The organism is Streptomyces cylindrosporus (genome assembly GCF_022698165.1).
Classification (GTDB): Bacteria; Actinomycetota; Actinomycetes; order Streptomycetales; family Streptomycetaceae; genus Streptomyces; species Streptomyces cylindrosporus.
Genome location: NZ_JALDAY010000004.1, coordinates 387,394 through 501,466, shown reverse-complemented (window position 1 = coordinate 501,466; position 114,073 = coordinate 387,394). Strand labels below are relative to the sequence as shown.

Genomic DNA, 114,073 nt, shown 5'->3' with positions numbered 1-114,073 from the left:
CAGCAACTGCCGCACGACCTCGGGATCGACCACCGTGCCACCGCCCGCGACGTCCCGCAGCGCGTCCACGAACTGCTCCACCTGCCCCACCCGGTCCTTGAGCAGATAGCCGACGCCGGTCCCGTCCCCGGAGTCGAGCAACTCCGCGGCGTACGACCGCTGCACGTACTGGCTGAGCACCAGCACCGGCAACCCGGGCCGCTCCGCCCGCAACCGCACGGCCGCGTGCAGCCCCTCGTCCTGGAAACCGGGCGGCATGCGTACGTCGGTCACGACCACGTCCGGCCTGTGCTCGGCGACGGCGTCGACCAGGGCCTCCGCGTCCCCGACGGCCGCGACGACCTCGTGCCCGAAACGCCCGAGCAGCCCGATCAGCCCTTCGCGCAGCAACACGCTGTCCTCGGCGAGGACTATGCGCAAGGCGTGATCGGCCGGCACGGAATCTCCACTCTGAGCAGGGTCGGTCCACCCGGCGGGCTGGACACTGCGAGTCTGCCATCGAGCACTGACACCCGGTCCGCGAGCCCGGTCAGCCCACTCCCGGCGCCCGGCTCCGCACCCCCGCGCCCGTCGTCCCCGATCCGCAGCACGAGGCGCCCGTCCCGATACCCGCCGCTCACCTCGGCCCGCCCCGCCCCACTGTGCCGGGCCACGTTCGCGAGCGCCTCGCGCACGACGAAGTACGCGGCGGACTCCACAGCTTGCGGCAGCCGCGGCAGCTCCAGGTCGACGTCGACGGGCACCGGGCTGCGATCGGCCGCGTCGGCGACCGCCGCCTCCAGGCCGTAGTCGGCGAGCACCTTGGGGTGGATGCCCTGGATCAGCTCGCGGATCTCGGCGAGCGCCTGCCCGGCCTCGTCGTGCGCCTTGGTGAGCTGGTCGGCGAACGGTCCCGGCGGCGCATCGAGCCGGGCGAGCCCCAGGGTCATGGTGAGGGCGACGAGCCGTTGCTGTGCGCCGTCGTGAAGGTCGCGCTCGATGCGGCGGCGCTCGGCCTCGAAGGCGTCGACGAGGCGTGCGCGGGAGCGCACGAGTTCGGAGAGGCGCGCGTTGTCGGTGGTGCGCGCCGGAGTGAGGAGTGTGCGCGCGAGCTCCACACGCGCACCGGCGGCGGCTCCCAGGGCATACGCGCCCGCGCAAAGCAGTGCGAGCCCGAGCGCGGCAACGGCGCACGCGCCGCCCCAACTCTCCACGCTCCACAACTTCACCACCTTGGCCTCCCCCTGCACACCGACCAGCACAGGCGCACCCACCATGGACAGCGGAACACCGGCGCACAGGACGACGGCGAGCGCGTCGAGCGGCCACAACACCACCCCGAGCAGGACGGCATACGCCAGCTCGCGCCAGGTCGCCGCCTCCCGCAACCGCGTCGCAAGCCACACGCGCAACCCCGGCGCGTCCGGAACCTTGTGCGCCCCCTGCGGCAGCCGGTGCGCCGTGCCCGACGCCAGGTGGGCAGCGCTCGGCGCGAGACGCGCGCCCTCCGGCACCCAGCGCACCTCTTCCGCCGGCCGATGCGCCGTGCCCGACCCCGCTCCCGCCCCCACTCCCACCCACCTCAACCGCCACCGCTCAACGGCGGCCACAGGCAACCCGATCAGCGCGGTCAGCAGGAGCAGCGGCAGTCCGACGAGCACGACGGCCAGCGCACCCCCGGCCACGGCACCGCACGCGATCACCACAAGGACGACGGCCCCGAACACCGCCCCGCCACCCAGATAGGCGACCGCCCGCCACGGCCACGCCGACCGCAGGTACCCGCGCCCGCCCAACGCCCGCCAGATCTCCATGACGATCACGTTAGAAGGGGCTCGCGGCCCGGACCATACGGCTCGGTGGAGCTCTGGGGTATGCCTGGCCCTACCCCCAACTCTCGTCCCTGCCGCACTGATTCGGACCCCCGAGCCGAGGTTTCGTAGTCCCGCAGTCACCGGTCCACCGGCCGAACCGCCAACCGAACCACCAAGAGACACGGGGAACGAGACCAGATGAGAACCCACGCCACCGGCACGATCGACGCGCTCAAGACCATCAACGCGGTCGAACTCCACGACGTCCACCGGGAGTTCGGCACCGGCACCGGCACCGGCAAGGTGACCGCACTGGACGGCGTCTCCCTCGCCTTCCCGCGCGGCACGTTCACGGCGGTCATGGGCCCGTCCGGCTCGGGCAAGTCCACGCTGCTCCAGTGCGCGGCCGGCCTGGACCGCCCCACCGCGGGCTCGGTCCGCCTCGGCGGCACGGAACTCACGGCCCTCACCGAACGCAGGCTCACCCTCCTGCGCCGCGAACGCATCGGCTTCGTCTTCCAGTCCTTCAACCTCCTCCCGTCCCTGACCGCGGCACAGAACGTCGCCCTCCCCCTCCGCCTGGCCGGCCGCAGAGTCCCGAAACCGCAGGTTCGCGAGGCCCTGCACCGGGTCGGCCTGGGCGCCCGCACCCACCACCGCCCCGCCGAACTCTCCGGTGGCCAGCAACAACGCGTCGCCCTGGCCCGCGCCCTGATCACCCGCCCCGAGGTCCTGTTCGCCGACGAGCCGACGGGCGCGCTCGACACCCGGACCGGCAAGGACGTACTTACGCTGCTCCGCACCCTTACCGACACCGAGCACCACACGATCGTGATGGTCACGCACGACCCCTTGGCGGCGTCGTACGCGGACCGGGTCGTCTTCCTGGTCGACGGAGCCGTGAGCGGCGAACTGACCGGCGCGTCCGCGCCGGAGATCGCGCACCACATGACCACCCTGGAGGCCGCCCCGTGCTGAGCATTGCGCTGCGCACCCTGCGCACCCGTTGGGCCACCTTCACCGGCAGCTTCGTCGCCCTGGCACTCGGCGTCTGCCTGCTCACGGTCATGGGCCTGGCCCTGGCGTCGTCCTTCGACGCCCCCGAACGCCGACCGGAACGTTTCGCGACGGCCGAGGTGGTGGTCCAGGGCCAGGACACCCTGCGGGTGAGCACACCGTCCGGCGTCCGCACCGAGAAGCTCGCGAGCCCACGCCCGATCCCGAAGCGCACGATCGCCGCGCTGCGCAAGCTGGGCCCGGTCACCGAGGACCGCTCCTTCGCCGTACGGGCAAAGGGCGCGCCGCAGGACTTGCTGGGTCACCCCTGGTCGACGGCCCGGTTCGCCCCGTACGAACTGGCCACGGGCCGGGCCCCCCGAACCGCGGACGAGGTCGTGGCGACGGGCACCTGGACCTCCGTGGGCCACCACCTGCGCACCACCTCGGGAACCCTGAAGGTGGTCGGCACCGTCCACGAACTCCCGTTCGAGAACGCCCTGTTCTACACGGACGCCCAGGCGGCCCGACTCGCCCCGGTGAGCACGCAGTTGGTGGTGGGGGCCGCTGCGGCGGAGGTGCGGCGGGTGGTGAACGGGGGCGGTGCGAGTCCGACCCAGGGCGAGCACGCCGACGGCAGTGGCACCGACACCGGCCCCCGCGTACTGACCGGCGACGCCCGGCTCCTCGCCGACGCGGATCCCGACAGGGACAGCGCGGCTCTCACCACGCTGAACGCCCTGTTCGGAACGGCCGGCGGCGTCACGGGCTTCGTGTCGGTGTTCGTCGTGGCGTCGACGTTCGCCTTCGCGGTGGCACAGCGGCGCCGGGAGTTCGGGCTGTTGCGCACCGTGGGCGCCACGCCGGGTCAGATCCGTCGGACGGTGTGCGCGGAGGCGTTGCTGATCGGCGCGCTCGCCTCGGCGGCCGGCTGCGCGTTGGGCGGGTACGCCGCCCCGCACCTGGCGTCCCGGGTGGTCGACGGCGGCCTCGCGCCGGTGTGGTTCCGGATCGGCGGCGCCACATGGCCGTACCACCTGGCCTTCTGGACGGGCTTGCTGGTCTCCCTGTGCGGTGCGGCGACCGCGTCCTGGCGGGCCGGCCGAACCCCGCCCACGCAGGCCCTGCGCGAGGCGTCGGTCGACGGCGTGCCTCTGCCCCGAGGCCGCCTCCTCGCCGGTACGGCTTTGCTGCTCACGGCGGCCGCGACGCTCACCCTCGCTCTCGTGACCGACCCCGGCGACCTCCTCCACCGCAAGACGTACGTCAGCCGCCCGATGCTCCTGATCACGGCGGTCGCCCTGCTCTCGCCCGCCCTGATCCGCCCCCTCGTCCGCCTGACCGCCCGTTTCCCGGGCCCCATCGGCATGCTGGTCCGCGAGAACACCGCCACCGCCGCCCGCCGCACCGCGTCCCTGGCGGCGCCGATCCTGATCACGGTGGCCCTGACGGGCTCGTTGCTGGGCACGACGGCAGCCCTGAACGCCGCGAGATCGGCGGAGGCCCGGTCCCGCACCACCGCCGACTTCGTACTGACGTCGCCGGTCCCCTTCGCCGACACGACCGTCGACCGCCTGCGCGCGATCCCCGACACGGTGATCTCCCCCATCGCGTCGAGCGCGGTCTACACGCTCGAGGACGATGTGGCCCTCATGAAGTCCGAGGCGCGCGCGACCGACCCGCGCGCCCTCGCGGCAACGACCCGCCTCCCCCTCACCGCCGGCCGCGTCACGGCCCTCGACGACGACTCGATCATCGTCAACGAGGAGTGGCAGACCCACACCGTCGGCCACCGGGTGACCGTCTGGCTCGCCGACGGCACCCGCAAGTCCCTCCGCATCGCGGCCGTGATGCCGACGGGCACAGGCGACAACGGCGTGTACGTCACCCCGGCCAACGCCCCGCGCGCCCCCGTGCGCCGTATCGACGTGACGGTACGAGGCGACACGGACCCGGCACAGGCGGCGGCGACCTTGCGCAGGCTGGCGGCGGGGTCGGGCGCCGAGCTCCTCACCCGTCAGGAGTGGGTACGGCGCACAGCTCCCGCGGGCGCCTGGTCCCCCACGGACCGCGCGACCCGCCTCGGTTTCCTCCTGGTCCTGGGCATCGCGCTCCTCTATACGGGCATCTCGGTGGCCAACACCCAGCTCATGGCGGCCGCCGACCGCCGGCGCGAACTGACAGCCCTGCGCCTGGCGGGCGCAACCCGCGCCCAGCTCGTGCGCCTCACCACCGCGGAGGCCCTGACGACGGTGGCCCTGGGCACGATCCTGGGCCTCTTGGTGACGGCCCTGAACCTGATCCCCGTCTGGACGGCCCTGACCCTGCAGTCGGCGAGCCCGTCCCTCGCCCTCCCCTGGCAGCCCCTGGCCACCACGACGACGGCATGCGCCCTCCTGGCCATCGCCGCGGCCCTGCCGTCAACGGCCCTCGCCCTGCGCCGCAACGCACGGCGCCCTCTCTGACGAAGCCTCAGCAAAACAAAGATCCCGCCCGATCAACCGATCGGACGGGATCTCATCAACTGCTTCAGGTTTCCCTGAACAGTTGTTGCGGTGGACCTGAGGGGATTTGAACCCCTGGCCCCCTCGATGCGAACGAGGTGCGCTACCGGACTGCGCCACAGGCCCTTGCAACGAGTGAAACTCTAGCACCCCGATCCGCGTGCTTGGAAATCCGTTCCCGGCCGGCGGAGGGCGGCAGCGGCACAGGTGGGACGGGTGAGGGGGCGCGTGGAGCGGTCTACTCGTTGGCGGCCCGTGGCCGCTCGCCGTCCTCGTACTGATCGAACAACGGCGTACGCCCCCGTTCCCGCGCCCGCCGTGCGGAAGCCGCCCGGCGGGCGTCACTGCGCCCGTCGTCGTCCGCCTTCTCCTCCGCGGCAACGGTCTCCGACGCTTCCGCGGCCTCCCGCTGCCCGGCACCGGAGCCGCCCTGCGCCTCCTGATCCGGCGTGACGGAACTCGACCGCGCCGAACTCCACGCGTCCGGCGCCCCGAGATCCACGTCCGCGGTCGCCCGCGGAGCGACGGGCGCGGTCACGTACGTCGGCAACGGCACCGGCACCGGGTCCCAGCTGTCCCCGTGCCCGGGCCGCCGCTGCCGCTCGCGCTGCTGATCGACCCACTCGGCGTGGTCGGTCTGCTCGACGAGCGCGCGCCGGTCGGCGGCCAGCGCGGACAACCCGGGATCGGTCGCGGGCTCTGGCACTCCCTCCGGCTCGTCGACGTCCGCCTCGCCGGCGCTACGGCGCCGCGGCTGCCGCGCCCGCTCCCGCAGTCGCTGGGCGGCGGCCTCGGCGCGGCGGCGGTCCATCTGATAGGCGAAGCGGCGGCGCTCCTGGGAACGCAGGTAGGCGATGTACCCGCTGAGCAGCACGGCGGGCACGCCGGGCGCCCACAGGAAGGCGAGCCCGCCCACCGCGGCGACGATCGCGCCGAGCGTGAAGGCGATGAAGAGCACCACGGTTGTGCGCCGACGGCGCGCGAGGACCTTCGTGCGCCGGGCGCGCGCGGCGGCCGCTTCTTCGGAGGGCGTGCGCCGGGCCGCGGGCACGCGCTTGCGCGCGGGCGCGGGGCTCGATGCGCGCGCGGGCGCGGAGTCGGAATGACGCGCGGGCGCGGATCCGGAACCGGGCGCCGGCGCTTCCGCCTGTTCACGCGCCGGTTGCGTACGCCCCGAAGCCGGCGCCGGCGCCTCTGTCCGGACCTCCGCCCGCGCCTGCGGCCGGGTCGGAGGCATGGCGAAGGCCCGGACGTCCACCGAGTCGGTGACGACGTCCGGAGCGTCGGCGCTGGGCTCCCCCTCGTCGGCGGAACGCGCGCGCAGGTCCTTGGCGTACCGGCGCTCCATGCCCGCCCGTCCGGACAGCAACCGGATGGCTGTGCTGAAGCGTTCCGTCGGACGGGCCTCGTTCAGCTCGTCCTGCCTACGGAGCCACATCGGCACCAAGTAGGCGGCCCAGGCCCCGACAATGACTGCGTAGATGAGGCCGCTGCTGCTCACGCCTCACACGGTAGAGGGGTTTGCGTGAGGCCATCTGCCAATTGGGCCGGTGTGTCGCACGATCTGGCTGATATTTCGAACTTTTTTTGTGACCGATGCGATCAGCAGCCCACCGAGGGCGCGAATTTAATGCCTTGAGACGGTCGCCGAGCGATCAATTTCGAACAAGCATTCAATTTCTCGGGCTTTGGGCGGGCTATGCGGGATTCCCCGGCGTGTTCTGCCGGTTCCGCGGGGCGTCGCGGGACGCGTCGTGCGACGTCTGCTGGGAGCGTGCCCGCTGCCAGCGGTTGAGCAACCCCTCGGGGACCTCTTCCGCGGTGAGGGCGAAGACGAGGTGGTCGCGCCAGGCGCCGTCGATGTGGAGATAACGCGGCCTGAGCCCCTCCTCGCGGAATCCGAGTTTCTCCACGACCCGGCGGCTGGGCCCGTTCTCGGGGCGAATGCAGACCTCGATGCGGTGCAGACCGACGGTCCGGAAACAGTGGTCCACGACGAGCGCCACGGATGTCGGCATCACACCGCGGCCGGCCACCGACTCGTCCACCCAGTAACCGATGTGCCCCGAACACATGGAGCCCCAGGTGATTCCCGCGACCGTCAACTGCCCGACGAGCCGCCCCTGGTACTCGATGACGAAAGGCAGCATCCGGCCCGAGTTCGCCTCGGAGCGCAGATGCCGGACCATCTGGCGGTAGGTCGGCCGGTGCGCGATGGGCCCGCTCGGCGTGGGCGGCGGGATGGTCGCCTCCCAGGGGCGCAGCCAGTCCCGGTTGCGCCGGTTGACCTCGCGCCACGCCCGCTGGTCGCGCAGCTTTATGGGCCGGAGGACGATGTCACCGTCCGCCAGCACGACGGGCCAGGATGGGCTGTTCAGCTCGCACCCCCACTGATGGCGCCGGGTCTCGGGTGGTCGCCGCCGCGGATCTGGTCGACGGCGTGGACCAGCAGGGTTTCCAGGATGGCCAGTCCGTCCTTCACCCCGCCGGTGGAACCCGGCAGGTTGACGATCAGCGTCCCGGCCGCCACTCCGGCCAGTCCCCGGGAGAGCGCGGCGGTCGGCACCTTCTCCCGTCCGAACGCCCGGATGGCCTCCGCGATGCCCGGCACCTCGTAGTCGATCACCTTGCGGGTCGCCTCGGGCGTGCGGTCGGTGGGTGAGATGCCGGTGCCGCCGGTGGTGACGACGACGTCGTAACCAGCCTCGACGCCCGCGCGCAGCGCCGCCTCCACGGGCTCCCCGTCGGGGACGACCCGCGGCCCGTCGACGGCGAAACCGAAGCCTTCGAGGCCCTTGGCGATCAGCGGGCCGCCCTTGTCCTCGTAGACCCCTGCGGCGGCGCGGTTGGAGGCGGTGACGACGAGCGCGCGATAGGGCACGGCGCTCATGTCCGGCTCCAGTGGCCCGACTTGCCGCCCGTCTTCTCCTCCACGCGCACGTCCGTGATGACCGCTCCCTTGTCGACCGCCTTGACCATGTCGATCACGGTGAGCGCGGCGACGGAGACCGCGGTGAGGGCCTCCATCTCGACGCCCGTACGGTCCGTGGTCTTCACGGTGGCGAGGATCTCCACGGCGTCGTCCGCGACCGACAGATCCAGTTTCACACCGGACACCGACAACGGGTGACACAGCGGGATGAGGTCCGGGGTGCGCTTGGCGCCCATGATGCCCGCGATGCGCGCTGTGGCGAGGGCGTCACCCTTGGGCATCCCCTCACCGCGCAGCAGCTCGACCACGCGCGGTGAGACGAGGACGCGTCCGCTGGCGCGCGCCGTGCGCGCCGTCACGTCCTTCCCTGACACGTCGACCATGCGGGCGGCACCCGCCTCGTCGATGTGCGTCAGGCGGTCCTGCGCGGAGGGTCCGGGGGTGTCCCCCCGGGAAGGCACGGTCATGGTGTGTGGCGCTCCCGGTCCGGGCCCGTCGCGGTGCGGCGCATGGGCCTGTTGTGCGCGACACGGTACCCCCAAGTCGGCGCGAACAACTGCTCAGGACCGCCCCACGGACCGCCACGCGCGCGTGGGCTCAGCCGAGCAGGACGACCTCGACCTCGGTGCCGGGTTCGACGGACTCCACGTCCTCGGGTACGACGATCAGCGCGTCGGCGTGCGCGAGGGCCGCGACCAGGTGCGATCCGGCACCGCCGACCGGTGTCACGGACCCGTCGGCGTAGGCGCCCCGGAGGAACTGCCGTCGGCCCTTCGGCGAGGTCAGCGCCTTGCCGGTGGCGAGGGTCGCGCGCGTGCGCGGCCGGTGGACGTCGTCGAGCCCCATGAGCGTGCGGATCGCGGGGCGCACGAACAGCTCGAAGGAGACGTACGACGACACCGGGTTGCCGGGGAGCGCCAGCAGCGGGGTGTGGTCGGGGCCGATGGAGCCGAAGCCCTGGGGCTTGCCGGGCTGCATGGCGAGCTTGCGGAACTCGATGCCGCTGCCCGCCTCGTCCTCGTCGCCTACGTGGGACAGCGCCTCCTTTACGACGTCGTACGCCCCGACGCTCACGCCGCCGGTGGTCACCAGGAGGTCGGCGCGGACGAGCTGGTCCTCGATGGTGGAGCGGAGGGTCTCGGCGTCGTCGGGGACGGCGCCGACCCGGTAGGCGATGGCGCCGGCGTCGCGGGCGCACGCAGTGAGGGCGAAGCTGTTGGAGTCGTAGATCTGGCCGCTGCCCAGCTCCTCGTCGGGCTGGACGAGCTCGCTGCCGGTGGACATGACGACCACGCGCGGGCGCGGGCGTACGCGTACCGTGCCGCGCCCGATCGCGGCGAGCAGCGCGATCTGGGGCGGCCCGAGGACCGTACCCGCGTCGAGCGCGCGGTCCCCGGCCTTCACGTCGCTGCCCTTCGCGCGTACGTGCGCGCGTGCCTCGGCCGGCCGGTACACGTGCACGTGCCCCTCGGCGCCCTCGGGGGCGAGAGCGCGGGCGCGCATCCCGGCCACCGGGCCCTCGCCGAGACCCCCGTCGGTCCACTCGACGGGGACGACGGTCTCGGCGCCGGGCGGCAGCGGGGCGCCGGTCATGATGCGGGCGGCCTGGCCGGGACCCACGTGGATCAGCTCGGCCTGGCCCGCCGCGACGTCCCCGACGACGTCCAAGACGGCCGGGAACTCCTCGCTCGCGCCCGCGACATCCGCGACCCGTACCGCGTACCCGTCCATGGAGCTGTTGTCGAACGGCGGCAGCGAGACCGGCACCGTGACGTCCTCGACCAGGACGCAGCCCTGTGCGTCCAGGAGGTTCAGCTCGATGGGTTCCAGGGGGCGAACGGTCGCGAGGATGTCCTCCAGGTGTTCGTCCACCGACCACAGGTGGTCCGGGCCGGTGGTGCGGGTCGCGGCGCTGCTCAAGATCGCTACATCTCCTCGGCTACGTAACTGCGAAGCCAGGTCCGGAAGTCCGGGCCCAGGTCTTCACGTTCGCACGCGAGTCTGACAATGGCACGCAGATAGTCGCCGCGGTCCCCGGTGTCATAGCGGCGGCCCTTGAAGACGACGCCGTGCACGGGGCCGCCGACCTTCTCGTCCTGGGCGAGCTGCTGGAGGGCGTCGGTGAGCTGGATCTCGCCGCCGCGGCCCGGCTCGGTCTTGCGCAGTATGTCGAAGACGTGCGGGTCGAGGACGTAGCGGCCGATGATCGCGTAGTTCGACGGGGCGTCCGCCGCGTCGGGCTTCTCGACCATGCCGGTCACCTTGACGACGTCGCCGTCCTCGGTGGTCTCCACGGCCGCGCATCCGTAGAGGTGGATCTGCTCCGGCGCGACCTCCATGAGCGCGATCACGCTGCCGCCGTGCTGCTCCTGGACCTCGACCATGCGCGCGAGCAGCGGGTCGCGCGGGTCGATCAGGTCGTCGCCGAGCAGGACGGCGAAGGGCTCGTGGCCCACGTGCGGGGCGGCGCACAGCACGGCATGACCGAGCCCCTTGGGGTCGCCCTGGCGCACGTAGTGCATGGTCGCGAGGTCACTGGACTCCTGGACCTTGGCGAGCCTCCCGGCGTCGCCCTTCTTCTGGAGCGCCGACTCGAGTTCGTAGTTGCGGTCGAAGTGGTCCTCCAGGGGCCGCTTGTTGCGGCCTGTGATCATGAGGACGTCGTCGAGGCCCGCGGACACGGCCTCCTCGACCACATACTGGATCGCCGGCTTGTCGACGACCGGCAGCATCTCCTTGGGAGTGGCCTTGGTGGCCGGCAGGAACCGGGTACCGAGGCCGGCTGCGGGAATGACAGCCTTGCTGATCCTGGGCTGGGACTGAGTCATGCCCGCAACCTTATCCGGTGCCTTTGTAGGGAATCTGTGGCTCCGGTTAATTGGCTCTCATATGAGCGCATTAGGAAGGGTACGGGTACGACCTGTGGGTCACAGCGGACGTGCGGCCGAGACTGACAAGCGAATGTTGCGGCGAGAGTTCCTCGCGGTGAGGAACAGGTTGACGGCGGATGACCTGCGGGAAGCCGCGGGCGCGCTGGCGGGGCGTGCGCTGGAGCTGCCCGAGCTGGCGCGGGCGCGCTCGGTGGCGGCGTACGTCTCCGTGGGGAGCGAACCGGGCACCCTCGCGCTCCTGGACGCGCTGCACGCGCGGGGCGTGCAGGTCCTGCTCCCCGCGCTCCTGCCCGACAACGACCTGGACTGGGGCGCGTACGCGGGCGAGGGCTCCCTCGCCCGCGTACAACACGGCGGAAAGATGGCGCTGTTCGAGCCGTCGGGCGAGCGCCTCGGCCCGGACGCCGTAACCGGGGCCGACGTGGTGCTGCTGCCGGGGCTGGCGGTCGACGGGCGCGGAATGCGGCTGGGGCGCGGCGGGGGATCGTACGACCGCGTGCTGGCGCGACTGGAGCGCGCGGGCGCGCACCCCGCGCTGGTGGTGCTCCTCTACGACTCCGAGGTCGTCGAGCGCGTTCCCGCGGAGGTGCACGACCGGCCGGTGGACGCGGTGGTGACGCCGTCGGGCGTGCGCCGCTTCCAGAACAGCGCGTGAAGCGCCGTGGGGCGCGCGACATTCGCCACGCGCCCCACGGACGAAACCCGCGCCTCTCGGCTCACCGCCGGAGGCTCACGGCTTCAGCACCAGCGTGTCGCTCGTGCTCTTGTCGACGGCCTTCTCCGAGAAGTTCCAGTCCAGCAGCTCGCCGTCGGCCCACTTGCTCGTCTGGTCGGTGTAGTGGGAGCTGTAGGCGTGCCCGGACGCCCCGGTGAGGTTGATCCACTTCGACTTGTCGAGGTCGTCGAGGTTGACCACCATGCGCATCGAGGGGACCCACACCACGCCGTAGCCGCCGGCGGCGTTCCAGCCGGTGGCGTTGACCGTGGCCTCGCCGCCGCTGAGCTTCCAGGGGCCGCGGTTGAGGATGTACTTCAGGAAGCCGGGACCGTCGGTGCCGAGGGTCTGGTTCTTCAGGAACAGGCGGTGCAGCCGGCCCCAGCTCCAGGTGTCGATGTCCTTGCCGAGCTTGGCGGTCAGCTCCCAGCGGGCGTCGATCATGGCGCGCTTGAACAGGTCGTCGCGGTTGTTCTCGGCGCCCGGCCGGGTGAGTGACTTGGGCGTGGTCCACCAGTCGCTCTTCGGGTCGTCCATGAGCTTGCGCACGACCTCGAACCAGCGGTCGCCGCCGTCCGGTTGCGCCTGGTCGGCGTCGCGCTCGCCGCACTCGCGGACCTTCTGCGTGTCGTCCGCGGGCCCGGTGGTGTTGACCGGGTCGACCCACAGGCACTGGCCCTTGACGCGCAGTTCCTTGGGCAGCTTGTTGCCGAAGGCGAGCTTGAGGATGTTGCGCCAGACCGCGTTGAAGTAGGCGGCCGCGGCCGAATCGGCGTCCTGGGTGTAGTCCCAGCCCTCCAGCAGTTTCTGCGCCTCGCGGACGTCCTTGTCCTTGACGTCGATCTTCAGCAGCGCGGGCACGACCTTCTGGGCGATCACGCTCGTGTCGTCCAGCTGCATCTGGCGCATGTCGTCCGTGGAGATCTTTCCGCCGCCCTTGATCTTCTGCTCGATCAGGTCGGTGATCCGCTGGCTACGGGTGCCGTAGCCCCAGTCCGTGGTGAGCGTGTAGGGGTACTTGTCCGGGTCGATGACGGCCTGGTTGGCGGTGACGATGTAGCCGCGCTTCGGGTTGTACTCGTAGGGCAGCGCGTCCGAGGGGATGTACCCGGTCCACTTGTAGCTGGAGTCCCAGCCCGGCGCGGGCAGCGAACCGTCGTCCTTCTTCGCGCGCGTGGGGATCTTTCCGGGCAGCGTGTAGCCGATGTTGTCCTTGTCGGCGTAGATCAGGTTCTGCGAGGGGACGTCGAACAGCTTTGCCGCGGAGCGGAATTCGCTCCAGTTCGACGCCTTGTCCATGGCGAAGACGGCGTCCATGGTCGTGCCGGCGTCGAGCGCGGTCCAGCGCAGCGCGATGCCGTAGCCGTCGCCGCGGTCGGGTGCGGCCGTGTCGACGGTGGCCTTCTTGCCGACCTTCACGAGCTCGTCGTCGCGGTCGGACAGCAGGGGGCCGTTGTTGGTCTCGCGGACGACGATCTTCTTGGAGGCGCCGCCGGCGACCTTGATGGTCTCCTCACGGGTCTTGAACGGCTTGACCGTGCCGTCGTACAGGTAGCCGTCGCCGCTGAGCTTCTCCAGGTAGAGGTCGGTGACGTCGACCCCGGAGTTGGTCATGCCCCAGGCGATGTCGGCGTTGTGCCCGATGACGACGCCGGGCATGCCCGCGAAGGTGTAGCCCGTGACGTCGTACTGGCACTTGCTGGAGACCGTGCGGCAGTGCAGGCCCATCTGGTACCAGACGGACGGCAGCGAGGCCGACAGGTGCGGGTCGTTGGCCAGCAGCGGGTGGCCGGTGATGGTGTGACTCCCGGCGACGACCCAGGAGTTGGAGCCGATGCCCTGGCCGTTCACGCCGACGGCCGTGGGAACGTCGTCCAGGACGTCGTAGAGGCCCGAGAGCTGGCTCGTCAGGGCCGAGCCCGCCGAGGTCGACGAAGAGCCCGTAGAACCGCTTGTGGACGTTCCGCCGGTCGACGTGGAGCCGTTCTGCTCGAACGTCTGGGTGAGCTCGTCGTACTGGCCCTCCTGGACGATCGCCTTGTTGCGGTCGTACGGGTAGTCCGGATACAGGTCCTTGATCTGCTTCGGGCCGAGACGGCTGGTCATCAGGGCGCGGTCGATCTCGTCCTGCATGTTGCCGCGCAGGTCCCAGGCCATCGCCTTCAGCCACGAGACCGAGTCGACCGGGGTCCACTTCTCCGGCTTGTAGTCGTTGGTGAAGCCCAGGGCGGCGTATTCGAGGGAGATCTCCTTGCCGTCCTTGCCCTGCAGATAGGCGTTGACCCCCTTGGCGTACGCCTGGAGGTACTTCTTGGTGGAGGCCGACAGCTTGGTGTCGTACTCCTCCTTGGCGACGCGGTCCCAGCCCAGGGTGCGCAGGAACTCGTCGTTCTTGACCTGGCTCTTGCCGAACATCTCCGACAGGCGCCCGGAGGTCATGTGGCGGCGCACGTCCATCTCGTAGAACCGATCCTGCGCCTGGACGTAGCCCTGCGCCATGAACAGGTCCTCGTCGGACGAGGCGTAGATCTGCGGGATGCCGTAGCCGTCGCGCTTCACGTCGACGGGACCTGACAGGCCGTCGAGGGTGATCGAGCCCTTCGTCTGCGGGAACGACGCGCGGACGGTGCTGATCGACCAGTACGCCCCATAGGCGACGCCTCCGATGATGGCCAGGACCAGCACCAGAACGACCAATCGGGCTTTGCGCCCCTTCTTCCTGCCGGACTTGCCGGGCTTGTCACCCGTTGTGGCGGTGATGTTGGGGGGCATCGCTGTCCTTGCTGTCCTAACGCGAGCGGCAGGCGGGCTGTGACGTTGAATGAGCGCTGGAGCAACCATAGGCGCAGGGCCTACGGCCCCTTGACGCGGAGTCGGGAACGGGCGCGGAAGCGCGTTCGGTCCCGCCTCCGGAAGCGTCAAGAAATCGTCAAGAGTTAGGTAAGGTAACGAAGTACTTGGATGCGGAGTTCCTCGGCTTCGTGTCCTATGTACGTGAGCTCCCGCGCGGGATGCGTGTGAGCCAGGGAAGGGAACGGCCGCTGACTGTCCACCACCTCAACCAGCTTCTGCTCGTCTGCTCGCTCGTCCTGCTCGTCGCCGTGGCAGCGGTCCGGATCTCCTCGCGCAGCGGGCTCCCCAGCCTGCTCGTGTACCTGGGGATCGGCGTCCTCATGGGTCAGGACGGGATCGGCAACATCCACTTCGACAACGCCGAGATGACCCAGGTCATCGGATACGCCGCCCTGGTCGTGATCCTCGCCGAGGGTGGCCTGGGCACGAAGTGGAGGGAGATCAGGCCAGCCCTGCCGGCCGCCTCCGCGCTGGCGCTGGGCGGGGTCGCGGTGAGCGTCGGGGTGACGGCGGCGGCCGCGCACTACCTGATCGGGCTGGAGTGGCGGCAGGCGCTCATCGTCGGGGCCGTCGTCTCCTCGACGGACGCGGCGGCGGTCTTCTCGGTACTGCGCAAAATCCCGCTCCCCGCGCGCGTGACGGGCACGTTGGAGGCGGAGTCCGGCTTCAACGACGCCCCTGTCGTCATCCTGGTGGTCGCGTTCTCCACGGCGGGCCCGGTCGAGCACTGGTACGTGCTGCTGGGCGAGATAGCGCTGGAACTCGCCATCGGCGCGGCCATCGGGCTCGCGGTCGGCTGGCTCGGCTCCTGGGGTCTCAGGCACGTGGCGCTGCCCGCCTCCGGCCTGTACCCGATCGCGGTCATGGCGATCGCCGTCACGGCGTACGCGGGGGGCGCGCTGGCGCACGGCAGCGGCTTCCTCGGCGTCTACCTCGCCTCCATGGTGATGGGCAACGCGAAGCTGCCGCACTGGCCCGCCACGCGCGGGTTCGCCGACGGGCTCGGCTGGATCGCCCAGATCGGCATGTTCGTCCTGCTCGGTCTCCTGGTCACCCCGCACGAACTCGGCGACGACGTGTGGCCCGCGCTGGTCATCGGCCTGGCGCTCACCATGGTCGCGCGCCCCCTGAGCGTGGTGCTGTGCCTGCTGCCCTTCCGGGTGCCGTGGCAGGAACAGACCCTCATGTCCTGGGCCGGGCTGCGCGGCGCGGTCCCCATCATCCTGGCGACGATCCCGATGGTGCAGGGCGTCGATGCCAGCCGCCGCATCTTCAACATCGTCTTCGTCCTGGTCGTCGTCTACACGCTGATCCAGGGGCCGACGCTGCCCTGGCTCGCCCGCAAGCTGCGCCTGGGCGAGGGCGCCGAGGCCGCCGACCTCGGCATCGAGTCCGCACCGCTGGAACGGCTGCGCGGGCACCTGCTGTCCGTCGCGATCCCCGAGGGCTCGAGGATGCACGGCGTCGAGGTCAACGAACTGCGCCTCCCGGCCGGGGCCGCCGTCACGCTCGTCGTCCGCGACGGAAAATCGTTTGTCCCCCTGCCCACGACGGTCCTGCGGCGTGGCGACGAGCTCCTGGTCGTCGCCACGGATCCCGTCCGGGACGCGGCGGAGAAGCGGCTGCGGGCCGTGGGGCACGGGGGCAAGCTGGCCGGGTGGCTGGGGGCGAACGGGGCGGGCGCGGGGCGCTGAGGCGCGGGGCGCTGAGAGGGCGGTGTGCGCCGGGGTGGGCCGCGCTGATGGGTGCCGGGGGCGCGCTGCGGGGCGGGCGGCGTTGCGAGCGGGGGGAGCGTGCGGTCGGGGTTGGGGCGTGCGCCGCGCGCGGTGTGGGCGGGCAGGGGGGCGTGCACGGCGCGCGAGGCGGCACTCCATGTCGTTAATGGCGTGTTTCGTACGGTTCACGCCCCCGTCATTCGCAGGTAAACGCGGCGCATGGTGCTCGCTTTCACAGGCGTCGCACGCGTCAATCCCTGTACGATGAAGGCGCACCCTGATCGAACCAACTCTGCCTGACGCAGAGCTGGCGCGACCGTATGGCGGTCGGAGCACCTCCGCAGTGGGCCCCGGCATCTACCGCAGTTCCGCGCAAGAGGACAGCTCTCGGCGCCCCCGCACGGGCGCGCTACCAGGCGGCAGAAAGGCACGGGCCGTGGCATCCACGGTCTCCACCGAGCCGTCGAAGGACACGTCGGCTTCCTCCCGCCCGGGATACGGGCAGCTGTTGCGCACGCGCGGCGCCTGGACGTTCCTGCTCCCGGGTTTCGCGGCGCGCCAGCCGTTCGCGATGCTCACCATCTCCATCGTGCTGCTCGTGCAGCACACCACCGGCTCGTACGGGGCGGCGGGCGCCGCCGCGGCCGTCACCGGTGTCTCCATGGCGTTGTTCGCGCCCTACAGCGGCCGCCTCGCCGACCGCTACGGGCAGCGCGCCGTGCTGATCCCCGGCGTGCTGCTGCACACGCTGTCGGGCCTGACGCTGACGGCGCTCGCGCTCGCCCACGCGCCCCTGTGGGCGCTGTTCGCGGCGGCTGTGCCGACGGGCGCTTCGGTGCCGCAGATCGGGCCGATGGTGCGCGCCCGCTGGGGCGTGAGGCTCCAGGACTCGCCCCTGATGACCACCGCGGCGGCCTTCGAGTCCGTCACCGACGAGTTGACCTTCGTCTTCGGTCCGCTGCTGGCCACCGCACTGTGCACCGGCATCGACCCGGCCGCGGGCCTGATGACGGAGGCGGCGCTGACCCTGATCGGCGGACTCCTGTTCGCGGCGCAGAAGAGCACACAGCCCGCCGTCTCCGTCGCCGGGCACGCGCGCGTGGAGCACGCTTCCGCACTGCGCGTCCCCGGTGTGCGCGTGCTGGTCGTGGCCTTCCTGGGCATCGGCTCCGTCTTCGGCGGCATGCAGGTGTCACTGGCCGCGTTCAGCGAGTCGATCGGCGAACCCGGGCTGAACGGCGTCCTGTACGGCGTCTTCGCAGCGGGCAACATGCTCTCCGGGATCGTGTGCGGGGCGGTCGCGTGGAAGGCGGCTCCGCAGCAGCGCCTCGTGGTGGGCTACGGCGCACTCGCGCTGACGGCCTCCGGCCTGTGGGCCGCGCACTCGGTGCTCGTCCTGGCCGGCCTCGGCCTGCTCGTCGGCATGTGCATCGCGCCCGCGCTGATCACCGGTTACACGCTGGTCGAGGGTCTGGTCCCGGCCGGCGCCCGCACCGAGGCGTTCACCTGGCTGACCGGCGCTGTGGCGCTCGGCCAGGCTGCCGCGGTCACCGTCGCCGGGCAGCTTGAGGACCGCTTCTGGGGCGGAGCCGGTTTCCTGGTGCCGATGGGCGGTACGGTGCTCGCCCTGGCGACCCTCGTGACCCTCAAGTCGCGGCTGGCCACACGGCCCCGGAGCAGGACCGTCGCACGTGGCGTCGGTCACCGCGTGCCGGTGACGGTGGACTGATCCTCAGGAATACGTCACTATGGACCGTCGTTAGCACTCATTGAGTGAGAGTGCCAGGAGGAAGACAGTGCCGACCTACCAGTACCAGTGCACCGAGTGCGGCGAGGGCCTCGAGGCGGTGCAGAAGTTCACCGACGACGCTCTGACCGAGTGCCCCAACTGCGGTGGCCGCCTGAAGAAGGTGTTCTCCGCGGTCGGCATCGTCTTCAAGGGCTCCGGCTTCTACCGCAACGACAGCCGCGGCTCCTCGTCGAGCAGCTCGCCGGCGTCGTCCAAGCCGTCGACGTCCGCCTCGTCGTCCTCGGACTCGTCTTCTTCTTCGACTTCGTCGTCCTCCGACTCGAAGTCGTCGAGCACCGGCTCCTCCTCCAGCAGCGCCGCGTAGTACTCGCGCCCACGGGACCCTGTCGTCGTACGACGGCGGGGTCTTCGGTGTTTCCGGAGGCGCTCTCAGTCCGTCACCGAGGCCGGATACTGTTCTGGCCATGGCGAACGCAGAGATCGGTGTAATCGGCGGCTCGGGCTTCTACTCGTTCCTCGACGACGTGACCGAGGTCCAGGTGGACACCCCGTACGGACCGCCCAGCGACTCCCTCTTCCTCGGCGAGGTCGCCGGCCGGCGGGTTGCCTTCCTGCCGCGCCACGGCCGCGGCCACCATCTGCCTCCGCACCGGATCAACTACCGCGCCAACCTGTGGGCGCTGCGCTCGGTCGGTGTGCGCCAGGTGCTCGGGCCGTGCGCTGTGGGCGGTCTGCGTCCCGAGTACGGGCCGGGCACGCTGCTCGTGCCGGACCAGTTGGTGGACCGTACGAAGTCCCGGGTGGGGACGTACTTCGACGGGCTGCCGCTGCCCGGTGGCAAGGTGCCGAACGTGGTGCACGTGTCCCTGGCCGACCCTTACTGTCCCGTCGGCCGTGCGGCCGCCCTCAAGGCCGCGCGGGGCCGGGACTGGGAGCCGGTGGACGGGGGCACGCTGGTGGTGGTCGAGGGGCCGCGCTTCTCGACCCGTGCCGAATCGTTGTGGCACCAGGCGCAGGGCTGGTCGGTGGTGGGCATGACCGGACACCCCGAGGCGGCGCTCGCCCGTGAACTGGAGCTCTGCTACACGTCGATGACCCTGGTCACCGACCTGGACGCGGGCGCCGAGACCGGCGAGGGCGTCTCGCACGACGAGGTGCTGCGGGTGTTCGCGGCGAACGTTGACCGGCTGCGGGGGGTCCTGTTCGACGCGGTCGCCGGCCTGCCCTCGAACGAGGACCGGGACTGCCTGTGCACAACGGCGCTGGGCGGCATGGATCCGGGCTTCGAACTGCCGTGAGCCGATGGCGAGGAGGGTCTCGCAGGGTGCGGAACTTCCCGTTCGGGTGAGGGAGTTGTCCACAACCCGTCGGTAGTCCACCGGCCTCGGCGGGAATCGGCGCAAAGCCCCATCGTGGGCCTGCAAGCCGATTCCTCGACGCAGGTGGTGATCCGCATGTCCCTCCCTCCTCAGCTGCCCGTCTCCCCTTCCGTTCCGCATCCGCCCGGCACCGACGTCCCCGCCACGTGCGAGGTACCGCACTTCGCTCCCGTGCGGGTGCGCGGCGGGCGGTACCAACTGGGGCGGCTCGTACGGCACCGGAGGCGGGCCGTGGCGGCCGGCCTCGCCGTCACGGCGGCCGCGCTGGTGGCGGCGGGCCCGCGGGACGGAGACGGAGCGCGCGGGCATCCCGTGGCTGAGCCCGTGCGGAAGCACCCTGCCGTCCGGGTCGTGTCCGCGCCGGTGCGGATCGCCGACGCGGCGACGGTCCGGCTGCTGCGGCCCGGCGACCGGGTGGACGTCATCGCCGCACAGGACACGGCGACCGGCGGGGACGCGCGCGTGGTCGCGCGCGGGGCGCGGGTGACCAAGGTGCCGGAGCCCTTGGACGGCGCCGGCGACAGTGGTGCGCTGGTCGTGCTCTCGGTTCCTCGTTCCACTGCTGCGCGCCTCGCGGGCGCGGGTGCGACGGCGCGGCTGGCGGTGACACTGTGTTGAGCTTCGCGGTGCATATCTTGCGCGAATTCCTGTCAAGTCCCTCGTTCGAGCTACCCAATTGGACAGGGTGGCCTCGCGTTGACGTAGGTTGCGGAGCTGTTTGTTCCGCAACGTGTTCCACAACCTGTGCATGCGAGAAGAGGCCACGAGGTGAGCGAGAAGAAGGAACCGAGCGTCTGGGACGGCTTCAAGGCGTTCCTGATGCGCGGGAACGTCGTCGACCTGGCAGTAGCGGTGGTCATCGGCGCCGCCTTCACCAACATCGTGAACTCGGTGGTGAAGGGGGTCATCAACCCGCTCGTCGGAGCCGTCGGCACGAAGAACCTCGACAGCTACAGCTCGTGCCTGAAGGACCCGTGCGTACTGAACGCCGACGGCACGGCGAAGAGCGGCATTCCGATCATGTGGGGTTCCGTCCTCGGCGCCACCCTCACCTTCGTGATCACGGCGGCCGTCGTCTACTTCCTGATGGTGCTGCCGATGTCGAAGTACCTGGCACGGCAGGAGGCCCGCAGGAAGGCGAAGGAGGGCACGCACGAGGTGATCGAGGTGACCGAGCTGGAGGTGCTCAAGGAGATCCGCGACGCGCTGGTCGCGCAGCGCGGCTCCGGGCACGACGAGCGGTAGCCACAGCGGCCCGCCGGCTCTGGCGGGTGGCGGCCGACGCGGCTCAGAGGTGGTGGGGCGGCTTCTCGTCGAGGAAGCGCTTCAGGTCGGCCGCGGAGTCGCCGCCGGAGCCCGGTCGCTCGCCCCAGCCGCGGTCCGTGTCGTCCGAGGACTGCTGGTCCAGCGGGTCGTCGAAGATCAGCGCGGGCTTCGGGGCGCTCGGTTCGGGGGCGGGGACGGAGGTCATGCCTCCAGGGTACGGCCCCGGGGGCGCGAGGAGGCCGGATGGCGCCGGTGGCTCAGACGGCGTGCAGGCCGTGCGCCGTGAAGACGCTCCTGGCCAGGGCGGTCTGCTCCGAGGTGGGGCAGGGGGTGTCGTGCAGGGCGAAGGTTCGGCCGAGGGTCTGCCACTTGGCCTCGCCGAGCTTGTGGAAGGGCAGGACGTCGACACGGCCGACGTTGCCGAGCGAGGCGGCGAAGGCGGCGACACCCTCGACATTGGCCGGATCGTCGGTGAGCCCCGGCACGAGCACGAAGCGGACGTGGACCTCCTTGCCGAGGTCCGCGAGGCGCCGGGCGAAGTCGAGGGTGGGCTGCAGGGGGCGGCCGGTGACCTTGCGGTAGGTGGCGCGGTCCCAGGACTTGATGTCGAGCAGGACGAGATCCGTGTCCCTCAACAGCGCGTCGGTGGCGCGGGCGCCGAGGAAGCCCGAGGTGTCGAGGGCGGTGTGCAGGCCGAGCTCGTGCTTGAAGCGGTGCAGCAGTTCGCCGGTGAACACGGGCTGGAGCAGGGGCTCTCCCCCGCTGATCGTCGTACCTCCGTCGGCGGCCGCGATGAAGCGCGTGTACTTGCCGGCTTCGGCGACGATCTCGTCGGCTGTGGTGCGCCTGCCGTCACGCATGCGCCAGGTGTCGGGGTTGTGGCAGTACAGGCAGGTCAGCGGGCAGCCCGACAGGAAGGTGACGAAGCGGGTGCCGGGGCCGTCGACGCCGGTCGACAGGTCCCACGAGTGGACCGACCCAACGGCCGGGCGACGCGCCGCCACGGCGGCCGGGGTGGCGGGGGCGCCCGTCCGCGCCGGCGTGGTCGGCGCGGACGGAAGAAGCATGGTCATCGCCGTGCTCCCTCAAAGTGCGCCGTGGAAGGTGCGGTTGATGACGTCGAGTTGCTGCTCGCGGGTGAGGCGCACGAAGTTGACCGCGTAGCCGGAGACCCGGATGGTCAGCTGCGGATACTTCTCGGGGTGCTCCATCGCGTCCTCGAGGGTCGCCTTGTCGAGCACGTTGACGTTCATGTGGAAGCCGTCGCTCGCCATGAAACCGTCCAGGACGCCGGCGAGGTTGGCGACGCGCTCCTCGGGGGTGCGGCCGAGGGCGTCCGGAGTGATGGTGTTGGTCAGCGAGATGCCGTCCTCCGCGTCGTCGTAAGGGAGCTTGGCGACGGAGAGGGCCGACGCGATGTAGCCGTGCTCGTCGCGCCCGTTCATGGGGTTGGCGCCGGGCGCGAAGGGGGTGCCCGCGCGGCGGCCGTCGGGCGTGTTGCCGGTCTTCTTGCCGTAGACGACGTTCGAGGTGATCGTCAGGACGGACTGGGTGTGCACGGCGTCGCGGTACGTCGGGTGCCGGCGGACCTTCTCCATGAAGTCGTGGACGATCCAGCGTGCGAGGGAGTCGGCCCGGTCGTCGTTGTTGCCGTACGCCGGGTAGTCGCCCTCGACGACGTAGTCGACGGCAAGGCCCGTTTCGTCCCGGACGACCTTCACGCGTGCGTGCCTGATCGCGGACAGGGAGTCGGCGGCGACCGACAGGCCGGCGATGCCGCACGCCATGGTGCGCAGGACCTCCCGGTCGTGCAGGGCCATTTCGAGGCGCTCGTAGGCGTACTTGTCGTGCATGTAGTGGATGACGTTGAGGGCGTGCACGTAGGTCTTCGCGAGCCAGCCGAGCATGGCGTCGTACTGGACGAGGACGGTGTCGTAGTCGAGGTACTCGTCGGTGATCGGCTCGAAGCCCTCGACGACGGTCTTGCCGGTCTTCTCGTCACGACCGCCGTTGATGGCGTACAGCAGGGCCTTGGCGACGTTGACGCGGGCGCCGAAGAACTGCATCTGCCTGCCCATGGCCATCGCGGAGACGCAGCAGGCGATGGCGGTGTCGTCGCCGTACTTGGGGCGCATGAGCTCGTCGGACTCGAACTGCAGGGCGCTGGTGTCGACGGCGACCTGGGCGGCGTACCTCTTGAAGGCTTCGGGGAGGCGCTGCGACCAGAAGACGGTGAGGTTGGGTTCGGGGGCGGGGCCGAGGTTGTAGAGGGTGTTGAGGGCGCGGAAGGTGGTGCGTGTGACCAGCGGGCGCCCGTCCTCGCCGAGGCCGGCCATGGACCAGGTGACCCAGGTGGGGTCGCCGGAGTAGAGCTCGTTGTACTCGGGGGTGCGCAGGAAGCGCACGATGCGGAGCTTGATGACGAAGTCGTCGATGATCTCCTGGGCCTCGGACTCCGTGAGCAGGCCGCGCTCGATGTCCCGCTGGAGGTAGATGTCGAGGAAGGCGTCGATGCGGCCGATCGACATGGCGGCGCCGTTCTGTTCCTTGACCGCGGCGAGGTAGGCGAAGTAGAGCCACTGGACGGCTTCGCGGCCGGTGCGGGCGGGGCCGGAGATGTCGAGGCCGTAGGAGAGGGCCATGGCCTTGAGTTCTTCGAGGGCGCGGATCTGCTCGGCGACTTCCTCGCGTTCCTGGATCACCTCCGCACTCGGCCAGAGGACTTCGACTGCGCTTTTGTCCGCTCGCTTCGCGACGATGAGCCGGTCGACGCCGTAGAGGGCGACGCGGCGGTAGTCGCCGATGATGCGGCCGCGGCCGTAGGCGTCGGGCAGGCCGGTGATGATGCCGGAGGAGCGGCAGGCGCGGATCTCGGGCGTGTAGGCGTCGAAGACGCCGTCGTTGTGGGTCTTGCGGAGCTTGGTGTAGATCTCCCGGACGGCGGGGTCGGCCTCGTATCCGTAGGCGTTCAGGGCGCTTTCGACCATCCGCCAGCCGCCGTTGGGCATGATGGCGCGCTTGAGGGGGGCGTCGGTCTGGAGGCCGACGATGATGTCCAGGTCGCGGTCGATGTAACCGGGCGCGAAGGCGTCGATGCGGGAGGGCGTCCTGACGTCGACGTCGTAGATGCCGCGCTCGTTCTCGGTGGGGAACATCGAGAGGAGCTTGTTCCAGACCTTGGTGGTGCGTTCGGTGGGACCGGCGAGGAAGGAGGCATCACCCCCGTAGGGGGCGTAGTTGTGCTGGATGAAGTCGCGGACGGCGATGGTGTCGCGCCACAGGCCGCCCCGGAAGCCGGTCCAGGCGTCCTCCTGTGGAGACGGCTCGTGCGACGCCTCCAGGGCAGGAGTGACGGCAGTGGTTTCCGCAGGAGTGGCAGTCATGGCCCGTACCTTCCGCATCGCTTCGTCAATACGGATCCATTGCACGCCCGCGTACGCGCCGCCGGGAGCTGCATTGGTCCCCGATCGCGGGACAAAGGTCCCGGGTCCGATCGGCGAGAGCAGCGATCAAGGCGTTTGAGCTGGCCTTTTCGACGGGCCCTTCGACTCCCGTCCGCTTGTGAATCCCTTCACAAGAATTTCGGCGGGTTATCTGGTGTGCTTGGACCCATGACGTCCAGTTCGACTCCCGCATCCGGCCCCTCCGGCGCGTCACAGAGCCACAGACCACTGCGCACACTCAGGGCCCGCGGCCGCGACGAGGCACACCGCGTCGCCTCGCCGCTCGAGCTCTTCTTCGACCTGTGCTTCGTCGTGGCCATCGCCCAGGCGGGCGTCCAGCTGGTGCACGCGATCGCCGAGGGGCACGCGGGCGAGGGCATCCTCAACTACGCGATGGTGTTCTTCGCCATCTGGTGGGCGTGGATGAACTTCACGTGGTTCGCCTCGGCGTACGACAACGACGACGCGCTCTACCGGGTCGTCACCCTCGTCCAGATCGCCGGCGTGCTCGTCCTGGCGGCCGGAGTGTCCCGGGCGTTCGACGACCACGACTTCCTGGTCGTCTGGCTGGGCTACCTCATCATGCGCCTCGCCATGTCCGCGCAGTGGCTGCGCGCCGCGCTGTCGACCGAGGGCGCCGAGAGAACCATGGCGCTGCGATACGGCATCGGCGTTCTGCTCTGCATGGTCGGCTGGCTGGGTCTGGTCGTCCTGCCCGAGGGCGCCCGGCCGTGGGTCTTCCTCGTGATGGCGCTGCTGGAGATGTGCGTACCGCCCTTCGCGGAGAAGAGCCACCCCACGTCGTGGCATCCTCACCACATCTCGGAGCGGTACGGCCTGTTCACGATCATCGTGCTCGGCGAGACGATCGCCGCGGCCACCGTCGCGGTGAAGTCGGGCATCGACGAGCACGACGCCCTGGGCGACCTGCTGCCGATCGCCGTCGGCGGGCTGCTGATCGTCTTTGCCGCCTGGTGGATCTACTTCGTCGTACCGATCCACGGCCACCTGCGCTCCAACCGGCAGGCGTTCCTCTGGGGCTACGGCCACTACCTGATCTTCGCCTCGGCGGCGGCGATCGGCGCCGGTCTGGAGGTGGCGGTGGAACAGGCAATCGGCAAGGCGCACATCTCCACGCTGGCCGCGTCGGCCGCGGTGACCCTGCCCACAGCGCTGTACCTGCTCACCGTGTGGGCTCTGCACTCCCGCTTCTACAAGGTGGGCATCGCCCAGCAACTGGTGCTTCCGACCACGGCGTTGCTGGTGATCTTGTGCACGTTCCTGGGCGACTGGTCGGTGTTCGCGGCGGGGATCGTGTCCGGGCTGGCGGTGGCGACCGGGACGGCGCTGACGGCGCGCATGGTCGCGCGGGAGCGCGGGGGGAGCGGGGCGAGCGGGGAGCGCGCGACGACACCGGTCGCCTGACGCTCGGCACGCGCCCCGGGCGGGCAAGACTGGGGACATGACAGTTGACGCTCTGACGGACGTCGCCGGCGTGCGGGTGGGCCACGCGACCCGCACCGGCGACGGTTGGCTCACCGGCACCACAGTCGTGCTGGCCCCCGAGGGAGGCGCCGTCGCCGCCGTGGACGTGCGTGGCGGCGGACCCGGCACCAAGGAGACCGACGCCCTCGACCCGCGCAACCTCGTGCAGAAGGTCGACGCGATCGTGCTGACCGGCGGCAGCGCGTACGGACTCGACGCGGCGTCCGGGGTGATGGCCTGGCTGGAGGAGCAGGGGCGCGGGGTGCGCGTCGGAGTGGATCCGGCGCACGTGGTGCCGGTCGTGCCCGCTGCGTGCGTCTTCGATCTGGGGCGCGGCGGCGATTTCCGCGCCCGTCCCGACGCGGCGACCGGGCGGGCCGCCGTCGAGGCCGCCGCGGCGAGCGCGGACAGCGCGCGCGTGCCGGAAGGGTGCGTGGGCGCGGGCACAGGAGCGGCCGTGGGGGCGCTGAAGGGCGGGGTCGGCAGCGCGAGCGTCGTGCTTGGCTCGTGGATCACTGTGGCGGCGCTGGTGGTGGCCAACGCGGCGGGATCGGCGATGGACCCCGAAACTGGCGTTCTGTACGGGGACTTGTTCCAGGGGCGCGTGAACTACCCAGAGGCGCACGTCCATGAAGCCGCACGCCGGCGCCTCGCCGAGATCGCGGCGAAGAACGCGCCCCCTCCGCTGAACACCACGCTCGCCGTGGTCGCCACGGACGCGGACCTCTCCAAGGCGCAGGCGCAGAAGCTGGCTGGTACGGCGCACGACGGCATCGCGCGCGCCGTGCGGCCGGTGCACATGCTCAACGACGGGGACACGGTGTTCGCGCTGGCGACGGGAGAGCGCCCGCTCGATGCCGCGCACCCGCTCGCGCTCAACGAGATCCTCGCGGCGGGCGCGGATGTCGTGACGCGCGCGATCGTACGCGCCGTGCGCGCCGCGGAGTCGGTGGACGGGCCGGGTGGGATCTGGCCGTCGTACGGGGAGTTGTACGGGGGTCGGTGACTCGGAGGGAGCAGGTGGCGCGCGCTCGGCGCGCAGGACGTCGTCCTGGTGCGGGCGCGGGCCGGCTTCGCGGGTTGTGGCCGGTGCCTGGTGAGGCACGTCTCTGTGGTCGACCGGAGTCTGCCTGTGGCAGCGGGCGCGCGCGAGCGGACGGTGCAGATCGACCATGGGGCGGGCGGGGCGGGGGCTGTGCGCGCGCTGGGCTTGCGCAGGCCGTGGTGAGGGGCGCGGGCGGCGAGAGGGAGGGTGCGGGGCGTACGTGCGGCGCGCGACGAGCTCCGCACGCCCCAGCCAAGGGGCACAATGCGCCACGTACGCGCCCCCATCAGGCACCTGCACCCGCGCCACCAGCCCACACCCCCACCCCCACCCACCTGCGCCAAGACCCCACCCCATCCACCCCACCCACACCCCGTGATTGTCCCGGTTCTGTCACGTGAGGGCGTCAACGGCCATCCGAGGGAACCTCATCAGGCGCCAGTTCCCTCTTTCTCCACGCACTGGAGCGGATCACGCACAACATACGAACCTGGAGCAGCCCGTGACAACGCCGTACATAGCAGCGCGGCGCGCGCTTGGGGCCTGTGCCGTCCTCATGGTCGGCGCCCTCACCCTCACCGCCTGCGGCGGCAATGCCAACGCCGATGCCAACTCCTCGAGCGACGGCAAGGACGGCAAGGCATCGTCCAAGACATCCACCGCGAAGATCGTCATCTCGGCGAAGGACGGCGCGACCAACGCGTCGATCAACACGACCGGCGTGAAGGTCAGCGGCGGCAAGCTGACCGACGTGAAGATGACGGTGGCCGGGACCGGGCAGGCCGTGGCGGGCGAGTTGTCCGCGAACGGCGGCACCTGGAAGCCGAAGGAGCAGTTGGAGCGCGGGACCAAGTACCAGATCTCGGCGACCGCGAAGGACGGGGACGGTCGTCCGGCGGCCGCCAACTCGATCTTCACCACGGTGAGTTCCGGAAACAGCTTCATCGGGACGTACACGCCGGACAACGGGACCACGGTCGGTGTCGGGATGCCCGTGTCGTTCACCTTCGACAAGGTGATCAGTGACAAGAAGGCCGTTCAGTCGCACATCACGGTCACCTCCAGCAGTGGGCAGAAGGTGGTCGGGCACTGGTTCGGGGCGCAGCGGCTCGACTTCCGGCCCGAGGCGTACTGGAAGGCCGGCTCCAAGGTCACGATGAACATCGACCTGGACGGCGTGGAGGGCGCGAACGGCGTCTACGGGGTGCAGAAGAAGACCGTCACCTTCACCATCGGGCGTTCGCAGGTCTCCACGGTCGACGTGAACACCGAGACCATGACGGTCGTGCGCGACGGCAAGACGATCAAGACGGTCCCGATCTCGTCGGGCAGCCCGGAGCACACGACGTACAACGGGCAGATGGTGATCTCAGAGAAGTTCGTGCAGACGCGCATGAACAGTCAGACGGTCGGCCTGGGCGGCGAGTACGACATCCCGGACGTGCCGCACGCCATGCGTCTGACCCAGTCGGGGACCTTCATCCACGGCAACTACTGGTACAACAAGGGCAACCCGCCGTTCGGCCGCGAGGGCACCAGCCACGGCTGTGTCGGGCTCGCGGACGTACAGGGCGCGCAGGGAGCCACTCCCGCGAAGTGGTTCTACGACAACTCACTCATCGGGGACGTCGTGATCGTCAAGAACTCCCCCGACAAGACGGTGGCGCCCGACAACGGGCTCAACGGATGGAATCTGCCGTGGAGCGAGTGGACGGCGGGAAGCGCCGCGTGATCGCCCCGAAATCCTTCCTGATCGCGTCAAAGGCTGTCTGAACAGCGGCTTCTGACGGATCATCGGGCCGTGTGGGAACTTCTCACACGGCCCGGACGTTTTCTGTGCGCACGTTTTCTCGGTTCCCGGACATGATGTCCGACCGAGGGGCTACGGTATGCACCCACAAGGTGACATGCAGCAACGCCGGGAGAAACCTTGAGCGTTCCGTACGAGACGGCAGCGTACGAACCACCCGAGTCGCCCGAGTCTCCGGAGGAGCACCTCGCGCGACTCCTCGGCCGTGCCCTGAACTCCTTCGAGTTGCCGGACGAGACGATACGGCGCCTCGACTGCGCGCTGGCGCACGACAGTTCGCTGCACTCCGCGCACCACAGCGCGGGGCTGCACCGCGAGACGTACCGGCACACCTGGCTGCTGGCCGACGGCTCGGCGCTCACCATGTGGGAGCTCGTGCACAACACCGCGCCGGGCAGCGAGACGCAGCACGAGGTGTACGTCGACGAGGACGAGCTGCGTGCCGCGACCGCGCGCCTGCCGCTGCCGCCGGACGCGCCGGACTTCGAGCTGCCGGTGACGGTGCAGTTGTCGCCGATCCCCGAACCCCGGCACATCTACGTGCCGGACGACTCGGCGGACCACGCGCGCCGGCTCCTGCGCCGTGCGGAGAACCCGGACCGGCCTGGCGCGGACACGGCGGAACTGCTCGCCACGGCGTTCGCGCACCAGATCACGCAGGCCTTCGGGCGCCCGTGCCGCGCGGGTCGCGCCGGGCTGTGCTTCGCGCTCTACGAGCACGCGTTCCTGCTGCGCGACGGCGCGGAGATCGCCCTCTGGGAGGTCGAGCACACGGTGACGCCCGACGGGCGGCACATGTGCGAGGTGTACGTCAGCGAGGACGCGGCGCGGGACGCGATGGAGCGGCGGGCGGCGCAGGTTTCCTGACGGGGCGCGTACGGCTGGACGCGCGCCCCCCGGCGCCGGGTCCGGTGGCGTCGCGCGACTCAGCGCCCGTTGCTGAGCTGTCGTACCAGGCCCGCGAACGCGTCCCTCTCCGCCGCAGACAGCTCGACGGACTCCAACTGCGGGGCGGACTCACGCTGGCGCGGCAGGGCGCGCAGGGTTCGACCCATGGGCCACACGACCACACCGAAATGACCCCGGCGCGCGAGGCTGACAAGGCCGAACACCCAAATGGCGGCGGCGAGGGCGAGTATCACCACGCCCAGCGACTGGAGGATCGAGACGTGCTCATCAGGCATGGGGCCCAGTAGACACCACGGTCCGGGACTTTGGTCCCGGACCGTGACGTATCTCGCATGCTTCGCAGGTGTGGCACTTGCCTCAGGTGTCGTGAACAACTCACAACAGATCAAAGAGACATACGGTCGGCCGCAGTCCCCTCCCGCGGGGACTGCGGCCGACCGTCACGCGGAGCGCCGGGCGGTCAGGCCGCGACCGGCTGCTTCGCCTCTGCCGCCGCCGTGGCCGTGCCGTCCGCCGGGCCGGCGGTGGTGGCTCCCGGTGCCGGCTTGCGCATGCCCTTCAGGACCACGACCAGCGCTGTGGTGACACACGTGCCGACCGCGATGGCGATCAGGTAGAGGAACGGGTTGCCGATCAGTGGGACCACGAAGATGCCGCCGTGCGGGGCGCGCAGGGTGGCGCCGAAGGCCATCGACAGCGCGCCGGTGATCGCGCCGCCCACCATCGAGGAGGGGATGACGCGCAGCGGGTCGGCCGCGGCGAACGGGATGGCGCCTTCGGAGATGAAGGAGGCGCCGAGGACCCAGGCGGCCTTGCCGTTCTCGCGCTCGGTCTCGGTGAAGAGCTTGCCGCGGACCGTGGTGGCCAGCGCCATCGCGAGCGGCGGGACCATGCCGGCCGCCATGACCGCGGCCATGATCTTCATCGCGGAGTCGCTGGGGTTGGAGACCGCGATACCGGCGGTGGCGAAGGTGTACGCGACCTTGTTCACGGGGCCGCCGAGGTCGAAGCACATCATCAGGCCGAGCAGGGCGCCGAGCAGGATGGCGTTGGTGCCGGAGAGACCGTTCAGCCAGTCGGTCATGCCCTTCTGGGCGGAGGCGATGGGCTTGCCCACCACGACGAACATCAGGAACCCGACGATCGCCGAGGAGATCAGCGGGATCACCACCACGGGCATGATGCCCCGCACCGCCGGTGGGATCTTCACCTTCTGGATGGCCATCACCACGCCACCGGCGAGCAGACCGGCGACCAGGCCGCCGAGGAAGCCCGCGTTGATGGTGAGGGCGATCGAGCCGCCGACGAATCCCGGGACGAGACCGGGCCGGTCCGCCATGCCGTAGGCGATGTAGCCGGCCAGGACCGGGACGAGGAAGCCGAAGGAGACGACGCCGATCTGGAAGAGCAGCGCGGCCCAGCTGTCGCCCTGGGTCCACACGAAGTGGTCCATGACCGACGGCGCCTTGTTGATCTTGTATCCGCCGATCGCGAAGCCGAGGGCGATCAGCAGACCGCCCGCCGCGACGAACGGGACCATGTAACTCACGCCCGACATCAGCCACTTGCGCAGCTTGGTGCCGTAGCCCTCGCCGGAGTCGCCGCCGCGCTCGACCGGCGTACCGGCGCCCGCGGGGGCGCTCGCGGTCACTTCACCGCGTGCCGCCTTGCCGCGCACCTCGGTGATCAGCTCGCCGGGGCGGTTGATGCCCGCCTTCACCCCGACGTCGACGGTCGGCTTGCCGGCGAAGCGGTCCTTGTCCCGTACGGGGACGTCGTGCGCGAAGATCACGCCGTCCGCGGCGGCGATGACGGCCGGGTCGAGCCGGGTGAAGCCGGCCGAGCCCTGCGTCTCGACGACGACTTCGACGCCCGCGTCGCGGCCCGCGTTCTCCAGCGACTCGGCCGCCATGTACGTGTGGGCGATGCCGGTCGGGCAGGAGGTGACGGCGACGATACGGAAGGGGCGCTCGCCGGCGGAGGTGGCGCCCGACGCCGGGGCGGACGCGTCCTCGACACTCGCGCCCGGCGCCGGGGCCGTACCAGCCGCTGCGGCGCCGGCGGAGGCCGCCCCCGGCGCCGCAGCGGAGTCTTCGGAGGGGCCCGTGTCGCTCTTCGCGCCGCCGGAAGCGCCGTGCGCGCCCCCACCAGCGCTACTCTGCGCGCCGTGCGCAGCGCCCTCGACAGCGGCGCCACCCGCCGCCGGCGCCTCGTCCCCGCGGATCAGCGCCGCCGCTGCCGCCGCATCCCCCACGGAACGCAGCGCACCGGTGAATTCGGCGTTCATGAGCTGCCGGGCCAGCGACGACAGGATCGTCAGGTGGGCGTCGTCGGCACCGGCGGGCGCGGCGATCAGGAAGATCAGGTCGGCCGGGCCGTCGGCCGCGCCGAAGTCGATTCCGGCGGCGCTGCGACCGAAGGCGAGCGTCGGCTCAGTGACGTGCTCGCTACGGCAGTGCGGGATGCCGATGCCGCCGTCGAGGCCGGTGGGCATCTGTGCCTCGCGGGCGGCCACGTCGGCGAGGAAGCCCTCCAGGTCGGTCACCCGGCCCAGGGCCACCATTCGCTCGGCGAGGGCACGCGCCGCCGCTTCCTTCGTATCGGCGGACAGGTCGAGATCGACCAGGTCCGCGGTGATCATGTCGCTCATCGCGGGCTCCTTCGCACGCGTATCGCCCGGGAAGTGAAGTGGGCGAGGGTGGGGACGGGGGTGAGGTGGGGAGTGGCGGGAACATCGGGGCCGATGGAGACGGGGCCGGGGAAACCCCGCCTCCTCAGGTCGGCAGGGCGGCTCAGGTGGCCCTGCCTTCCGTCGGCCGCGGCGAGTAACGGGGAGCCTCGCCGTTCGGGGGCTGGTTCAGGGGTGGGTGCGGCGCTCGCTGCAGCGGGCGGCGCGAGGAGCGAATGGGCGGCGCGCGGCGCAGATTCGCGCGCCGTAGCGCGCGCCTCGACGGCGCGTATCGCAACGCAGCGCACCTCAACACCGCACGCCGCACTACCGGCAGCCGCAACAGCGTGCGCCACAGTGCCGCACCCCACGGTGCCGCACCCTGCGGGGCCGCACCCCGCAGGGCCGCGCCCCACATCAGCGCGCGTCACAGCTTCGTGCGCTCCAGTGCGCGCCCCAGCGCCGCCTGTCACGGCGCTGACACCTTCACCGCGCGCCGCCCTGAACGTCGTACAAAGGCTCATGACACCGGCTCCCTCAACACGCGGTCCACCGGCACATCCGCCGTCACCGTCACCGCCGCCGGATCCAGGTCGGCCGGCGTCGGCATCACGCTGCCCGGCAGTTGGACCGCCGCCGCGCCGTGGGCGACCGCCGAGGCGAGGGCCTCCGGGCCGCTGCCGCCGGCGATCAGGAAGCCGGCGAGGGAGGAGTCGCCGGCGCCCACGTTGCTGCGCACCACGTCCACGCGTGCGCTGCCGAACCAGGCGCCCGCGCCGTCTACGAGGAGCTGCCCGTCGGCGCCCAGGCTCGCGAGCACGGCGCGCGCGCCCATGCCGCGCAACTCCTCGGCCGCCTTCACCGCGTCGCCCACCGTCGCCAGGGGGCGCCCGACGGCCTCCGCGAGCTCCTCGGCGTTCGGCTTCACCACGTCGGGCTGCTCGCGCAGCGCCTCCAGGAGCGCACGCCCCGAGGTGTCAAGCGCGATCCGCGCGCCCCCGGCGTGCGCCCGCGCGACCACATCGGCATACCACGCCGGCGCGAGCCCCCGCGGCAGGCTCCCGCAGCACGCGATCCACGCCGCGTCGCGCGACTGCGCGCGGACCGTCTCCAGCAGCAGTTCCTGCTCCTCCGACGACAGCTCCGGACCCGGCGCGTTGATCTTGGTCAGCACCCCGTCGGACTCCGCGAGCGCGATGTTGGAGCGGGTGGCGCCCGCGACCGGGACCGGCGCGACCTCGATGCCCTGCGCGTCGAGCAGGTCGGCGACGAGCGCCCCCGGCGCACCACCCAGGGGCAGGACCGCGACCGTGCGCTGCCCGGCGGCCGCGACGGCGCGCGAGACGTTCACGCCCTTGCCGCCCGGGTCCATGCGCTCGCCGGTGGCGCGGATGACCTCGCCGCGTTCCAGGGCGGGGACCTCGTAGGTGCGGTCGAGGGACGGGTTCGGGGTGACGGTGAGGATCATGCGCGCACTACTTCCGTGCCGCCGCGTTCGATGGCGGTGGCGTCTTCCGGGCTCAACCCGCTGTCGGTGATCAGCAGGTCCACGTCGCTCAGGTCGCCGAAGCGGGCGAAGTGCTCCTGGCCGTGCTTGGAGGAGTCGGCGAGCAGCACGACGCGGCGGGCCGCGGCCACCGCCGCGCGCTTGACCGCGGCCTCGGCGAGGTCGGGGGTGGTCAGGCCGTGGTCGGCGGAGAAGCCGTTGGCCGCGACGAACAGGACGTCCGCCCGGATCTCGCCGTACGCCCGCAGCGCCCAGGCGTCCACGGCGGCGCGCGTGCGGTGCCGTACGCGCCCTCCGACGAGATGGAGCTGGATGCCGGGGTGGTCCGCGAGGCGGACGGCGATGGGCAGGCTGTGGGTGACGACGGTGAGGGCGGACTCCAGCGGGACGGCCGCCGCGAGCCGTGCCACCGTCGTACCGGCGTCGAGGATGAGGGTGCCCTCGGTGGGCAGTTCCGCGACGGCCGCCTTGGCGATGCGGTCCTTCTCGTCCGCGGAGGTGCCCTCGCGCTCGGCGAGGTCCGGCTCGAAGTCGAGGCGTCCGGCCGGTATGGCACCGCCGTGCACCCGGCGCAGCAGGCCGGCGCGGTCGAGGGCCTTCAGGTCGCGGCGGATCGTTTCCGCCGTCACCTGGAACTCCTCGGCCAGCGACACCACGTCCACCCGGCCGCCGTCACGGGCGAGCCGGAGGATCTCCTGCTGCCGCTCCGGTGCGTACATGTCCGTTCGCCTCCGCCTCGATGTCCGACCATTTCCGACTGATGCCCGAACTTGTGGTTTCACTCGGAGGCTACGCCCGGATTTCTGGAAAGTAAACAGGTTCGGGCATCATCCGGGCACAATCGGGCTTCACTCCTCAAGCAAGCGGGCATTGCCGCAGGTCACGCCCGTCACCCCCGTTCACAGCGCCTCGGCAAAGACCTCGACCCGATACCGCTGTCACCGCTGTAACCGCGCCCACCCCACAACCCCACCCGCTCCCCCCTCACCCCGCGACTGCACAACAACGCGACGAAGTCCTGACGGAGCGTCACTGCGTTCGTATCCTGGGGACGGGACACAGCTTCTCGGGGGGTGTTGTGGACAAGGACGATCCGAGCCGCCTCGCCCGGCCGGACGACGAGTGGACGCAGCGGATGGTCTCGGCGCTGCAGACGTCTCCGGTGCTGGGCGACCGGTACGCGCGAGCCCTGATGGTCGAACTGGTCGGGGAGGCGCTGGGGCGCCCCGTCTCCCTGCGCGAGCAGGCCACCGCGAACCTGCAGTTGCTCGAACTCGTACGGTTCTGCGGACGCGAGGAGGGCGGGCTGCCCGCACTGGCGTCCGCGGTGTCGCTGATCGAAGGCCACAGCCAGACCTCGGACACCGTCAGCGCGCTGGTTCTGGAACACGTCAAAGACGTCAACCACGTCAACCACGGCGAACGCATCGAAGACGTCGAACACGCCGACCACGCCGAGGCGGCTCCTGCACCCGCTCCCGGCAAAGCCGAAGTTGCGGTCGAAGTTGCGGCCGAAGTCCCGTCCGACCCCCAACTCCCCACCCAGTCCCTCGACTTCTTCATCTCCTACACCGGAGCCGACCGACAGTGGGCCGCCTGGATCGCCTGGCAGCTGGAGGAGGCCGGATACGGCGTGCTGGTGCAGGAGTGGGACTTCGTGCCCGGGAGCAGCTGGCCGGTCGGCATGGAGCGGGGGGTCACCGAGTGCGAACGTACGATCGCCGTGCTGTCCCCGGCCTATATGAAGTCCGTGTACGGGCGGCAGGAGTGGCAGGCCGTGCAGGTGAAGGACGCCCTGGGCCTGGCCCGCAGGCTGCTGCCGGTGCGGGTGGCCCCCTGCGAACCGGACGGGATGCTGGCCTCGGTGGTCTACGTCGATCTCGTCGGCCTGCCCCCGCAGGAGGCCTCCGCGCGGCTGCTCGCCGGTGTGCGGGCCGCCCGTACCGGACGTTCCAAGCCCGCCCTGCCCCCACGGTTCCCCGGCTGAGTGGGGCGGCGTTGACCTCAGAGGGCGGAGGGGGCCGCGGGCCGTCGGCGTTACGGATACGGGAGCGGATCGGCGAGGAGACGCTGGCCGCGCTGCTCGCGGTCCGCGCCCTGGAGGACCGCTCCGCACGGGCGCTGCTGGTCGAGCTGGTCGGCGAGGCCCTGGGGCACCGGGCCGACCTGCGCGAACAGTCCACCGTACGGCTGCAGTTGGTGGAGCTGTCCCGGTTCTGCACCCGGCTGCCGGGCGGACTCGCGGCGCTGGCACGGCAGTTGCCGATGCTGGAGGAGAACTGCCCGCAGACCGTGCTCGTGCAGCGCCTCGCCGACGAGTGGACGGCCGTCGACTCGCTGGCCGGTCTGCCCGAGGTCACGGACGCCTGGGAGTTCCTCACCGAGACGCTGGGGTCGCTGTCGATGACGTCGGCGATGCGGACCGCGCTGGTGCGGACGGCCACCCACGCACGCGTGTCCGCGCCACCGCCGTACGCAGACAACTCCTGGCACGACTTCCTGCACCTGGCCGGTCAGGGCGCGCCCCGCGACGGGCTGCCGCCGTGGATGCTCTACCTCGACCGCAGCACCGAGTCCATGGAGCGCCGGATCGCTCGCGAGGTGCTGGCCCACAACCGGCAGTGGGCCCTGCGCGTCGGCCTGGCGGAGCTGCTCGACGGGGACCGGCGGGACCGGGTGAAGTCACCGACGGCGCCGGTGCGGCGGCACGAGGAGTACCTGGCGATCCGCATCACGCCTGATCCGCTGGAGAGCGGGCGGTACACCGTGTCGCACTCGTTCATGTCGCCGGCGCAGGACCGGTACTCGGAGGGGGGCGCCTCGCTGCCGGAGGTCGGCAGGGACGAGCTGAAGCAGGCGGTGAGCGGGATCGTGCGGCAGGTCGAACGGGCGGCCGGGGACCGGCCCGGGGATCTGTGGCTGGAGTTCGTGCTGCCCTTCGAGCTGCTCAACCTGCCCGTCGACTGGTGGCCCCGGGACACCGGTGAGGTGCCGAACGTGCCGCTGGCCGTGGACTATCCGGTGGTCATCCGCAGCCTGGACCGGCTGCAGGAGACCGCGTGGCACCGTTTCTGGCGCCGCCGCTGGCTGCAGCTGACGATCGGCGAGGACCCGTCGGTGTCCGTGCACGTCAACGTGGCACGCGAGAACGGCGACCATCTGCGCGGCCTGGAGGCCCGGCTCGGGGACAACGAGCACTTCGTGGCGACCGTGCTCAGCGGCCCCCCGCTGCCCGACCACCCCGGCCACAAGGAGCTCCAGGCCGCGCTGCGCAGCGGGCTGCCCGTGGTGATCTGGCATCGCGAGGGCCCCTCGACCGACGAGTTCCTCGACGTGGTCAACGGACTGCTCGCCGAGGGCCTGCAGCGCTTCCCCACGAAGGTCGCCGCCTACCGCCGCAAGGTGGCGATCCAGGACGCCGAGCAGGACGAGCAGCACCCCGGCCGCCATCTCACGGTGCTGTGGGACAACCCGGACCGCAAGCCCGTACTGCCCGGCGCGCAGTGACCACGAGACGGAAGGACGCGGCCCATGCCACCGAACAGCGAGACCCCGCCGAAGTCGGCAGCGAGCACCGGGAGTTGGGGCGTCTACACGGGCACCGGCCGTCCCCTGCCCGCCCCCGCCGTCTGGCCCGGACCGCCCGGCTGGCGCAGCTTCGGGGGCGGCCCGGACCTGCCCCCGCCGCCGTCCGAGGACCCGTACGCCGCCATCGCGCTGGGCGACGGAACCGAGCCCCTGCCGCCCTCGCCGAGGGAGGTGGCCCGGGTGAACGCGGCCCTGTATCTGCGCCGTCCGCTGCTGGTCACCGGCGAGCCCGGCACCGGCAAGTCGACCCTGGCCCACCGCATCGCCCGCGAACTCGGCCTCGGCCGCGTCCTGCGCTGGCACGTCACCAGCGTCAGCACACTGCGGGAGGGGCTGTACGCCGGTGAGGGCCGGCTCGGTCCGCTCGGCACCGCCTTCCTGCCCCACCGTGCACCCCGGGTGCTGCTGATCGACCAGCTGGACCGGGCCGAGATCGCGCTGCCGGAGGACCTGTGCACCGTACTGGCGGCCGGGGGGTTCACCGTGCCGGACGGCGTCGGCCGGGTGGCGACGGACGACGATCCGGCAGCCGCGGTGCCGCTGCACGGCGGGGTGGTGCGATGCCATGCCTTTCCGGTGGTGGTCATCACCGGGACGGGCGCCCGGGATCTGCCGTTTGATCTGGTACGGCGCTGTGTGAGGCTGCGTCTCGAGCGGCCGGGCCCCGAGACGCTGCGGGCCATCGCCGCGGCCCGTTTCCCGCCCGGCGCCCCCGGCTCCCCGGCGGCCGACGTGGTGCAGGCGTTCCTCGACCGGGCCGTCCATGCCGAGGGCCCGGTGGTGGAGCGCCTCCTGGACGCCCTGCATCTGTCCGCGAGCGGTGTCCTGCGCTCACTGGCCGACGGCGACACCTTCCAGTCCGCGGTCGACGCCCTGTGGGAGTGGACCGCGCCGGAGGAGCCATGACCGGCTTCTGGCCCGAGCTGCACGCCGGGATCCCCGAGGCCCTCCGGCGGGCCGGGGCCGTGCTCCGGCCCGCCGGAGGGCGGCGGGGCCGGGACGTGGCGGTGGTGGTGGACTCCGGGCCCACGATGCGGGTGTGGGACGACACGGTGCGCGAGCTCACCCGCCTGCTGTACGGCACCGGCGGCTTCGGGCGGATCACGGTGCACCGGCTGCCGTACGGGCGCAGCACGGATCCGGCGACGCTGCCCCGGGCCGACGCGGGCGCCCGACTGACGCTGCTGCTCACGGACGGGGCCGGGCCGCGCTGGCGTACGCACTCCGTGGAGCCGCTGCTGCGGCGCTGGGGCCAGGCCGGGCCGGTCGCGTTGATCCATCTGCTGCCGCACCCGATGTGGCCGACGACAGGGCTGCGCGGCTGGCAGGTGCTGCTGCGCTCCCCCGGCCCCGGCGCCCCCAACCACCGGCTGCGCTGGCAGGCCCGCGGCCTCGGTCCCGACGTGCGCGAACAGCCCTCGGGCCACGGTCCCGACGTACCGATCCCGGTGCTGGAGCTGTCGCCGCGCTGGCTGGACGCCTGGTCGCGGCTGCTCGGGGCCGGACCGCCGGTCTGGCTGCCGCTGACCGTGGTGTTCCCGCGCGCCGGGGTTCCCGGGCACGATGGCTCCGGGCCCGCGCCGGGCGCCGCGTCCCGGGTGGCGCGCTTCAGGGCGTCGGTGCCCAAGGAGGCGTTCACCCTTGCCACCCTGCTCGCCGCGCTGCCGCTGGACCCCTCGCTCGTCCGTCTGGTGCTGGACCGGCTGACGCCGGGCTGCTCGCTCGCCGACTTCGCCCAGCTCCTGGTGCACGGCCTGGTCGGTACCTCGGACGACGCCCGCCCGGCGTACGAGTTCGAGCCGGGCGTACGCGAGGAGCTGCTCGCGGCCGGACGCCGTACCGACCTGGTACGAGTTGTCGAAACCGTGGGGGATCGCCGCGGGGCGGGCGGGGAACACTTGTGGCGACTGCCCCGACTGCTCGGCGGGGCCGCCGCCCTGGAACTCCCGCCGGTCACGGAGGAGTCCCGGCCGTGGCTCACGGCGGAGAGCGCCGTGCTCCACGCCCTGTCCGGGCCGTTCCTGACACCGGCGCGACAGGTGGACGCCGCCCTCGCGGCCCGCCTCGAACCACGGCACGCCGCACCACGCAAGGGCACCATCGCACTCCCGACACTCAGCCAAGCCGTCGTCCGCGACCCGGCCGACGCAGACCGCCCGACGCATCAGGGGAATTGGAGGCCGGCGATGCCGCAGCAGGCCCCGGCGGGCACCGTGGGAACCGAGCGCACCCGCAACACGCCCACGGTCTGGGGGAACATCCCGCCCAGGAACCCGAACTTCACCGGCCGTGAGGAACTCCTAGAGAAGCTGCACCAGCGGCTGCTGCGGGAGAAGGCGACGGCGGTCCTGCCGCACGCCCTGCACGGCATGGGCGGCGTGGGCAAGAGCCTGCTCGCCGTGGAGTATCTGTACCGGAGGATGTCCGAGTACGACGTCGTGTGGTGGATCTCCGCCGAGCGCACCGCGCAGATCTCCCTCTCGCTCGTCGAACTCGCCCCGCGCCTCGGCCTCACCCCGGGCAGCGACGCCTCCTCGACGGTCGCCTCGGTCTTGGAGGCGCTGCGCGTCGGACGGCCCTACGCGAACTGGCTGTTGGTGTTCGACAACGCCGAAAGCCCGGAGGCTGTCCAGCAGTTCTTCCCGGCCGGCGGCCCCGGCAACATCCTCATCACCTCCCGCAACCCGCAATGGGCTTCCATCGCGCGCCCGTTGGAGGTGGACGTCTTCATGCGGGAGGAGAGCAAGCAGCTGCTGCGGGTGCGCGGTCCGGAGATCAGCGACGAGGAGGCCGACCGGCTCGCCGAGGCGCTCGGCGACCTGCCGCTGGCCATCGAGCAGGCGGCCGCCTGGCACGCCGAGACCGGCATGCTCGTCGACGAGTACCTACGGCTGCTGAACGAGAAACGCGTCGACCTGCTGCGCGGCACCGCCCCGCTCGACAACCAGCATCCGGTGATCGCCGCCTGGAACATCTCGCTGGACCAGTTGGAGACCAAGAACCCGGCCGCCTACCAGCTTCTCCAGGTGTGCTCCTTCTACGCCGCCGAGCCCATCGCCCGCACCCTGTTCGCCCGCATGCCGCGCGGCTCCATCGCGCCCGAACTGGACGCGGCGCTGGAGGACCCGATCCGGCTGGGCCAGGTGATCCGCGAGATCGGCCGCTACTCGCTGGCCCGCTTCAACCACCGCAACAACTCACTCCAGATGCACCGGTTGGTGCAGGCCGCGCTGCTGTACCGGATGACCGAGGAGGACCGCAACAGCATGCAGCGCGGCGCTCATCTGCTGTTGGCCGCGAGCGACCCCAACGACCCCAACAACGCGCAGCGCTGGGAACGGTACGGCTCCCTCTACCCGCACGTCCTGGTCTCGGAGGCGGTCAAGTCCGAGGAGAGCTGGGTGCGCAACCTGGTCGTGAACGAGGTGATCTACCTGCTGCGGTGGGGCGACTACGAGTCCGGTCTCGAACTCGCCCGTACGGCCCACGAGACGTGGTCGCAGGCCCTGAGCCCGGACCACCCGCAAACCCTGCAGGTCGCCCGCTGGCTGGGATTCCTGCTGTTCACCATGGGCAAGTACGGCGAGGCGGCCGACCTCAACTCCTCGGTACTGGAAGCCTATCGGCGCTCGATCGGGCCGGACGCGCAGGACACCATCGACGCGCTGGGCAACGTCGCCATCGACCACCGGGTGCGCGGTGCGTTCAGCGAGGCGCTCTCCCTGTCCGAGTCGGTCCACCAGCAGTACCTGCGTCTACTCGGCCCCGACGACCCCGAGACCCTGCGCGCCGCCCACAACGTCGGCGTCAGCCTGCGCCTGGCAGGCGACTTCGCCCGCGCCCGCGACCTCGACCAGCAGACCTGGCAGAGCTGGATCCTCATCTACGGCCAGGACCACGTCGACACGCTGCGCACCTGGCTCGGCTACATCCTCGACACACGCGAACTCGGCGACTACGCGACCGCGTTGACGTATCACCGGGAGATCGTCGAACGGTCCACCGCGCTGCTCGGTGGCGACAACCCGCTCACCCTCTCCTGCTTCCGGCATCTCGCCGTCGCACTCCGCAAGGCCGGCGAGCACCAGGTCGCGATGGAGACGGCGGAGGCCGCCCGCACCGACCTCGTCCACCGCTACGGCGAGCAGAACCCCGAATCCATGGCGTCCACGCTAGAGCTGACGGTCCATCTGCGGCACGGCGGAAACCTCCAGGAGGCGCTGCGGCTGGGCACCCAGATCTGCGAGCAGTACGAGAGGACGTACGGCAAACACCATCCGCACGCCCTCTCGGCGGCGGTGAACCTGGCGATCACGTACCGGCTGCTGGGCAACCCGTCGGCCTCGCAGTACATCAACGCGCTGGTCCTGGAGGAGTTCACCGCCTCGCTCGGTGAGAACCATCCCTCCACCCTGGTCTGCCGCACCAACCTGGCCAGCGACCACTACGCCCTGGGAGACGCCGCGACCGCCCTGTCGCTCGACACGGAGACCCTGCGCCGTTCCCAGCAGGTCTTCGACGAGGACCACCCCTCCACGCTCGCCTGCGCCGCCAACCTCGGCATGGATCTGCGCACCCTGGGCCGCGTCGAGGAGGCCGACACCCTGCACACCGACACCCGGGAACGCCTCGCCCGCAAGCTCGGCAGCAGCCACCCCGCGGTGGCCCAGGCGGCGGACTGGGAGCACCGTGCGGACTGCGACATCGACCCGACACCGCTGTGACCGGCTCGGCGCCCTTCCAGGCAGGTGGCGCCTAGAGCGCCAGCCACCGTGCCAGGGCCACCGGATCCGCCGGGGTGGACAGCAACCGGCTGACCGCCAGGGCCACTTCGGGCTGTTCGGTGAGGGCCGCACCCGCGGCCGTCTCGCCGCGCTCGGTCAGCGCGAGGCCGAGGCCCGCCCAGGCCGCGGGTCTCGCATCGGCGCCGGTGAGCTCGTCGGCGTAGAGCTTGACCGCGGCCTCGGCGTCCCCTGCCACGAGGGCGACATCGGCGGGTCCGACTCCGGGCACCCGCCTGCCCGGATCCTCCTCGGCGCGCAGTTCCTCGAATTCCCGCGGCGCGATGATGCTGAGTCGCGCGAGCAGGGCCAGGGCGTCGAGGCGGCAGGCCGCGGGATCGGTGCGGAGGTGGGGGCGCGCAGCCGGAACTCGAGGGCGCGCGTATGGATTTGCGCGCCCCGCGCTCGCCTGCCACGCCCGCGCCAACTCCTCCGCGTGCGCCGGGAGCGGGTGCAGGTGGTGGGCGCGCCAGGCGGCTCGGTGGTGGGCGGCGGCGAGAAGCGCCAGGTGTTCTACGTCCGGCTCCACCCGGTCGTCGCGCCACGGTGCCGTCTGCTCGTCCAGCGTCGTGACCAGCGCGCGCCCCAGGGGTGTCAGCGCGGAGTGGGTGCGCAGCGTCTCGAGCACCGCGTGCACCGCGTCGCGCCACAGCGCGAACTCGAAGCCCGCGAGCCCCTCCGAGCCGCGCGTGCGCCAGTAGTGCGCGACCCCCGAGAAGGCGTACGCCCCGTGCACAAGCCCCCCGAGCGGGCGAGGATCGTCGCGCCAGGGGGCGTGAAAGAGTTCCACGCACTCCTCGAACAGCGGCATGAGGAAGATCAGCCCGTTCAGCAGCGTGTGCCGGAACTCGTGGACCAGGGCGACACCGAGCTGGGCCGACCGCACGTCGATGTCGTCGTCCGGCTCGGACAGCAGCACACACCCGAACGCGTCGCTCGACGAGGCGGCGCGGGCCCGCAGCCGTTCGCCGCGCGGCAGCGGGACGACCGACATCAGACCGGTCGACAGAGCGCGCGCGGCAGCCGGATGGTCGGTGACCAGGACCCGCCACATCTCGTCGAACCGCTCCTGCCAGGCGGCGAACCGCTCGGCCGTCAACCGCCCGGCCCCCGCCAGCCCGGGCACCGCCGGACACGGACCGAGGTCGTCCAGGGTGACCGTGAGCGCGGCGCCGGCGTGCACGCTGCGGAGCCGGCGCAGTCCCTGCCAGCCGGGCGCGTCGCCCTCCGGATCGGCGGGAAGCGTGACCGTCGTGGAAGTCATGGAAGCAGAGGGTGCGTACGCCGGGCCGCCCACCTCAGCGGCACTGCCCGTCTCCGCCGTACTGCCCGTCTCCGCCGTACTGCCCGTCTCCGCCGCGCTGTCCGTCTGAGCCGTACTGTCCGAGGTCACGGTCACCACCCCGTCACGTCCCCACACCTCGGCCCAGCCCCACGCCCCGCCCCCGACGTGCGCCCGCCCGAGCCCCGGCAGAAACACCGCGCCGTCCTGGACCGGCACACGGACCCGGAAATCGGCGCCCGCGGCGACGGAGACCGAGACGGCGAGAAGGCTCAGAAATCCCAACTCGGCCTGGAGCGACGGCTCATCCGCCACGACGTCACCCGACCCGACGTCATCTGACCCGACGTCATCCGACGCCTCCGCCTCCCGCGACAGCCGCCGGAACAACCCCGCCGCCCAGAGCCCCACCTGCGGATCGAGCAGCGCCGCCCGGAACCCCGCCGGCTCCAGCTTCTCCGCGTCCTCCAGCAGCCGCCAGGCCTCACGTACGCCACCGGACTCGGCCTCGGGAAAGTCGCTCGCGGCATCCAGGACCGCACGCAACAGCAGCAGTCGGCGGCTGACTTCGGCGTCGAGCAGTTCGGCGACGGCGTGCTCGTCCTCGGTGGTGGACAGCAACGACCGCAGGGCGGAGTCGGAGAGGTGGTGAAGGCGCATCGGCACGACGTTTCCCCGTTCGGGCTAAGAGACGTGCGGTGCACCCTAATCGCTACCCGGGAGTCCGGGCACAGGGCTTACGGCCCCTAGCTGCCGGAGCTCCCCGCGACGGTGCTGAGCGGTCTGTTGACGCGCCGCCGCAAGTGTTCGACGGAGGGCTCGAGTTCCGTGCTGTCGAGGGCGGCGATCTCGCCGAGGGACAGCCGGGAGAGAGCGGGAAGCCAGTTGGACTGAGCCGCTTGCGGCGCCGCCGCCTCTGATGGGGTGGCCTGTGGCCTCGTTGCCATGACGTCCGCCGCTTCCAGGGGTTCCAAGTTCCAGGAGTTGCGAGTTCCAGGAGTTCCGAGAAATCCCCGGGACAGGGATCACCTCAGACTAGCAGCACCGACCAGGCCCCGCCCGCCTCCGAACCGGGGGCGGACGGGTGTTCGCTGCGTCAGACGCTCGACATGGGCGCGGTCTCACGCGCCGTGGTGACGTCCGCGCCGTGGTGCACCCCCTCACCGGCCGCCGTCCCCGGCTCCTGTACGCCCCCCTCGGGATGCCGTGCCGCCCGCCCCGGCAACGCGAACATCAGCGCGAAGATCGCGCCCATCACGACCGCCACCCAACCCAGCGCGTGCTGGAAGCCGTTCACGAACGCCGGTCCCACCTCGGTCGGTGTCAGGCGGTCGTCGATCTCGCCGAAGAAGACCACCGAGACCAGGCCCAGCCCCAGCGCGTTGCCCATCTGCTGCACCGTGTTGATGAGGCCCGATGCCGAGCCCGCGTGTTCGCGTGGGACGTCCGAAAGGATCGCGTCCGTCAGCGGGGCGACGATCAGGCCCATGCCCACGCCCATCACGACCAGGGGCAGGGCCATCTGCCAGGAGGCGATCCCGAGCCCGTAGCGGTCGGACTCCCAGATGTAGAGGAGTACGCCCGTCGCCATCAGCAGGGCGCCCGCCTGGAGGACCCTGCGGCCGAAGCGCGGTACCAGTTGCTGAACGGACAGGCCCGCCGCCGTGGAGACCGCGATTGAGAAGGGGACGCCCGTCAGGCCGGCGCGCAGGGGGCTCCAGCCCAGGCCGATCTGCATGTACAGGGTCCAGACCAGGAAGAACACGCCGAGCGCGACGCCGAAGACGGTCTGTACGGCGATGCCCGCCGCGAAGCTCTTCACCCGGAAGAGGGACAGCTCGATCAGCGGGGAACCGTCCCGCGCGGCCTTCCGTTTCTCGTATGCCACCAGCGCTCCGAAGACCACCACCGCACCAGCCATCGAGACGTACCCCCACAGCGGCCAGCCCAGCTCGCGGCCGCGTGTGAGCGGGTACAGCAGCATCAGCAGACCGAGCGTCACCAGTGCCACGCCCACCAGGTCCAGCTTCAGCGCCCGCGGCGCCCTGGACTCCGAGATGAAGCGGCTGCCGAGGAGCAGGCCCGCGACACCGACAGGGAGGTTGATGAGGAAGATCGGACGCCATTCCAGGCCGAACAGGTTCCACTCCGTCAGCAGGGCGCCGAGCAGCGGGCCCGTGACCGCGCCGAGGCCGACGACCGCGCCGAACAGGCCGAACACCTTGCCGCGTTCGTGCGCCGGGAAGGTCGCGTGCACGATGGCGAGGACCTGCGGCACCATCATCGCCGCCATGCCGCCCTGCAGGATGCGGGAGGCGACCAGCATCTCCGGGTTCGCGGCCAGGCCGCACAGCGCCGACGCTATCGTGAAACCGCCGATGCCGACGAGGAAGAGTCGCTTTCGGCCGTGGATGTCGCCGAGGCGACCGCCCGTGATCAGCCCGGCGGCGAAGGCCAGCGCATAACCCGCCGTTATCCACTGGATCTGGCTGAAGGAGGCACCCGCGTCCTGCTGGATCGACGGGATGGCGATGTTGACGATCGTGACGTCGACGAGGTCCATGAAGGCCGCGGTCATCACGATCGCGAGAGCGAACCAGCGGCGGCGGTCCGCCACGTCGGCTGTGGCAACCGCGTCAGCCTTACCGAGCTTACCGAGCTCAGATGTTTCGGAGGAGGTCATGCATTGAAGCTACGATCCCAATAGGTCAGATCGTGTCCTAGTTCTACGGCATCCTCGAACTCATGACGACGGACACCCCGGCACGGCTCCTGACGCTCCTCTCCCTCCTCCAGACGCCCCGCGAATGGCCCGGCGGCGAGCTCGCCGAGCGGCTCGGGGTCTCCCGGCGCACGGTCCGGCGCGACATCGACCGACTGCGTGAGCTGGGCTATCCCGTGCAGGCCACGCTGGGCGCGGAAGGCGGCTACCGGCTCGTGGCCGGCAAGGCGATGCCGCCGCTCGTGCTCGACGACGAGGAGGCGGTGGCCATCGCGGTCGGGCTGCGGGCCGGCGCGGGGCACGCGCTCGAAGGGGTGGACGAGGCGTCCGTACGGGCCCTCGCCAAGCTGGAACAGGTGCTGCCCTCCCGGCTGCGGCACCGCGTCTCCACGCTCCAGGCCGCGACCACGCCGCTGACCAGTGGGGACGGGGCGAGCATCGCGCCCGAGACGCTGACCGTGATGGCCTCGACGGTGGCGGGGCGGGAGCGGCTGCGGTTCGCGTACCGCGCGGGGGACGGGACCGAGTCGCGGCGCGTGACGGAGCCGTACCGGCTGGTCTCGACCGGGCGGCGGTGGTACCTCGTCGCGTACGACCTCGACCGGGCCGACTGGCGGACGTTCCGGGTCGACCGGGTGAGCGAGCCGTTCGCCACGGGGGCGCGGTTCGTGCCGCGGGAGTTGCCGACGGGGAGTGCGGCCGAGTATCTGCGGCGGTCCATGCAGCGGCATCAGGAGTCCTACGACTTCGAGGTCACCTTCGCCGCGCCCGCGCCGGAGGTCGCCGGGCGCCTCCCGAAGTGGCTGGGCACGCCGGAGCCACTGGACGCCGGGTCGTGCCGGCTGCGGGCGACGGTCGGCGACGCGGTGGAGTGGACGGCGCTCCGGCTGGCCCTGCTGGGGTTCGAGTTCACGGTTCAGGAGCCTGAGGAACTCGTGGATTGTGTACGGGAGTTGGGGGGCCGTTTGACGCGGGCGGCGGGGGTGGCAGGGGCGCGGACGCCGGGGAACTGAAGCAGGCGGGGCGGCGGCGCCGACGCCGACGCGAACGCGGACGCGGACGCGGACTGCGGGGAACTGAACACGAATGGTGGGGGCGGACGCCGGTGGGCTGAACAGGAACGGCGAGGGCGCACGGGCGCCGGGGGACTGAACAGGAACAGCGGAGTCCCGCCGACGCCGGTGGGCTGAACGGGAACGGCAAGGGTGCACGGGCGCCGGGGAACTGGACAGGAACAGCAGGGGGCCCGCCGACGCCGGTGGGCTGGATGCCGGCTGCTCAGAGCCGAGGGCGGTGCGGGCGGTCGGCCTGACGTGGTGCCGGGCACTACCGCCCGGTCCAAGGTCCGCCCGGTCCAAAGCTCGCCCGGTCCAAGGCTCGCCCGGTGCAACGCCCACCTGGCTCGACGTCATGTGGCCCAACGCCGACCCCGGCCAGCCCTGCCTCACCCCCCGCCCGTCTCCCCCGCCAACTCCTCCCACGGAAAACTCCTCAGCGCCGCCAAGTTCCGCAGCGCCAGTGCCCCCGGCCCCTCGGGACCCCGGGCCGGCGCCTCGCCGGCGGCCCAGCGCTCCACGGCCACGCGTACCGCGGCACCGGCCACGGCGGCGGCGAAACGCAAGGAGGGGGACAGCGCGGAGGCCACAGCAACGTTGTCATCACCGCCCGAGGAGGCACGGCCGCCACCGCCCGAACCGGCGCCACCAGCGGAGGCACCGCCACGACCGATCAAGCCGCCACCACCAGCGGAGTCACCGCCACCACCGGAGCGGGCATCGCCCCCGCCAACGCCAACGCCGCCCCCGACGCCGTCGCCTTCACCCCCGCCACGGCCGGCCGGGCCCCCCTCGCCCTCACCACCGTGACCATCCCCATCGCCTCCGTCCCCCTGCCCGTCCCCGCCCCCGTCCCCCTGCCCGTCCCCGTGTCCCTGCCCGTCCCCGTGTCCCTGCCCGTCCCCGTCCCCCTGCCCCTGCCCGTCCCTCAACCGCCAAGCCAATACCTCCCCCAACCGCCCCTCCGCCCCACGGCACACCTCCGCCCACACCTTCCCCAGTGCGGGACTCGTGTCGGTCAGGCGGATCAGGGTGCGGACCAGTTCCCAGGAGGCCGATGAGACGCCCGCGCCGGGGGTCAGGGTGTACTCGACCGCGTGTTCCAGGGCCTCGGGGACGGAGAGGTGGGCCGGGGCCGCCGCCACCGCCTCCGCCCAGCGTTCCGCGCCCGCCGCGTAGAGCGGGGCGACGGCCTCTTCCTTGGTCGCGAAGTAGCGGTAGAACGTGCGCGGGGCGATTCCCACGGCCTGGGCGATGTCCTCGGCGCGAGTCGCGCGCAGACCCTGTTTCACGAAGAGCCCGGCCGCGGCGCGGGCGATCTCCATCCGGGTCTCGGCCTTGCGCCGCTCGGTGAGCGAGCCGGACGACGCGGGAACGGACGCACGGTTTCTGGGTGCGGGGGTGGAGCTGCTCACACCGTCAGGCTATGCCCATGTGGCACAATCTGCCATCCGGCGGGCCACCCCGGGGTTCAGGTCCGGGGTGCCCCGCCATCCAGCATGCCCGCACCCGCGAGAACCCTCGACATCACCCCCCACCAAAGCGACATCACCCCCACCAAAGAGAGCCGGGCCCCAGCGCCCGGGGGGAGGGGCGCCGGAGCCCGGCTCAGGGAGAGTCCCGGCGCCGGGGGGGGTTGTGCGTCGGGACTTGGCTCTGGTGGAGGGCTGGTCTTCGCGGGTTCCCGAACTCCTGTGCCCTGAAGTCTTTTTCCCATGCCCCCAAGAGTTGAAGCGGCGTAACACCGCCATTGTTTGCGCGGTCTTCCGCCACCCGGCGTACGCGGTCGCGGCCGAGTTCGAGGTCGGATATCCACGGCCGGCACACACCAGCGTCACACACCGACCGTCAAACACCAGCCGTCACACACCACCCGATGGTCACCGACCGCCGCACACCAACCGATGGTCACCAACCGATGGTCACCGACCGCCGCACACCAACCGGTGCCCGCCGATCGCCGCACACCAACCGGTGCCCACCGACCGCCACACCACCCGATGCCCGCCGACCGCCACACATCACCCGGTGCCTGCCGACCGCCACACACCACCCGGTGGCCGCCCACCACCCGGCACCAGCCGACCCGCACGCACCCCCGCGCGCAAGCCGTCCGGCCGCCGGGCCCGGGCTGTCCGTCCTACGCCGCTGCCTCGAAGCCCGTGTCCCGGGCCAGCTTCTTCAGTTCCAGCAGGGCGTGCTTCTCGATCTGGCGGATGCGCTCGCGCGTCAGGCCGTGTTCCTTGCCGACCTCGGTCAGCGTGCGCTCGCGGCCGTCCTCGATGCCGTACCGCATCTTGATGATGGAGGCCGTGCGCGGGTCCAGGCGGCCGATCAGGTGGTCCAGTTCCTCGCTGCGCAGGAGGGTGAGGACCGACTGCTCGGGCGAGACCGCCGACGTGTCCTCCAGGAGGTCGCCGAACTGGGTGTCGCCGTCGTCGTCCACCGACATGTTCAGCGAGACCGGGTCGCGGGCCCAGTCCAGGACGTCGGTCACGCGGTCCGCGTTGGAGCCCAGCTCCGCCGCTATCTCCGCGGGCTCCGGGTCGCGCCCGTGCTCGCGGTTGAACTCGCGCTGCACGCGGCGGATCCGGCCCAGCTCCTCGACCAGGTGGACGGGGAGGCGGATGGTGCGGGACTGGTCGGCGATGGAGCGGGTGATGGCCTGACGGATCCACCAGGTCGCGTACGTCGAGAACTTGAAGCCCTTGCGGTAGTCGAACTTCTCGACAGCGCGCACCAGGCCGGCGTTCCCCTCCTGGATCAGGTCGAGCAGGGGCAGGCCGCTGCGGGGGTAGCGGCGGGCCACGGCCACGACCAGGCGGAGGTTGGAGCGGATGAAGACGTCCTTCGCCCGCTCGCCGTCGGCCACCAGGGCCTCCAGCTCCTCGCGGGAGGCGTCGGCCTTGGACTCCTCGTATCCGTCGAGAACCTGTCGCGCGAACACACCCGCCTCGATGATCTGGGACAGCTCGACCTCCTTGGCGGCGTCGAGCAGCGGTGTGCGCGCTATCTCGTCGAGGTACATGCCGACCAGGTCGCGGTCTGCGATCTCGCCGCCATGTGCGCGAACACTGCTTGCCGTGTCGGTCTCGCCGGTGGCGGACTGACGACGGGCGACGGCACGGGTTGCCATGCGTGCTCCCTTGCGATGGTGGGCTGGCGGGTGGTCCTTCAGATGCCAGGCGCTCGCCTTCGAGTACCTCTCAGCACCTTGGTCGGGTGCCCAGCATCTGATGGAAACAACGACTGGAATCCGGACAGAATTCCCAACCCGCCCCCCTATTTTTCTGATCATGCAGTACCCTGTGCGGCCGCATAAGGAGTGCGTAAGGAGACCCGATGTCGTCAGAACGTACAGAGGTGCAGGTCAGGCCGGGAGTCGAGCGGGATCTCGAAGCCCTCACCGACATCTACAACCACTACGTACGTGAGACGTCCATCACATTCGACACCGTCGTCTTCACCCCTCAGGAGCGGCGCCCCTGGCTGCTCTCCCACCCTGAAGACGGCCCGCATCGCCTGATGGTTGCCACGGATGCGGACACTAAGGAAATTCTGGGCTACGCCACATCAAGCCCTTATCGAGCCAAGCCCGCCTACGAGACCTCGGTCGAGACGACGATCTACCTCGCCCCGCATGCCGGCCGCCGAGGCATCGGCACGCTCCTGTACAAGGCGCTCTTCGAGGCCCTCGCGGGCGAGGACGTGCACCGCGCCTACGCCGGCATCGCACAACCCAACGAAGCGTCCACGCGGCTGCATGAACGCTTCGGGTTCCGGTACGTCGGCACGTACCGCGAGGTGGGCCGGAAGTTCGGCCGCTACTGGGACGTGGCCTGGTACGAGAAGGATCTGCCGTAGCCCTGGGGCCTCAGCCGAACTGCACCGACCGCTTCGCCATCCCCATCCAGAAGCCGTCGATCACCGACTTCTGCGTGTCCAGCTCGCCGCCCGCCTCGGCCGCGCCCATGGTCACGAACAGCGGGGCGAAGTGCTCGGTGCGCGGGTGGGCGTAACGGCCGGCCGGGGCCTTGTCGAGGAAGTCGAGCAGGCCGTCCCAGTCCCGGGTCTCCAGCGCCCGGTGGCCCCAGTCGTCGAACTCGGACGACCAGGTCGGCACTCCCCCGCCGGTGTGCCGCAGCGCGGCCAGGTTGTGGGTGAAGAAGCCGGAGCCGACGATCAGCACGCCCTCGTCGCGCAGCGGCGCCAGCTTGCGGCCGATGTCCATCAGCCGGCGCGGGTCGAGCGTCGGCATGGAGACCTGGAGCACCGGGATGTCGGCGGCCGGGAACATCTCGACGAGCGGGACATAGGCGCCGTGGTCGAGGCCGCGGTCCGGGACGTCCTGTACCGGCGTACCGGGGGCGCGCAGCAACTTCCGTACGGACTCGGCGAGTTCGGGGGCGCCGGGGGCGTCGTACCGGACCTGGTAGTAGTGCTCGGGGAAGCCCCAGAAGTCGTAGACCAGGGGTACGGGGTCCACCGCGCCGAGGGCCAGCGGGGCCTCCTCCCAGTGGGCGGAGACCATGAGGATCGCCTTGGGGCGGGGCAGGTCGGCGGACCAGGCGGCGAGCTCGCCGGGCCAGATCGGGTCGTCCGCGAGCGGCGGGGCGCCGTGGCTGAGATAGAGGGCGGGCATGCGCTCCGGTGCGGCGGCTGACATGGCGGTGACTCCCTCGGGGTACTTCTGGCCTCGAAATCCACAGATACTTAGGTACTTTAAGTCTCAAACTCTACGAAGACTGTACGCCCCAATTGTTTAAATTTCAAGAAGGATTCTCGTAGAGTGGAGTCCATGGACGCAGCACCCGCTACCGAAGACACCCGCTGGCTCACCGACGACGAGCAGCGCATCTGGCGCGCTTACGTGCACGCCAGCACCCTCCTGGAGGACCACCTCGACCGCCAGCTCCAGCGGGACGCGGGCATGCCGCACATCTACTACGGCCTTCTCGTCGGCCTCGGCGAAGCCGACGGGCGCCGGCTACGGATGACCGAGCTGGCCATGAAGGCGAAGATCACCCGCTCCCGGCTCTCGCACGCGATCGCGCGGCTGGAGAAGAACGGCTGGGTGCGCCGCGAGGACTGCCCCTCCGACAAGCGCGGCCAGTTCGCCGTGCTGACGGACGAGGGGTACGAGGTGCTCCAGCGCACCGCGCCCGGCCACGTCCGCGCCGTACGGCAGGCGGTGTTCGAGCTGCTCACCCCGGAACAGCAGAAGTCCCTCGGCGAGATCATGCAGATCGTCGCCGAGGGACTCCAGCCCAGCGATGCGGGCGCGGACCTGCCCTGGCTCCGCTAGGGCCAGGGCAGGTCCGGGGGTCGTACGCGGGAGGCGTCCCCTTCCTCCTGCGTACGGGTGGTGATGCCGAAGGGGTACGACCGGGCGGTCGCCTCAGTGGGCGACCACCGGGACGGCGAGCTCGTCCTCGGCGCCCTCTTCGGAGCCCGACACGGTGGTCGAGCCGGGGGTGCCCGCGTTGACCAGGGTGACGACGATCACCGCGGCCAGCACCAGCATGCCGACGGCGAACCAGATGGCGTTGGTGTAGCCGTGCACCGCACCCTGCATCTGGACCAGCTGGGCCTGCGACTTGGAGGTCGCGGAGCCGATGTGGTCCTTGATGTACGAGGTCGTCGCGGAGGCGGCGATCGTGTTCAGCAGGGCCGTGCCGATCGCGCCGCCCACCTGCTGCGAGGTGTTGACCATCGCGGAGGCGACACCGGCGTCACGCGGCTCGACGCCCAGGGTGGCCAGGGACATGGCCGGCATGAACGCCGTACCCATGCCGAGACCGAGCAGCAGCATGGCCGGCAGGATGATCGAGGCGTACGACGAGCCGATCTCCATCTGGGTCATGACCAGCATGCCGGAGGCCGCGACCAGGAAGCCGGGGCCCATCAGCGCCCGGGCCGGGACCCGGGTCATCAGGCGGGTGCCGATCTGGGTCGAGCCGACCATCATGCCCGCGATCATGGGCAGGAAGGCGAAGCCGGTCTTGATCGGCGAGTAGCCCTTGATGACCTGGAGGTAGTAGGTCAGGAAGAGGAACGTGCCGAACATCGCGATGATCGCGATACCGAGCGAGAGGTAGATGCCGCCGCGGTTGCGGTCGGTCACCACGCGCAGCGGCAGCAGCGGGGCCTTGACCCGGGACTCGGTGACGACGAAGGCCAGCAGCAGGACCGCGGAGGCGACGAACAGGCCGACGGTCAGCGAGTCGCCCCAGCCGTCGGACTCGGCGCGGGTGAAGCCGTAGACCAGCGAGACCAGACCGAGGGTGGACAGCAGCACGCCGGGGATGTCGAGCGGGTTGCGGTTGCGGCCGCCCTCCGGCTCACGGATGACGAAGTACGCGCCGAGCGCGGCGATGACCGCGAACGGGATGTTGACGAAGAACGTCCAGCGCCAGTCCATGTACTCGGTGAGCACGCCGCCGAGGATGAAGCCCACGGCGCCACCGCCACCGGCGATCGCACCGTAGATGCCGAAGGCCTTGGCGCGCTCCTTGGCGTCCGTGAACATCACGGCGAGCAGGGAGAGCGCGGCGGGCGCGAGCAGGGCGCCGAAGGCACCCTGGAGGGCACGGGCGCCGAACATCATGGCGCCGGTGGTGGCCGCTCCGCCGAGCGCGGAGGCGGCGGCGAAGCCGACGAGACCGACCACGAAGGCCCGCTTGCGGCCCCACAGGTCGGCGATACGGCCGCCGAAGAGCAGCAGACCGCCGAAGGCGAGGGCGTAGGCCGTGACGACCCACTGGCGGTTGCCGTCGGATATGCCCAGGTCGGTCTGGGCCGAGGGCAGGGCGATGTTCACGATCGTCGCGTCGAGGACGACCATCAGCTGGGCGAGCGCGATGAAGACGAGCGCCTTCCAGCGGTTGGCGTGAGCGCTGGTATCGCTGACGCCGAGAGCCTTTGAGGCTGTTTCAGACATGGGGGTACCCACTTCGGGACTTCGGGACGGAAAAAGGGATCGCTGTGGTGGCGAGGGGCTGTTCGTACAGCCCCGCACTAGGGACTGGTGTGGAGCGCTGAACTAATCGGTCAGGACGTGCGCATGTCCTCCATGGTCACGGCCGTACCCGGCAGGACGGATCGGGCCGGGGCCCGCAGTCCGTCCAGGAACAGCTGTAGATGGCGGTGGACGAAGCGGTCGTTGCTGAGGCAGTCGGTGCCGGCCGGGGGCCGGCTGAGCTGGGCCACGACGACCATCAGGTCGCCGACGCCGACGTCGTCACGGAGCTGGCCGGCCTGCTTGGCGCGGTCCATGAGTTCCGTGACGAGCTCCTCGCAGCGCTCGCGCGCCGCTTCGAGATCGGGGTGGTTCTTGTCGAAGGTGGACTGGACCATGGGGCACAGCGCGCTGATCCGCTCGTCGGCGGAGGTGTGCACGAAGCGCTCCAGTGCCTCGAAGGCGTCCCCGCTCTCCGCGAGGGCCTCCTCGGCCGCCTCCGACGTCCGGTCCATGACCGAGCAGACGACCTCGCGGACGAGCGCGTCCCGGTCGGGGAAGTTGCGGTACACCGTGGCGTTGCCCACGCCGGCCCGGCGGGCGATGTCGTCGAGCGGCACGTCGGGGCCCAGCTCGGTGAACATCTCCCGGGCCGCGCTGACGATCCGCTCCCGGTTGCGCAGGGCGTCGGCGCGCGGCCGGGGCACCTTGCGCTGTGCGGTCGTCGTGGCGGTCACGGCGTACTCCTCGGGTCGGTGGTTCTGCTTCCGCGATCCGGGGAGCCAGTCCCCGTTTCGCTCGGACACCTGACTAAACGGGGAGACGCTCCCCGCTTATTTCGGGTTGACGGAAAGATTCGATGTGACCTGAGTCACATCCCCGTACTGCCGGAACCCCACGTTCGGCCGCCTTCAGCGAGCGCCCCCGCACCCCGCGACCGAGGGTGATCGAAAGGGTGCAGTCCGGGACCGGCGGCTGCCATCGACGAAGGGCCCGTGCATGCAGCTCAGCCGTCGGATACGCCCGCGCCGCGTGGCCGCTCTCGCGTCCGTGACCGCCCTCACCCTCGCGGTCAGCACCTCCGCCGGCACCGGTCGTCCGACCGCGGGCAGCACGGCGGCCGGTCCGGTCGCGATGGCCCGCGGCTCGGCGTTCGGCCCCTGCATGATCAGCGGCCGGCACGCCGTCCAGATGTCGGAGGGCGTACCGACCGCCACCGGCTACTCCCGCTCCACGGGCACCGTCCGCGCCCTGACCCTGATGGTCGACTTCCCCGACGCGCCGGGCCCCGGCAACGCGCTCGACCGCTTCCACGAGTTCTTCCCGCAGACCCAGCAGTGGTTCCGCACCGCCTCGTACGGCCGTCTCGACTACCGCCCCGAGACCCCGGTCCCGCACTGGCTGCGCATGCCCAAGGCCTTCAAGGCGTACGGCATAGAGCGCGGTGCCCCCTTCGACCCCGGCTACCGCGACCTCGTCCAGGACATAGTGAGCGCGGCCGACCCCAAGGTCGACTTCCGGGACTACGACTTCCTGAACGTGCTGATCACGCCCAACGCGGGCCCCTCCGCGCTGGACACGGTCCTGTCGGTGACCTTCGCCGGCAACACGGAGGCGCCGGTGGCGGACGGCGTGCCGGTCGCCAACGCGTCCTTCGTCTACTCCCGCCAGGACGACGGCTCCGGCTCCTACGACAAGACCGGCTACCGCGTGCTCCCGCACGAGAACGGCCATGTCTTCGGGCTGCCCGACCTCTACACCCAGGAGGGCGGGGGTGCGGTGGGCCACTGGGACATCATGAGCGAGGACTGGGGCGCCAACAACGACCTGCTCGGCTGGCACAAGTGGAAGCTGGGCTGGCTGGACGCGGGCCAGGTCGGCTGCGCGACGGCCCGCGGCACGACCGAGTACACCCTCACCCCGCTGGCCCGCCCGGGCGGCCCCAAGCTGGTCTTCGTGCCGCTGTCCGGGGGCACGGGTTACGCCGTCGAACTGCGCACCCGCGAGGGCAACGACGAGGCGGTGTGCCGACCGGGCGTCCTCGTCTACCGGGTCGACGCGGACGTGGACACCGGAATGGGCCCGGTCACGGTCTACGACTCCCACCGGGACAGCGGCGGCTGCACCCGCAGCCCCAACGTCCACGCGGAACTCTCGGACGCGCCCTTCACCCCGGGCGAGACCTTCAAGGACCCGAAGCGGGGAATCCGCATCGCGGTGGAGGGGACGGACATGGCGGGGAACTACCGGGTGGCGGTCACGCGGAGGTGAGGGGGCCTGGGAGGGGGGTCCTCCCGGAGGGGAGCGGTCCCGGGAGGGGGGTCCTCCCGGAGGTGAGGGGTCCCGGGAGGGCAGGGTCCCTCGCGAAGGCGACCGGACCCCGGCAGGGCCGACCCCACACGCAGGTGAGCGGACCCCGGGAGAGCGACCCCACGCAGAGGCGAGGAGGCCGCGGGCGAGCGGACTCCACGCGGAGGTGAGCGGATCCCGACAGGCCCGACCCCACACGGAGGGGACCGGCCCCCAGGAGGGCGGACCCCGCGCGGAGGTGAACGGACCCCGGCAGGGCCGACCCCACGCAGAGGCGACCGGACCCCGGCAGGGCCGACCCCACGCGGAGGTGAGCGAACCCGGGAGAGCCGGCCCCGCGCGGAGGTGAGCGGATTCCACAAGGGGCGGCCCCGGGTACGGTGGCCGTGTTCCGACCGCCGTACCGGAGACCCGAGAAGCCGATGTCCGTGAATTCCACGACGGCCGACGACGCCGGCCCCGTCGCCGTGCCGGCCGAGGCGGTCACGCCGCTGATCCGGGGGATCGCCGTGCTGCAACGGCTCACCGAGGCGGACGGGACGCTGAGCCTGAGCGCGCTCGAACGGGCCACCGGCCTCGCTCGCTCCACGGTCGACCGCATCACCTCCACCCTCGCGCGCATGGGGTACGTCCGCCTCGACGGCCGGGACGCCGTGCTCGCCCCCCGCCTGATGGAACTCGGCAACGCCTACCTGGCCGCCCTGCGCCTGCCCGCGCTGCTGGACGCGCGCGCCGACGCCCTCGCGGACGAGCTGGACGAGTCGGTGTCCCTGGCCGTCGCCGACCGCGACGGCATCCGCTTCATCCACCAGGCCACCCGGCGCCGCGCGATGTCCCTCAGCTTCCGCATCGGCGACCTGCTCCCGGCCGAACGCACCGCGCCCGGCCCGCTGTTCGCGACGGAGTGGAGCGGCGAGGAGTGGCGGGCGTGGCGCGCACGCCGCTCGGCGGATCCGGAGGACCGCGACTTTCCCGCCGTACCACCGCGTCAACACCCCTGCTCGGACGAGGAGTTCGAGCGGCGCGCGGCCGACGCGGCGGCGAACGGCTGGGCGCTGGACGACCAGTTGATCGAGCCGGGGCTGGTGGCGGTCTCCGTGCCGGTACGGGACCCCCGCAGCGGCCGGATCGCGTGCGCGGCAAGCGTGGTGAGCCACACCAGCCGGCACACCGCGGCGGACCTGCGCGACACCCTGCTGCCCCGACTGCGGGCGGCGGTAGGGGCGATGGAGGACGACCTGCGTACCGCGGCGCCCGCTCCTCCCGGGTCCGCGCCGTCCGGGCTCGCGACCTGGACCGGCGCGTCCAAGCAGGCCCTGGGCCGGGAGTTCGTCGAGTCGCTGGCGCGCGGGCTGACGGTCCTGACGGCGTTCGGCGAGGGCCGCGCCGCGCTGACGCTGACGGAGGTCGCGCAGGCGACGGGCCTGGCCCGCGCGACGGCCCGCCGCGCCCTGATCACGTACGAGCACCTCGGTCTCGTACGGGCGAGGGACCGCGTCTTCGAGCCGACCCCGCGCGTCCTGTCGCTGGGCTTCCCCCCGCTGTCCCGTACCTCGGTCGCCGAGATCGCCGCGCCCCACATGGCCGAACTCGCCGAAGCGGTCCACGAGTCGACGTCGCTGTCGGTGCTGTCCGGGACGGACATCCAGTACACGGCGCGGGTGGCGACGGGCCGGATCATGAGCGTGAACATCACGGTGGGGACGCGGCTGCCGGCGTACGCGACGTCGATGGGGCGGGTGATGCTGGCGGACCTACCGGAGTCCGAGCGCGAACTCGGCCCGTTGCGCGCGCTGACGCGGGCCACGATCACGGACCCGGCGGCCCTGACCGCCGTGCTCGCCTCGGTCCGCTCCCAGGGTTACGCCCTGGTCGACGAGGAGTTGGAGGAGGGACTGCGCTCCATCGCGGTCCCGGTCCGCGACCGCACGGGCCGGGTGGTGGCGGCGCTGAACGTGGCGATGCACGCGGCACGGCACACGGTCGAGGAGTGCGTACGGCACATCCTCCCCGCCCTGCGCACCACGGCGGACCGCGTCGAGGCCGACCTCCGGGTGGCGGGCCGCTTCACCCGCGTCCCGCTGTCCTGACCCCGGCCGCGGCGCGCTCAGTGCAGGGCCTCGCCGCCGTTGACGAGCAGCGCCTGCCCGGTGACGACGCTGGAGAGCTGGTCGGAGGCGAAGAACAGGACGGACTTGGCGCACTCCCGGGTCGGCGGGATGCGCCGCTGCGGGATCATGTCCAGTACGGCCCCCTCAGCGGTCGCCCATGCCTTCTCGTCCTGCTGCTTGAGCCGCTCGAAGCTGTCGCGCACGCTCGGCCCGTCCATGTAGCCGGGGACATGGGAGTTGACCCTGATGCCGTACTCGGCCACCTCCAGCGCGAGGGCCTGGGTGAGCGTGTACAGCGCATTCTTCGAGCAGGCGTAGGCGAACATGCCGGTGTCGGGGATCCGCTGGGGCTTGAAGATGATGTGCGCGAGGACGTTCACGATGGAGCCCGAGCGCTGCGCCTTCATGTGCGGGAGAACGAGCTGGCAAAGGCGGGCGCTGCCCCAGAAGTTGACCTCGAAGACGCCCCGCCAGGCGTCGAGGTCGGCGTCGCCGAGCAGGCCGCGCGGACTGGCGTTGAAGGCGTTGTTGACCAGGCAGTCCACCCGCCCGAACTCCGCGACCGTGGCGTCGACCAGGCGCGCGCACTGCGCCGGGTCGGTGATGTCGGTCGGTACCGCGAGGACCGTGCCGCCCGCCTCCTCGATCGACTTCGCACTGGCCTTCAGCCCTTCCTCCGAGCGGGCCGACACAACGACCTTGGCGCCTTCCTGGGCGAGCAGCAGGGCGCTCTCGTGGCCGAGTCCTCCGACCTGCCCGGCGCCCGAGACGATGGCGACCTTGTCCTGCATGAGACCCGGCATGTCTGTCCTTCCGAGAGGAGTGCGGCGGTGGGCGAGGCGGTCAGGGGGTGATGACGGTGCGGATGCCCTCGTGGTCGTCGAACGACGTGAGGATGTCGTCCGCCGACAGGCCGATGCGGTGGGTGACGAGCCGGCCGACGTCGAGCCGGCCCGTCTCCGCCAGCCGGACCAGGGTCGGCAGGTCGCGGTCCGCGTGGGTCTCCCCCGCGATGGAACCGGTGAGCCGTTTCCCGCTGCTGACGGCCTCCCAGCCGCCGAGGTCGAGCCTGGACGCGCTGTCGGGCGCGCCGACGGTCACGACGGTGCCGGCGCGGCGGGCCATCCGGTAGGCGCTCGTGATGGTGTCGACCCGGCCCGCCGCCTCGAAGCTGACGTCCACCCCGCGCCCGCCGGTCAACTCCTGGACGCGGCCCACCAGTTCCTCGCCCGGCGCGGCGTCGAGCGCGTCGGTGGCGCCGAGTTCGAGGGCGAGGAGCCGTTTCGTCGGTACGGGGTCGACGGCGACGATCCGGGCGGCGCCCGCCAGCGCCGCGGCCTGGACGACGGCCAGCCCGACCCCGCCCAGTCCGACGACCGCGACCTCGTCGCCGGGCCGCACCTTCGCCGTGTTGAACACCGCGCCCGCGCCGGTCGCCACCGCGCATCCCATGATCGCGAGCTGTTCGAACGGCAGGTCGCTGCGGACCGGGACGACGGACAGCTCGTGCACCGTGCTCGCCTCGGCGAACGAACCCAGCCCGCAGAACAGGGGGACGGCCCGGTCGCCGTCGAGCGCGTAACGCGGTGTGTTCCACAGCCGTACGCCCTCGGAGCAGAGGTAGGGGTGGCCGCGCACGCACCACCAGCAGTGCCCGCACGCCGGTTTCGTCGCGCCGATGACCCGGTCGCCCACGCGGACTCGCGTCACCTCCGGGCCCGTCTCGACGATCGTGCCGGCCAGCTCGTGGCCGAGCACCAGCGGCAGATCGAAGGGCATCTCACCGGCGAGCACGCTGTGGTCGCTGTGGCAGATGCCGCTCGCGCCGATCTCGACGACCACGTCGTGCGGTCCGGGCGGCAGCGCGGGCAGGTCGTCGACCTTGAACGCGTCCACGGCGTCGGCGTATCCGACTCGCATCACGGACTCCCGGTCAGCCGGCCGCGTGGCCGCCGTCGACGGCGAACCAGGAGCCGTTGACGTAGCTCGACGCGTCCGACAGGAGGAAGGCGATGGCGCGGGCGTACTCCTCCGGCTCGCCGAACCGGCTGGTGTAGAACTGTCCGTCGGCCTTCACCGCGAGCCACTGCTCCACGACGTCCTGGTCGCTCACGCCCTCGGCGACGGCCTGCTCGTGCACCGCCCGCCGGGTGCTCTCCTTGTAGATCCAGCCGGGATGCACGGTGTTGACCCGCACTCCGCTGTTGGCGACATCCTTGGCGAAGGCCTTCGAGACGTGTGCGACCGCCCCCTTCATCGCCGCGTAGGACGCGAGGCGCGTGTAGTAGTAGCGCGCCGAGGTGGCGACCAGGTTGACGACCGAGCCCGCGCCCCGGGCCTTCATCCGGGGCAGCACCTCGCGTCCGAGCCGTACGGCCGGCATCAGCACGTTCTCGAAGTGGAAGCGCCAGACCTCGTCGTCCTCGTACAGCTGCGGGCGGTCGATGTTGGGGCCCACGGTGTTCACCAGCCCGTGGATCGGGCCGAAGTCCGACTCGACCTCCTCGACCAGCCGGGCCACCTGGCCGGAGTCGGCGAGATCCGCGACCACGCCGGTGGCCCGCACCCCGCGGTCGCGCAGTTTGCCGACCAGTTGATCGAGCGGTGCCGGGGACCGGCCGGTCAGCGCGAGTGCCGCGCCCTCCTCCGCGAGCAACTCCGCGGTGGCCACGCCGACATCACCCGACGCACCGCAGATGAGGACGACCTTGTCCTGCAGACCCAGATCCATTCGCCGCTCCGTGTTCCTGTGCCGCCGTCCAATTATTGAGTATCCTCTATTCCAAACCCCGCTGCCCGGCCGTCGCGTCGCTCAGCGGGCGCGGGCGATCACGTCTCTGCCGTACGCCGCCAGGACCTCGCATGCCTCGGCGACGCTGCGGCCGGAGGTCCGGACGACGAACCAGGTGGCGCCCGCCTCCGTCAACTCGTCGAGATGGCGCCGGTGTTCGTCGGCCGACACCTCGCCGCGGACGGAGAGGTCGGTGTGCGGCGAGTGCACCTGGATGTCGACCTCGTCCGGGGCCCGCCCCGCGTCCCTGAGCATCTGCCGCAGTTCCCCGACGGCGACCGCCAGCTCCTTCGGCGTCGTCAGAGCGGTGGTGCGCGCCGTGCGGGCCGACTCCTCCCCCATGAGCAGCGGCGCCCACCCCTGCCCCGCACGCGCGACCCGGCGCCGCGAGTTACGGCCGTTGCCGCCCAGCCACACCGGCGGGTGCGGGAGTTGGACCGGACCCGGGACGCTCTCCTGGCCACGGGCGGTGAAATGCCGTCCCGCCAGCTCGAAGGCCTCGCCGGCCCACAGTCCGCGCAGCACGTCCAGCGCCTCGTCGAGCAGCGCCCCACGCTCCTCGAAGTCGACGCCGAGCGCACCGAACTCCGAGCGCAGATAGCCGCTTCCGGCCCCGATCGTGAGCCGGCCGCCGGAGAGCCGGTCCACCGTGGCGACCGCCTTGGCCATCAGGAGCGGATTGCGGTACGGCAGGACCAGGAGGTAGGTCAGCAGCCGGATCCGGGTCGTGGCCGCGGCGCAGAACGCGAGGGCGGCCAGGGGGTCGAGGCTGGCGTGGCCGCCGTTGCCGAGCCACTTGCGCGACGGGGCCGGGTGCTCGGTGAACGCGACGGCGTCGAACCCCGCCGCCTCGGCCGCCCGCGCGAACGCCGCCATCCCCTCGCCCCGGAGGAGCTCCGGGTCGCAGTCACGCTGCCCGACGGGGTGTTCGGCGGTGAAACGCACAGGTGCTCACTCCCCGATCTCCTCGATCGCGCAATAAAGTGCATTCAATTGCCCGCTGCGATCGACCGTAGCAGGCAGATGCCGCACACGGAACGGACCGGTTCCAATTGATTACCCTTTATCTTCTGGCGTTCCCGTCGGCGGGAGGAGTCTCATGGGAGTTCGCGGTCTTGATCGCGGGGAACGTGCCGCGCTGATCATCAACGAGTGCCAGAACGCCATGATCAACGAGGAGTTCAGTCACAACGGCGGTCTGGTCCACGAGATCGGGAGCCGGGGCGTGGTCGCCCGCATCGCCGCGCTGGCCGACGCGTTCCGTACGGCGGGCCATCTCGTCGTGCACTCAACCATCGTGCTGAGACCGGACGGCATCGGTACGGCCACTCCCTGCCTGCTGCTGGCCGCGCTCGCCAAACGGGCCGCCTGCGTGGAGGGCAGGCCGGACGCCGAGATCCACCCGGATCTCACCCCCCACGACGGCGACTTCGTACTGCGCCGGGTGCACGGCCTGTCACCGTTCCACGGCACCGAACTCGAATCCGTGCTGCGTCAGCGCGAGGTCCGCACGGTCGTGGTCACCGGCGTCTCGACCAACATCGGCATCCCGGGCACCTGCCTGGAAGCGGTGAACCGCGGCCTCTCCGCCGTCGTACCCGAGGACTGCGTGGCGGGCAGCTCCCGGGAGATCCACGACTTCCAGGTCACCCACATCCTGCCGCTGCTGGCGACCGTCACCTCGGCCGACGAGGTCACCGCCGCCGTCGGGCGCATGGTGTAGCGGGCTACACCACGGGTTCGGGTGGGTGCTCCCTCGTACCGCGGAACGGCTCGCGGAATCGTGAGGGGTACAGAACAACGCCTCTCCCGACCCGCTCCGAGCAGCGCGGACGCCCCCCACAGAGGCGGTTCCTCTTTCGTTTCCCGCCGTTTCCGAACCGCATTGTGGAGGCTTCCCAGCCATGGCAACTGTCCTCTATCACCTGGGCCGCGTGGCGTTCCGCTGGCGCTGGTTCGTCGCCCTGCTGTGGGTGGCGATACTGGGCGCCGTCGGATTCGCCGCCTCCAAGGCGCCCACGCCGGCGGACGAGGGCTTCACCATGCCCGGCATCGAGTCCCAGAAGGCGTTCGACCTGCTGGAGCAGCGCTTCCCGGGGTCCGCGGCCGACGGCGCGAGCGCCCGGATCGTGTTCATCGCGCCGAGCGGTGAGAAGGTCACGGCCGCCGAGAACAAGAAGACCGTCGAGACGCTCGTCGACGAGGCCGCCGACGGCTCCCAGGTCGCGGCCGTCGCCGATCCCTTCCAGGCGAAGGCCGTCAGCAAGGACGGCAGGACCGCGTACGCGGTCGTCTCCTTCAAGGCGAAGGCCGACGCTCTGACCGACGCGAGCAAGACGCGTCTGGAGAAGGCCATCGACCAGGCTCGCGAGGCGGGTCTGACGGTAGAGGTCGGAGGGGACGCGCTGGCGGCCCAGCCGGCGGCCGGCGGGGCGAGCGAGGTCGTCGGCATCGCGGTCGCCGCGGTCGTCCTGCTGATCACCTTCGGTTCCCTGGCCGCCGCCGGGCTGCCGCTGCTCGCCGCGATCATCGGTGTGGGCGTGAGCATGACCGGGGTGCTGGCGCTGTCCGAGACCCTCGGCCTGTCGGAGAACACCGGCACCCTGGCCACCATGCTCGGCCTGGCCTGCGGCATCGACTACGCCCTGTTCGTCGTCTCCCGCTACCGCGAGGAGCGCGCCAAGGGCCGCGCGCCGAGGGAGGCGGCCGGCCTCGCCGTCGGCACCGCGGGCTCGGCGGTCGTCTTCGCCGGCCTCACCGTCGTCATCGCGCTGGCCGGTCTGTGGATCGTCGGCATCCCGATGCTCACCAAGATGGGCCTGGCCGCCGCCGCGGCGGTCCTGGTCGCCGTCCTCGTCTCCCTGACCCTGGTCCCGGCGATCCTGGGCTTCTGGCCGAACGCGGTGCTCTCCCGCGGCGCCCGCAAGAACTCCCGGCGGTACCTGAAGAAGCAGCAGAAGCCCGAGAACGGCGGCTCCCGCTGGGCCCGCGTCGTCGTACGCCACCCGCTGCCCGTCCTGCTGCTCGGCGTGGTGGGCCTGGGCGCGGTCGCGACCCCGGTGCTGGACCTGCAACTGGGCATGCCGGGCGACGAGGCCAAGTCCACCTCCACCACCGAGCGACGGGCCTACGACGCGCTCGCCGAGGGCTTCGGCCCCGGCTTCAACGGGCCGCTGACCATCGTGGTGGACGCCAAGGGAGCGACGGACGCGAAGGCCGCCGTGTCGACGGTCGCCAAGGACCTGGCCGCCACCGACGGGGTCGTCTCCGTCTCGCCCGCGCGGTTCAACCAGGCCCAGGACACCGCCGTCCTGTCCGTCACCCCCGCCACCGCACCCACCGACGAGAAGACCAAGGACCTGGTCAAGACCATCCGGGACGAACGGCCCGGCATCGAGGCCAAGGCGGACGGCGCCACCTTCGAGGTGACCGGCAAGACCGCGCTGGACATCGACGTCGCCCAGAAGGTCCAGGACTCGCTGATCCCGTATCTCGCCGTCGTCGTAGGCCTGGCGATCGTGCTCCTGCTGCTGGTGTTCCGGTCCCTGCTCGTGCCGCTGAAGGCGGCCTTCGGCTTCCTGCTCTCGGTCCTCGCGGCGCTCGGCGCGGTCGTCGCGGTCTTCCAGCAGGGCCACGGCGCCGACCTGCTCGGCGTGGAGACCACCGGCCCGATCATGAGCCTGATGCCGATCTTCCTGGTGGGCATCGTGTTCGGCCTGGCCATGGACTACGAGGTCTTCCTGGTCTCGCGGATGCGGGAGGCGTACGTCCACGGCGAGGCGCCCGAACAGGCCGTCGTCTCCGGGTTCCGGCACAGCGCCCGGGTGGTCGTGGCCGCCGCGCTGATCATGATGGCGGTGTTCTCCGGCTTCATCGGCGCGGGCGAGTCGATGATCAAGATGATCGGCTTCGGTCTCGCGATCGCCGTCTTCTTCGACGCCTTCATCGTGCGCATGGCGATCGTGCCGGCGATCCTCTCGCTGCTCGGCCACAAGGCCTGGTACCTGCCGAAGTGGCTGAACCGGATCCTGCCGAACATCGACGTCGAGGGCGAGAAGCTCAGCCACAAGGTGCCCGCCGCCCCGGTGCAGCCGACGGCGGTCGACGAGCCGCAGTCCGCGGAGCCCGTCGCGACCCACTGAGCCACGGGAGGGGCCGCCCGCTCAAGGCGGCCCCTCTCCCTTTGCCGCTCTCACTTCGATGAGGACAGGACACCTGATGACGACTCACCTGCGCACTCTCACGGCCGGACTCCTGCTCGCCTGCGGCGCGTTGGCCGTCACGGTAGGCGTGGTACGCCACGACGACAGCGACCCGGCCGCCGCGGCCACCGCGCTCAAGGGGCCGTACGTGGCACTCGGCGACTCCTACACCGCCGGCCCGAAGATCCCCGAGCAGAACAACGAACCCGCGGGCTGCGACCGCTCCGACCGCAACTACCCCTCCCTCGTCGCCGCCGAACTCGGCCTGACGGGCGGGGACTTCAAGGACGTCAGCTGCTCCGGGGCCACCCTCGCCGACCTGACCGCACGGCAGTCCACCGACCACGGCACCAACCCCGCCCAGCTCACCGCGCTGTCCCAGGACACCCGCCTGGTCACGGTCGGGATCGGCGGCAACGACATCGGCTTCGCCTCGATGATCAGGAAGTGCGTGGGCATGGGCGTGCTGTACGACCTCACGAGCGCGTTCGCGCCCGAGGACGCGCCCTGCGCCCGCAAGTACGGCGACGGCATACAGGAGAAGACCGAGGCCGCGGGCAGGAAGCTCGCCAAGACGCTCGACGAGATCAGACGGCGTGCCCCCGACGCACGCGTGTACGTCGTCGGCTACCCGGCGATCCTGCCGTCGGACAGCGCCGAGTGCGGCCGGGAGATGTCGCTCGCACCCGGTGACGTGACCTTCGTGCGGAAGCAGGAACAGCGGCTCAACTCGACGCTGCGGCAGCGCGCCGAGGCCGCCGGCATGAACTACGTGGACACGTACACGCCGTCCGAGGGCCGCGACGCCTGCTCGGCGAAGGACACCCGCTGGATCGAACCGTTGGTCCCCAGCAGCCCAGCCGCCCCTGTCCACCCCAACGAGCGCGGGGAGCGCGGCATGTCCACCGCCGTGCTGCACGCGCTGCGGACCTCGCCGTAACCGCTCACGCCCTCGGTGCGTGGGTCAGATGGGCCAGCACGGCGAGCACCCGCCGGTGCCCGCTGTCGGTCGGCGGCAGGCCCAGCTTCAGGAAGACGTTGCCGATGTGCTTGTGGACGGAGCGTTCGGTGACGACCAGGGTCTTCGCGATGGTCGCGTTGTCGTGCCCCTCGGCCATCAGCTCCAGCACCTCGCGCTCGCGCGGGGTGAGGGAGTCGAGGGGCGAGTCCTTGCGGCGGGTGAGGAGTTCGGTGACGACCTCGGGGTCGAGGGCCGTACCGCCGGAGGCGACCCGCTCCAGCGCGTCCAGGAACTCGTCGACCCGCCCCACCCGGTCCTTGAGCAGATAGCCGACCCCGCTGCTGCCGCCGCCGAGCAGTTCGGTGGCGTACGACTCCTCGACGTACTGGGAGAGCACCAGCACCGGCAGCCCGGGGATCTCCTTGCGCGCCTCCAGCGCCGCCCGCAGCCCCTCGTCCCGGAAGTTCGGCGGCATCCGCACATCGAGTACGGCGGCGTCGGGCCGGTGCTCCAGCAGCGCGGGCAGGGTCTCGGGACCGGTGCCGGCGACGGCCACCACCTCGTGCCCGGCCGACGTCAGCAGCAGGACCAGACCCTCCCGCAGCAGGACGTTGTCCTCGGCGATCACCACACGCACGGCAGCTCCGCCTCGATCACGGTCGGCCCCCCGACGGGACTCGACACCTCCATGAACCCGTCGAGCGCGGCGACCCGCCGCCGCATGCCGAGCAGCCCCGAGCCGCCCTTCTCGTCGGCGCCGCCGCGGCCCTCGTCGCGGACCCGTATCCGCAGCCCGCGCCGGAAGCGGACGAGCCGCACCTCGGCGCGGGAGACCCCGCTGTACTTGGCGACATTGGTCAGCGCCTCGGCCACCACGAAATAGGCGGCCGTCTCCACCGCCGCGGGCGCCCGTACGCCCTCCTCCAGACCGTCGTCCTCCACGGAGACCCTGAGCCCGCTGCTCGCGGCCAGCGCGCGCACGGCGCCGACGAGCCCGCGGTCGCTGAGGATCGGCGGATGGATACCGCGCACGACCTGACGCAGCTCGGTCAGCGCGGTCTCGGCCTGCGCCTGGGCCTCGTCGAGCAGCTTGCGCGCGGTCTCCGGGTCGCGGTCGTACGCCCGCTTGGCCAGACCGATCCGCATCGACAGGGCAACGAGGTTGGCCTGCGCGCCGTCGTGCAGATCGCGTTCGATACGGCGCAGCTCGGCGCCGTGGGCCGAGATGGCGTCGGCACGGGTGGCGGCCAACTCCTCCACACGGGCGGCGAGTTGCGCCTTGGGCGACGGCTTGAGCAGGGCAGTGGACCAGTCGGCCTCCAGGTCCGCGATCTTCACGATCAGGGGCAGGACGACGGGGGTACGGCGCAGCAGCCCGCCCCAGACTCCGTCGACGACCAGGCCGACCGGCCACAGCGGCAGGGCGAGGGCGAGCAGGGCGCCGTAGAACCAATAGGCGACCATCCAGCGCAGATCCATGAGCGTGCCGGGATCGCGGACGGCCGTGGTGATCCGCTGCCGCATGGTCCCGGTGATGGGCCGATAGGCCTCGGGGATCCGCACGCCGGTCCACCGGGTGGTCAGGCTGCGCTTGGCGCCCGCGATCCGGCGGATGATCAGCACCGTCTCGGGCAGCAGCCAGATGCCCACGACCGTCACCACGCCGATCGCGGTGATCTCCAGCACGGTGACGAAGATCCACATCCCGAACGCCATCGCCGCGGACACGGCGAGGTGGGCCGTGGCCGACGCCGCCCGCCGCACCGAGGTCCACAGGCCGGTACCGCCGGCCGTTCCGCTGCGGGTGGGCGTGGAGCCCGTCCCCTCCGAGATGTGTCGCACCCCGCCATGATGCACGTACACGTCATTGAAACCAAGTCTCATATGCGCGGCAGTGGACCGCATCCGTGCTCATGAGTCGATTGCGCGTATGAGTACAATTGCTGAATGAGTGAAGCAGCACACACGTCGTCGAAGACTTCAGGGCCGAGCACGCGGGACATCGCGCGGGCCGCCGTACGGGCCCGGCTCGCCGAGGTCGCGTTCGACCTCTTCCGCCGGGAGGGCTTCGACCGGGTCACCGTCAACGAGGTGTCCGCGGCGGCGGGAGTGTCACGCAGTACGTTCCTGCGCTACTTCACCTCCAAGGAGGACGCGATCCTCAGCTCCTTCGACGCGCAGGACGAGCTCGCGGAACAGGCCCTGCTGGCCTGCCCCGCGGACCAGGACGACTGGACGGCGTTGCAGCACGCCATGTCCACGACCCTCGAACCCTTCCGCCGGGCCCAGCGCGAGTTCCTGCCGCTGGCCCGGCTGGTCGAGAACACACCCGCGCTCACGGCCGGCCGCCGCGAGAAGCAGGTCGTCTGGCGTGACGCCCTGGCCCGCGCCCTGGCCGCGCGGGCGGGCGGGTCCGCGTCCGAGGCGCCGCCGCTGCCCGCCCTGGTCCGCGCCGCCGCCGCGGTCGAGTGCATGAACATCGCGGTCGCCCAGTGGGCACGATCCGACGGCAACGCCGGGCTCGACGACCTGCTGGACGCGGCGTTCGCGGCGTTGCGCGAGGGGTGAGCACGCCGGTCGGGCGTCCCGCTGAACGAGATGGAGTCGTACGGGTCCGTCGCCCCGCTTCCTAACCTCGTGCGCACTGGTGCGACGCGACGAAGGCGGAGGAAGCAGATGGAGGGTTCCGCGGCGACTACGGAGGGTTCCGCAGCGATTCCGGCCACCCGTGACTGGCGGATCGTGGCACTGCTGCGCGCACGGGACCGGGCAGCGGCCGCCACGCTCGTGGAGCGGGTCCGCGGCGAGATCGCGGAGCTGGGCGACGCACTCCGGGCGACCGCCACCGAGGTCGTCGTGGGACACGTCGCCGGTCCCGGGGAGCGGGGGCCGCACGAGGGGATCCCGGAGTCGGACTACGACGTGGCGGCCGAGGTGGTGCTCGCGGAGCGGCCCGACCGGGCCACGGCGGTCAAGGCCCTGGCCGCGTTCGTCGAGCGTCTCGCCCCGCTGGTGGCGACCGAGGCGTCGATGGTCGCCGTCGCGCGGGAGAAGCTCTTCGACGACCGCCGCACCCGCTTCAAGTACCTCCACCCGCTCGTGCGCCGCCCCCACCTCTCGCACGACGAGTTCATCGAGAGCTGGGAGCGGAACGTCGGCCCGGTGGTCGCGGCGCACCACCCGACGCGTGTCGGCTACGTGGCTCTGCAGTGCGACGACGAACTCACCGTGGCCGCGACCGAGTCCACCGGTTTCGGCGGGGGCGTGCCGGACGGCTTCGGCGTGGAGTGGTTCCGCAGCACCGACGACATGGTCCCGGCGTTCGAGTGGGCGGTGTCCCCGGGGAGCGCGGCCGGTGGGCCGGTGGACGAGCCGGGCGGCCTCCTGGCCCTGCTGGGCCGCTACGCCGACCTGTCGACCCCGACCGCCATCCTCGGCATCGAGCCGAACCCGACGCACTGACGAGAACGACGTGGTGGCGAGAAGGACGTGGTGGGGAGATCGACCACGAACGGGGCACTGGAGGCGATCGGCAGGCGGTTCACGGCCCATGTGGTGTGGTCCGGCCGGCCGGTCGGTGCCATCGGCCGGGCAAGCTCTAGTCGTCGAAGGTGACGACGACCTTCTCGGCGACTCCCGGGGCGAGCGCCAGCTGGTAAGCGTGCTGGGCGTCCTCGAACGGGACGCGGTGGCTGATCAGCTTCTCGAACCGCTCGTGGTGCTCGGCGAGTTCGGGGGTGACCTCGAAGATCTCGGTGGGATAGCCCTGCGAGGCGACGAGGGTCAGCTCACTGCGCAGCACGCCGCCGAGGTCGATGTCGGCGCCCTTCTTCTGTACGGCGACCATGACCAGCTTGGCGTGCCATTTGGCGTTCGCGATCACGGTGTTGAAGACGGCCGGAGCACCGGCGGCGTCGATGTAGACGTCGGTGCCGGGGCGGGGCTGGCCCAGTGCGTTGGCGGCCTGGCCGTGCAGTTCGGTCAGCCGGGCGGTGACGTCCTCCTCGGCCGAGTTGACGACCGCGTCAGCGCCCACGGCCAGCGCCTTCGCCAGCCGGGAGGGGATGACGTCCGCGACGACGACGTGCCGGACCCCGCGCAGCTTCAGCCAGATCGCCACGCCCAGACCGATGGGCCCGGCGCCGAAGACGACCACCTTGTCGCCGGGTCCCGCCTCGGAGCGGTTGACGGCGTGCCGGGCCACGGCCATCGGCTCGTTCAACGCGGCCACGGCGAAGGGCAGATGGCCGGGGAGGACCGCGACGTTCTGCCCGATCTCGGCGTTCTCGATGAGCACGTACTCGCTCATGGCGCCCTGCGTGCCGCCGCAGCCGATGAGGCCGGAGGGGTGGCCGGTCGGGTCGATCACGACCCGGTCCCCGGCCTTCAGTCCCTCGACCTCGGCGCCGACCTCGGCGATCTCACCGGCCGGTTCGTGCCCCAGGGGCACGGGGACGACCTCCCCGCCCAGGTGCGCGCGGGCGGGCATCCCGCCCGCGCGCAGGAAACTGACGTCGGTTCCGCAGATACCGCAGGCGCGGATGCGTACCAGTGCGTCGCGCGGGCCCGGGACGGGCCGTTCCACGTCCACCACCTCGACCTTGTCGACACCGCCGGTCCGGAGGGACTTCATCGTGGCCATGGGGGGCTTCGCTTTCTCTCGTTGACTGGTTCTCGGGGCCGGCGTTGCGGTGGCTCGACACGAGGCCGCCGACCGCTCGGGATCTCTGTCTCGGGATCTCTGTCTCGGATCTCTGTCCTCCACGATTCCGTCGCCCGCCCGGCGCCACGAGGGAGCACGCTCCCGAGCCGACGGTGTAGCCCCCTACACCATCCGCAGAACGGGGCCGGAGTGCTCCGGCCCCGCGGTCGGCCCCTGCTCGCCCGTCAGGCCCGCTCGGTACGCGGCTTCCCTCTCGACTGGAGCAGACCGGCACCCGCTCCCAGCGAGACCACTCCCATGCCGATCGCCAGACCCGTCCCCTTGGAGCCTCCGATGGCGAAGGGGGCGATCACGGCCACGGCGAGGTTGAACAGGAACAGGAACCACAGCACCGGGCGCGAACCGAGGAACGACTTCAGGGGTTCCCGCCGGAACAGGGTGACGCCGGCCACGAGCGAGAGAACCGCCGCGCCGATGGTGGCCGCGGTCTTCTGCGTGCCTTCGAGACCGCCGAGCACAGCGCCGGGTGCCAGCGTGGCGGAGAGCCCGGCCAGGAACAGAACGGTCAGGACCGTCCAGGAGAGGAACGACTTCACGGACATCACCTTTCTCCGTACGGCTCAGCCGCGCAGATGCATACCGCCGCAGACCGACCAGACCTGACCGTTGATCCACTCACCGTCGTCGGAGAAGAGGAAGGCCGCCATCCCGGCGACGTCGGAGGTCCTGCCCAGGCGCGGGCTGAGGGCCGCGGCGATGGCCTGGGCCTGCATCTCCTTGTCGGCCTGCCGGATCTGGGTCTCACCCATGACCAGGCCGGGCGCCAGTCCGTTGCAGCGGATGCCCTCCTTGCCCCAGCGGGTGGCGATGTGCCGGGTCAGCGCGTTGACACCCGCCTTCGACGCCGAGTACGCGGGCCGCACCCGCGCCCCGCTCCAGCCCGCGCCCGAGGACGTGTTGACGATCGCGCCGCCGCCCGCGGCGAGGATGTGCGGGATGGCCGCCTTGGCGGCGAGGGCGTAGCCCACCAGGTTCACCCCCAGCGTGCGCTCCCACACGCCCAGGTCCATCTCCAGCAGGTCCAGGTCACGGCCGAGATTGGCGTCGGACACGTCGGCGCCGACGTTGAACAGCCCGTCGACACCGCCCAGTTCGGACACGGCCCGGTCGATCAGCGCCTGGATGGACCCCTCGTCGGACAGATCGAAGGCGACCGGTACCGCCACGCCCCCGTCCTCCGACGCCCGCTTGGCGGTGGCCTCCGCGCCCGCGACGTTGATGTCACCGACGACGACCGAGGCACCCTCCTCGACCAGCCGCTCGACCGCCGCCGCCCCGATCCCGGTGGCGCCGCCCGCGACGACGATGCGCTTGCCCTTCAGTCCCCTCATGCCCCGCTCCTCAGCTGCCCGTGATGCACGTACACGTTTATGAGATCGAGTCTCACATGCATGACAATGCCCCGCAACCGCGTACGTGCCTCGCTTACGGGTACGCGTACGAGCGAGTTAGCGCGAGCGCCCCGCAGAACCGCCACCCGCTACACTGTCCGCGGCGACGCAGACCTCCGGGCCTGCCCGTCCCGCCTTCGTAGCTCAGGGGATAGAGCACCGCTCTCCTAAAGCGGGTGTCGCAGGTTCGAATCCTGCCGGGGGCACCATCTGTGACCAGCGCGCCCACCCTGCCGGGTTGGACGCGCTGAGCCTTTTCCGGCCGCCCCTCGGCTCGAGGAGTGCTCCCGTGATGCCCAAGAGCGTCCGCTCCGAGGCCGTCTGGAGGCCACCGCTTTCCTCCTCGCCGAGCACGTCAACCGCCTCACCGTCGGTCACGCCTCGGCGTGGATCGCGTGGTCGCACGGCTCGGCGGCGACGACGAGGATGCCCACGTCCTCGCCGGACGGCAGCGAGGCGCGGCGGACCAGGGTCTCCCACTCCCCCGGCCACGCGGTCGTCGCGTCCCACAGGATGCCTTCGAGCAGCACACCGTCCAGTCTGGCGCTGCTGAGGTCGGCCCCGACGAAGTCCGTGCTGGCCCGTTCCACCTCGGCGACCGCCCTGGCCAGGGCGTCGGCCTGATCGCACCCCTGGGTCAGGTCGTCGATCAGGTCCTGCGCCACGGCGTCGACGCCGTACAGATAGCCGGGCGGTGACGTGCCGAGGGTGGCTATCGCCGGGCCCAGCACCTCGTCGAGCAGCTGCTGGACGCGGTGCAGGTCCTGCAGAAGCCGGTCGGCGGGCCCGGCGAGGGTGGACTCCACGGCCACGAGGTAGTCGAGCCCGGTGAGCGTCACCGGGGAGCGGTGCGGCTTGGGCAGCCGGGACAACTGGCGTAGCTGCTCCCGCAGTTGGTCCACCACCGACTCCACGCGGGCGGCGGACTGCGTGCTGTCCTCCAGGAGTTCGCTCAGGCTCTGCACGGTGTGGACGGCGGCCCGCATGCCCTGGGCCAGATCGGTGGGCCAGTAGCGGTGGGCGAGGCGCAGCGCCTGCTGACGGTATTTCACCCGCACCGGCGAGGGTCGCCCGGAGAGCGGGCCCCGCTGGGCCAGGCGGGCTTCGAGCGCCAGGTCGCGCCGGTCCAGGGCGGCCCGGGTCTCGCGGGAGCGGCGCCGGGTCACGGCGGTTCCGACGGACCGGTGGGCGGCGGCCAGCAGACGGTCCAGTGCCAGGTCCGGGGAGCGCAGTTCGGGGGGCCCGCCCTGCGCCGTGATCCGGTCGGTGACGGCGGTGCCCAGCCGCTCGTGCGCCCTCGCCAGCAGCGCGTCCAGGCCGTCGAACAGGCCGCCGTCCAGGCCGTCGAACAGGCCGTCGTCCCTGCCGGCACCCGCCTCGGGGGAACGCGGGTCGCGGTCCGTCACGTCGTCCTCCTCTCGTGGTCGAAGCGGCCCTCCAGTCCCATGCCCGCCCGCAGGGCCGCTCGGGCCCGGGTCAGGTTCTGGCGTACGGCGGCCTGTGTGGTGCCCATGGCGCGGGCGCTCTCCTCGGTGGTGAAGCCGTCGAGGTGCCAGGCCATCGCGGCACGCTGCTTGGCGGGCAGCCGGAGCAGCAGGGCGATCACCCGGCGTTCCTCCTCGCCGAGTTCGGCCGCGTGGGCCGGGGTCTGCCAGCGCAGGCCGGGCTCGGGTTCGGGCATCTCGGCGCAGGCCTCCTCGGGTTTCACCTGCTGGCTCACCCATGACCGCCAGGCGACCCTGCGCAACCAGGCCCGCGGATGGGTCAACGACAGCCCGGGAGCGCACATCTGCGTGAAGGCGTCCTGCGCGGCGTCCTGCGCCTCCGCCCAGGACGCCCCGTGCAGCAGCAGGAACCTGACCAGCGCGGGGTACTGCTCGTGGTGGAGCGCCTCGGCGAGTTCGATACCGGGCAGCGGTGCCGTACCGGTCTCGACGCGATCGGCGAGGCCTACGTCGGTGACGACATCAGTGCCGAGGTCGGTGCCGAGGTCAGTGCTGAGCGCCTTCTCCACCGCGGCCACCCCCGCTCCGGCGGGTCGCGGCTGGTCGGATGTGCCGAGCGGTGATACGGGCTATCTCCACATCGGCGCTCACACGCCGTTGGGCGATCTTCACTATGCCGTTGACGACGCTCACGGTCACAGTCACCACCGCTCCCACGATCACAGGATCCATGCCGCTCGTTCCCCTTCCGGATGGCGTACTCGGGTACCGCCCGCGCATCGCACGCACCACAACAGTGCTGATTTCTGCGGGAGTTGTGACATCTGGCTGGTCACGAGCCTTCACCGGAAGGATTACGAAACATTCGAAATCCTGAGGTGCCGAATCAATCGCATGGAAGGGTCCCGAGAAATGGCCAGAAGTCGCCCAGCTGGCCCCGAAAGCCTCCGAATGTTTCGTAACAACTGCCGAAACTATTGACGCTTGACCGGGACAGGCCAACACTGTCGGACCAAAACCCGACCTCGGACCATGAGGAGGCACCCGCACATGACCCCTCACACGGACCCTCGCACGATCCCGGACCTGACCCGCAGGGGCGCCTGCGCGCTGCTGCTCGGTACCGGTGCCGCGCTGGCCCTGCCCGGCACCGCGCGCGCCGCCACCGTCGTCACCACGAACCAGACCGGCACGAACAACGGCTTCTACTACTCGTTCTGGACGGACGCGCAGGGCACGGTCTCCATGACCCTGGGCTCCGGCGGCAACTACAGCACCAGCTGGAAGAACACCGGCAACTTCGTCTGCGGAAAGGGCTGGAGCACCGGAGCGCGCCGGAACGTCACCTACTCGGGCAGCTTCAGCCCCTCCGGCAACGGCTATCTGTCCCTGTACGGCTGGACGTCCAGCCCGCTCGTCGAGTACTACATAGTCGACAACTGGGGCACCTACCGCCCCACGGGTACGTACAAGGGCACCGTCACCAGCGACGGCGGCACCTACGACATCTACCTGACGACGCGTTACAACGCGCCGTCCGTCGAGGGCACCAAGACCTTCAACCAGTACTGGAGCGTGCGCCAGTCGAAGCGCACCGGCGGCACCATCACCACCGGCAACCACTTCGACGCCTGGGCCCGCGCCGGGATGCCCCTCGGCAGCTTCAAGTACTACATGATCCTCGCGACCGAGGGTTACCAGAGCAGCGGCAGCTCCAACATCACGGTGTCGGCATGAACAGCGCCCGCCGCCATTCGTTACGACCGCTGCCCGCCGCCCTCGCCGGCCTGGCACTCGCCGTCACCGGCACCCTCGCCCTCCACTCCACCCCGGCCCACGCCGCCGCCTGTAACGGCTACGTCGGACTCACCTTCGACGACGGGCCCTCCGGCAACACCCCGGCCCTCCTCAACGCCCTGAAGCAGAACGGGCTGCGGGCCACCATGTTCAACGAGGGCCAGTACGCCGCCGCCTACCCGGCGCAGGTCAAGGCCCAGGTCACCGCCGGTATGTGGGTCGGCAACCACAGCTACACCCACCCGCACCTGACCCAGCTCAGCCAGGCGCAGATCGACTCGGAGCTCTCCCGGACCCAGTCGGCCGTCGCGGCCGCGGGCGGCGGTACGCCCAGGCTGTTCCGGCCGCCGTACGGCGAGACCAACGCGACCGTGAAGGCGGTGGCCGCCAAGTACGGTCTGACCCAGATCATCTGGGACGTCGACTCGCAGGACTGGAACGGCGCCAGTACGGACGCGATCGTGGCCGCCGCCGGACGGCTCACGAACGGCCAGGTCATCCTCATGCACGACTGGGCGGCCAACACCCTCGCGGCGATCCCGCGCATCGCCCAGGGCCTCGCCGCCCGCGGCCTGTGCGCCGGCCAGATCTCACCGACGACGGGACGCGCCGTAGCGCCCTAGTGCCGTAGCGCCCTAGCGCCACAGCGCCCTAGCGCCGTAGTGCCGTAGCGCTCCAGTCCCGTAACGCCGTACCCCCGCATCCGCCACGCTCCACGACGGCCGGTCCCCCAACCGGCCGTCACCACCAGCTCCGCCGGCCGCTGTCAGTAGGCTGCCGTCGTGCTGTCGTACGACGAACTGACCTCACTCGAGCGGGAGTTGTGGAACGCGTTCCCCGAAGGGCGGCGCGTGGATCTGCGGGTGGGGAGCGAAGCGGGCGACCGGGTCGCCGGGGGTGGGGACTGGGGGCCCGGGCGGACCGTGCGGGCCGAGGTGATCGCCGCCCTGCTGCTCGGCGCGCGGGGTGTGGAGGGCGCCGGTGCCGTCGCCTCCATCGGGCTCGTCGGCGCCCGGATATCCGGCACGCTCAATCTCGGCGGCGCGCAGATCGGGCACCCGGTGTGGTTCGAGGACTGCTGGTTCGACGAGGGCGTCAACCTCTTCGGAGCCGAGACCCGTACCGTCGCCATCACCGGCAGCCGCATCCCCGGCCTGGAAGCCGGGTCGACCCGGATCGAGGGGCGCCTGGACCTGCTCGGCTCGACCGTGGAGACCATGCCCGTCTCCGCCTTCCACCGCGAGATCAGCGCCCTGTCCCTCACCCACGCGCACGTGACCGGCGGGGTGATCCTCAACCGCGCCGTGCTCAGCGCGCCCGAGGGGTGGGCCCTGTCGGGCGGTGGGCTGGTCGCGGACGGCGGGGTCTTCTGCAGCCGGATGGTCGTGCACGGTGAAGTCCGGCTGCTCGGCGCCCAGTTGTCGGGCGGGCTGTTCATGCGGGAGGCGCGGCTGGAGCGTCCCGGCCCGCGCGGTGTCGCCCTCGCCCTCGACAGCGCCGTGGCTTCGACGCTCGACCTCTCCCGGGGCTTCACCGCGAACGGCACCGTACGCCTGCGCGGCACCCGCGTCTCGGACAACGTCACCTTCGAGGGAGCCGTACTGAACGGGCCGCCCGACGGCACCGGCCCCGCCCTGCTCTGCACGCTCATGCAGGCCGTCGACTTCGACCTCACCCTCGCCCGCCCGCCCTCCGGCACGGTGGATCTGCGCGGCGCGCAGGTGTCGCAGCTGCACGACAGCGAGCAGAGCTGGCCGGAAGTGGTGGAGCTGGACGGCTTCGTCTACGGCTCCATCAAGGTGACGGAGGCCGGGGAGCGCCGGGAGGCGGTGGCGCGGCCGGACTCGACGGCCCACCGGCTGGCGTGGATCCGCCGCAGCCCCGGCTACAGCCCGCAGCCGTACGAGCAGTTGGCGAGCTGGTACCGCAAGGCGGGCCACGACGACGAAGCCCGCCGCGTACTCCTCACCAAACAGCGCCACCGCCGCAGCTCCCTCTCCCTCCCGGCCCGCGTCTGGGGCCACCTGCTGGACACCACGGTCGGCTACGGCTACCGCCCCTGGCTGGCCGGCGTCTGGCTGCTCGTGCTGACCCTGCTGGGCACGGCGGTCTTCGGCGCCAACTCCCCGACGCGCGCGGAGAAGGGCGAGGGGGCTCCCTTCCAGCCGCTCGTCTACACCCTCGACCTGCTGATCCCCATCGGCGGCCTGGGCCAGCGCACCAACTGGTACTGGACCGACGCCTCCCTCCAGACGCTGTCGTACGTCCTCATCGCGTTCGGCTGGATACTCACCACTGCGGTCATCGCGGGCGTGACCCGAACCCTGCAGAAGAGCTAGCGGATCAACCAGCGGATCAATTCGGATGCGTCCCTGTGGCCCCCCGAGTAGCGTCCTTCCCCGACGCCTTCCGATGCGCCGCGCCCCGGTTACTTCCTGTCGAGACAACACCGGTGCCCACTCTTGATCTCGGAAGGCGCGCCTGCTTCAGGGGGACCTACTGCATGACCCGCTTCAACCGCGGGCGGACCAAGTCCGAGGCCAGGACCGAGATCCAGGCCGAGATACCGGGCCTGGCCGTCGGCGGAGCGACTTCGTACAAGCACGTCGTTCTCAACCACGAAGGCGGCCGCGGATACGTCCGCGAACCCAGGGCCGAGCTCTTTCTCCTGGCCATGGCCAACATGGTCGGTCAGCGCAGCTTCTACGAGAGCGCGCTCTCCCGTGACGAGCGCTTCACGCGGCTGGTCCACGAACTCGCCGTGAGCGAACCGGAATGGACCCTGGGGCTGCTGCGCTGGCTGCGCACCGAGGCGCACATGCGGTCGGCGTCGGTCGTCGGCGCGGCCGAGTTCGTGCGGGCCCGCCGCGAGGCCGGGCGCGTCGGTTTCGCCCGCCAGGCCGTAGACGCCGTGCTCCAACGCCCGGACGAACCCGGCGAGTTGCTCGCGTACTGGACCGGGCGTTACGGCCGTGCCCTCCCGCAGCCCCTCAAGCGCGGGGTCGCGGACGCCGTGCGGCGGCTCTACACCGGACGCGCGCTGCTCAAGTACGACACCGCCTCGCACCGCTTCCGCTTCGGTGACGTCATCGAGCTCACCCATCCCGCGCCGGACCCGCAACGCCCTTGGCAGGGACCGCTGTTCCAGTACGCGCTCGACCGGCGGCACCGACCCGACCGTGCGGTCCCGCCGGCCGGGGAGGCGCTGCTCGCCGTGCACCACGCGCTCATGGCCGTACCGGTCGAGGAGCGGTACGCGCTGGTGACGGCACCCGGCGGCGCCGAGCGTCTGGAGGCGGCCGGGGTGACCTGGGAGGCGCTGGCGGGCTGGCTGCAGGGGCCGTTGGACGCGGCGGTGTGGGAGGCTGTGATCCCGGCGATGGGCGCCATGGCGCTGGTACGGAACCTCCGCAACTTCGATCTCGCGGGCGTCGGCGACCGGGCGGCGGCCGAAGTCGCCCGGCGGATCTCGGACCCGGCCGAGGTGCGCCGCTCCCGCCAGTTCCCCTTCCGCTACCTCGCCGCCCACCGCAACGCGCCCTCCGGCCGCTGGGAGCGGCCCCTGGAGGCGGCCCTCGCGCACTCCCTCTCCAACGTGCCGCGGCTGGACGGCCGCACGCTCGTCCTCGTCGACCGCTCGGGCTCGATGTTCGACCTGCCCACCGCCAGGACGCAGCTCAACCGCGCCGACTCGGCGGCGATCTTCGGCACGGCGCTCGCGATGCGCGCCGAGCAGGCCGACCTGGTCGAGTTCGGCACCGACAGCCTGCCCGTGCGCTGGACTCCGGACGAGTCCGTGCTGCGCGTGCTGACCCGCTTCCACGACCTCGGCGGCACCGACACGGCCGGGGCGGTCGCCCGGCACTACGACGGCCACGACCGCGTGGTCGTCGTAACGGACGAACAGGCGCACTGGTCGGGCCAACACGATCCGTTCGCCGTCGTCCCGCAGGACACACCCGTCTACACCTGGAACCTGGCCGGCTACTCCAGGGGCCATGTCGCGCCCGGCCCGCACCGGCACACGTTCGGCGGCCTCAGTGACGCGGCCTTCCGGCTGATCCCTCTCCTGGAGTCGGGCCGCCGTGACGCCAAGTGGCCGTGGGAGACGCCGAGTTCCTGAGTACGGCGGAACATCAGCGCGTCGCGTGACTTGTACGCCCTTCAACCGGTACGAAGGCGGTTGCCGCCCCGCACGCGGCCCCAGGCGTCAACTCCCTTCACAGGATTCCCGGTTACGTTGCCGGATCCGCCCGAAAGGACCGCAGTCATGGCCACACCACTGACCGCCGCGCAGATGCTCGCGGCGCTGAAGGCCGAGGGCCTCACCGTCCACGAGCACACCGGCTGGACCACCCACAACCGCGACGCGGCGACCGGCAAGAGCTTCGGCCCCGTGATCGGCGTACTGATCCACCACACGGCGGGCCACGGCGACAAGGAGCTCTGCTACAAGGGCAGATCCGACCTCCCCGGCCCGCTCTGCCACGCATGGCTCGGCAAGACCGACGGCCTGTGGACCATCGGCAACGGCCGCGCCAACCACGCGGGCGCGGTCGACCTGGACGTCCTCAACGCCCTGCGCGAGGAGCACGCGCCGCTCCCGCACGACAACCAGGCCAACGCGGACGGCAACGACTGCCTGTACGGGCTGGAGATCGAGAACCTGGGCAACGGCAAGGACCCCTACCCCGACGCCCAGTACCACCAGGCCGTCCTCTGGGCGGCGGCCATCTGCCGGGCCCACGGCTGGTCCGAGAAGTCGGTCGCCGGGCACAAGGAGGTCCAGCCCGGCAAGGTGGACCCCAGCTTCGACATGGACGACTTCCGGGCCGACGTGAAGAAGCAGCTCGCGGCCTCGGCGACGAAGACGAGCCCCGCGCCCACCAAGCCGAGCAAGCCGACCAAGCCCACCAAGGCGTCCAAGCCCCGCGTGGACCTGTCCCGCCTGGTCGCCGCCGCGAAGAACGACCCCGGCGCCAAGCAGGGCCACGTCAGCTACATGGCGGGCACCAACCTCACCGAGGCGGCCCTGGTCAAGCTCGGCTACCTCGCCAAGACCTACGCGGGCGACGGCTCCTTCGGCACCACCACGGTCGCCGCGTACGCCAAGTGGCAGCACCACCTCGGCTACACCGGCACGGACGCCAACGGCATCCCCGGCAAGATCTCCCTGTCCAGGCTCGGCGAGAAGTCGGGGCTGTTCACGGTCGTGGCCTGAACGACCGTACCCCGCAGGCGACTTGCCAACGACCGCGAAAGCGGTTGCAATGCCGGTGAGTTCGGGTGACGCGGGCGACGGAAGGTCAGAAGTGGACGGGGGAACTTCGCCATGGCTCCGGATCGAGGTACTCGGCCCGGTCCGGGCCTGGCGGACGGGCACCCCACTGGACCTCGGCCCGGTGAAACGCCAGGCCGTCCTCACCGCCCTCGCGCTGCGCCCCGGTGTCGAGTTGAGCCACGACCAGCTGCTCGACCGGATCTGGGGCGAGGACCCACCGGCCGGCGGCCACAAGGTACTGCCGACGCACGTCAACTCCCTGCGCCGTGCCCTGGACCCGCCCGGCACCCCGCACACCGAGTCGGTGATCCGCAGCGGCAAGGGCTGGTACAGCTTCGAGGCCGACGCCGTCCGCCTCGACACCGCGGACCTGACCGAGCGCGCCGACGAAGCGCGACGCACGCTGGCCGCCGGTGAACCGGCCACCGCGGCCGACCAGTTCACCGCCGCGCTCACCCTGTTCCGCGGCGAACCCCTGGCCGGCCTGTCCGGCCCTTTCGCCGACGCCGAACGCCAACGGCTCCTGGACCGCCTGCGCGGCCTCCACCTGGACCGCCTCGACTGCCTGATCCGGCTCGGCCGCCACGCCGAAGCCCTGGACGAGCTGGCCGCGATGCCGGTGTCCGACCCGTACGACGAATCGGTCGTCGCCCTGCGCATGCGCGCCCTGTACGGCGCCGGCCGCCAGGCGGAGGCCCTGAAGGTCTACCAGGACATGTACGGGCTCCTCCGCGAGGAACTCGGCATCGCCCCCGGCGAGGAACTCCGCCGCGTGCACGGGGCGGTCCTGCGCCGGGACGACGAACGCCTCCTGGGCCCGGCACCGGCCCGCCCCCGCCGCCGTACCCTCAACGAACTCCCGGGAGACGCGGGAAAGTTGGTGGGCCGTGAGACCGAACTGGGCGTACTGACCGCCCCCTCCACTCCAGGTGCCGTGTCCGTCATGACCGTGGACGGCACGGCCGGCGTCGGCAAGACCGCGCTCGTGGTCCGGGCGGCCCGGGAGCTGAGCGCCGACTACCCGGACGGCTGCCTCTTCGTCGACCTGCGGGCGCACAGCACCCGGCGCCGCCAGTCGCCGGAACAGGCCCTGCAACGCCTGCTGCGCTCGCTCGACACGGCGCACGGCGAGCTGCCGAGCGACCTGGAGGAGCTCACCGCGGCCTGGCGCGCGGCGACGAGTCCGCTGCGGCTCCTGCTGGTCCTGGACGACGCCCTGGACGCCGACCAGATACGTCCGCTGCTGCCGGCCGGGGCGGGCAGCCGGGTGCTGGTGGCCGCCCGGCGTCGGCTCGCCGACCTGGACGCCGACCGCCGCATCACCCTGGAGCCGCTGCCCGGCGGCGACGCGGTGTCCCTCCTCCGGCACATCGTCGGCGAGGACCGGGCGGACCGCGAACCGGAGGCGACACACGAACTGGTCGGCCTGTGCGACGGCCTCCCGCTGGCCCTGCGCATCGCCGGCTCCCGGCTGCAGAACCGCCGCGCCTGGACCGTGTCGTACCTGGTGGGCCGTATGACGGGCGACGAGCACCGGCTCGGCGAGCTGAGCGTCGGGGACCGCAGCGTGGAGGCGGCGTTCCGGATGTCGTACGACCAGCTGACACCGGAACAGCAGCAGGGCTTCCGGGCGGTGGGGCTGGCGCCGACGGTCGAGTTCGACGCGCTGACGCCCGCCACGATGCTGGGCTGGCCCGTGCGGAAGACCGAGGCGGTGCTGGAGGCCCTCGTCGACACGAGCCTGGTGCAGGAGCACAGGCCGGGACGGTACCGGTTGCACGACCTGGTACGGGTGCATGCGCGGCGGATGGCCGAGGAGGATCCGGCGGAGGCGGCCGAGGCCCGCAGGGCAGCCCTTGGGCTGTTCCTCGACGCCGCGCGGACGGCCAGCGACTGGGGCCCGGCCGGTTTCCCCACCGGCCCGTGGCCCACGGACACCCCCTTCCCGGACTGGCGGGACGCGGAGGCCTGGCTGAACGCGGCCGGCGGCGAGCTGGTCGACGTGGTCGGATACGCGGTGGCCCACGGGGAGCCCGACTACGCGTGCTGGATCGCGGAGGGGCTGTGCGACTACCTCGTACGGCAGTTCCGCTATCACGAGTCACGGACGGCGCTGGAGATCGCGCTCGCCCACACCCATGAGGCCGCCGACCGGCGCATGACGGCCGCGGTGCCGTCCTGTCTGGGCTACACGGCGGTGTACGAACGCCGGTACCGCCATTCCCGTGCCATGTTCGCCCGGGCGCTGGACGCCGGCCGAAGCCTGGCCGACAAGGGCGAGGAGGCCAGGGCCCTCGCCGGTCTCGGCTCCGTCGCCCTGAGCGTGGGCGAGAGCGAGCAGGCGATCACCCATGTCTCCGCGGCCCTGAAGCTCGCCGGCCAGGTGGGCGACGACTGGATCGCGGCCATGGCACTGGTCATCCAGGGCCTCGCCCACCAGTACCAGCGGCAGAACCAGGAGGCGCTCGACTGCTTCACGGCGGCCCGCCCTCCGGCCGCCACGGGCGGTCGCCCGCGCATGCTGGGCAGGGTCCTGAGCTGCGCGGCCGACATCCACCTCCGCCTCGAACAGTACGGCGAGGCCAAAGCCCTCCTGCGACAGGCGGTGGGGCTCGTCGAGGAGGGCGGGGACATCTTCCTGTGCGCCCGCAGCCTGACCCGGCTGGGCACGGCGGAGCTGGGCGCGGGAGGCGAGCCGAGCGCGGCCATCGCCTTCCACCAGCAGGCGCTCCTCCAACTCCGGCTGCTGTCCCCCCTCACCTTCCCCGGCTACGACTGGCTGGAGATGGACATCCGCGGCCGCCTGGGCCAGGCGTACCTGTCCGCCGGCTACGTCCGCGAGGCGGCCGCCCAGTTCCAGGCGGTCCAGGACGCCCGCGACACCCGCACCGGCCGCGGCCGCGGCCGCACCACCTGACCGGCATTTCCTACCGGCCCCCGCCCGGAGCCCCGCGCGCGTCCAGCGCCAGCCGGCCGGCCCGCCGCCCGGCTCCCAGGAGAATCCGCGCCGCTGCCAGGATCTCCGCGTCCTTCTCCACACCGGACCCGGCCAGCACCTCGATCAGCCGCTCCCGCCAGACGTCCGGATCCACCTCGTGCGCGTCCAACACGCGCCGGCCGTGTCCGCCGTCGCCCGTCAGCCGCCATCGCACGGACTCCCGCAGGGCGACGTACAGGTCCCGTACGAGACCCTGCCGGGTGTCCCTCAGCCCGTCCGGTGGCCCCGCGCCCAGCGCGGCCGCCACCAACTCCGCTTCCGTCACTCGTCCTCCCGATCCCGGTCGCTCCGGCAACCGTCGCGGGAGGCGCTGCACCCTTGATGAACTTCCGGTCAACCGGCCGCGGACGACGCCCGCAGCACCGGCAGCATCGTCGGAGCCGGTTCGTTCGTGAGGAAGTCCAGGATGATGCGGTTGACCTCGGCCGGCTTCTCCAGGGGGGCCGCGTGGGAGGTGTTCGGGACGATGGCGAGCTGGGCGTTCGGGATCGAGCGGTACAGGGTCGCCGTGTGCTCCAGGGTCATCATGTCGTCGTCGCCGGCGAGGATCAGGGTGGGGGCGGTGATCCGGGCCAGGTCGTCCGGTGTGAGGTTCGGCTCGCGGGTGAACATGTCCTTCAGCTTGCCGACGACGACCGGCCAGTGGTCGGCGCCGTCCGGGGTCACCGCCTGGTACATGTCGCGCAGGGGTGCCAGTCCCGGCTCGTCCGGGTCCAGTTCGTCCAGCATGTTCGGGCCGGACGAGATCTCCGGCGCGGGGCGGAAGTTGGCGCCGATCGCGACGACCTTGCGCACCAGCTCGGGGCGGGCCAGCGCGACCAGCAGCGCGACGATTCCGCCGTCGCTCCAGCCCACGAGGTGGGCCGGGCCGCCCACGACCGCCTCGATGAAGTCGACGGTGTCGTCGGCCATGTCCAGGTAGCTCAGCGGCCCCTCGACGTCATGCGTACGGCCGTGCGCGCGGCGCTCCGGCAGGAAGAGCCGGTATGCCGCCGCGAGGTCGGGCCGCTGGGCCGCCCAGGTCTCGTTGGTGCACATTCCGCCGTGCAGCAGAAGCAGCGGCTCGGCGCCCTCGGCCCCGTCGGTCTCGTACCAGGTCTCGACTCCGGGAAGTTTCACGTACTCGCCCATGGCCCCGGCCTCTCTCCCGCACCGCGCACCCTTCCAGTCTCCGCCCCCGCGGCCCTCCCCTCAACACGGGGCGGGGAGCCGATCACCGGGCCTGGAGGAAAGTGAACTCCGCGGGGAGCGGACGCCGGGTGCGCCGCGCGTACTCCCCCATGTATCCCGGCCAGTTGGCGACATTTCGGCCGTCCCGGGTGCGGTACCAGGACGAGCACGCCTGCCAGGCCGTCCCCGCGAACCGCGCCCGCACCGCCTCCAGCCCCGTCTCCTCCACCTCCGGCCGCACGTCCAGCGCCACCGCCCCACTGCGCCGGGCCAGCTCCAGGGCCCGCCGGACATAGGCGGCCTGCGCCTCCAGGAAGAACAGGATCGACCCGCCGGAGGTGTTCGTGTTCGGCCCGTACATCAGGAACAGCGAGGGAAACCCGGACACCATGATCCCGAGATGGGCCCGGGGGCCGTCCGCCCACGCGTCCGCGATGGACACCCCGCCCGTTCCGCGCACCTCCATCGGGAGCATGAAGACGTTGGTACGGAATCCGGTCGCGTGGATCACGCAGTCGACCTCGTGCACCCGCCCGTCCTCGGTCAGCGGCCCCTCGGCCGTCATCCGGACGATCCGCTCCGTCACCAGCTCGACGTCCGGCCGCCGCAGCGAGGGCAGGAAGTCGGAGCTGAGCAGCACCCTCTTGCAGCCGAAGGGGTAGTCGGGCCAGACCTTCCGCCGCAGCTCCGGGTCGGGCAGCTGACGGCGCATGTGGGCACCGGAGACGAGCGCGCCCACACGGCCTGCCGTACGTGGGTGACGTACACAGAGGGTGATCAACTCCAGGGCGTGGTAGATCAGTTGCCGCCATGCCCGGCGCGCCCAGGGCCGGCGCAGGACACGGTCCAGTGCGGCCGGCATCGGGCGGTCCCGGCGCGGCAGGAACCAGTTCCCGGTCCGCTGGAACACCGTCAGGTGCCCCACCACCGGGGCGATCTCCGGCACCAGCTGGGCCGCGCTGGCACCCGTCCCGATGACGGCGACCCGCTTTCCCCGCAGGTCGTATCCCTCGTCCCAGCGCGCCGAGTGGAAACCGTGCCCGCGGAAGTCCTCCATTCCCTCCACCGCGGCGAAGGCCGGCTTGTCCAACTGCCCGGTCGCCAGCACCACGGCGTCCGCGACCCGCTCCTCCGCCACCCCGGCCCGACGGCTCCGTACCGTCCAGGTCCGGTCCGTGTCGTCCCAGACGCAGGAGGTCACCAGCGTGTCCGTCACGATCCGCGGGGTGATCCCGAGCGCGTCCGCGGTCTCCCGGGCGTACCGCAGGATCTCGTCGCGGTGCGAGAACAGGCGGGTCCAGGAGGCGCGTTGGGCGAAGGAGTACGAGTAGAGGTGGCTCGGGACGTCGCAGGCGGCGCCCGGGTAGCGGTTGTGGAACCAGGTGCCGCCGGGTTCCGGGGCGGCCTCCAGCAGGGTCACGTCGTCCATTCCGTTCCGCAGCAGTTCGGCGGCGGCCGCGATCCCGCCGAACCCCGCGCCCACGACCACGACACGCATCCCGTCATCCTTCCGGGCCGGGAGGGGCGGCGAAAGACCGCGGAACGCGGCTCGTCACGCCGGCTGCGGCTCCGGCACGCGCGACCGCCTCCCCGCCGCCGCCAGCGTCACCGTCACCACTGCCGACGCGCCCGCCATGACCGTCATCGCCGTTGCGGGCGAGGTGAGTTGGGCGACCGAGCCCGCCAGTGCCGCCGCCACTCCCTGCATGGTCAGCATGCCGGAGGAGTGCAGCCCCAGGGCGTGCCCGGACAGCTCGTCCGGGGTGAGGGCCATCAGGCGCTCCTGCTGCACCAGGCTCGCGCCGAAGCCGACGGAGGCGAGGGCGGCGGCGACCGCGGCCACGGGAGTCGCCGGGTGCAGGGCGAAGAACAGGTACGGCCCGGCGAGAAGCAGCAGCAGGGGCGTGGCCAGCCGGGGCCGCAGCGCGGGCGGGACCAGCCGTCCGACGGTCACGTCCCCGACCAGCATGCCCAGTGCCGCCGCCGCGAAGAGCGTGCCCGCGGACCCGGGGTCGTACGACACGAACAGCGATTCGCAGCCGACGACGAGACCGTTGGGGAGCCACAGGCCGAGGTAGGTGAGCCGGCGGGGGCGGGACGACCACAGGAGGGCGTTGGTGCGCCAGGTCGCCGCGACCGACGGACGGCCGCTCACGCGCGGCGGACGGGCGGCCAGGCCGAGGCGCGCGCCCAGGGCCGCCAGCAGATACAGCAACGCGGACAGCAGCAGCGCGGTGCGCGGGGAGAGGACGGCGACCAGGACACCGCCCGTGGCGAACCCGACGACCTGCATGAGCCCGCTCATCATGTTGAACACCGAACGCCCCAGCAGATAGCCGTCCTTGGCCAGGATCTCGTTGAGGAGCCCCCACCGCACCCCGCCGCCGAGCGAGGCGATCAGACCGAGCAGCAGGATCACCGGGAAGACCGCCCGGACCGGGAGACCGGGCAGCGCGAGTACGGCCGTGCCCAGCCCGTACGCGAGCGCGATGCCCGCCAGCGCGGCGCGCGGCGGGATCCGGTCGGCGGCCGAGAGCAGGGTCGTCGCGCCGAGCACCTGGGCCAGCTGCGGGGTGAACATGCTCACCGCCGACAGCAGCGGCGAGTCGGTCGCCGCGTACACGAGGGTGCCGATGGCGAGGCCGCCGACGGTCTGCCCGGCGCCCTGAAGGGCGGAGGAGAGGAAGAGGGGCGTGAACTCCGGGGTGCGGAAGAGGTCCTGGTAGCTGCGCATGCGGTGGAGTCTCGGGCGGACCGCCGACGGCCAGTAATGTTTCGCGTGACGGCGAAAGGTGGGGCACGGAAGAGGGGGCGTTCGCATGGGCTGGTGGCAGTTGAACGCGGACACCCTCGCGAGCAGCAGGTTCGTGATCTCCCCGCTCGCCGAGACCTTCGCCTGTCTGCAGTTGCTGCACGTCGGCAGCGGCACGCACCCCGGTGAGCGGGCCTGGCTGCGCGAGCACCTGCCCGGCTACCGCGCGCTGCTGGCCGCCGACCCCGTGACCGCGCACCTGGTCCGAGCCGGGCTCGCCCGGAACTGGAACGCGGACTTCCTCACGCCCCCGCCCCGCGACGGCGAGTCCTTCGAGGCGGGCGTCGCCCGCGTCCGGGCGGTCCCCGCGGCCGAGGCCCGCACCCAGCTCGCCGTCTCCCTCGCCACCGACCACCGCCCCGGCACCCCGCTCCCGGCCGAGCTCCACCGCGACGACCTGCCCGAGCGGGCGGCGGCGCTCCTGGAGCACGTCTGGGAGACGGCCGTACGACCGACCTGGGAGCGGCGCCGGCGCGTCCTGGAGGCCGATGTCGTGGCCCGTACCGCGCGGTTCGGGCAGGGAGGCTGGGCGGCCGTGCTGGACGGGCTGCGGCCGGGGCGGACCAGGTGGCTCGGCGAGAACCGGCTCCAGGTGAACCTGCACGAGTACCCGCCGCGCGAGATCTCCGGCGCCGAACTGGTCTTCGTGCCGGTGACGCCCAAGGCGGGCTGGGTGTCCTGGGAGGAGCCCGCGCGTTACGCCATCGTGTACGCCTGCGCGGGCGCGCTCGCCGACCCCGCCGCCCGGCCCGCCCCCGCGAGCCTGGCCGCGCTGCTCGGCCCCGCGCGGGCCGCGGTGCTCGTCCTGCTCGCCTCGCCCCTGAGCACGAGCCAGCTGGTCGCGGTGACCGGCCAGGGCCTCGGCTCGGTCGGCCGCCATCTGAGGGTGCTGCTGGACGCGGGGCTGGTGGAACGCCGGCGGGCGGGCCGCTCGGTGCTGTACACGCGGACGGCCGCGGGAGAGGTGCTCGTGGAGGCGGCCACGCCCCCGTCCCACTCACCAAGCCCCCCGAACCGGTCCGTCACCAAGCGGAGTTAGCATCCGCTTATGACGACTGCAGACAGCAACGGTGCCGCTCCGCTCGACGTGGAGATCGGTGCCCTCCAGGGTGGTTCGGCGGACCTGTCCCAGTACGCGGGCAAGGCCGTCCTCATCGTGAACGTGGCCTCCAAGTGCGGGCTGACCCCGCAGTACACCGGCCTTGAGCGCCTCCACGAGCGCTACGCCGAGCAGGGCTTCACCGTCCTCGGCGTGCCCTGCAACCAGTTCATGGGGCAGGAGCCGGGCAGCGCCGAGGAGATCGCCGAGTTCTGCTCGGCGACGTACGGCGTGACCTTCCCGCTGACCGAGAAGGTCGAGGTGAACGGCGAGGGCCGCCACCCCCTCTACGACCGCCTCACCGGCTTCGCCGACGCCGAGGGCCACACCGGCGACATCCGCTGGAACTTCGAGAAGTTCCTGATCGGCCGTGACGGCAAGGTCGTCGCCCGCTTCTCCCCGCAGACCGAGCCGGAGGCGCCGGAGGTCGTGGCGGCCGTGGAGGCACAGCTGGCTGTTTGACCTTGCCCCTGGGGCAGGGACGAGTCTCCTCGTCGCCGGGCGGAACGGATCCGCCCGGTGACGGAGGATGGCTGTCGTGGACGACGAACTGCTCACGATCGGCGCGTTCGCGGCCCGGGCCCGGCTCTCGGCCAAGGCGCTGCGGCTGTACGACCGCCTCGGCCTGCTGGCCCCGGACCGGGTCGACGAGGCCAGCGGCTACCGCTACTACCGCGCCGGCCAGGTGGAACGCGCCCGGCTGGTGGCGCTGCTGCGCCAGTTGGACATGCCGCTCGCCAGGATCGCCGAGGTGGTCGAGGCGGACGGGGAGCGGGCGGCCGGGCTGCTCGACGCGTTCTGGGCGGACGTCGAGACACGCGTCGCGGGGCAGCGGACGCTCGCCGAGTACCTCCGTGGACGACTGTCGGGGAGGAGCTCCGAGATGTACGGGAAGTTCGTGGTCGAGACGGTGGACGTGCCGGAGCGCGTGGTCATCACCGAGACCAGGCACACACTCGCGGACGAGCTGCCGACGTGGATCGGCGGTTCGCTGGGGCGGCTGGAGAAGGCGGCCCGGGAGTGCGGCGGGGTGACGGCGGCGCCGTACGTCGTCTACCACGCCGAGGTGTCGATGGAGAGCGACGGTCCCGCCGAGTCCTGCGTGCCGGTGGCGGACGAGGCCGCGGCGCGGGCCTGGGCCGAGGCGCACGGGCGGCCCCGGGAGACGAAGGTGCGGGTGGAACCGGCCCAGCGCCTCGCCTACACCCGCATCACCAAGGCACAGGTGGCGCACCCCCAGATCATCGCCGCCTTCGAGGCGGTCGAGCACTGGATGGCCCAGGAGGGCCTGGAGATGGCCGGCCCCTGCCGGGAGGTCTACTTCGCGGACTGGGACGCGGCGGGCCCGGAGGACGAGGTGTGCGACGTGGCGTTCCCGGTCAAGTACAAGTAGACGCTCATTTCTTGTACAAGTAGACGCTCATTTCTTGAGCTCGTCCGGGCACGGGGTGCCGCGTGGCAGCGTGTAGGGCGCGGCCAGGCGGTACGTGCCCGGCTTCGGGGCGATCAGCATGGTCCACCTGTCGCCGTTCGCGTCCTTCTCCGTCTCCATCAGGCAGCCGTTGACGTTGTCGTACGACTTCGGCTCGCCGTCGGCCCGGTGCTTGGAGGCCTGGGTCTCCTGGGGCGGCTTGAGCTTCTTGCCCTCGGCGTCGACGATGCTCAGCCACGGCGAGTACGGGATCCGGATGAGGACGCGTCCGGCCTTCTCGACCTCCATCGTCATCTCGCCCTGCTCGGCGCGGTCGACGACGGCGTTCGGCTCGGCGAGCGGCGCCGGGTCGGTGACCTGGAACAGCTGCCAGTTGGCGTCGCCCCAGATCTGCTTCAGATACGGCATCCCGCGCTGGACGAGTTCCCGCTCCCGCTCGCCGCCGTCGCCGTCCGGCTCGTCCTTGGGCAGCACGACGAAGTGCACGGCCCAGCGCTGGAGCCACTCGTGGTAGTTCGCCGAGTTGAGGGTGTCGTCGTAGAAGAGGGGGTTGCGTTCCATGTCGGCCTGGCGGTTCCAGCCGCGGGCCAGGTTGACGTAGGGGGCGAGGGCGGAGGCCTCGCGGTGGGAGGCGGCCGGCACGACCTCGACGCGGCCCTTGGCGGCGCCGACCTTCTGGAGCTGGTTGACCAGCGGCGCGAGCTCGCGCGCCCAGGACGCGGTGGGCGTCGTGTGGACGACGTCGTCGACCGACTTGAAGCCGATCCAGAAGGTGAACCCGGCGATCGCCACCACGGTCAGCCACCAGCGGCGCGAGCGGCGGACCTGGAAGGGCAGCGCCGCGACCAGCACGACCCCGGCGAACAGCATGGCCAGGCGGGTGATGTTGGAGCCGATCTGCGAGCTGACGATCCACACGCCGACCACCGCGAGGCCGTACACCGCGGAGGTCAGGCGGACCGTCGTCCACTCCTTGGGGACGAGCGCGAAGATCAGGACCGCGTACACGAAGGGCAGGATCACCGAGGCGAAGCGCATCGGCTGGGTGCCCGCGAAGGGGAACAGCCAGGCCGACAGCGCGACGACCGCGGCCGGGGCGATACCGAGCGCCCAGGCGCCGGGGCGGCGCTTCTGCAGGAACAGCGCCACGGCGACCAGCCCCACGAACAGGCCCGCGACCGGCGAGGCCATGGTGGCGAGGGCGGCGAGGGGGGCCGCGCACGCGGCCTTCGCCCACCGCTTGTACCGCAACGGGTGCGGCCAGCAGAACACCACGGCCACCGCGCCCAGCGCGAACACCGTGCCGAGCCCGAAGGTCACACGTCCCGAGGCCGCGTTGCAGAGGAAGGCGAAGACGCCCGCGAGCGAGGCCCACAGCGGGTTCTTCACGGACTTGCTGCGCAGCAGGATCATCGTCAGCAGCCCGGCCGAGACCGTCCCGGCCAGCATCATCGTCGTACGGACACCCAGGACGGACATCAGGTACGGCGACACGATGCTGTACGACACCGGGTGCATGCCGCCGTACCAGGCGAGGTTGTACGCGGAGTCGGGGTGCCGGCCGACGAACTCGGCCCAGGCGTCCTGGGCCGCGAGGTCGCCGCCACTGTTCGCGAACGTGAAGAACCAGACGATGTGGAGGACGCCCGAGAGGGCGGTGAGGGAGAGCACCGGGTGGCGCAGGAGACGCTCCCGTAGGGCGTGGAAGGCGCGCGTCGCCCGGGGCGACCGGTCCGCGGCGACCGGGGCCGGCTCACGCGGTACGGGCACGCGTATTCGCGGGCCGGTTCCCGGGCCCGGATCGGCGTCGTCGGCGCGTGTCGGCTCCGCAGTGGCCACCTGAAGGCACTCCCCGTGGGTGTCCTGTTCTTCTCTTCTGGGACGCGTCCCATTGGCCGTCCGTTGACAGCCACGTCCCTTTCGGGTGCCCCGGCCGCGCCCCGCGAGCGGCACCTGCCCCGTTTCGTGACGCTAGCACGCACCCCGCCCACGAGCTCCCAGGTGGGCCCGTGGACGGGGTGCGACGGGTAGGTGTTACGGGGGTCAGCCGAGGCGCGTCAGCTTGGCCGTGAACCCGGGCTCGGCCAGGTCCTGCCGCAACGCCACCGGGACCTTGACCGCGCCGTTGCTGCCGTCGCCGACGGTGAGCGTGCCGACCTGGGTGCCGGCCTTCGCGGTGTGCGGTACGTCGTCGCCGTCGAAGGACAGCTTCACCTTGAGGCCGGACCAGCCGACCGCGGCGACGTCCTTGGTGACCACGATCGGGGTGTGGCCGCCGAGCTTGTCGTCCACGTACCCGACGACCGTGCCCTTCTTCAGGATCTTCGCCGACTTCAGGGCGTCCTGGGCCGCCAGCATCGCCGTCTTGCTGACCGCGTTGACGGTGTCGATGATCGGCGCGGTGTGCTGGCCGAGGATCGCGCCGACGACGGTGACGGTCTCGCCGCCGACCTCCTTGGTGGCGGCGAAGAGGAGGTTGCCGCCGGCCTTCGTGGTCGTGCCCGTCTTGATGCCGATGGCGCCGTTGTACGGGACGAGGCGGTTGTAGTTGTCCCACTTCTTGCCGGACGGGTCGACCCAGGTGGGGAGCTTGGTGATGTCCGTCAGGGCGGGGATCTTCACCAGCTCGTTGCCGAGTTTCACCTGGTCGGAGGCGGTGGAGACGGTGGTCTCCTTGAGGCCCGAGGCGTCGGTGTACGTCGTCCCCGTCATCCCGAGGTCCTTGGCGGTGTCGTTCATCTTCTTGATGAACGCGGCCTCGGTACCGGCGTCCCAGCGCGCCAGCAGGCGGGCGATGTTGTTGGCCGACGGGATCATGATCGCCGAGAGCGCTTCCTTCTCGGTGAGCACGTCGCCTTCCTTGACGGTGGTCAGGGTGGACTCGCCGTCCTTGTAGTACCCGGCCTCCTTCTCGGCGAGCGCGTCGACCGTGATCTTCGGGCCGTCCTGGCCGGACTTGAGGGGGTGGTCCTTGAGGACGATGTACGCGGTCATGGCCTTCGCCACGGAGCCGATCGCGACGGGGGTCTGCTTGCCGAAGGTCCCCATGGTGCCGATGCCGTTGACGTCGAGGCGCCCCTGCCCCTCGCTGGGCCACGGAAGGGCGGCCTTGGTCCCCTCGAAGGTGTACGAGTCCTCGGCGGTGAGGGCGAGGGTGGGGGTGGGCAGGGGGCGGACGGCCTGCACGATCGCAAAGACGACGGCGAGGAGGAGGACCAGCGGGGTCCAGATCTTCACGCGGCGGACGATGGTGCGGACCGGGGTCTGGGGTGGCGGCGGGGTGTTCGTGAGCTCGGCCAGGAGGTCGAGCGGGGGCTTCGGGGGGAGCGGCTGCTGTGTGGTCCGCTCCGGGCCGACCTGGGGAACCGGCGCCGTCGCCTCCGCCGGGGCGGGCCGGGGCTTCTTGGTCGCCGGGTCGTCGAGGGGCTTCAGCGCGACGAACTTGCTGGTGCGCTCGGGGTCCGCCTTGATGTCCCCGAGCTTCAACATGGTGGTCGGCTGATCGACCTGGGGCTTGGGCCGCTTGAACACGGCGGTCGGCTGATCAACGCCTTTGCCGCGCCCACCCGCCCCACCCGTGCCACTTTCGTCGTCGGGTGCGGGTGGCCCTTGTGGGGCGGAGTCGCCGTCGGCGGGTGCGGGTGCGGATGTGGGTGTGGGTTTGGCGGGGGTGGTGGGTGTGGGTTTGGCGGGGGTGGCGTCTTCGGGCGTGGCGTCTTCGGGGGCGGGGTGCTGGGGGGCGGAGTCCTGGAGGGCAGAGCCCTGGAGGGCGGAGTCTTCCGAGGTGGGATCTCCAGAGGTGGAGTCTCCAGAGGTGGAATCTTCGAGGATGGCGTCTTCGGGGATGGCGTCGGCCTCGGGGGCCGAGTCGGCAGCGGGCGGGGCACCGGCCGGCCTCGCATCAGCAGGCTCGTCGGCGACTCGCTCGGCGTCAGTTGGCTCGGCGGCAGCCGACTCGGTCCCGGCAGCAGTCTCCGTGCGCGCCACATCGGCCTGCGCGGCCTCGGGGCTCGCTGTGTCGACGCCCGCAGGGATGTCGGTGTCGGGCTCGCCGTCGTCGGCGCCACCTGCGACTTCGCCGTCCGAGGGCGCGGGGCTGACGGACTCGCCGCCATCCGCAGCACGTACGGCATCGCCATCCGCCAGGGCGGGGACGCGATCGGCGGGGGCGGATTCGTCCGCGGCACCTCCGCCATCCGCATCCGCAGCGTCTTCCGTCGGCGCGGGGGCGACCCGCTCGCCGCCATTCGCAGCACCTGCGGCATCGCCGTCCGCGAGCACGGGGCCGACGCCCTCGCTGGCCCCCGTAGCACCTGCGGCATCGCCATCCGCCGGGGCGGATTCGTCCGCGGCGCCTTCGGCATCCGCATCCGCAGCGTCTTCCGCCGCCGTGCCCGCCGTAACCCTCCCGGACGCCTCGTCCGCGTCGGCATCCGCCCCGGGCTCGGCGTCCTCGGTCTTCCCGGCAGCCGTGCCGTCACCGGCCCCGGCGTCAGTCGCACCCTCGGTGGCAGCCGCGCCGTCCGCTCCGTCCTCGTCGGCAGAGCCGCTGCTCCCCGACTCGCCCTCCAGCGGAACCTCAGCCTCCGGCTCGCCCGACGTCTCGTCGGCGTCCGCCACAGGCGTCTCAGCGGCCTCCTCGGCAGCCTCCCGGGCCGTCTCCCCGCCCTCAGCGCCACCCGTGGCGTCCTTGGCGCCCTCGGTGTCCCCCGACCGCACCCAAGCCGCCACAGCCGCCCTCAGCCGCGCGTCACCCAAGCCGTCAGCGTTGCCGCCCGAGGCCCCGCCCCGCTCGCCGTCAGTCACCTCATCACCGTCGGCCGTAGTCGTCCTCACCGAGGAAACGTCACCGCCATCCGCAGCGCCGCCCTCGGAACCGTCCAAATCCTCCGAGTCCCCGGCACCGGATCCCGAAACCCCCTCGGAATCCTCGGCGCCGACACCAGTAACCCCCTCGGAGTCCCCCGCACCGACACCCGCACCCTCCTCGGAGTCCCCGGCGTCAGCGCCCGAACGGCCCTCGAAGTCCCCGGCACCAGTGTCCGAACGGCCCTCGAAGTCCCCGGCGTCAGCGTCCAAACGGCCCCCGGAGTCCCCCGCACCAGCCTCCGAACCGGCCCCAGAGTCCCCGGTATCACCCCCCGAACGACCCCCGAAGCCCCCGGCATCACCCCCGGAAGCTCCCCCGGTCCCCTCCGCATCCCCGGTCACCAGATCCCGTACCGAGAACACCCGCGTCGCCGTGTCCACACCACCACGCGCGGCCGACGGCGAAGCCCCCGCGCCCGGCTCCCCCTCCCTCGCCACCGCCAGGCGGGGATCCCGGGTGGCGGCATCCTCCGTCCTCGCCTCCGGAACCGGACCCGCGCTCCCCGACGTCGGTTCTGCCGACGACTCGCGCTTCTTCGACCTGTCGGGGGACTCGCCCGCCACCGATGCCTCCTCCATGTGCCGCCGCATGCCCCGCATGCCGCTGCCGAACCCGTCAACCGAACTGTGAACCCGTGATCCGTGAATCCGTGAACCGTGAATCCGTGAATCCGTGAGACAAGCCGCCCGGTACACCGCTCCACACCGCTCCACACCGCTTCGACGCGCTGTCCGAACCATGTACCAGTGTCCTGTGTGCGGGCTTAACCCCTGCGGTAGACGAGAACGACATACCTACCGGTTCCCTCACAAACAGGTCACGCACCCTCGACAGACCAATGTGAGAGGGGTCACCCTGTCTTTCATCCACGCGGGGAGGCATGGATGGGCAGGAGCCGCAGAACACTTCCGGAGGAGCTTCTGCTGCTGGCACTGGACCCGGCCACGGGTACCACTGCACAGCCGCAGTCGCTCGACCTCGGTCTGGCCGGAGCACAGCTAGTGGAGCTGGCGCTGGCCGGACGGATAGCCCCAGACGGGGATCGTATCGCCGTGGTAGCCCCACGGCCGACTGGAGATCCAACGTTGGACTGCGCGTTGGAGTTGCTGCGTAGGCGCGGCGCTCCCGTGCGGGCAGTGAACTGGATTGGCGGGCCGCGCCTTGGGCTGCGCCAGACCTACCTCTCGCATCTGGAGCGGTGCGGCATGGTGCATGCCGTGGCCGGTCAGATGTGCGGGGTGCTGCCGACGACTCGTTACCAGGCGACGGACACCGCCATCAGCCGGGAGATCAGGGCCCGGCTGGATTCCGCGATCCGGACCGGCGTACCGCCGGACCCACGGACCGCGGCGCTCGCCGCCCTGGCACACGCTGTCGGCCTCGGCAAGCACCTGTATCCGGGGAACGAAGGACGGTCCTCTCGTTCCCGGTTGCGGGATCTGATCAGGCACGACCCCATGGGCGGTCTCGTCGCGCACGCCGTGATGGACGTCCAGAACGGCGTGGCGGCCCAGCCGCGCCGCAGCCCGGCCCCGGCCGGCCGTCAGGCCGCCGCCGGACCGACCCGACCCGCACCGGAACCCGCTCGTGGTGTTCCGATGCAGCCGCGCCGCGGTTCCATGGCGCGCGTCGTGGCCCACTGAGCCGCAGTCCCACGACGACAGCAGTCCCCGATACCCGGTACGGGAGCCGCTGGCCGCGCGGGGCAGTGAGTCCGTACGTCGTCCGCAGCCGCGGAAGGCGAAACGGTCCCGCTGCCCCGCGCGGCCGCATTTCCGGCGCGAACGCCCCGCAGATCACGCCAGGATCGCGAACTGGTGCGTATCCAGCGCATATCCACAGTTTCCCAGCGGTAGTAAGCACCTTGGTGGCAGTCTGCTCAACAGCAGATACGCAAAGTGGTAACCAGAGGTCCGCAGCCGGAGGTGCACGTCCCGTGGCGTCCAATGTCAATCCCACCGTCCGGCGCCGCCGGCTGGGCCAGGAGCTGCGCCGGCTCCGTGAGCTCAAGGGCATGACGGCCGAAGAGGTCGCCGAGCGGCTGCTGGTGTCGCAGTCGAAGATCAGCCGGCTGGAGAACGGGCGGCGCAGCATCAGCCAGCGCGACGTCCGGGATCTGTGCGGGGTGTACGAGGTCGAGGACCACCGGATCGTCGACTCGCTGATGCAGATGGCCAAGGACTCGCGGCAGCAGGGGTGGTGGCATTCCTTCGGCGACATCCCCTACAGCGTCTACATCGGCCTGGAGACGGACGCCGCGAGTCTGCGGGTCTACGATCCCCAGGTCGTGCCCGGTCTGTTGCAGACCCGGCAGTACGCCGAGGCGCTCATCGCGGGCGCGTTGCCGGAGACGGCCGCCGCCGATGTCGAGAAGCGCGTGCAGGTGCGGCTGCGCCGGCAGGAACGAATCACCGCCCCGGAGAACCCGCTCCGCCTGTGGACCGTGATGGACGAGGCGGCCCTCAAGCGGGTTGTGGGGAACAAGTCCCTGATGCGGGACCAGCTGGAGCACCTCGTCGAGCAGTCCCAGCTGCCGCACGTCACCGTGCAGGTCATCCCGTTCGAGATGGGCGCCCACCCGGGCCTCAACGGCCAGTACGCGATCCTGGAGTTCCCGGACGCGGCCGACTCCAGCGTCGTCTACATCGAGGGTGTCACCAGCGACCTGTACCTGGAGAAGGCCAACGACGTGCAGAAGTACAGCGTGATGTACGAGCACCTGCGGGCCCAGGCCCTCAATCCGGACCAGTCACGGCAGTTCATCGCGGACATCGCGAAGGAGTACGCCCGCTGAAGCGCCGTAAGGTACACCTTCCCGGGGCCGTAGTGGAAGACCCACCTGGAATATGCCATCCAGTCGAGTGAATAGTCGCTTCGTACACGGAGGTTGGCGAGTAGCGTCGATCACGCCACCACACACCAAAGGTTGGCGCAAATCAGCAACTCGTCTTCTGGCACTACGGAGCAAAAATGGCAATTCGTCAGGGCGCCACGGAAACCTGGACCAAGTCCTCGTACTCCACCGGCAACGGAGCCTGCGTCGAGGTCAAGTCGCCGGCCGGTGAGGACCTGTCCGTCCAGGACTCCAAGGTCACCGACGGCCCGGTCCTCGCCTTCCCCGCCGACGCGTGGAACGCCTTCGTCGCCTCGGTCAAGGCGTAAGGGGAGGGTCTTTCCTGATCCTCTGTCCACTTCACCGACAACAAACACAACTTCACAAGCAGCACAGGAAGAGCCCTCTCGACCAGCTCGCCGTCCTTGCCGAGGGGGCTCGGCCATGCCCTACCGCAACCGGTCGACGTACCTGTCCGTCCCGGGCACGGTCGGGACGAACGGCGCCACCAGCTCCACCCTCCCCAGGCCCGCCTCCGCCACCGGCGCCGCCAGGTCCGTGAAGTACCCCTCCCAGCACTCCCGCGGATCCGCCTCCAGGAACCACAGCAGCGTCAGCCGGGTGTCCACGCCCTCCACCTGCTTCACGTACGTCATCCGGTCGCCGGGCAGCGGCGTCGGCCGGAACACGGTCACCATGGCCGCGGGCGACCCGGCAACCCGCTTGGGCAGGTGCCGCCCCCGCAGCCACTCCAGCAACTCCGCGCGCTGCTCCGCCGATTCCGCGTCGATCACCTCCACCACCAGCCCGGCATAGGGGTGGTCGAGGGCGTGGAAGTCGCGGGGCCCGGCGGCGCCGTCCCGGTAGACCGTCGCCTCGTGGTCCTGGAAGGCCGTGAAGACGTGCGTACGGTCCTGGTAGACCCGCGCGTCCCGGTTGAGCCGCTTGTTGATGGCGACGGTCCAGCGCATGTGGTCGTCGTAGCGGCCGTCGGTGATCCAGTACGTCGAGATGTAGCACCCGGCGGTGACGGGCTGGGCGATCGCCGACTTCTCCGGATAGCGCAGGAGTTGGAGATCGCGGGTGGCGACCCAGCGGCGCCCGGCGTACATCCAGGGCATGGCCATCGCGCCGGCGTAGTAGTGGTCGTCCTCGTACCAGCGGTTGTACGCGTACTCGTGGCCCGGGTGCGGTTCGACCATGGTGATCAGGGCATGGCCCGGCCGCACCCCGTAGGGCCCCACGGCGGCCAGCTCGGCGTACACGTCACTGCGGGTTTCCTCGCTCACGTCGCTCCCCTTCCGTCCTCCGCCGGTCGCCCATACTCTGACGCCCCGTCAGATAATTGGCCATACCCCCGGAGGCTCGGATGTCACTGCTCACGGGCAAGACCGTCGTCGTGTCGGGAGTCGGCGCCGGGCTCGGTCACCAGGTCGCCGCGGCGGTCGTCCGGGACGGCGGGAACGCGGTGCTGGGCGCGCGCACGGAGGCGAACCTCGCCAAGAGCGCCGGCGAGATCGATCCGGACGGGACGCACACGGCGTACCGGTCGACGGACATCACGGACGAGGGCCAGTGCGAGGCGCTGGCCGGGCTCGCCCGAGAACGGTTCGGGCGGATCGACGCCGTGGTCCATGTGGCCGCCTGGGACAGCTACTTCGGCGGCCTGGAGGACGCGGACTTCGCGACCTGGCAGTCGGTGATCGACGTGAACCTGCTGGGCTCGCTGCGGATGACGCGGGCGTGTCTGTCGGCGCTGAAGGAGGCCGGGGGCGGGTCGGTGGTGTTCATCGGGACGCAGTCGGCGGTGGCCGCGCCCTCGCAGGTGCGGCAGGCGGCGTACGCGGCCTCCAAGGGGGCGCTGACGAGCGCGATGTACTCGCTGGCGCGGGAGTTGGGCCCGTACCGGATCCGGGTGAACACCGTGCTGCCGGGCTGGATGTGGGGGCCGCCGGTGGAGGCGTACGTGCAGTTCACGGCGCACACGGAGGGCGTGCCGGAGCCGGAGGTGCTGAAGCGGCTGACCGACCGGATGGCGCTGCCGGAGCTCGCCACGGACGGGGACGTGGCCGACGCGGCGGTGTTCCTGGCGTCGGACCGGGCGCGGGCGATCACGGGACAGTCCTTGCTGGTCAACGCGGGGGAGCTGATGCGATGAGTTCATATAGGTGAACGGGATACATCAACTCGAATACTTTTACCTCCCCTTGACCCTACGCTCACTTGTCGTGCTCACGCGGCAACCCACACGATGAGCGCCGGGTCGACCCCTGGGAGGCGTACATGAACGGTCTCGACTGGGCCGTGCTCATCGGCTATTTCGGCGTCATGGTCGCGATCGGCGTGTGGTCGCACAAGCGCGTCGACGACGTCAGCGACTTCTTCACGGCCGGCGGCAAGATGCCGTGGTGGCTGTCCGGCATCTCGCACCACATGTCGGGCTACAGCGCGGTGATGTTCACGGGTTACGCGGGCATCGCCTACACGTACGGCGTGACGTCCTTCGTCACCTGGTCCTTCCCCATCGCGCTGGGCATCGCCATCGGCTCGAAGCTGTTCGCGCCGCGCATCAACCGGCTGCGCTCCCGGCTCCATGTGGCCTCGCCGCTGGAGTACCTGAAGAACCGGTACGACCTGAAGACCCAGCAGGCGCTGGCCTGGTCCGGCATGCTGCTGAAGATCGTCGACGTGGGCGCGAAGTGGGCGGCGATCGCCACCCTGTTGTCGGTCTTCACCGGCGTCACGCTCAACCAGGGCATCCTCATCACCGGCGCCATCACGGCCGTCTACTGCACGATCGGCGGCCTGTGGGCGGACGCGCTGACCGAACTCGGCCAGTTCGTCATCCAGTTGCTGGCCGGCATCTCGATGTTCGTGGCGGTCGTACTGAAGCTGAACGACAAGGGCATCGGCTTCTTCGGCGCCTGGGACGAGCCGGCCCTGCACGGCCACGGCAAGCCGCTGGTGGGCCCGTACGGCACGGTCTTCCTGCTCGCGTTCCTCTTCATCAAGCTCTTCGAGTACAACGGCGGCATGCTCAACCAGGCCCAGCGCTACATGGCCACGACCAGCCCGCGGGCCGCCGAACGCTCGGCACGCCTGTCCGCGGCGCTGTGGCTGGTCTGGCCGGTGATCCTCTTCTTCCCCATGTGGATGTCACCGCTCCTGGTCCACGCCCAGAAGCCGGACGGCTCCGACTCCTACGGCCTGATGACCGAACAGCTGCTGCCGCACGGCCTGTTGGGCCTGGTCATCGTCGGCTTCTTCTCCCACACGATGGCCATGTGCTCCTCCGACGCCAACGCCATCGCGGCGGTCTTCACCCGCGACGCGGCGCCGGTGTTCTCCAAGCGTGCCCGTGAGTGGACCCAGCGCTCCGGCCTGATCGCGGCCCGCGTCACCACGGTTGTCTTCCTCGGCCTGTCCATGGCGGTGGCGACGCAGGTCAACTCCCCCACCTTCAAGGACATCATCACCGTCGTCATCAAGTGGGTGGCCGGTCTCATGGGCCCGATCGCCATCCCGATGATGCTGGGCCTGCTGCGCCCCTTCCGCCGCTCCGGCCCGACGGCGGCGCTGACCAGCTGGTCGATGGGTCTGCTGGCCTTCTGGCTGGTCAACTACCCCATCAACTGGAACGTCGACGGCGGCGTCCCGCTCCAGTACCAGGTCTCGATCCCGCTCGCCGTCTCCCTGGTCCTCTACATCCTGGTCGGCTACCTGAAGCCGGAGGACACCCCGGAGCGGCTCGCGGTCATCGAGCGGATCAACACGGACGACGACGACAGCGCGGCGGTCGCCCTGCCGACTCCGGCGGGCGAGGTGGAGGACGTGGTGGGCAGGACCCCGGTGAAGGACTGACGGATCACCGGGTACGGGACTGGGCGGCCACCGGCATCATCAGCCGGGGCCGCCCAGCCGCGTATGCCGTCATCCTCCCCGCGGATACCGGGCCAGCCACCCCGGCGCCGAACCCGCCGGCCCGTGCAGCGCGGGCCCCTGCGTCATCTCCATGGCGAAGTCGTCGGCCAGCTCCAGCACCGTCGGCCGCCCCTCCAGCTCGGCGAGCCAGGCCGGCGGCAGCGCGGTCTCCCCGTGCAGCGCCCCGAGCAGCCCGCCGGTCAGCGCGGCGGTGGCCCCCGACGGACCGTCCTGATTGACGGCCAGACACAGACCGTGCCGTACGTCCTCCCCCACCAGCGAGCAGTACACGGCCGCCGCCAGCACGCCCTCCGCCGTGCCGTCCCCGGCCAGCTCGGCGACCCGCAGCGGTGTGGGCATGCCCTGCCGTACGGCGCCCAGCGCGTGCTGCAGCGCGTCCGACACCGACTGGTGCCCCGGGCGCGCGGCCAGCAGCGCCAGCGCCCGCTGGACCGCCCCGTCGAGGGTCTCGCCGCGCGCGAGACCATGCACGATCACGGCGTACGCGCCGGCCGCGAGGTAGGCCATGGGGTGCCCGTGGGTCTGGGCCGCGCACTCCACCGCCAACTGCACGACGAGTTGCGGCTCCCACCCCACGAGCAGCCCGAAGGGCGCGGAACGGGCCGTCGCCTCGGGCCCGACCTCGCCGGCGTTCTTGGGCACGTCGAGCGTCCCCATGGTCTCGTCGCCGAGCCCGAGCAGCAGCGAACGCGCCGGGTCCCGGCGGGCGTACAGCCACTCCTCGCGCGCGAGCCAGCCGTCGTCCTTGCGGCGCTCGTCGGGCCCCCAGTCCCGCTGGGTGGCCGCCCAGCGCAGGTAGGCACGGTGCAGGTCGGTGGGCGGATGCCAGGCGCCGGTGTCCCGCCGTACCTGGGCCCGTATCAGCCCGTCGACGGTGAACAGGGTCAGCTGGGTGAGATGCGTGACGGCACCGCGCCGCCCGTACGCCACCCCGAGGTCGACGAGTCCCTCCGCGCCGTAGTTCTCCCGGATCCCCTCAAGATCCATCCCGTCGACGGGCGCCCCGAGCGCGTCCCCGACGGCGGCCCCGAGCAGGGTCCCGCGCACCCGACTCCGAAAATCCTGCTGCTCCACCCGACCCCAGACGGCCCCGGTAGTCACACTCACCAAGACCTCCCCAATGGCACCGAGCGACGCACGACAGTTCAGCACTGTAATCGAACGGGAACGGTCGGTTTAAGGGGCGAAGTGTTATGCGGGGTAGGATCAGAGGTAGGATTGGTAGCATGAGTGGCCCTACCGGCAAGTACTCGATCACCATGCCCCGCGACATCGCCGAAGCCGCCAAGGCCCGCAGCGGCCCGTCGGGCCTGTCTGCCTATGTCGCCGCCGCCGTCGCGCGCCAGATCGAGCGGGACAATCTCAACGAGCTCATCCAGGTCGCCGAGGCCGAACACGGGCCCGTCACCGACGAAGAGGTCCAAGCCCTGCGCGACCAGCTCCAGCAGGCCCGCCGACAGCAGACGCAAGGCGGGGCGAACGCCACGTGACCCGCCCCTCCCCCGCTACCCCCGGCGGCACTCTGGTCCTCGACAGCGAAGGGTTGGCCAAGGCCGTCCTTCGCGACCGCACCGTCACCGGCTGGCTCGCCCTCGCTCGCGCCGACGACCTGCGGGTGATCACTTCCGCGGCCACCCTCGTGGAAGTGGTCCACCCCCGGATCAACCGCCCGGCCCTGGAATGGACCCTCTCCCGCCTCGTCATCGAACCGGTCACCGAACCCATCGCCCGCCACGCCGCCGCCCTCCTCGCCGACGCCGGCCTTCACGGCCACAAACACGCCGTCGACGCCATGCTCGGCGCCACCGCCCTCGCCGCCACCGGTCCGACAACGATTCTCAGCTCAGACCCCGAGGATCTGACCGCCCTGTGCGGCTCTCGTATCACCGTCATCAAGGTCTGAGACAGTCACCGGGTCCCGTGTCCCACGATCCGGTGCCAGCTCCGCCCAGACCGTCTTCCCGCCCGCCGGGGCCTCCTCCACGCCCCAGCGGTCCGCGTACGCGTCGATGATGCGCAGCCCCCGGCCGGATTCGGCCTCGTCGCCCACCGGGTCGTGGATCTGCGGGATCCGGTCGCCCCGAGCATCGGTCACCTCGACACGGAGGATGCCGCGATCGGCGTGGACCTTGAGCCGCAGCCGGAAGTCCCGGCCGGGGACGCGTCCGTGGAGCACGGCGTTGGACGCCAGCTCGGCGACGATCTGCGCGGCGGCTTCGAAGCACACGCCCCAGGCCGCGAGTTGCCGCTCGGTGTGCTCGCGCGCCCGTCGAGCACCTCTTCGATTGGCGGCCAGGAGAACCGTGAAGTAGTGCGTCGGGGCGGTGACTTGGGGGACGGTTTTCTGATTCACGTCACCCAGCGTGGCCGCCCGTACCTACTCTGAACAGGAGTGACTCCGGTACGGAGCGGGACTGTCCGGGTGCGGGGCGGAGCCGTACGGCTCGTCCGTGAGGAGGGTGGAACGGGTGGAGGACGAGGAAGCGGCGGCTGTACTCAGGACGGTCGGGCGGCAGATCAAGATGTGGCGCGAGGCCGCCGGGCTGACCCAGCCGGAGCTGGGGGTGGCGATCGGGTACGGCGGGGAGATGGTGTCGTCGGTGGAGCGGGGGCGGCGGAGTCCGAAGCCCGACTTCCTCGATCAGGCGGATGAAGTGCTGGGCGCGGGCGGCAGGATCGCGGCGATGAAGGAGGACGTGGAAAAGGCCCGCTACCCCAAGAATGTGCGGGACTTGGCGAAGCTGGAGGACGAGGCCGTCGAACTCGGGGCCTACGCCAACCACAACATGCACGGCCTGCTCCAGACCCCGGAGTACGCACGGGCATTGTTCGCGATCCGGCAACCCGCTTACTCCGAGGACGAGATCGATCGCCAGGTCTCCGCGCGCATGGCACGACAGCGCGTCTTCGATCGGCTTCCCTCCCCGCTGCTCACCTTCGTCCAGGAAGAGGTGACGCTACGGCGGCCCCTCGGGGGCAGAATGGTGCTGCGACACCAGCTCGAACACCTGTTGGAGATCGGCACTTTAAGGCACGTCAGGATCCAGGTGATGCCCACGAGCTGTGAGGACCACGCGGGTATGGGCGGGTCACTCCAGCTACTGAAACTCCGGGACGGCAAGACGCTCGGGCACTCGGAGGGACAACTCCACAGCCGCCTGATCAGCGATCCCCGGGACGTTCAGATCCTGGAGATGCGCTATGGAATGATCCGGTCGCAGGCCCTGACACCACGCGAGTCGCTGGCCTTCATCGAGAAAGTCCTGGGAGAAGAAGAGACATGACCTCCACCCTGGAGTGGTTCAAGAGCAGCTACAGCAGCAATGACGGCCCCGAGTGCGTCGAGGTCGCCATATCCCCCGCCGACCGGACCCTCACCGTCCACGTCCGCGACTCCAAGGACGCCCACCGCGCCCAACTCGCCTTCGCAGGCGCTTCCTGGAGCGAGTTCGTGGACTTCGCGGCTCACTCCGTATAACGCCCTTTCACGGCGTCGCGGGCCAAGGTGACTGTCGCGAGGTACGCCGTGAGACGCTCCCGGTCGGCGCCGGGACCATCGCGCAGGCCGGTGAGAGCATCGGCGAGCAACGCCAGGTCGTCCCAGGCGCACTCCGTCGTCAGGGCTCTGGCGAGGTCCCTGTCGGCGGCGGCCCAGTCGGCGAGGCCCCAGTCGATTACGCAGCGAACGAACTTCCGAGCCTCCTCATCCGGTTCACTCGTGTCCAGAAGGTGCGCCAGCTCGTGCCACAGGGGCTCGGCGTCCTCCCGTCCCCGGCACTGGGAAGCGATCATCGCAAGCTGATATGTGCCCGCCACCGCGTTGTCCGCACGGATCCGCTCGGCGAGTTGCCGGGCCTCCTCCCACTGCCCGGTGTGCCGGAGGCAGTCGACGCGCAGGTCGTCGAGGTCGGCGCCCGTGACAGCCGATCCGTCCGCGTCGGCCAGCCTGGCCCGCGCTTCCTGCCACCGCTCGGCCAGGATCAGTGTCTCGATGGCCATGTAGCGGGCCGTGTCGTCATCCCCGCCCAGGGCGAGCCGCCGGTCCCAGTCGTCGAGGGCCTTCTCGACCCGCCCGGTTGCCAGACTCACTTGCGCCCGCTGGCTCAGCGCCCACCCGTAGTCCGGGTGCACCTCCAACGCGCGGTTCAGGCAGCGGAGAGCCTCCGCGTAGTCCCCCCGTGCGAAGTGAGTCGCTCCCAACCTGGCCAGCGAGCTGCCGTACCCCGGGTCCTGTTCCAACGAGCGGCGAAAGAAGACGACCGCCTCGTCGTAGCGACCCGCGAGCCGGTACGCCTCCGCGAGCTCGCCTGCGGTCCAATCGACCTCCGGATCTGCCTCCACCGCTCGGTGCAGGTCCTCGAACATGCCTGCTTCGTCGTCCAGTTCCTTCCTCACCCGGGCTCTCATGACCAACGCCCACGCATAGTCCGGGTCGAGTTCGACCGCACGACCGAGGTCGGCAAGCGCCTCCTCGTTCCGGCCCAGCCTGTGGAGAGCCTCTCCACGGCTTGCCAGGGCAGAGTCGTAATCGGCATCGAGAGCGACAGCCCGGCCGAGTTCGGTGACCGCCTCCTCGAAGCGGCCTGCCAGCCGGTAAGCGTCACCGCGTTCGGACGCGACCCAGGCGGAGTCGGGGGCCAGGGCAACCGCCCGGTCCAGGTCGGCGAACGCCTCGTCCCACTCCGCTCTGGCCCGGTACAGGCGAGCCCTGCGCACAAACACCCACACGTAGCCCTCGTCCAGGCTCAGCGCGCGGTCGAAGTCGGCCAGCGCTTCGTCGTACTGTTCGAGGGCATGCCGGCACACCGCTCTGCAGGCCACGGGATACGCATCGGTCGGATCAAGCGTGACGCAACGGTCGAGGTCGGCTATGGCTTCTGCCCAACGCTCCGCCTGCCGATACGTCTCTCCGCGCGCCGCAATGATCTCCTTCTTGCCGGGGACCAGCTCGTCCGCTCGGTCGAAGGCCGCCAGCGCTGCCGAGAAGTCGCCGAGACTGCGCTGGGTGAGGCCACGGCCGTGGTGAGCCGGGGCGCAATCGGAATCGAGCTCGATCGCCCGGTCGTACTCGGCCAGGGCCTGCGCGTATTTTCCACCGCTTCGCAATTCCGCCCCTCGCAGCGTGTGCGCCAGAGCTCGACCGCCGCTGTCCAGGCCCGGACGGGCAAGCAGCAGATCCATCGCCTTGGTCAATCCGGACGCGTCGTCCGCGAGCGCCTCACCCAGGCTTCGCCCCCATTCGCGCAGGGCCGGGGTCGCCGTGGCATCGCCGGCTTCCTCCAGTGTCCGTGCCCATTGGCGACCGGCCGCCTCATCCGTCCCGCAGACCTCGACCAGGGCTCGCAGCGCTTCGGCGAGCGCGGCGTGCGGGTGCGCGCACAACAGGTGATAAGTCTCCTCCAAGCGCAGCTCACGCCACTGCTCGCTCTCCCACTCCTCGTAGCTGCGCAGATCCCGCGTCGCTTCCGCACGCCGACGCCCGAAGACATCCGCCAGCCTCTCGTGCCGCTCGGTCCAGCCCCTCCGGAAGCGACGCCGCTGCAACCTGAGCATCGGTTCGCGCACCAGATCGTGGTAGCGCAGCCATTCATCGCGGTCGTCCACGAACGGCAACCCGCGTAACCAACCGAACAATGCGGCCGTTTCGTCATCCGAACAGTCCGCTGCCGCCCGGAACACATCCATGTCCAGGCGTCGGGGCAGCGCACAGGCCAATGCCGCCGCGCGGCGTACCGGGTCGTGCTCCCATTTCAGAAATCGCTCAACAGCCGTGGCGCTGGGATCGCCGATGTCGTCCGGGTCGGTGGGGCGCTGCCCGGCCAAGGTCGAGACCAGCACAGGCAGCCCACCCGTGAGCCGGAGCACCTCCTCGACGACCGGCTCGGCCACCACCCCCTTGCCCGCGAGCAGTCCCCGCGCCTCGGCCTCCGAGAACGGCCCAAGGGGCAGGTCGGTGATGAAATCGGCGAAGCCGCCCCAGCGGGTGGTGTCCAACGAGTGCTGACCGGCGGTCACGATGACGACAGCGGCAGGCAAAGCGCCGTGCCGATCCGTGGTCATGGTCTCGTGCAGCCAACTGTCGAGGAAGGGCCCGGTGCGCTCGTACGTGTCGAAGAACAGGACGATCCACGGTGCCGAGCACGCGGCCTCGGACAATTCGGCGAGCAACGCCGGGGTGAGCACCCGTTCCGGGGAGAGCACCAGCTGCGCGTCCTCCTGATTGCGGAAGCGCGCGCTGAGGCCGGCGCGCAATCGATCGGCGCCCTGGGCGAGTTGGGCCGCGTCGAGGGCTCCCGCGAAGGCGCCGACCCCCGGCAGCATGCCGAGTCCCACCAAGCCCGCCCGCGCCGCCGCCAGGCTTCCGGCCGATGGGCCTTCCGGTTGCGGTACGACGACGGTGGCAGCCTCCGCCTCGTGCCGCCGTTCGCGGTATGTGGTCAGGAGACGGTCCAGTTCCTTGAAACGCCGTCCCTGACCGGCGAATTGGCGACTGATCGCCGCCATTGCCTCCGGCACGCTGCCCACGCTCTCGTCGACGTACGCCGTGAGCGCGCCCTTCTCACGGGCGATCTGTTCCAACTCCCTTACCAGGAAGGTTTTTCCGACGCCGGCGTTCCCGTGTACATGAAACATGAACCGGTGCCGTTCGTCGGTCGGCGGCACATCGAAATTGCCCCGGAAGGCGGCCCGCTCCGCCCCTCGGCCGACGAAACCGGCCCGCCTGCGCCGCGCGATCAGCTCCTGTACCGAAAGCCCCGTCGACCTCATCCGCACCACCCCCGTAGCCCGTCCGCGTGAAGTCTGGCAGAGGCCGTGGCGCCTTGACAGCCCTCAACGATTGACTTCGGAATACGTTCCGAAGTACTGTCGAGCCATGTCCACTCCCACGGTCGCCTTCTCCGAGCTCTCCAAGAACTCGAAGCGTGTCGCCGAAACGCTGGACCGCGCCCAGCGTGTGCACATCACGCGCCGGGACGGTGAGGACCTCTACCTGACGACGGCCCGTCACGACCGTCAGCGAGAGGAGACCGCGGACATCACGGCCCGCCTGCTCGCCGCCCTTGTCCGCAGCGATGCCGGCGAGCGAGCCATAGCGCGCGCCCTCCCGTCCGTCTTCCCGTGGGTCCGTCATCTGTCGGCTGACGAGCTGAAGGAGTTCGTGGCCGAGCTCATCGATGCCACCTACGACGCGTCCCAGTTGGATGTCCACGCCAATCTGCACCGGGTCGTGGTCGAGTGGCGCGCGACGGCACGCGTTCTCGCCGACCCCGACCTCACCGCACAGCTCACACGCCGACTGCCGGACGAGGACCATGGCGAGGTGGCCGCACCGTGAGTCCGAAGCGGGGCGACGACGTCGCCCCACCGCCGGTGAGCGGCGAATGGCGTCTGCGGTTCGCGACGAACGAGGCAGCCAAGGGGTGGGGCGAACTGGGCGCAGAAGCGCCAGGGAACACACGGCGCTGCTTCGAGGCCCTGCGGGGCGACCCTCTGTCCCAAGCCGATCCCGACCGCCAGCACCGGCTGCGCGGCCGCCTGGCCACCGGAAACCTCGGTGGCCGGGAGTATCCCCAGTGGGAGTACGAGGTGACGGCCGGCGGTCGCGTACGTTACCTCGTCGACGAAGCGCGCCGAACGGTCCACCTCGTCTACGCGTCCACCCGGCATCCGAAGGACACCGAATAACTCCCCGGCCCCCTGGCCGAGTTCCATCCCGGTCTGGCCGAATTCACTCAGCCCCCAAGGTCATTCCAGGCAAGATGACTGTCATGACCACCACCCCCCGAAACCCCCTGACCATCACCGCCGCCCTCCTCACCGCAAGCGTCGCGCTCTACATCGCCCTCGTAGCCTTCGGCAACATCACCGACTTCGGGACCAACCAGGCGTTCGTGCAGCACGTCCTGGCCATGGACACCACGTTCAAGGACGACGACCTGATGTGGCGGGCCATCACCAACAAGGGCCTGCAGAACACGGCTTACGTCCTCATCATCGTCTGGGAGACCCTCGCCGCCCTCGTGCTGATCTACGGCACCTGGCTGTGGATCCGGCGTGATGTCGCCCGTGCCCGCAGCGTGTCGACGTACGGGCTGCTGATGCTTCTGCTGCTGTTCGGTGCCGGGTTCATCGCGATCGGTGGTGAGTGGTTCTCTATGTGGCAGTCGAAGACCTGGAACGGGCTGGACGCCGCGCTCAGGGTGTTCGTGTTCGCCGGGGTCGCGCTGCTGGTGGTGCAATTGCCGTTCGGGCGGGGCGAGTCGGCGGGTGACTAGCGACTAGCGCACGACCGTCTTTTGCCACAGGGCCGTCGCTTCCTCCGCCACACCGGGTGCGACCAGCAGCAACGGCGTGTCGTACGGCGGGAGTTCGGGGATCGCCACCGCTCCCGCCTCCGTCGCGATGAGGAGTGGCGGTAGCGCGTCCACCGGGTGGAACTCGCCGATCGCCGCGGCCGTCGCCCGGCCGGCCGCGACCTGGACCAGGGACAGGGCCGTGGAGCCCATGACCCGTACCGTGCAGTGGCGGGCGGCGAGTTCGCGCAGCAGGTCGTCCATGCCGGGCCAGTGGGCGTGGGCGGCCCACTCGGTCAGGAACGTGTGGCCGGTGAGGGAGGAATGGGCCGCCGCCTGGATCGGGCGGCCGTTGAGGTGCGCTCCGCCGCCCTTGACCGCGCTGAAGATCTCCCCGCGCCACGGGTCGGCCACCACGCCCAGCAGGGGCTTGCCCTCGGGAGTCGCGAGGCCCAGCGAGAACGAGCACCAGCCGATGCCGTGCGCGTAGTTCGTCGTACCGTCCACCGGGTCGATCACCCAGTGCGGGGCGCCGGCCGCGCCCTCGTGGACGCCGTACTCCTCGCCCTCGATGCCGTACTCCGGGAACTCGCGCCGCAGCACCTCCCGTACGTACGACTCCACGGCCTCGTCCGTGTCCGTGACGATGTCGGCGGGCGTGGCCTTCTCCCGCACCTCGTCGGTGTCGCGCGGGCGGCGGATGCGCTGCGAGGCCCACTCGGCGAGTTCGGTGGCGACGGTGAGCTCGCGGTCCATCACTCCACCACCGCGACCTTCGTGCCCGCCGTCCCGAACGTCCACAGGGCCGAGCCGTCCGCCGTCTTCATGCGGATGCCGCCGGTGCGGGTGCCGGAGGCGGGCGGCGGTGAGGAGCCGTCGACCGCGTTGGAGAAGGCGATGTTGACGCCGGAGGCGGTGGAGAAGTAGACGACGTGCTCGATCTTCACCCCGTCCGAGCCGGTGATGGGGCCCTCGGTGCGGGTGCCGACGCTGTACGTGCCCGGGTCCGGGCTCACCGTCCCCGGCCACACCGCGAAGGTGCGCCGGGCCGCGTCGCTCGCGTCGACCAGCCAGACCGTCTTCTGCCCGAGCGAGTAGACGATACGGCGGCCGGTGCCGGAGCCGTCCGGCACCGCGGCGGGCGCCTTCGGCTTCGTCGGCGTCGAGTGCGCGGACGCCGACGAGCTCGGCGCGGCCGCGACCGCGTGCGGCTTCGTTCCCTTGTCGGCCTGCACGGCCAGGACGGCGACAGCGGCGATCGCTCCCACCGTGAGACCGGTCACCCAGACCTTCGGGGCTGGCACGGCACGCATCTCCTCAGCTAAGGATCCCCGGCGGACGGGGGTCCGATCATCGTACTCACTCCAGCACGGGCAGAAGCTCCGGCAGATGCCCGTCCGAGGCCCGGGCCGCGCGCTGCCGTTCCTCCGGGACCTCCCCGTACAGGGTGGTGCGCGGGCGGGCCGGCCGCCCGGCCGCGTCCGCCACCGCGATCAGGTCCTTGACCGACTTGTACGAGCCGTAGGAGGAGCCCGCCATCCGGGAGATCGTCTCCTCCATCAGGGTCCCGCCGAGGTCGTTCGCACCGGAGCGGAGCATCTCCGCCGCGCCCTCCGTGCCCAGCTTCACCCAGCTGGTCTGGATGTTCGGGATGTACGGGTGCAGGAGGAGCCTCGCCATCGCCGTCACCGCGCGGTTGTCCCGGGTGGACGGGCCGGGCCGGGCGATCCCCGCCAGATACACCGGCGCGTTGGTGTGGATGAAGGGCAGGGTCACGAACTCGGTGATCCCGCCGGTCCGCTGCTGGATGCGGGCCAGGGTGCGCAGATGGCCGAGCCAGTGCCGGGGCTGGTCGACATGGCCGTACATCATCGTCGAGGTCGACGGGATGCCGACCTCGTGCGCCGTCGTGATCACCTCGATCCAGGTCGCCGTCGGCAGCTTGCCCTTGGTGAGGACCCAGCGGACCTCGTCGTCGAGGATCTCGGCGGCGGTGCCGGGAATGGAGTCCAGGCCGGCCTCCTTGGCGGCGATCAGCCACTCCCGGATCGACAGGCCGGTGCGGGTCGCGCCGTTGACGACCTCCATGGGCGAGAAGGCGTGTACGTGCATGCCGGGGACCTTCTCCTTCACCGCCTTCGCGATGTCGAAGTACGCCGTGCCGGGGAGGTCGGGGTGGATCCCGCCCTGCATGCACACCTCGACCGCGCCCACGTCCCACGCCTGCTGGGCGCGGTCCGCCACCTGGTCGAGGGAGAGTGTGTAGGCGTCCGCGTCGGTGCGGCGCTGCGCGAAGGCGCAGAAGCGGCAGCCGGTGTAGCAGACGTTGGTGAAGTTGATGTTCCGGGTGACGATGTACGTCACCTCGTCGCCGACGGCCGCCCTGCGCACGTCGTCGGCGATGCGCGTCAGCGCGTCGAGTGCGGGGCCGTCCGCGTGGAGGAGGGCCAGCGCCTCGGCGTCCGTCAGCTTCGTCGGGTCGTCGGCCGCGGTCGCGAGGGCCGCCCGTACGTCGGTGTCGATCCGCTCGGGGGCCATGCCGGGGGCGGCGGCCTCGCGCAGCTCGGCCCAGTCGCCGTACACCTCGTCGAAGTCGTCGCGCCGGTCGGACGTACGGCCCTCGGTGTCGATGGAGGAGTGCAGGTCCGTGCGCCCGGAGGCGACGAAGACCTCGTCGGGTTCCTGCCACGGATGCCCCTCGACGGGCGCGTCGGGCCGAGCGAGCCCGGTCTCCTCGTCCACCAGCGCCCGTACGTGCGGACGCAGCCGCGGGTCCAGCCAGGGCTCGCCGCGCCGCACGAACTCCGGGTACACGCACAGGCGTTCCCGCAGCTCGAACCCGGCCGCCGCGGAACGCTCGGTGAGCTCCTCGATCTGCGGCCAGGGGCGCTCGGGGTTGACGTGGTCGATGGTCAGCGGGGAGACCCCGCCCCAGTCGTCGATGCCGGCGCCGATCAGCCGCTCGTACTCGCCGGCGACGAGGTTGGGCGGCGCCTGGATGTTGGCGGCGGGGCCCATGATGTGCCGGGCGACGGCCACGGCGGCGACCAGTTCGTCCAGCTCGGCGTCCGGCATGCCGCGCATGGCCGTGTCCGGCTTGGCGCGGAAGTTCTGGATGATCAGTTCCTGGATGCCGTGGTAGGCGCGGGAGACCTTCCGGAGCGCGAAGAGCGACTCGGCGCGCTCCTCGTACGTCTCGCCGATGCCTATGAGGAGGCCGGAGGTGAAGGGGACGGAGGAGCGGCCTGCGTCTTCGAGGACGCGGAGGCGTACGGCGGGCTCCTTGTCCGGGGAGCCGTAGTGGGGGCCGCCGGGCTCGGACCAGAGGCGGGTCGCGGTCGTCTCCAGCATCATGCCCATGCTCGGGGCGACGGGCTTGAGCCGCTGGAAGTCGGTCCAGGACATGACCCCGGGGTTGAGGTGGGGCAGCAGGCCCGTCTCCTCCAGGATCCGGATGGAGATGGCGCGGACGTACGCGATCGTGTCGTCGTAACCATGCGCGTCGAGCCACTCCCGCGCCTCCGGCCAGCGCTCCTCCGGCTTGTCGCCGAGGGTGATGAGGGC

At 71.2% G+C, this 114,073-nt stretch carries 96 protein-coding genes, 2 tRNA genes and 2 pseudogenes (2 of these 100 running past the window's edge); 50 read left to right on the top strand and 50 right to left on the bottom strand.

The window, feature by feature from the left end; all coding sequences use genetic code 11:
• Positions 1 to 438, bottom strand: the 5' portion of a protein-coding gene (locus MQP27_RS15215; protein WP_242765614.1) for a response regulator transcription factor. It extends 222 nt beyond the left edge of the window; the window shows 438 of its 660 coding nt (coding positions 1-438); it begins with the start codon at positions 436 to 438; its stop codon lies off the left edge, out of view.
• Positions 411 to 1,793, bottom strand: a complete 1,383-nt coding sequence (locus tag MQP27_RS15210; RefSeq protein ID WP_242765613.1) for a sensor histidine kinase — start codon at positions 1,791 to 1,793, stop codon at positions 411 to 413. Before MQP27_RS15210 ends, MQP27_RS15215 begins: the two co-directional genes overlap by 28 nt.
• Before the next feature lie 198 nt (positions 1,794 to 1,991).
• Between MQP27_RS15210 and MQP27_RS15205 the strand changes: the two genes are divergently transcribed.
• Together MQP27_RS15205 and MQP27_RS15200 are read left to right on the top strand one after the other, a co-directional pair.
• Positions 1,992 to 2,771 (top strand): ABC transporter ATP-binding protein, encoded by a 780-nt coding sequence (locus tag MQP27_RS15205; protein ID WP_242765612.1) that lies wholly within the window; start codon positions 1,992 to 1,994, stop codon positions 2,769 to 2,771.
• On the top strand, positions 2,765 to 5,254 hold the full coding sequence (locus MQP27_RS15200) for an ABC transporter permease (RefSeq protein WP_242765611.1): 2,490 nt from the start codon (positions 2,765 to 2,767) through the stop codon (positions 5,252 to 5,254). Before MQP27_RS15205 ends, MQP27_RS15200 begins: the two co-directional genes overlap by 7 nt.
• Positions 5,255 to 5,345: 91 nt before the next feature.
• On the opposite strand, the gene MQP27_RS15195 is transcribed toward MQP27_RS15200, so the two are convergent.
• The 7 genes from MQP27_RS15195 to galU form a co-directional block, all read right to left on the bottom strand.
• Positions 5,346 to 5,419 (bottom strand) — tRNA-Ala (locus MQP27_RS15195).
• Between the two features lie 112 nt (positions 5,420 to 5,531).
• A complete protein-coding gene (gene sepX / locus MQP27_RS15190) occupies positions 5,532 to 6,794 on the bottom strand; it encodes a divisome protein SepX/GlpR (protein WP_242765610.1) in 1,263 nt (420 codons plus the stop codon).
• A gap of 196 nt (positions 6,795 to 6,990) precedes the next feature.
• Complete coding sequence (locus MQP27_RS15185) at positions 6,991 to 7,647, bottom strand: GNAT family N-acetyltransferase (RefSeq protein WP_242765609.1); 657 nt, start codon at positions 7,645 to 7,647, stop codon at positions 6,991 to 6,993.
• A 20-nt stretch (positions 7,648 to 7,667) separates the two neighbouring features.
• A complete protein-coding gene (locus MQP27_RS15180) occupies positions 7,668 to 8,183 on the bottom strand; it encodes a MogA/MoaB family molybdenum cofactor biosynthesis protein (protein WP_242765608.1) in 516 nt (171 codons plus the stop codon).
• A complete protein-coding gene (moaC, locus tag MQP27_RS15175; RefSeq protein WP_242765607.1) occupies positions 8,180 to 8,692 on the bottom strand; it encodes a cyclic pyranopterin monophosphate synthase MoaC in 513 nt (170 codons plus the stop codon). The genes MQP27_RS15180 and moaC overlap by 4 nt, the downstream gene beginning before the upstream one ends.
• A gap of 130 nt (positions 8,693 to 8,822) precedes the next feature.
• A complete protein-coding gene (gene glp, locus MQP27_RS15170) occupies positions 8,823 to 10,145 on the bottom strand; it encodes a molybdotransferase-like divisome protein Glp (RefSeq protein ID WP_242765606.1) in 1,323 nt (440 codons plus the stop codon).
• Positions 10,146 to 10,150: 5 nt separating this feature from the next.
• Complete coding sequence (galU, locus tag MQP27_RS15165; protein WP_242765605.1) at positions 10,151 to 11,053, bottom strand: UTP--glucose-1-phosphate uridylyltransferase GalU; 903 nt, start codon at positions 11,051 to 11,053, stop codon at positions 10,151 to 10,153.
• Positions 11,054 to 11,186: 133 nt separating this feature from the next.
• Here galU and MQP27_RS15160 point away from each other — a divergent pair, with 133 nt between their 5' ends.
• Positions 11,187 to 11,771: a 5-formyltetrahydrofolate cyclo-ligase gene (locus tag MQP27_RS15160; RefSeq protein ID WP_242765604.1), complete on the top strand. Its 585-nt coding sequence runs from the start codon at positions 11,187 to 11,189 to the stop codon at positions 11,769 to 11,771.
• Between the two features lie 75 nt (positions 11,772 to 11,846).
• On the opposite strand, the gene MQP27_RS15155 is transcribed toward MQP27_RS15160, so the two are convergent.
• The gene (locus tag MQP27_RS15155) at positions 11,847 to 14,603 is read right to left on the bottom strand and encodes a penicillin acylase family protein (RefSeq protein ID WP_242765603.1); all 2,757 of its coding nucleotides are present in this window, start codon (positions 14,601 to 14,603) and stop codon (positions 11,847 to 11,849) included.
• A gap of 239 nt (positions 14,604 to 14,842) precedes the next feature.
• Here MQP27_RS15155 and MQP27_RS15150 point away from each other — a divergent pair, with 239 nt between their 5' ends.
• From MQP27_RS15150 to mscL, 6 genes are all read left to right on the top strand, one after another.
• The gene (locus MQP27_RS15150) at positions 14,843 to 16,378 is read left to right on the top strand and encodes a potassium/proton antiporter (RefSeq protein ID WP_242765891.1); all 1,536 of its coding nucleotides are present in this window, start codon (positions 14,843 to 14,845) and stop codon (positions 16,376 to 16,378) included.
• A gap of 457 nt (positions 16,379 to 16,835) precedes the next feature.
• A complete protein-coding gene (locus MQP27_RS15145; protein WP_242765602.1) occupies positions 16,836 to 18,128 on the top strand; it encodes an MFS transporter in 1,293 nt (430 codons plus the stop codon).
• A gap of 67 nt (positions 18,129 to 18,195) precedes the next feature.
• Positions 18,196 to 18,513, top strand: coding sequence for an FmdB family zinc ribbon protein (locus MQP27_RS15140; RefSeq protein ID WP_242765601.1), 318 nt, complete (start codon positions 18,196 to 18,198; stop codon positions 18,511 to 18,513).
• A gap of 100 nt (positions 18,514 to 18,613) precedes the next feature.
• Positions 18,614 to 19,447: an S-methyl-5'-thioadenosine phosphorylase gene (locus MQP27_RS15135; RefSeq protein ID WP_242765600.1), complete on the top strand. Its 834-nt coding sequence runs from the start codon at positions 18,614 to 18,616 to the stop codon at positions 19,445 to 19,447.
• A 156-nt stretch (positions 19,448 to 19,603) separates the two neighbouring features.
• The gene (locus tag MQP27_RS15130) at positions 19,604 to 20,146 is read left to right on the top strand and encodes a CpaB family protein (RefSeq protein ID WP_242765599.1); all 543 of its coding nucleotides are present in this window, start codon (positions 19,604 to 19,606) and stop codon (positions 20,144 to 20,146) included.
• A gap of 150 nt (positions 20,147 to 20,296) precedes the next feature.
• Positions 20,297 to 20,773 (top strand): large conductance mechanosensitive channel protein MscL, encoded by a 477-nt coding sequence (gene mscL / locus MQP27_RS15125; protein ID WP_242765598.1) that lies wholly within the window; start codon positions 20,297 to 20,299, stop codon positions 20,771 to 20,773.
• Positions 20,774 to 20,816: 43 nt separating this feature from the next.
• Here mscL and MQP27_RS15120 read toward each other — a convergent pair whose 3' ends face one another.
• Genes MQP27_RS15120 through pflB form a run of 3 tightly spaced genes read right to left on the bottom strand, consistent with a single transcriptional unit; the run spans position 20,817 to position 24,177 of the window.
• A complete protein-coding gene (locus MQP27_RS15120) occupies positions 20,817 to 20,999 on the bottom strand; it encodes a hypothetical protein (protein ID WP_242765597.1) in 183 nt (60 codons plus the stop codon).
• A gap of 52 nt (positions 21,000 to 21,051) precedes the next feature.
• Positions 21,052 to 21,867, bottom strand: coding sequence for a pyruvate formate-lyase-activating protein (gene pflA / locus MQP27_RS15115; RefSeq protein ID WP_242765596.1), 816 nt, complete (start codon positions 21,865 to 21,867; stop codon positions 21,052 to 21,054).
• A gap of 12 nt (positions 21,868 to 21,879) precedes the next feature.
• A complete protein-coding gene (pflB, locus tag MQP27_RS15110) occupies positions 21,880 to 24,177 on the bottom strand; it encodes a formate C-acetyltransferase (RefSeq protein ID WP_242765595.1) in 2,298 nt (765 codons plus the stop codon).
• Between the two features lie 228 nt (positions 24,178 to 24,405).
• On the opposite strand from pflB, the gene MQP27_RS15105 reads away from it, so the two are divergent.
• The 4 genes from MQP27_RS15105 (at position 24,406) to MQP27_RS15090 (ending at position 29,444) form a co-directional block, all read left to right on the top strand.
• Positions 24,406 to 25,662, top strand: a complete 1,257-nt coding sequence (locus tag MQP27_RS15105) for a low temperature requirement protein A (RefSeq protein ID WP_242765594.1) — start codon at positions 24,406 to 24,408, stop codon at positions 25,660 to 25,662.
• 37 nt (positions 25,663 to 25,699) lie between these two features.
• A complete protein-coding gene (locus tag MQP27_RS15100) occupies positions 25,700 to 26,728 on the top strand; it encodes a P1 family peptidase (RefSeq protein WP_242765593.1) in 1,029 nt (342 codons plus the stop codon).
• Positions 26,729 to 27,269: 541 nt separating this feature from the next.
• Positions 27,270 to 28,499 (top strand): L,D-transpeptidase, encoded by a 1,230-nt coding sequence (locus MQP27_RS15095; protein ID WP_242765592.1) that lies wholly within the window; start codon positions 27,270 to 27,272, stop codon positions 28,497 to 28,499.
• Between the two features lie 198 nt (positions 28,500 to 28,697).
• Positions 28,698 to 29,444: a DUF6227 family protein gene (locus tag MQP27_RS15090; protein ID WP_242765591.1), complete on the top strand. Its 747-nt coding sequence runs from the start codon at positions 28,698 to 28,700 to the stop codon at positions 29,442 to 29,444.
• Between the two features lie 59 nt (positions 29,445 to 29,503).
• Here MQP27_RS15090 and MQP27_RS15085 read toward each other — a convergent pair whose 3' ends face one another.
• From MQP27_RS15085 to MQP27_RS15070, 4 genes are all read right to left on the bottom strand, one after another.
• Positions 29,504 to 29,761: a hypothetical protein gene (locus MQP27_RS15085; protein ID WP_242765590.1), complete on the bottom strand. Its 258-nt coding sequence runs from the start codon at positions 29,759 to 29,761 to the stop codon at positions 29,504 to 29,506.
• 185 nt (positions 29,762 to 29,946) lie between these two features.
• Complete coding sequence (locus tag MQP27_RS15080; protein WP_242765589.1) at positions 29,947 to 32,136, bottom strand: PTS fructose transporter subunit IIABC; 2,190 nt, start codon at positions 32,134 to 32,136, stop codon at positions 29,947 to 29,949.
• Between the two features lie 538 nt (positions 32,137 to 32,674).
• A complete protein-coding gene (gene pfkB / locus MQP27_RS15075; protein WP_242765588.1) occupies positions 32,675 to 33,622 on the bottom strand; it encodes a 1-phosphofructokinase in 948 nt (315 codons plus the stop codon).
• A complete protein-coding gene (locus MQP27_RS15070; RefSeq protein ID WP_242765587.1) occupies positions 33,619 to 34,380 on the bottom strand; it encodes a DeoR/GlpR family DNA-binding transcription regulator in 762 nt (253 codons plus the stop codon). Before MQP27_RS15070 ends, pfkB begins: the two co-directional genes overlap by 4 nt.
• Positions 34,381 to 34,739: 359 nt before the next feature.
• Here MQP27_RS15070 and MQP27_RS15065 point away from each other — a divergent pair, with 359 nt between their 5' ends.
• Genes MQP27_RS15065 through fxsT form a run of 4 tightly spaced genes read left to right on the top strand, consistent with a single transcriptional unit; the run spans position 34,740 to position 41,973 of the window.
• A complete protein-coding gene (locus tag MQP27_RS15065) occupies positions 34,740 to 35,648 on the top strand; it encodes a toll/interleukin-1 receptor domain-containing protein (protein WP_242765586.1) in 909 nt (302 codons plus the stop codon).
• 11 nt (positions 35,649 to 35,659) lie between these two features.
• Positions 35,660 to 37,168 (top strand): VMAP-C domain-containing protein, encoded by a 1,509-nt coding sequence (locus tag MQP27_RS15060; RefSeq protein ID WP_242765585.1) that lies wholly within the window; start codon positions 35,660 to 35,662, stop codon positions 37,166 to 37,168.
• 24 nt (positions 37,169 to 37,192) lie between these two features.
• Complete coding sequence (locus MQP27_RS15055) at positions 37,193 to 38,155, top strand: AAA family ATPase (RefSeq protein ID WP_242765584.1); 963 nt, start codon at positions 37,193 to 37,195, stop codon at positions 38,153 to 38,155.
• Positions 38,152 to 41,973 carry an FxSxx-COOH system tetratricopeptide repeat protein gene (fxsT, locus tag MQP27_RS15050; protein ID WP_242765583.1) on the top strand — a complete coding sequence of 1,274 codons (3,822 nt, stop codon included), beginning with the start codon at positions 38,152 to 38,154 and terminating at the stop codon, positions 41,971 to 41,973. Before MQP27_RS15055 ends, fxsT begins: the two co-directional genes overlap by 4 nt.
• Before the next feature lie 31 nt (positions 41,974 to 42,004).
• Here fxsT and MQP27_RS15045 read toward each other — a convergent pair whose 3' ends face one another.
• The 3 genes from MQP27_RS15045 to MQP27_RS15035 form a co-directional block, all read right to left on the bottom strand.
• The gene (locus MQP27_RS15045; protein ID WP_242765890.1) at positions 42,005 to 43,972 is read right to left on the bottom strand and encodes an HEXXH motif domain-containing protein; all 1,968 of its coding nucleotides are present in this window, start codon (positions 43,970 to 43,972) and stop codon (positions 42,005 to 42,007) included.
• An 86-nt stretch (positions 43,973 to 44,058) separates the two neighbouring features.
• A complete protein-coding gene (locus tag MQP27_RS15040) occupies positions 44,059 to 44,259 on the bottom strand; it encodes an FxSxx-COOH-like cyclophane-containing RiPP peptide (protein WP_242765582.1) in 201 nt (66 codons plus the stop codon).
• A gap of 149 nt (positions 44,260 to 44,408) precedes the next feature.
• Positions 44,409 to 45,995 (bottom strand): MFS transporter, encoded by a 1,587-nt coding sequence (locus tag MQP27_RS15035; protein WP_242765581.1) that lies wholly within the window; start codon positions 45,993 to 45,995, stop codon positions 44,409 to 44,411.
• A 62-nt stretch (positions 45,996 to 46,057) separates the two neighbouring features.
• Here MQP27_RS15035 and MQP27_RS15030 point away from each other — a divergent pair, with 62 nt between their 5' ends.
• The gene (locus tag MQP27_RS15030; protein WP_242765580.1) at positions 46,058 to 47,047 is read left to right on the top strand and encodes a helix-turn-helix transcriptional regulator; all 990 of its coding nucleotides are present in this window, start codon (positions 46,058 to 46,060) and stop codon (positions 47,045 to 47,047) included.
• Between the two features lie 431 nt (positions 47,048 to 47,478).
• Here MQP27_RS15030 and MQP27_RS15025 read toward each other — a convergent pair.
• From MQP27_RS15025 to MQP27_RS15015, 3 genes and pseudogenes are all read right to left on the bottom strand, one after another.
• Positions 47,479 to 47,703 (bottom strand): annotated as a pseudogene (locus MQP27_RS15025) (TetR family transcriptional regulator); the annotation flags it as partial.
• 306 nt (positions 47,704 to 48,009) lie between these two features.
• Positions 48,010 to 48,414 (bottom strand): annotated as a pseudogene (locus MQP27_RS15020) (TetR/AcrR family transcriptional regulator); the annotation flags it as partial.
• An 815-nt stretch (positions 48,415 to 49,229) separates the two neighbouring features.
• On the bottom strand, positions 49,230 to 50,225 hold the full coding sequence (locus tag MQP27_RS15015; RefSeq protein ID WP_242765579.1) for a sigma-70 family RNA polymerase sigma factor: 996 nt from the start codon (positions 50,223 to 50,225) through the stop codon (positions 49,230 to 49,232).
• A 206-nt stretch (positions 50,226 to 50,431) separates the two neighbouring features.
• On the opposite strand from MQP27_RS15015, the gene MQP27_RS15010 reads away from it, so the two are divergent.
• Positions 50,432 to 50,953, top strand: coding sequence for a GNAT family N-acetyltransferase (locus MQP27_RS15010; RefSeq protein WP_242765578.1), 522 nt, complete (start codon positions 50,432 to 50,434; stop codon positions 50,951 to 50,953).
• 10 nt (positions 50,954 to 50,963) lie between these two features.
• Here MQP27_RS15010 and MQP27_RS15005 read toward each other — a convergent pair whose 3' ends face one another.
• Positions 50,964 to 51,755 carry a dioxygenase family protein gene (locus tag MQP27_RS15005; protein ID WP_242765577.1) on the bottom strand — a complete coding sequence of 264 codons (792 nt, stop codon included), beginning with the start codon at positions 51,753 to 51,755 and terminating at the stop codon, positions 50,964 to 50,966.
• Positions 51,756 to 51,887: 132 nt separating this feature from the next.
• Here MQP27_RS15005 and MQP27_RS15000 point away from each other — a divergent pair, with 132 nt between their 5' ends.
• The gene (locus MQP27_RS15000; protein WP_242765576.1) at positions 51,888 to 52,394 is read left to right on the top strand and encodes a MarR family winged helix-turn-helix transcriptional regulator; all 507 of its coding nucleotides are present in this window, start codon (positions 51,888 to 51,890) and stop codon (positions 52,392 to 52,394) included.
• A 93-nt stretch (positions 52,395 to 52,487) separates the two neighbouring features.
• Here MQP27_RS15000 and MQP27_RS14995 read toward each other — a convergent pair whose 3' ends face one another.
• Both MQP27_RS14995 and MQP27_RS14990 read right to left on the bottom strand, forming a co-directional pair.
• Positions 52,488 to 54,029 (bottom strand): MFS transporter, encoded by a 1,542-nt coding sequence (locus MQP27_RS14995; protein ID WP_242765575.1) that lies wholly within the window; start codon positions 54,027 to 54,029, stop codon positions 52,488 to 52,490.
• Between the two features lie 110 nt (positions 54,030 to 54,139).
• Positions 54,140 to 54,784 (bottom strand): TetR/AcrR family transcriptional regulator, encoded by a 645-nt coding sequence (locus tag MQP27_RS14990; protein ID WP_242765574.1) that lies wholly within the window; start codon positions 54,782 to 54,784, stop codon positions 54,140 to 54,142.
• Between the two features lie 262 nt (positions 54,785 to 55,046).
• On the opposite strand from MQP27_RS14990, the gene MQP27_RS14985 reads away from it, so the two are divergent.
• Positions 55,047 to 56,318 (top strand): M6 family metalloprotease domain-containing protein, encoded by a 1,272-nt coding sequence (locus MQP27_RS14985; RefSeq protein ID WP_242765573.1) that lies wholly within the window; start codon positions 55,047 to 55,049, stop codon positions 56,316 to 56,318.
• Positions 56,319 to 56,779: 461 nt separating this feature from the next.
• Positions 56,780 to 58,447, top strand: coding sequence for an IclR family transcriptional regulator domain-containing protein (locus MQP27_RS14980; protein WP_242765572.1), 1,668 nt, complete (start codon positions 56,780 to 56,782; stop codon positions 58,445 to 58,447).
• 17 nt (positions 58,448 to 58,464) lie between these two features.
• Here MQP27_RS14980 and MQP27_RS14975 read toward each other — a convergent pair whose 3' ends face one another.
• From MQP27_RS14975 to MQP27_RS14960, 4 genes are all read right to left on the bottom strand, one after another.
• Positions 58,465 to 59,271 (bottom strand): SDR family oxidoreductase, encoded by an 807-nt coding sequence (locus MQP27_RS14975; RefSeq protein ID WP_242765571.1) that lies wholly within the window; start codon positions 59,269 to 59,271, stop codon positions 58,465 to 58,467.
• 40 nt (positions 59,272 to 59,311) lie between these two features.
• Positions 59,312 to 60,388: a zinc-binding dehydrogenase gene (locus MQP27_RS14970; RefSeq protein WP_242765570.1), complete on the bottom strand. Its 1,077-nt coding sequence runs from the start codon at positions 60,386 to 60,388 to the stop codon at positions 59,312 to 59,314.
• A 13-nt stretch (positions 60,389 to 60,401) separates the two neighbouring features.
• Entirely contained in the window at positions 60,402 to 61,199 is a 798-nt protein-coding gene (locus MQP27_RS14965) for an SDR family NAD(P)-dependent oxidoreductase (protein WP_242765569.1), read from the bottom strand.
• Between the two features lie 81 nt (positions 61,200 to 61,280).
• Positions 61,281 to 62,204 (bottom strand): LLM class F420-dependent oxidoreductase, encoded by a 924-nt coding sequence (locus MQP27_RS14960; RefSeq protein ID WP_242765568.1) that lies wholly within the window; start codon positions 62,202 to 62,204, stop codon positions 61,281 to 61,283.
• A 154-nt stretch (positions 62,205 to 62,358) separates the two neighbouring features.
• On the opposite strand from MQP27_RS14960, the gene MQP27_RS14955 reads away from it, so the two are divergent.
• From MQP27_RS14955 to MQP27_RS14945, 3 genes are all read left to right on the top strand, one after another.
• Entirely contained in the window at positions 62,359 to 62,982 is a 624-nt protein-coding gene (locus tag MQP27_RS14955) for a cysteine hydrolase family protein (RefSeq protein WP_242765567.1), read from the top strand.
• 181 nt (positions 62,983 to 63,163) lie between these two features.
• On the top strand, positions 63,164 to 65,401 hold the full coding sequence (locus tag MQP27_RS14950; protein WP_242765566.1) for an MMPL family transporter: 2,238 nt from the start codon (positions 63,164 to 63,166) through the stop codon (positions 65,399 to 65,401).
• 76 nt (positions 65,402 to 65,477) lie between these two features.
• Complete coding sequence (locus MQP27_RS14945) at positions 65,478 to 66,401, top strand: SGNH/GDSL hydrolase family protein (RefSeq protein WP_242765565.1); 924 nt, start codon at positions 65,478 to 65,480, stop codon at positions 66,399 to 66,401.
• 4 nt (positions 66,402 to 66,405) lie between these two features.
• Here the strand turns inward: MQP27_RS14945 and MQP27_RS14940 are convergent, their stop codons facing one another.
• A complete protein-coding gene (locus MQP27_RS14940; RefSeq protein ID WP_242765564.1) occupies positions 66,406 to 67,059 on the bottom strand; it encodes a LuxR C-terminal-related transcriptional regulator in 654 nt (217 codons plus the stop codon).
• Complete coding sequence (locus tag MQP27_RS14935; RefSeq protein WP_242765889.1) at positions 67,047 to 68,198, bottom strand: sensor histidine kinase; 1,152 nt, start codon at positions 68,196 to 68,198, stop codon at positions 67,047 to 67,049. Before MQP27_RS14935 ends, MQP27_RS14940 begins: the two co-directional genes overlap by 13 nt.
• A 171-nt stretch (positions 68,199 to 68,369) precedes the next feature.
• On the opposite strand from MQP27_RS14935, the gene MQP27_RS14930 reads away from it, so the two are divergent.
• Positions 68,370 to 68,990 carry a TetR family transcriptional regulator gene (locus MQP27_RS14930; protein WP_242765563.1) on the top strand — a complete coding sequence of 207 codons (621 nt, stop codon included), beginning with the start codon at positions 68,370 to 68,372 and terminating at the stop codon, positions 68,988 to 68,990.
• A 108-nt stretch (positions 68,991 to 69,098) separates the two neighbouring features.
• Positions 69,099 to 69,884: an EthD domain-containing protein gene (locus MQP27_RS14925; RefSeq protein ID WP_242765562.1), complete on the top strand. Its 786-nt coding sequence runs from the start codon at positions 69,099 to 69,101 to the stop codon at positions 69,882 to 69,884.
• A 136-nt stretch (positions 69,885 to 70,020) separates the two neighbouring features.
• Here the strand turns inward: MQP27_RS14925 and MQP27_RS14920 are convergent, their stop codons facing one another.
• The 3 genes from MQP27_RS14920 to MQP27_RS14910 form a co-directional block, all read right to left on the bottom strand.
• Entirely contained in the window at positions 70,021 to 71,064 is a 1,044-nt protein-coding gene (locus MQP27_RS14920) for a zinc-dependent alcohol dehydrogenase (protein ID WP_242765561.1), read from the bottom strand.
• A gap of 245 nt (positions 71,065 to 71,309) precedes the next feature.
• Positions 71,310 to 71,687 (bottom strand): hypothetical protein, encoded by a 378-nt coding sequence (locus MQP27_RS14915; protein ID WP_242765560.1) that lies wholly within the window; start codon positions 71,685 to 71,687, stop codon positions 71,310 to 71,312.
• An 18-nt stretch (positions 71,688 to 71,705) separates the two neighbouring features.
• A complete protein-coding gene (locus MQP27_RS14910) occupies positions 71,706 to 72,476 on the bottom strand; it encodes an SDR family NAD(P)-dependent oxidoreductase (RefSeq protein ID WP_242765559.1) in 771 nt (256 codons plus the stop codon).
• A gap of 193 nt (positions 72,477 to 72,669) precedes the next feature.
• On the opposite strand from MQP27_RS14910, the gene MQP27_RS14905 reads away from it, so the two are divergent.
• Positions 72,670 to 72,745, top strand: a tRNA-Arg gene (locus tag MQP27_RS14905).
• A 165-nt stretch (positions 72,746 to 72,910) separates the two neighbouring features.
• Here MQP27_RS14905 and MQP27_RS14900 read toward each other — a convergent pair.
• On the bottom strand, positions 72,911 to 73,942 hold the full coding sequence (locus MQP27_RS14900) for a hypothetical protein (RefSeq protein ID WP_242765558.1): 1,032 nt from the start codon (positions 73,940 to 73,942) through the stop codon (positions 72,911 to 72,913).
• Positions 73,939 to 74,559 carry an RNA polymerase sigma factor gene (locus MQP27_RS14895; RefSeq protein WP_242765557.1) on the bottom strand — a complete coding sequence of 207 codons (621 nt, stop codon included), beginning with the start codon at positions 74,557 to 74,559 and terminating at the stop codon, positions 73,939 to 73,941. The genes MQP27_RS14900 and MQP27_RS14895 overlap by 4 nt, the downstream gene beginning before the upstream one ends.
• A gap of 472 nt (positions 74,560 to 75,031) precedes the next feature.
• On the opposite strand from MQP27_RS14895, the gene xynA reads away from it, so the two are divergent.
• The 6 genes from xynA (at position 75,032) to MQP27_RS14865 (ending at position 83,976) form a co-directional block, all read left to right on the top strand.
• Positions 75,032 to 75,718, top strand: a complete 687-nt coding sequence (gene xynA, locus MQP27_RS14890; protein ID WP_242765556.1) for an endo-1,4-beta-xylanase XynA — start codon at positions 75,032 to 75,034, stop codon at positions 75,716 to 75,718.
• Positions 75,715 to 76,401 (top strand): polysaccharide deacetylase family protein, encoded by a 687-nt coding sequence (locus MQP27_RS14885; protein ID WP_242765555.1) that lies wholly within the window; start codon positions 75,715 to 75,717, stop codon positions 76,399 to 76,401. The genes xynA and MQP27_RS14885 overlap by 4 nt, the downstream gene beginning before the upstream one ends.
• 159 nt (positions 76,402 to 76,560) lie before the next feature.
• On the top strand, positions 76,561 to 78,117 hold the full coding sequence (locus MQP27_RS14880; protein WP_242765554.1) for an oxidoreductase: 1,557 nt from the start codon (positions 76,561 to 76,563) through the stop codon (positions 78,115 to 78,117).
• A 164-nt stretch (positions 78,118 to 78,281) separates the two neighbouring features.
• The gene (locus MQP27_RS14875) at positions 78,282 to 79,901 is read left to right on the top strand and encodes a TROVE domain-containing protein (RefSeq protein ID WP_242765553.1); all 1,620 of its coding nucleotides are present in this window, start codon (positions 78,282 to 78,284) and stop codon (positions 79,899 to 79,901) included.
• A 147-nt stretch (positions 79,902 to 80,048) separates the two neighbouring features.
• Positions 80,049 to 80,999 (top strand): N-acetylmuramoyl-L-alanine amidase, encoded by a 951-nt coding sequence (locus MQP27_RS14870; RefSeq protein ID WP_242765552.1) that lies wholly within the window; start codon positions 80,049 to 80,051, stop codon positions 80,997 to 80,999.
• Between the two features lie 91 nt (positions 81,000 to 81,090).
• Positions 81,091 to 83,976, top strand: a complete 2,886-nt coding sequence (locus MQP27_RS14865) for an AfsR/SARP family transcriptional regulator (RefSeq protein WP_242765551.1) — start codon at positions 81,091 to 81,093, stop codon at positions 83,974 to 83,976.
• Between the two features lie 10 nt (positions 83,977 to 83,986).
• Here the strand turns inward: MQP27_RS14865 and MQP27_RS14860 are convergent, their stop codons facing one another.
• The 4 genes from MQP27_RS14860 to MQP27_RS14845 form a co-directional block, all read right to left on the bottom strand.
• Complete coding sequence (locus MQP27_RS14860) at positions 83,987 to 84,322, bottom strand: hypothetical protein (protein WP_242765550.1); 336 nt, start codon at positions 84,320 to 84,322, stop codon at positions 83,987 to 83,989.
• Positions 84,323 to 84,390: 68 nt separating this feature from the next.
• Positions 84,391 to 85,188: an alpha/beta fold hydrolase gene (locus tag MQP27_RS14855; RefSeq protein ID WP_242765549.1), complete on the bottom strand. Its 798-nt coding sequence runs from the start codon at positions 85,186 to 85,188 to the stop codon at positions 84,391 to 84,393.
• Positions 85,189 to 85,270: 82 nt separating this feature from the next.
• Positions 85,271 to 86,725, bottom strand: a complete 1,455-nt coding sequence (locus tag MQP27_RS14850) for a flavin-containing monooxygenase (protein ID WP_242765548.1) — start codon at positions 86,723 to 86,725, stop codon at positions 85,271 to 85,273.
• Between the two features lie 54 nt (positions 86,726 to 86,779).
• The gene (locus tag MQP27_RS14845) at positions 86,780 to 87,961 is read right to left on the bottom strand and encodes an MFS transporter (protein ID WP_242765547.1); all 1,182 of its coding nucleotides are present in this window, start codon (positions 87,959 to 87,961) and stop codon (positions 86,780 to 86,782) included.
• Between the two features lie 85 nt (positions 87,962 to 88,046).
• Here MQP27_RS14845 and MQP27_RS14840 point away from each other — a divergent pair, with 85 nt between their 5' ends.
• The 3 genes from MQP27_RS14840 (at position 88,047) to MQP27_RS14830 (ending at position 90,531) form a co-directional block, all read left to right on the top strand.
• Positions 88,047 to 89,078 (top strand): ArsR/SmtB family transcription factor, encoded by a 1,032-nt coding sequence (locus MQP27_RS14840; RefSeq protein WP_242765546.1) that lies wholly within the window; start codon positions 88,047 to 88,049, stop codon positions 89,076 to 89,078.
• A gap of 9 nt (positions 89,079 to 89,087) precedes the next feature.
• The gene (locus MQP27_RS14835; RefSeq protein ID WP_242765545.1) at positions 89,088 to 89,600 is read left to right on the top strand and encodes a glutathione peroxidase; all 513 of its coding nucleotides are present in this window, start codon (positions 89,088 to 89,090) and stop codon (positions 89,598 to 89,600) included.
• A gap of 67 nt (positions 89,601 to 89,667) precedes the next feature.
• Positions 89,668 to 90,531 (top strand): MerR family transcriptional regulator, encoded by an 864-nt coding sequence (locus tag MQP27_RS14830; RefSeq protein WP_242765544.1) that lies wholly within the window; start codon positions 89,668 to 89,670, stop codon positions 90,529 to 90,531.
• A 27-nt stretch (positions 90,532 to 90,558) separates the two neighbouring features.
• On the opposite strand, the gene MQP27_RS14825 is transcribed toward MQP27_RS14830, so the two are convergent.
• Together MQP27_RS14825 and MQP27_RS14820 are read right to left on the bottom strand one after the other, a co-directional pair.
• Positions 90,559 to 92,409: a DUF8823 domain-containing protein gene (locus MQP27_RS14825; RefSeq protein ID WP_242765543.1), complete on the bottom strand. Its 1,851-nt coding sequence runs from the start codon at positions 92,407 to 92,409 to the stop codon at positions 90,559 to 90,561.
• 204 nt (positions 92,410 to 92,613) lie between these two features.
• Positions 92,614 to 95,376, bottom strand: coding sequence for a D-alanyl-D-alanine carboxypeptidase (locus tag MQP27_RS14820; protein WP_242765542.1), 2,763 nt, complete (start codon positions 95,374 to 95,376; stop codon positions 92,614 to 92,616).
• Between the two features lie 436 nt (positions 95,377 to 95,812).
• On the opposite strand from MQP27_RS14820, the gene MQP27_RS51375 reads away from it, so the two are divergent.
• The 4 genes from MQP27_RS51375 (at position 95,813) to MQP27_RS14800 (ending at position 98,602) form a co-directional block, all read left to right on the top strand.
• Positions 95,813 to 96,070: a hypothetical protein gene (locus MQP27_RS51375; RefSeq protein WP_242765541.1), complete on the top strand. Its 258-nt coding sequence runs from the start codon at positions 95,813 to 95,815 to the stop codon at positions 96,068 to 96,070.
• 254 nt (positions 96,071 to 96,324) lie between these two features.
• Entirely contained in the window at positions 96,325 to 97,083 is a 759-nt protein-coding gene (locus MQP27_RS14810; protein ID WP_242765540.1) for a GOLPH3/VPS74 family protein, read from the top strand.
• 293 nt (positions 97,084 to 97,376) lie between these two features.
• A complete protein-coding gene (locus MQP27_RS14805; RefSeq protein ID WP_242765539.1) occupies positions 97,377 to 98,234 on the top strand; it encodes a helix-turn-helix domain-containing protein in 858 nt (285 codons plus the stop codon).
• Between the two features lie 176 nt (positions 98,235 to 98,410).
• Positions 98,411 to 98,602, top strand: a complete 192-nt coding sequence (locus MQP27_RS14800; protein ID WP_242765538.1) for a DUF397 domain-containing protein — start codon at positions 98,411 to 98,413, stop codon at positions 98,600 to 98,602.
• Between the two features lie 120 nt (positions 98,603 to 98,722).
• On the opposite strand, the gene MQP27_RS14795 is transcribed toward MQP27_RS14800, so the two are convergent.
• Positions 98,723 to 99,562 carry a hypothetical protein gene (locus MQP27_RS14795; RefSeq protein ID WP_242765537.1) on the bottom strand — a complete coding sequence of 280 codons (840 nt, stop codon included), beginning with the start codon at positions 99,560 to 99,562 and terminating at the stop codon, positions 98,723 to 98,725.
• An 80-nt stretch (positions 99,563 to 99,642) separates the two neighbouring features.
• Here MQP27_RS14795 and MQP27_RS14790 point away from each other — a divergent pair, with 80 nt between their 5' ends.
• Both MQP27_RS14790 and MQP27_RS14785 read left to right on the top strand, forming a co-directional pair.
• Positions 99,643 to 100,431 carry an SDR family oxidoreductase gene (locus MQP27_RS14790; RefSeq protein WP_242765536.1) on the top strand — a complete coding sequence of 263 codons (789 nt, stop codon included), beginning with the start codon at positions 99,643 to 99,645 and terminating at the stop codon, positions 100,429 to 100,431.
• Positions 100,432 to 100,556: 125 nt separating this feature from the next.
• Entirely contained in the window at positions 100,557 to 102,134 is a 1,578-nt protein-coding gene (locus tag MQP27_RS14785) for a sodium:solute symporter family protein (RefSeq protein ID WP_242765535.1), read from the top strand.
• A gap of 69 nt (positions 102,135 to 102,203) precedes the next feature.
• Here MQP27_RS14785 and MQP27_RS14780 read toward each other — a convergent pair whose 3' ends face one another.
• On the bottom strand, positions 102,204 to 103,322 hold the full coding sequence (locus MQP27_RS14780; RefSeq protein ID WP_242765534.1) for an ADP-ribosylglycohydrolase family protein: 1,119 nt from the start codon (positions 103,320 to 103,322) through the stop codon (positions 102,204 to 102,206).
• A gap of 119 nt (positions 103,323 to 103,441) precedes the next feature.
• Between MQP27_RS14780 and MQP27_RS14775 the strand changes: the two genes are divergently transcribed.
• Positions 103,442 to 103,705, top strand: coding sequence for a CopG family transcriptional regulator (locus MQP27_RS14775; RefSeq protein ID WP_242765533.1), 264 nt, complete (start codon positions 103,442 to 103,444; stop codon positions 103,703 to 103,705).
• Entirely contained in the window at positions 103,702 to 104,118 is a 417-nt protein-coding gene (locus MQP27_RS14770) for a PIN domain-containing protein (protein WP_242765532.1), read from the top strand. Before MQP27_RS14775 ends, MQP27_RS14770 begins: the two co-directional genes overlap by 4 nt.
• Here the strand turns inward: MQP27_RS14770 and MQP27_RS14765 are convergent.
• Positions 104,059 to 104,577, bottom strand: coding sequence for an ATP-binding protein (locus MQP27_RS14765; protein WP_278196132.1), 519 nt, complete (start codon positions 104,575 to 104,577; stop codon positions 104,059 to 104,061). The genes MQP27_RS14770 and MQP27_RS14765 overlap by 60 nt on opposite strands.
• Before the next feature lie 106 nt (positions 104,578 to 104,683).
• Here MQP27_RS14765 and MQP27_RS14760 point away from each other — a divergent pair, with 106 nt between their 5' ends.
• Together MQP27_RS14760 and MQP27_RS14755 are read left to right on the top strand one after the other, a co-directional pair.
• A complete protein-coding gene (locus MQP27_RS14760) occupies positions 104,684 to 105,499 on the top strand; it encodes a helix-turn-helix domain-containing protein (protein WP_242765530.1) in 816 nt (271 codons plus the stop codon).
• Entirely contained in the window at positions 105,496 to 105,693 is a 198-nt protein-coding gene (locus MQP27_RS14755) for a DUF397 domain-containing protein (RefSeq protein WP_242765529.1), read from the top strand. The genes MQP27_RS14760 and MQP27_RS14755 overlap by 4 nt, the downstream gene beginning before the upstream one ends.
• Here MQP27_RS14755 and MQP27_RS14750 read toward each other — a convergent pair.
• Positions 105,681 to 108,983 carry a tetratricopeptide repeat protein gene (locus MQP27_RS14750; protein WP_242765528.1) on the bottom strand — a complete coding sequence of 1,101 codons (3,303 nt, stop codon included), beginning with the start codon at positions 108,981 to 108,983 and terminating at the stop codon, positions 105,681 to 105,683. The two genes, MQP27_RS14755 and MQP27_RS14750, sit on opposite strands and share 13 nt — an antisense overlap.
• Positions 108,984 to 109,089: 106 nt before the next feature.
• Here MQP27_RS14750 and MQP27_RS14745 point away from each other — a divergent pair, with 106 nt between their 5' ends.
• The 3 genes from MQP27_RS14745 to MQP27_RS14735 all read left to right on the top strand — a co-directional run bounded on the left by MQP27_RS14745 (position 109,090) and on the right by MQP27_RS14735 (position 110,491).
• Complete coding sequence (locus tag MQP27_RS14745; RefSeq protein ID WP_242765527.1) at positions 109,090 to 109,551, top strand: prevent-host-death family protein; 462 nt, start codon at positions 109,090 to 109,092, stop codon at positions 109,549 to 109,551.
• Complete coding sequence (locus tag MQP27_RS14740) at positions 109,548 to 109,901, top strand: hypothetical protein (RefSeq protein ID WP_242765526.1); 354 nt, start codon at positions 109,548 to 109,550, stop codon at positions 109,899 to 109,901. Before MQP27_RS14745 ends, MQP27_RS14740 begins: the two co-directional genes overlap by 4 nt.
• A gap of 83 nt (positions 109,902 to 109,984) precedes the next feature.
• Positions 109,985 to 110,491, top strand: a complete 507-nt coding sequence (locus MQP27_RS14735; RefSeq protein WP_242765525.1) for a DUF2165 domain-containing protein — start codon at positions 109,985 to 109,987, stop codon at positions 110,489 to 110,491.
• A 3-nt stretch (positions 110,492 to 110,494) separates the two neighbouring features.
• On the opposite strand, the gene MQP27_RS14730 is transcribed toward MQP27_RS14735, so the two are convergent.
• The 3 genes in view from MQP27_RS14730 to MQP27_RS14720 are tightly spaced (at most 46 nt apart) and all read right to left on the bottom strand, a layout consistent with a single transcriptional unit that may run on beyond the window.
• A complete protein-coding gene (locus MQP27_RS14730; protein ID WP_242765524.1) occupies positions 110,495 to 111,265 on the bottom strand; it encodes an inositol monophosphatase family protein in 771 nt (256 codons plus the stop codon).
• Positions 111,265 to 111,822, bottom strand: a complete 558-nt coding sequence (locus MQP27_RS14725) for a hypothetical protein (protein WP_242765523.1) — start codon at positions 111,820 to 111,822, stop codon at positions 111,265 to 111,267. The genes MQP27_RS14730 and MQP27_RS14725 overlap by 1 nt, the downstream gene beginning before the upstream one ends.
• A 46-nt stretch (positions 111,823 to 111,868) precedes the next feature.
• On the bottom strand, positions 111,869 to 114,073 hold the 3' portion of the coding sequence (locus MQP27_RS14720) for a bifunctional FO biosynthesis protein CofGH (RefSeq protein ID WP_242765522.1). It continues 408 nt past the right edge of the window; the window shows 2,205 of its 2,613 coding nt (coding positions 409-2,613); its start codon lies off the right edge, out of view; its stop codon occupies positions 111,869 to 111,871.

What these genes read in the sequence shown, in the direction of transcription:
- MQP27_RS15210 (WP_242765613.1), bottom strand. Translation starts at nt 1,793, where the DNA reads ATGGAGATCTGGCGGGCGTTGGGCGGGCGCGGGTACCTGCGGTCGGCG.
- MQP27_RS15205 (WP_242765612.1), top strand. Translation starts at nt 1,992, where the DNA reads ATGAGAACCCACGCCACCGGCACGATCGACGCGCTCAAGACCATCAAC.
- MQP27_RS15180 (WP_242765608.1), bottom strand. Translation starts at nt 8,183, where the DNA reads ATGAGCGCCGTGCCCTATCGCGCGCTCGTCGTCACCGCCTCCAACCGC.
- moaC (WP_242765607.1), bottom strand. Translation starts at nt 8,692, where the DNA reads ATGACCGTGCCTTCCCGGGGGGACACCCCCGGACCCTCCGCGCAGGAC.
- galU (WP_242765605.1), bottom strand. Translation starts at nt 11,053, where the DNA reads ATGACTCAGTCCCAGCCCAGGATCAGCAAGGCTGTCATTCCCGCAGCC.
- MQP27_RS15160 (WP_242765604.1), top strand. Translation starts at nt 11,187, where the DNA reads ATGTTGCGGCGAGAGTTCCTCGCGGTGAGGAACAGGTTGACGGCGGAT.
- MQP27_RS15155 (WP_242765603.1), bottom strand. Translation starts at nt 14,603, where the DNA reads ATGCCCCCCAACATCACCGCCACAACGGGTGACAAGCCCGGCAAGTCC.
- MQP27_RS15150 (WP_242765891.1), top strand. Translation starts at nt 14,843, where the DNA reads ATGCGTGTGAGCCAGGGAAGGGAACGGCCGCTGACTGTCCACCACCTC.
- MQP27_RS15135 (WP_242765600.1), top strand. Translation starts at nt 18,614, where the DNA reads ATGGCGAACGCAGAGATCGGTGTAATCGGCGGCTCGGGCTTCTACTCG.
- MQP27_RS15130 (WP_242765599.1), top strand. Translation starts at nt 19,604, where the DNA reads ATGTCCCTCCCTCCTCAGCTGCCCGTCTCCCCTTCCGTTCCGCATCCG.
- MQP27_RS15120 (WP_242765597.1), bottom strand. Translation starts at nt 20,999, where the DNA reads ATGACCTCCGTCCCCGCCCCCGAACCGAGCGCCCCGAAGCCCGCGCTG.
- pflA (WP_242765596.1), bottom strand. Translation starts at nt 21,867, where the DNA reads ATGACCATGCTTCTTCCGTCCGCGCCGACCACGCCGGCGCGGACGGGC.
- pflB (WP_242765595.1), bottom strand. Translation starts at nt 24,177, where the DNA reads ATGACTGCCACTCCTGCGGAAACCACTGCCGTCACTCCTGCCCTGGAG.
- MQP27_RS15105 (WP_242765594.1), top strand. Translation starts at nt 24,406, where the DNA reads ATGACGTCCAGTTCGACTCCCGCATCCGGCCCCTCCGGCGCGTCACAG.
- MQP27_RS15100 (WP_242765593.1), top strand. Translation starts at nt 25,700, where the DNA reads ATGACAGTTGACGCTCTGACGGACGTCGCCGGCGTGCGGGTGGGCCAC.
- MQP27_RS15085 (WP_242765590.1), bottom strand. Translation starts at nt 29,761, where the DNA reads ATGCCTGATGAGCACGTCTCGATCCTCCAGTCGCTGGGCGTGGTGATA.
- MQP27_RS15080 (WP_242765589.1), bottom strand. Translation starts at nt 32,136, where the DNA reads ATGAGCGACATGATCACCGCGGACCTGGTCGATCTCGACCTGTCCGCC.
- pfkB (WP_242765588.1), bottom strand. Translation starts at nt 33,622, where the DNA reads ATGATCCTCACCGTCACCCCGAACCCGTCCCTCGACCGCACCTACGAG.
- MQP27_RS15070 (WP_242765587.1), bottom strand. Translation starts at nt 34,380, where the DNA reads ATGTACGCACCGGAGCGGCAGCAGGAGATCCTCCGGCTCGCCCGTGAC.
- MQP27_RS15055 (WP_242765584.1), top strand. Translation starts at nt 37,193, where the DNA reads ATGCCACCGAACAGCGAGACCCCGCCGAAGTCGGCAGCGAGCACCGGG.
- fxsT (WP_242765583.1), top strand. Translation starts at nt 38,152, where the DNA reads ATGACCGGCTTCTGGCCCGAGCTGCACGCCGGGATCCCCGAGGCCCTC.
- MQP27_RS15045 (WP_242765890.1), bottom strand. Translation starts at nt 43,972, where the DNA reads ATGCGCCTTCACCACCTCTCCGACTCCGCCCTGCGGTCGTTGCTGTCC.
- MQP27_RS15040 (WP_242765582.1), bottom strand. Translation starts at nt 44,259, where the DNA reads ATGGCAACGAGGCCACAGGCCACCCCATCAGAGGCGGCGGCGCCGCAA.
- MQP27_RS15035 (WP_242765581.1), bottom strand. Translation starts at nt 45,995, where the DNA reads ATGACCTCCTCCGAAACATCTGAGCTCGGTAAGCTCGGTAAGGCTGAC.
- MQP27_RS15030 (WP_242765580.1), top strand. Translation starts at nt 46,058, where the DNA reads ATGACGACGGACACCCCGGCACGGCTCCTGACGCTCCTCTCCCTCCTC.
- MQP27_RS15015 (WP_242765579.1), bottom strand. Translation starts at nt 50,225, where the DNA reads ATGGCAACCCGTGCCGTCGCCCGTCGTCAGTCCGCCACCGGCGAGACC.
- MQP27_RS15010 (WP_242765578.1), top strand. Translation starts at nt 50,432, where the DNA reads ATGTCGTCAGAACGTACAGAGGTGCAGGTCAGGCCGGGAGTCGAGCGG.
- MQP27_RS15005 (WP_242765577.1), bottom strand. Translation starts at nt 51,755, where the DNA reads ATGTCAGCCGCCGCACCGGAGCGCATGCCCGCCCTCTATCTCAGCCAC.
- MQP27_RS15000 (WP_242765576.1), top strand. Translation starts at nt 51,888, where the DNA reads ATGGACGCAGCACCCGCTACCGAAGACACCCGCTGGCTCACCGACGAC.
- MQP27_RS14995 (WP_242765575.1), bottom strand. Translation starts at nt 54,029, where the DNA reads ATGTCTGAAACAGCCTCAAAGGCTCTCGGCGTCAGCGATACCAGCGCT.
- MQP27_RS14985 (WP_242765573.1), top strand. Translation starts at nt 55,047, where the DNA reads ATGCAGCTCAGCCGTCGGATACGCCCGCGCCGCGTGGCCGCTCTCGCG.
- MQP27_RS14980 (WP_242765572.1), top strand. Translation starts at nt 56,780, where the DNA reads ATGTCCGTGAATTCCACGACGGCCGACGACGCCGGCCCCGTCGCCGTG.
- MQP27_RS14975 (WP_242765571.1), bottom strand. Translation starts at nt 59,271, where the DNA reads ATGCCGGGTCTCATGCAGGACAAGGTCGCCATCGTCTCGGGCGCCGGG.
- MQP27_RS14970 (WP_242765570.1), bottom strand. Translation starts at nt 60,388, where the DNA reads ATGCGAGTCGGATACGCCGACGCCGTGGACGCGTTCAAGGTCGACGAC.
- MQP27_RS14965 (WP_242765569.1), bottom strand. Translation starts at nt 61,199, where the DNA reads ATGGATCTGGGTCTGCAGGACAAGGTCGTCCTCATCTGCGGTGCGTCG.
- MQP27_RS14955 (WP_242765567.1), top strand. Translation starts at nt 62,359, where the DNA reads ATGGGAGTTCGCGGTCTTGATCGCGGGGAACGTGCCGCGCTGATCATC.
- MQP27_RS14950 (WP_242765566.1), top strand. Translation starts at nt 63,164, where the DNA reads ATGGCAACTGTCCTCTATCACCTGGGCCGCGTGGCGTTCCGCTGGCGC.
- MQP27_RS14945 (WP_242765565.1), top strand. Translation starts at nt 65,478, where the DNA reads ATGACGACTCACCTGCGCACTCTCACGGCCGGACTCCTGCTCGCCTGC.
- MQP27_RS14930 (WP_242765563.1), top strand. Translation starts at nt 68,370, where the DNA reads ATGAGTGAAGCAGCACACACGTCGTCGAAGACTTCAGGGCCGAGCACG.
- MQP27_RS14925 (WP_242765562.1), top strand. Translation starts at nt 69,099, where the DNA reads ATGGAGGGTTCCGCGGCGACTACGGAGGGTTCCGCAGCGATTCCGGCC.
- MQP27_RS14920 (WP_242765561.1), bottom strand. Translation starts at nt 71,064, where the DNA reads ATGGCCACGATGAAGTCCCTCCGGACCGGCGGTGTCGACAAGGTCGAG.
- MQP27_RS14915 (WP_242765560.1), bottom strand. Translation starts at nt 71,687, where the DNA reads ATGTCCGTGAAGTCGTTCCTCTCCTGGACGGTCCTGACCGTTCTGTTC.
- MQP27_RS14910 (WP_242765559.1), bottom strand. Translation starts at nt 72,476, where the DNA reads ATGAGGGGACTGAAGGGCAAGCGCATCGTCGTCGCGGGCGGCGCCACC.
- xynA (WP_242765556.1), top strand. Translation starts at nt 75,032, where the DNA reads ATGACCCCTCACACGGACCCTCGCACGATCCCGGACCTGACCCGCAGG.
- MQP27_RS14885 (WP_242765555.1), top strand. Translation starts at nt 75,715, where the DNA reads ATGAACAGCGCCCGCCGCCATTCGTTACGACCGCTGCCCGCCGCCCTC.
- MQP27_RS14875 (WP_242765553.1), top strand. Translation starts at nt 78,282, where the DNA reads ATGACCCGCTTCAACCGCGGGCGGACCAAGTCCGAGGCCAGGACCGAG.
- MQP27_RS14870 (WP_242765552.1), top strand. Translation starts at nt 80,049, where the DNA reads ATGGCCACACCACTGACCGCCGCGCAGATGCTCGCGGCGCTGAAGGCC.
- MQP27_RS14855 (WP_242765549.1), bottom strand. Translation starts at nt 85,188, where the DNA reads ATGGGCGAGTACGTGAAACTTCCCGGAGTCGAGACCTGGTACGAGACC.
- MQP27_RS14850 (WP_242765548.1), bottom strand. Translation starts at nt 86,725, where the DNA reads ATGCGTGTCGTGGTCGTGGGCGCGGGGTTCGGCGGGATCGCGGCCGCC.
- MQP27_RS14845 (WP_242765547.1), bottom strand. Translation starts at nt 87,961, where the DNA reads ATGCGCAGCTACCAGGACCTCTTCCGCACCCCGGAGTTCACGCCCCTC.
- MQP27_RS14840 (WP_242765546.1), top strand. Translation starts at nt 88,047, where the DNA reads ATGGGCTGGTGGCAGTTGAACGCGGACACCCTCGCGAGCAGCAGGTTC.
- MQP27_RS14835 (WP_242765545.1), top strand. Translation starts at nt 89,088, where the DNA reads ATGACGACTGCAGACAGCAACGGTGCCGCTCCGCTCGACGTGGAGATC.
- MQP27_RS14830 (WP_242765544.1), top strand. Translation starts at nt 89,668, where the DNA reads ATGGCTGTCGTGGACGACGAACTGCTCACGATCGGCGCGTTCGCGGCC.
- MQP27_RS14810 (WP_242765540.1), top strand. Translation starts at nt 96,325, where the DNA reads ATGGGCAGGAGCCGCAGAACACTTCCGGAGGAGCTTCTGCTGCTGGCA.
- MQP27_RS14800 (WP_242765538.1), top strand. Translation starts at nt 98,411, where the DNA reads ATGGCAATTCGTCAGGGCGCCACGGAAACCTGGACCAAGTCCTCGTAC.
- MQP27_RS14790 (WP_242765536.1), top strand. Translation starts at nt 99,643, where the DNA reads ATGTCACTGCTCACGGGCAAGACCGTCGTCGTGTCGGGAGTCGGCGCC.
- MQP27_RS14785 (WP_242765535.1), top strand. Translation starts at nt 100,557, where the DNA reads ATGAACGGTCTCGACTGGGCCGTGCTCATCGGCTATTTCGGCGTCATG.
- MQP27_RS14775 (WP_242765533.1), top strand. Translation starts at nt 103,442, where the DNA reads ATGAGTGGCCCTACCGGCAAGTACTCGATCACCATGCCCCGCGACATC.
- MQP27_RS14755 (WP_242765529.1), top strand. Translation starts at nt 105,496, where the DNA reads ATGACCTCCACCCTGGAGTGGTTCAAGAGCAGCTACAGCAGCAATGAC.
- MQP27_RS14750 (WP_242765528.1), bottom strand. Translation starts at nt 108,983, where the DNA reads ATGAGGTCGACGGGGCTTTCGGTACAGGAGCTGATCGCGCGGCGCAGG.
- MQP27_RS14745 (WP_242765527.1), top strand. Translation starts at nt 109,090, where the DNA reads ATGTCCACTCCCACGGTCGCCTTCTCCGAGCTCTCCAAGAACTCGAAG.
- MQP27_RS14735 (WP_242765525.1), top strand. Translation starts at nt 109,985, where the DNA reads ATGACCACCACCCCCCGAAACCCCCTGACCATCACCGCCGCCCTCCTC.
- MQP27_RS14730 (WP_242765524.1), bottom strand. Translation starts at nt 111,265, where the DNA reads ATGGACCGCGAGCTCACCGTCGCCACCGAACTCGCCGAGTGGGCCTCG.
- MQP27_RS14725 (WP_242765523.1), bottom strand. Translation starts at nt 111,822, where the DNA reads ATGCGTGCCGTGCCAGCCCCGAAGGTCTGGGTGACCGGTCTCACGGTG.